This is a genomic window from Actinoallomurus acanthiterrae, assembly GCF_054775715.1.
In genome coordinates, this window is sequence record NZ_BAAHCO010000001.1 from 620,087 (window position 1) to 731,279 (window position 111,193).

A 111,193-nucleotide genomic window follows, 5' to 3' on the forward strand; every position below is an offset into this window, starting at 1 on the left:
CGCCGAGCGCCCGGAGCTGTTCTTCAAGTCCGCGGCCTGGCGGGTGACCGGCGACGGCGAGACCGTCGCGATCCGCTCCGACTCCGCGGTCGACGTGCCGGAACCCGAGCTCGGGCTCGTCCTCAACCGGCACGCCGAGATCGTCGGCTACACCGTCGTGAACGACATGAGCTCCCGGACCATCGAGGGCGAGAACCCGCTCTACCTGCCGCAGGCCAAGATCTACCTCGGCGGCTGCGCGGCCGGCCCCGCCGTCCGGCCCGCCTGGGAGGTGCCCGACCCGTACGCCCTGGACATCGAGCTCACCATCCGCCGTGGCGGCGACGTCGCGTGGACCGGCACGGCGAGCACCGGGCAGCTGAACCGCAGGCTCGACGACCTGGTCGGCTTCCTGTTCCGCGCGGACGTGTTCCCCGACGGCGCCGTCCTCGCCACCGGCACCTGCCTGGTCCCGGAGCTGCCGTTCACCCTGGCCGCCGGGGATGAGATCGCGATCACCATCGCGGAGGTCGGTACTCTCACCAGCACGGTCGTGGCGGGCAACGAGCCGATGGCCTGGCTCGCCGACCCGCCCACGCCACGGTGAGGTTCCGGGGCCGGGCTCGGCCGTACGCTCGATCTGGCCAGGGCCGCACAGGTCCCTGGAAGGTGGGAGACTGGACCGCGTAGGTGTCGCGGCCGGTCGATGGAGTGAGGAGGCGGTGCGACGGTGGGCAAGCACAGCGCACCCCCCATCGGCAAGACCTGCCCGGTCTGCCGGGGCACCGGGAAGAACAGCGTGCAGCAGGACTGCGGCTCGTGCGGCGGAAAGGGACGGATATGAGCTACCCGCCGGCCGGCTGCAGTTATCAGGTGCTCTACATCGACCCGACGGGGCGGCACGCCGAGTCACCCCTGTTCGCCGACGAATACTCCCTGGGCGACTGGTTCAAGGGCAAGGCGGACTCCGGCGAGATCGACCGTGAGGCCGAGGCCGAGGGCCGCCCGGGCGGCTTTCGCATCTACTGCGTGACCGAGGGCCGCCGCATCGAGATCGACCACCTGCACCCCCGCCTCGTCCACGGCCGGCTGAACCGGCCGACGCTGCGAAGGGCCTGAAGCCGAAGGACCCCTGTCGTCGGGCACCGGCGCGGCGGTGCCGCGTTCCCGGGTCGGCCGTCGTGAGAGGAGATTCCCGGCAGGGATGGTTTCGCAGCAGCGCCCGCCGTACGCGGGGTCGGCGCCGGGACCCGCCCTGGCACGCCTGACCGTAGTGATCGTCCTCGCGGCCCTCACCGACGTCTACCTCTTCGCCGTGCCCTTCGGCGCCGGCGGAGCGGGGCGGGTCATCGGGACGGTGGCGCTCACGGTGGCCGTCTTCACACTGCAGCTGGCCTGGGTCGTGCCCCGTGCGGCGAGGTTCCGGGGCGTCGCGCTGCTCCTCGTCCAGGCGGTCGTGGCGTACGTCGACGTGCTCGTGTTCGGCACCTCCGTCGGGATCCTCGGCCTGGTCGCCGGATCGGCGCTGCTGGCGTCGAACGTCCTGCCCGCCGTCGCGGTGCTCGGGAGCGCCGCGGTGATCGCCGCGTTGCGGTCCCCGGACGCGGCCGGCGCGGTCGACTCGGCGATCACGCCGGTGCTCGGCGCGCTGGTCGTCTACGGTCTCGTGCGGCTGGCCCATCGGGTCGCCGACCTTGCCGCGGCCCGGCCGGCGCTGACGATGGCGGCCGTCTCCCGCGAGCGGCTGCGCATCGCCGACGAGCTGAACACCGGCATCGGCCGCGGCCTGGACGCCATCACGATGGGGAGCCGTCGCGCCCTCGACCACCCCGAGGAGATCGACGAGGTCCTGCGCGTGGCCCGCGGTTCACTGGCCGACGCGCGGGCGGCGGCCGCCGGATTCCGCGCCATGTCCCTCGCGCCCGAGGCGGCGGCGGCGCGGGCGCTGCTGGCGGCGGCCGGGATCGAGGCGGAGGTGCGCGCCGGGCACGAGGAGCCGCTCGGCTCGGCGGGCGCGCTGCTGGCCACCGTGCTGCGCGAGTCCGTCACCGAGGTCGTACGCCAGGGCACGGCGACCCGCTGCGTCATCGAGACCTCCGAGCGGGACGGCACGGTACGGCTCCGGGTGAGCAACGACGGCCCGCCCACGGCCGCGCGCGGCGAGGAGGGGCTGGCGGACGCCGCCGCGCGGGTCGAGGCGGCCGGAGGCACGCTGACGACCGGGCTCGGCGCCGACGGCCGGTTCGCGGTGGAGGCGACGATCGCGGCCACGCCGCGGCCGGTCAGCCTGCCCGACCGCACGGCGTACGGCCTGTCGGTGACCCTCCTCGCGGTGGTGGTGACGGGCTTCTGCGTGAAGGCGCTCCTGCAGCTCCCCTGGGGAGTGGACCTGGCCGCGGCCATCGCCGGGATGGGCCTCATCGCGGGACTGCAGCTGCGCTGGGCGGTCGACGACCGGCCGCGCCACCGGTACGCGCTCATCGCCGCGCAGGCGCTGCTCAGCCTCGCCCCGGTCCTGTGGTTCGGCGCGACCTGGATCGGCGCCATGGGCTTCCTCGCGGGCACCTTCCTCGTGGCCCTGCCGATCCGGATCGGCGCGCCGCTCGTGGCCGCGACGATGGCGGGAACCGGAGCGATGGCCGCCGCGCTGTCGCTCGGCCCGGCACGGATCGTCAACTACACCGTGAGCACGCTCGTCACCGGCCTGGTGGTCTACGGGCTGGTCCGCCTCGCCCGGCTCGTCCACGACCTGCGGGCGGCCGGCGAGGAGCTGGCCCGGGCGGCGACCGTCCAGGAACGCCTCCGCGCCGCCCGCGACCTGCACGACCTGCTCGGGCACAGCCTCGCGGCGATGCTGCTCAAGTGCGAGCTGGCCCGGCGGCTCGGGGAGGTCGACCCGGTACGGGCCCGGGCCGAGCTCACCGAGGTCGTCGCGATGGCCGAGCGGGCCCGCGCGGACCTGCGCACCGCCTCCGGAGCTGGCGAACCGGAGATGTCACTGGACACCGAGGTCGAGTCCGCGCGTTCGGTGCTGACGGCGGCGGGCGTCGAGACCCGGGTCGAACTCGGCCACGGCCCGCTGCCCGGCCCGGCGGCCACCGTGCTGAGCGCGGTGCTCCGGGAGGCGGTGACCAACGTGCTGCGGCACAGCTCGGCACGGAATTGCGTCATCACGACGGCGAGCGAGGACGGCCTGGTCACCCTCACGGTGGAGAACGACGGGCTCGACCCGCGGGCCCGGCGCACCCCACCCGGTTCGGGCATCGGCAACCTCACCACCCGCCTGGCCGCCATCGACGGCACCCTCACCGCCCGCGCCGACGGCACCGGCGGCTTCCACCTCCAGGCCCGCGTACGACCGGACGCCGAACCCTCCTGATCGCGGGCCGGCGCTCTGGTGCCGTGACCGGAAGCCGAGGCGGGCGCGATCGGTCCCGGGGCCGGTCGCCGAGGATCAGATCCAGCCCATCTCCTTGGCGATCCGGGCGGCGTCGGTGCGGTTGCGCGCGTTGAGCTTGTCGACGACGGCGGTCAGGTAGTTCCGTACCGTCCCGGCCGACAGGTGGAGCCGCTCGGCGATCTCCGGCGCCTCGGCGCCCTCGGCCGCCAGCCGCAGGACGTCCGTCTCGCGGGGCGTCAGCGGGTTGTCGGCGAGGTCCCACGCGGTCAGCGCCAGGTTCGGGTCGAGCACCCGCCGTCCCGCGGCGACGGCCCGGATCCCGGCGACCAACTCGTCCGGCGGCGCGGTCTTCAGCAGGAACCCGCCGGCGTGCGCGGTCAGCGCCCGGCGCAGGTGGCCGGGCTTGCCGTGCCCGGTCAGGATCAGCGTCCGGCACTCCGGGTGCGCCTCGTGCACGGCCGCGGCCGCGGTCAGGCCGTCGGCGCCGGGCATGTCGATGTCGAGCACCGCGACGTCCGGACGGTGCCGCAGCACGGCCGGCAGCACCTCGTCGCCGCGGTCGACCTCGGCCACCACCTCGAGGTCCGGCTCCAGGGACAGCAGCGCGGCCAGGGCCCCCCGGACCACGGCGTGGTCATCGGCCAGCAACACCTTGATCACAGGGTCATGTGTACCAGGGGCCCGTCACGGAACGGAGCATGACGAGATCATAGTCGGCTTGTGAGCACGTCTCTGGCCCGGAAAACCCCAGCTCACGAGACTTGTCGGCATGGATGACGTCGTGCTGATGAACGCGGTGAGCAAGGTGTACGGGAAGGGCAGGGGCGCGGTCGCCGCGCTCCGGGAGGTGTCGGTCGGCGTTCCGCGCGGCCGGTTCACGGCGGTGATGGGGCCGTCCGGGTCGGGCAAGAGCACGTTCCTGCACTGCGCCGCGGGGCTGGACACTCCGACGTCCGGCACCGTTCGGCTCGGCGGGACCGAGCTGTCGGGGATGAACGAGACCCGGCTGACGGAGCTGCGGCGCCGACGGGTCGGGTTCGTGTTCCAGGCGTTCAACCTCGTCTCGTCGCTGACGGTCGAGCAGAACATCACCCTCCCGCTGCGGCTGTCCCGTACGAAGGTGGACCGCGCGTGGCTGAAGGAGATCGTCGCGCGGGTCGGGCTGACGGAGCGCGTCGGGCACCGGCCGGCCCAGCTGTCCGGCGGACAGCAGCAGCGCGTGGCGATCGCCCGCGCCCTCGTGACCCGGCCGGAGGTCGTCTTCGGCGACGAGCCGACCGGGGCGCTGGACACGATGACCGCCCGCGAGGTGCTCTCCCTGCTGCGCGAGACGGTGGACGGGATGGGACAGACCGTCGTCATGGTCACTCACGACCCGGTCGCCGCGTCGTACGCCGACACGGTGCTGTTCCTCGCCGACGGCCGGATCGCCGACGCGATGGACGCTCCGACCAGTGAGAAGGTCGCCGCCCGCATGACCCGGCTGGGAGCGTGGAACTGATGCTCGGACTGGTCCTGAACACTCTGCGGCACCGCAAGGCCGGGTTCGCCGGGGCGTTCCTCGCGCTGTTCTGCGCGGCCGCGCTCGTCTGCGCCTGCGGGGCCCTGCTCGAGACGGGGCTGCGCGGCACCATCGCGCCCGAACGGTACGCCGGGGCGCCGATCCTCGTCACCGGCGACCAGTACGTCCACCAGGACAAGGTGAAGAAGGGCAAGGTCAAGCACAAGGCCAAGGGCATCGCCGAGCGCGCCTGGCTGCCGGCCGCGACGGCGGACCGCCTCCGCGCCGTGCCGGGCGTGCGCTCGGTGGTCACCGAGGTGACCTTCCCCGCCGAGATCCCGGGCACCGCGCCGGGGAGCTCGTACGGGCACGGCTGGGAGTCGGCCGCGCTCACCCCGTTCACCCTGGCGGCCGGCCGGGCGCCGTCCGCAGCGGACGAAGTGGTGGTCGACGCCGCCACCGCGCGTACGGCTCGGCTGCACGTGGGCTCGCGCGTGCCCGTCGCCTCGGCCGTCTCCACCGGTGTCCACCGGGTCGTCGGCGTCACCCGCGAGGCGCTCCCGCACCAGACGGCTATCTTCTTCTCGACCGATGAGGCGCGGCGGCTCGCCGGACGTGCCGGGGCGGTCAGCGCGATCGGTGTGTTCCCGGCGGACACCGCGGACCGGGTCGCCGCCGCCCTCAAGGGGACGTCCGCGACCGTGCACACCGGCGCGGACCGGGGCCGGGCGGAGTTCTGGGACGCGGAGAAGGCCCGGATCAAGCTGATCAGCATGGGCGGCGCGCTCGGCGGCACGGCGCTGCTCGTGGCCATCCTCGTCGTCTCCGGGACGTTCGCCCTCTCCATCCAGCAACGGGAGCGGGAGATCGCGCTGCTGCGCGCCGTGGCCGCGACGCCGCGCCAGATCCGCCGGATGATCGGACGCGAGGCGCTCATCGTCAGCCTCGGCGCGGGCGCGCTCGGCGCCGCCGCCGGCCCCCTTCTGGCGCTCTGGCTGCGCGACCGGTTCCGTGCCCTCGGCGCGCTGCCGTCCACGCTGAACCTCGTGCTCAGCCCCTTCCCGATGTTCGCCGCGGTACTGGCCGCCGTCGTGGCGGCCTGGGCGGCGGCCCGGCTGTCGGCACGTCGCTCGGCCCGGATCCGGCCTGTCGAGGCGCTCGGCGAGGCGGCGATCAGCCGGCGCACCGGTCCGGGCCGGGTCCTGGCCGGCCTGGCGTTCCTCGCCGGTGGCGTCGTGCTCACGCTCGTCCTGTCGTCCCTGAACACCGAGGCGGCCTCCAGCCCGGTCACGATGCTCACCGCGATCGTGTGGACCGTCGCCGTGTCCCTGCTGGCGCCGGTGATCGCCCGCGTCACGGTCACCCTGCTGGGCCCGCCGCTGCGGACGTCTCCGATCGGCGGCCACCTCGCCGCCGCGAACCTGCGGAGCCGCTCCCGCCTGGTCGGCTCGGTCATCGCCCCGCTCACCCTCTTGGTGGGCCTGACCTGCACGATCCTGTTCTCCCAGACGACGATGGGCCACGCCGCCACCGAACAGGCGAACGCGGGCACCGTCGCCGCGCACGTGCTCGGCCCGAAGGTGCCCGCCGAGGCCGCCGACGCGCTCCGGCGCACCCGGGGCGTCACGACGGTCACCGAGGTCCTGCACAGCACCGTACGCGTCGGGCTGGAGAACTATGGCGTCCAGGGCGTCACGCCCGCCGGGCTCTCCCGCACCATGAACCTCGACGTGCGAACGGGCTCGCCGGCCCGGCTGGACGCCGGCACCGTCGCGGTCAGCACGACCGCCGCCGCCCGCCTCGGCGTCCACGTCGGCGACCAGGTCCGCATGACGCTCGGCGACGGCACGCCGTTCGCCCCCCGGGTCGTCGCGGTCTACGGCCGGGGCCTCGGCTTCGGCGACCTGACCGTCGCCCACGACCTGCTCGCCGCGCACGTCGACGACCCCCGCGCCGACACGGTGCTCGTCGCCGGCCCGGCCGGAGCGGACGCCCTCCGGTCGGCGGTCCGGCCGTACCCCGGCGTCGCCGTCCTCGACCAGGCCGCGGTGACGCAGGCTCGGGCCACGGCGAACGCCGAGGTGAACTACGTCGCCATGGGGCTGATCATCGCCTTCACCGGCATCGCGGTCGTGAACACTCTCGCCATGGCGACGGCCGACCGCGCCCGGGAGTTCGCCCTGCTGCGGATCGTCGGCACCACCCGCCGGCAGGTCATGCGGATGCTCCGCTGGGAGACGCTGGTGGTCGTGTCGACGGCCGTGGCCCTCGGCACGGTCGTCGCCCTGGTCACACTGGCGGCCTTCGCCACCGGGATGGTCGGGTCGGCCGCGCCGTACGTCCCGTTGATGACGTTCCTCAGCGTCATCGGAACGGCGTCGGTGCTCGCGCTGCTCGCGACGGTCCTGCCCGCCCGCCTCGCGCTCGCCGCCCGCCCCGCCGACGTCATCGGCTCACGGGAGTAGCGGCCGGTGAGGAGACTCGGACGTGGTGGCCCAGCTGGCGAGCAGGCGGAGTTTTTCCTCGGAGTCGCTGCCCGCTTCGGTGCCGTAGACGACCAGGATGAGGCCGTCGGCGGACAGATCCAGGGATTCGTAGGTGAGGTGGAGGTCGCCGACGACGGGGTGGCGGAAGGGCTTGGCACCGATGTGGTGCTGGCGGACGTCGTGGCGGGCCCAGCGGGCGCGGAAATCGTCGCTGCGGGTGGACAGTTCGCCGATGAGGTCGGTGAGGTCCTTGTCGTAGGGGTCCCGGGCGGCCTGGGCGTGCAGGAGGGCGACGGTGTCGTCGGCGGCGCGGTCCCAGTCACCCCAGAACAGGCGGGATCTGGGGTCGAGGAAGATGAACCGGGAGTGGTTGGGGGTGGCGCCACCGGCCGCGTCGATCATGGGGGCGTACAGAGCGCGGCCCAGAGCGTTGGTCGCCAGGACGTCTCCGCGGCCGTTCATGACGAACGCCGGCGCTTCGGTCATGGCGTCCAGCATCCGCTGCACCGTGGGCCGTACCTGCTGCGGGGTGGAGCGGCGCCGACGGCGCTGCCCGGGCCCGGCGATCCGGGCCAGATCCTCCAGATGGGTGCGTTCTTCATCGTTCAGCCGCAGGGCACGGGCCAGGGCGTCCAGGACGCTGTCGGAGACTCCGGACAGGTCGCCGCGTTCCAGGCGGGAGTAGTACTCCACGCTGACGCCGGCCAACTGGGCGACCTCGGCGCGGCGCAGGCCGGGGACCCGGCGGGTGCCGTAGGAGGGCAGCCCGGCCTGCCGCGGGCTGATCTTGGCCCGGCGTGAGGTCAGGAACTCACGGATCTCGCTGCGGTGGTCCACTCTTCCCAGGCTAGGCGGCCCCGCACCTGCCAAAGGTGCCCTGCCAGTACACCTTTCAGCAGTGCCTTCCTCCTACCTGAACGAGAGCTTTTGATGGATAGCGGCCACCTCGGGAGTACCTCGGGAGCGAAGAAGGCCACGATCAAAGGAGCAATCTTCATGCGTGTCCACGCTTACGCAGCACCGGCCGCCGCCGAGCCGCTGGCCCCCACGATCATCGAACGGCGTGACGTCGGCCCGAACGACGTCCTCATCGAGATCAAGTACGCCGGCATCTGCCACTCCGACATCCACACTGTCAACGGCGACTGGGGCCCCCAGCCCTATCCCGTGGTCCCCGGCCACGAGATCGTCGGCATCGTCGCCGAGGTCGGCCCCGCCGTCACCCGGCACCAGGTGGGTGACCGCGTCGGGGTCGGCTGCATGGTCAACTCCTGCGGCCGGTGCGCCAACTGCCGCAACGGCGACGAGCAGTACTGCCTGAACGGGATGGTGCCCACCTACGCGGGCACCGACCGGGACGGCACCGTCACGCAGGGCGGCTACTCCACGCACGTCGTCGTCGACGCCGACTTCGTCCTGTCGGTGCCCGAGGGCATCGACTCGGCGGCCGCGGCGCCGCTGCTGTGCGCCGGTATCACCACCTACTCGCCGCTGCGTCACTGGGCGGCCGGCCCGGGCAAGAAGGTCGCCGTCGTCGGCCTCGGCGGGCTCGGGCACATGGCCGTCAAGATCGCCCACGCCATGGGCGCCGAGGTCACCGTGCTCTCGCAATCGTTGAAGAAGCAGGAGGACGGACTGCGGCTCGGAGCCGACCACTACCACGCCACCAGCGACCCCGACACGTTCGAGAAACTCGCCGGCCGGTTCGACCTGATCGTCAACACCGTCAGCGCCCGTATCGACGTCGATGCCTACCTCGGCCTGCTCGCCGTGGACGGCACCTTGGTCAACGTCGGCGCCCCCGCCGAGCCGCTGAGCCTCAACGTGTTCTCGCTCCTGAGCGGCCGGCGCTCCTACGCCGGGTCGATGATCGGCGGCATCGCCGAGACGCAGGAGATGCTGAACTTCTGCGCCGAGCACCGCATCGGCGCCGACATCGAGCTGATCTCAGCGGACCGGATCAACGAGGCGTACGAGCGTGTCCTGGCATCCGACGTCCGCTACCGGTTCGTCATCGACACCGCGACCATCGGCTGACGCGCGGCACGACCGAACAGCGCGCTGCCGACCCGACGCTTGAGCCGTCGTCAGCAGTAGGGACCGAGGGCCTTCTTGATCTTGGCCGGCGCCGACTTCATCTCCGGGCCGTCGCACAGGCCATCGGTCCCGTACGTGACCAGGTGCCACCGGCCGCCGCGCAGCCGGAGCACCGTCCAGTTCGGGTCGGTCAGCCCGTGGATGTTCTTCATGTGCGCGGCCGCCCAGCCGCCGTCGCACACGATCCGGCCGTCCACCCGGAAACCCGTCGCGCCCCCGGCGGCCGACTCCTTGACGAAGTCCGACGCCGACGCGCAGGCGTCCGAGGGAGACGGCGACGGCACGGCGGACGACTTGGTCGGGGCCGGGGAGGCCGCGTGGTGGTGTTCGGCCTGAGAACGGCACGCCGCGGTGCCGACCGCGCAGACGATCACCATGAGGAACAACGGCCGGAACACTGAGCCCCCTGGGCGTCGACGGTCCAGATGCCAGAGCCGACCGTACGGCATTCCTGATCAAAACGGGCCTCGTTACAGCGGGAGGCCCGTCTCCAGGAAGGCGAGCGCCTCGTCCAGGGCGGTGACCAGATCCAGCTCCGGGTCCTCGGTCCAGCGGAGCATCAGGTCGAGCATGACGCCGAACACCGCCCCGGTGAAGACGCGTACGCGAGGGTCGTCCGGGTCGCGGCTGATCCGCTTGGCCACCAGGTCGGCCACGGTCATCATCGTGGCGGTGAAGTTGCCCAGGCCCGCTCCCCGCAGCGCGGGGACCGACAGCATCAGCGCCGTGCGTTCGCGGCCCTCGGCGAGCTCCTCGGGTGAGAGCTCGCCGAGCGTCGAGCGGAGCGCCCCGCGCAGGGCCTGGACGACGCTCAGCTCGGGCGGCTGGGCCTCGAACGCCGCGTAGACGAGCGGGTCATAGGCGTCCGAGATGACGAGGTCCTCCTTGGTGGGGAAGTAGCGGAAGACCGTGCTGGGGGCGACCTCGGCGGCCTCGGCGACCTGCTCGACGGTGGTCGCGTCGTACCCGTTCTCGACGAACAGCCGCAGCGCCTCGCGCTGGATCGCGGCCCGTGTCCTGGCCTTCTTCCGGGCTCGCAGCCCATCGGCCGTACGGGCGGGCTCGTGGGATCGCCGGCCCTCCTCGGGTGACGACGTCATCGGCCACCTCCGGCTGTCTCCCCGCATCCCCGTCCCACGACCGAGGCCTCGCCAGGAGCTTACACAGCGGCCTTAGCGAGAGCGAACTCGTAGTTGACAGTCACTATCTTTTCGGTGTCCACTCCTATGAAGGCTCTCAGGGAAGGTGGCGATCGCGATGAGCAGGCTCGGTGACCGGAGGTGGTGGGCGATCGGAGCCCTGGCCCTCACCGGCATGGTCGTGGGGCTCGATACGACGGTGCTGAACATCGCCCTGCCCACGCTCGCCACCGAGCTGCGGGCCTCCACCAGCGCGCTGCAGTGGATGGCCGACGCCTACAACCTGGTGCTGGCCGCGTTCATGCTGCCCGCCGGGCTGCTGGGCGACCGGTACGGCCGCAAGCGGATGGTGCTCGCCGCGCTGGTCGTCTTCAGCGCCGCCTCCGTGCTGTGCGCGTACGCCGGTTCGCCCGGCGTGCTGATCATCGGTCGCGGCGCGCTCGGCCTCGGCGGGGCCTTCCTGATCCCGCTGACCATCTCCGTGGTGCGGGTGCTGTTCGACGAGGACGAGCGGCCACGGGCGCTCGCCGTCGCGCTGGCCGCCCAGGGCGTCAGCTTCCCGCTCGGGCCGATCGTCGGCGGCCGGCTGCTGCACGACTTCTGGTGGGGGTCGGTGTTCCTGATCAACGTGCCGGTCTGCGTGGCGGCCATCATCGGCGTCGCGCTGCTACTGCCCGAGTCACGCGAACCCGATCCGCGACCGGTCGACCTTCTCGGGATCGTGCTGTCCGCGCTGGCGCTGAGCGGACTGACGTACGGCTGCATCGAGGCGGGAGAGAAGGGCTGGGGCTCGCCGGCGTCGTGGGCGCCGATCGTCGCCGGCCTGGCCGCCGGCCTGCTCTTCGTCCGATGGGAGCGCAGGACGGCGCATCCGCTCATCGACCTGGAGGTGTTCCGGTCCCGCGCCTTCGACTGGGGCGTGCTGATGGCGACCGTGATGTCGTTCACCATGTTCGGCGCGCTGTTCGCCATGCCACAGTACTTCCAGGCCGTGATGGGGACCGACGCCCAGGGCAGCGGCATCCGCCTGCTGCCGGTCGTCGTGGGCGTCCTGGCCGGTGCGGGTCCGGCCGACCGGCTCGTCAAACGCTTCGGATCGAACGTGACGGTCGCCTTCGGCCTCGTGCTGCTGGCCGCCGGGATGGTCGTCGGGACCGCGACCGGCGTCGACTCCGGCTACCTTCTGAGCGGCACCTGGCTCACGGTCGTCGGGCTGGGACTGGGGCTGGTGTTCCCCGCCGCGATGGACTCCGCCTTGGCCGCGTTGTCGGCGGAGCGCAGCGGCATCGGCAGTTCACTGATCCAGGCGCTGCGTCAGGTCGGCGCGACCATCGGTGTGGCGGTGCTCGGCACCATCCTGAGCGCCGGCTACCGGGGCCGCGTCGACACCGCGGGCGTCCCCGCCCAGCTCGGCGACACCGTACGGAAGAACGTGCAGGCGGGCGTCGCCGTGGCGCGCGACCTCAGGTCGGCGACGCTCCTGCACTCGGTGCGGGACGCCTTCGTGCACGGCCTCGTCCTGATGCTCGCCGTCAGCGCCGGCCTCGCCGCCGTCGCTGCGATCCTGGCGCTGATCTTCATGCCGGGCCGGGCTCGGACCCCCTCGATCGGCCGACCGCGGGAAGTGACCGGCGCGGCGCCAGGAGGTCAAGGTCGGCGCGGGTGACGCTCGGCCGGACCGTCAGCAGTGCGGGCCGAGGGCCTCCCTGACGGCCGGGGGGATCACGTCCGGACGTGCCGCGGCGCACAGCCCCTCCGTGCCATGGGTGACCCCACGCCACTGACCGGCGGTGTAACTGAGCACCAGCCGCGTCTGGTCGAATTCCGCGGTGGTGAGTTGTACGTGTGCGGCCGCCCAGCCGTGGTCGCACACGATGGGATCGGTCACGCGGAACTTCTCGTCGCCCATGTCCTCCTGCATCACCTTGACGACCTCCGCGGCCGACGGGCAGGGAGCGGCCGTCGACGACGAGGCCGAGCCGGTGTGTTCGGCCGTGCCGCTGCAGGCCGTAAGCCCGCCGACGCAGGCGAGCACCACGAGGGGGATCAATGACCGGGACACCGCGCCTCCCGAGAAAGGGGTCGATGCCGACCGTACGCCATTCATGATCGTTTCGGTGGCGTTCGCCGTCATCCCACCGTTGGCAGTCCCCGGCTCGGGACGAGGAGGTCGAGGTCGGCGTGGGTGACGCCCGCGCGGTCGGCCAGCAGGTCGCGGCCGGTGCCGGAGTCGGCGACGAGCTCGACGGCCCTGGTGAGCATGGTGGGCCGCTCGAGCGGCCTGGCGGGGCCGGGCTCCTGCCGTCGCCAGCCGCGCGCGCTCATCACGCTCATGGCGTTCCGGTAGGTGTTCTCCTTCATGATGCCGAGCGTGCGCGCGCGGTAGAGCAGCGCCGCCATGCTGACGCCCCAGGTCGACTTGAGCTCGGCGAGGTGCGCCCAGTCGGCCGTGGCGGGAAGCCGGTCCGCGATGGCCGCCTCGGGCATGAGGAACTCGGCCGCGAACCGATGGGCCTGATCCTCGATGATCTTGCTGCCCGGTTCGGCGTCGGCGTGCATGACCAGATGGCCGAGCTCGTGCGCGCCGTCGAAACGGTTGCGCCAGTAGTCGCCCTTGGCCGGGTTGAACAGCACCATGGGCCGCGGATGCGCGCCGATGCTGAACGCGTCGACGCGCTCCGTCGACGGAGGCAGGACCAGCACGATCACGCCGTGCTTCTCCAGCAGCCGTACGAGGTGCGGGATGGGGCCTGTGTCGCCGACCATCGCCTCACGCGCCAGCCGCGCGGCCTCCACCGGGCCGGACCCGGCGATCTCCTCGGGGGACACCGGCCGCTCGGGCAACTCCGCCTGCGGCAGCTCGACCAGCTCTTCGAGAGCGGTGACGATGTCGGCCGCGATCCGGCCGTACGCGAGTGCCTGGTCGCGTTCGATCTGGGTCGTGGAGCGCAGCGACCGGAAGTGCGCGGTGTCCAGCGACGCGGCGGCACGCCCGGCGTGGAAGAACTCCACCGGCACCCCCAGCGCGAACGCCAGCCGCGACAGCGTCTTCTCCGACGGCCGATGCACGCCCGCCTCGTACTGGCCGATCGCAGTCGGGGTGGTGCCGACGGCCTGGGCGAGCTGGTTCTTTCGCATGCCGCGCAGACGCCGCGCCAGGGTCAGCCGGTCGGCGTCGAACAGCAGCCGCGCCTCGGCGAGCCGGCGGGCGACCTGCCCGGAACGCTCACCGGTGGTGTGGTCGTTCACTGTGCCGTTTCGATACTCGCGTCTCCGCCGGCCGCGCGGCGCGGGTGCAGCCGCACGGGAACGTCGGCCTCGTCGTCGATCCACAGGGGCAGCGTGGACTGGACGGGCGTACGGCGCGGGTCGGCGCCGAGGGTGTCGTCGGTCAGCTCCCGGAGCCAGTGCCACGCCGGACCGCCGTCGGCGTTCAGCCGGGGACGGCCGAGGAACAGCTCCATCTCCAGCGGCTCCTCGGTGGCGCTGTGCGCCAGGACGAGCGTCACCACGTCGTCCATCTCGCGTACGGCACCGACGCCGAGGTCGAGCGTCAGCTGCGGGTCGTCGGGGAACTCCTGCCGCGCGACCGCCTGCTTGGTGAAGCTGTCGCGGTCCCAGCGGATCGCCCGCGCCGCGCCGAACCGGTGTCGCTTGAGCAGGATCCGGTAGCGGCCGTAGCGCCAGCCCGGCGAGCCGTTCAGATCGTGGCGGGTCACCACCGCCGCGAGCGGGTCCTCGTCGGCCTCGGCGGGGTCCGGGGCGAACTCGCCGATATGGAAGACGCGGTCGAGCTGGGTCTCCAGCACGTCGAAGGCGCCGGTGCCGAACGATCGCTCCTTGAAACCGGCGGCCCGGCTCATCGCCCCGAAGACGGCGAGCGTCGCCTCCGTGTGCGCCTCACGCAGCGCGTGCAGGAACCCGGCCTTGAGCAGCGTGCCCCACGCTTCCCGATCCTCCGCCATGCGAAGGACTATAGATGTTCCCCGCGCACCGCGCGCGAAAATGAAGTCCCCGGCGCGTCGCCCCGGTGACCTGGCTGAACCGAAGGAACGCCGAGGCGCGCAGCGGCTATGCGCACGGCCGCACCGCGCCGAATGCACACCGCGCCGCCGCGAGACCGAGATGCCGACTCCGCGCATCAGGATGAGGACTTCTCTGACGTGATGGGCGCAGATGGCCAGTCCAGTACGGTCAGTTCCGGCCACTGCCGCCGCCAGCGGTCCGACTTGGTCTCGTAGACCTCCTGCGGGGCGAGCACCGGATTGGGGCGCACGACAAGGTTGAACACGTCGGAGAGCCCGTGCGGTGCGTAGATGCGCCACCGGCCCCCCGTTTCCAAGCGCACGCCCAGGCAGCAGGTGGTCGCCGCGAAGCAGTCGATGGCCGACTCCGTGGACATGTGCGGAGGGCATGCGACGCCGAACTTCTGCTCGTACCAAAGGTGGACACGGGCCTCGTTGCGGATCTCAACCTCGACGGGCAGGTCGGCGAAGACCTCCCTGCCTGCTGTGATCACTGCGTCCTCTGCCTCCCATGACAGGTCACCGTCATCGAAGTAGAAGACGTCGTAGTCCTTGATTCCGCTGGTGGGGGGCCTGTCCGTGACCACGTTCCACACGGTCTGGAACAAGCACCCCGCCGTCACATACCAGCCGGGCAATGCCAGGGACGCCGTCCCGCGCAGCACCTCCAGCAGCATCTCGTTTCGGGAGAGGACGGACTTCAAAACGGCTAGCTGCTCATCCAGCGGGAGGCGACCGATCATCATCCATGCCTACATGCCCTGTGACGCCGCCGCCGGATGGAAAGCTCAATTGTTGCTCAACTATCAAGGTCCGCGATGGCGAGAACCTAAGATCACCATTTGACCGGGGCATATCGGGGGCACTGTAACGACTTCTGGTCGGCAGCCCGTAATGGAGGACCGATCCATGAATGCACTTCCTGAGCCCGAGAACCACGTACCGCCCGCTGCGCGAGACCATTTCGAACGTCTGGCAGCCGAACTCCGCGCCTGCGGTTTCACCGTGACCGTGACTCCGCCCGCTCTCACGGTCCGCAATCCCGGCGCCGACGCGACGCCCACCACGGTCGGCAGCGGTCTGGTCCAGGAGGTCCGCCTGCGCGGGGACGCCGGAGGGCTGGTCTGGTGCTGGGTCTGGCCCGGCCTGCGACCCGCCAGACGCGACGACCCGATACCACCGCCGGAGATCGAGCCGATCGGCCCGGCCGAGGACATCGCCGAGACCGCTCGCCTCATCGCCAAGGTCATCCGGATCGACGACCCGACAGTGACGCCGCGATGACCCCGTCCACGCCGTCGTGCCGGCGCACTGCGGTCCGACCGTACGGATCGACCGGACATCGTCTCGGTCGCTAAGGTCGGCGGCGTGGCAGGTGGTTCGCCGTCGGGTTGCTGTGCGAGCTGATGGGATTCGGTGTCCCGATCGTCGCTGCTCCGCTGCTGAAAGACGCCCGTGCCCCGTCATGTCGCCTTCAAGGCGAATCTGGATGCGCTGCGCTCGATGGGAGTGTGCGTGCTGTTCGATCCGGACGCGCCGCCGCATGCTCGCATGCCAGCCTGGGAACAGATCCTCGCAGAGCTTCACGCCCTGCTGGACGCCTGAATCGAGGCAGAAGCCCCTTCAAACATGTGAATGCGGCCGGTTGAACGCTTCTGCCGAGGGTTTCCGTGGTTCCAGCCACGGAAACCCTCGGCAGAAGCGTTCGAATCTGTCGGCGGCGGGGACCGCCGACCTTAGAGCATGTTCACACCGTCGTGCTGGCGCACTGCGGTCCGATCATTATGCAGGGCGTCGATCACTCGCACCGCGAACGCCTCATCGGCCAGCCTGACGACCTCCTCCGCGGTGGCCCACTGGAAGGCAGTCACCTCATCGTTCGTGGCCAGCTCACCGGATACGGCGGTGCAGCGGAAAACGAGGGCGACGATGCCCCTGACCATGTTCTTGTATACGCCGGTCAAGGCAACAGGCTCGATCTCAAGACCGGTCTCCTCCTTGACTTCACGGCGGACTCCGTCCTCGATGGACTCCTCGAGCTCAAGAACTCCGCCCGGTGGTTCCCAGTGAGCGTTGTCCCTGCGACGGATCAGCAGGGCCTTGCCGTCTCGATCCACGACAACCCCCGCGACGCTCACGGAATGCCGACCGTTCCGATCAAGCACCGAGTACCCCCAATGAGTAACGTTGGCTCGATGACGTGTACCTGCGAGTCCAGGAGTTAGAGCATTGGGCAGCGACAGGCCGGAGCTCGGGACCGTCGATCCGACGAGTGACCGGGCCGTCTTCCGGCAGATCGCCGACCAGCTCCGCACGGCCATCGAGCGAGGTCAGTTGGAGGAAGGCGACAGGCTGCCCTCCGAGTCCAAGCTCATGGAGCATTACACCGTCGCCCGCATGACCGTACGAAATGCTCTTCAAGTCTTGCAGGCTGAAGGCTTGATCGTTTCGGAGCATGGGCGGGGCGTCTTTGTCCGCTCACGTCCTCCCGTTCGACGCTTGGCCTCGGACCGGTTCGCGCGGCGTCACCGTAAGGAGGGCAAGGCCGCCTTCATCGTCGAGTCCGACCAGAACGGCGCCAAGCCCGACGTCGACATGATCGAAGTGACAGAGACAGCACCGCCTCCAGAGATCGCCGAACGCCTCAAGGTTCCCGAAGACCAGCCAGTCGTCCTACGCAGCCGTCGGTACTCGCTCAACGGAAAGCCGATCGAGACGGCCACGTCCTACATCCCGGCTGACATCGCCCACGGCACAGCGATCACTCAGGTAAACCCCGGACCTGGCGGCATCTACGGACGAATCGAGGAACTGGGACACACCTTGGAGCGATTCACCGAGGAGGTATCAGCCAGGATGCCAACTCCGGAAGAGATCCGTTTGCTTCAGCTCACCGCCGGTGTCCCCGTGTTCCGGCTGGTACGGACAGCCTACGACTCGGAAGGGCGCGCGGTCGAGGTCTGCGACACGATCATGGCTGCGGATGCCTACGTCCTGAACTACGAGCTTCCAGCTCACTGACCATTGACACGGAGAGCAATGACTCATATACATTTCGTAGCAACTCCTCTAGACGAGTAGAGGAGATACCCGTCAAGCCGTCCGTAGGAGCAGGCAATGACCCATGCCACGTCATCTACCGCGGAAGAGCACCTCAAATCGCTGGCAGCCGCACTCCGCGCCGGTGGCTTCCCGGTGACCGTGACTCCCCCCGCCCTCATCGTCCGCAATCCCCATGCCGACGCGACGCACGCGACGATCCGTAACGGCCTGGCTCAGGAGGTCCGCCTGCACGAGGACGCCGGACGATGGGTCTGGTGCTGGGTCTGGCCGGGACTGCGACCTGCCAGGCGAGGCGACCCGATGCCACCACCGGAGATCGAGCTGATCGGCCCGGCCGAGGACATCGCCGAGACCGCTCGCCTCATCGCCAAGGTCATCCATATCGACGAGCCAACGAGGACGCCGCGATGACCGCGACGTACGACTCACCCCATCCCGTGGCTGCGTCGTGCGACGCCGTCCCCGACGCTTCACCGGTCGCCGTCGCTCAGGCCGTACAGAATCACCGCCCCGGGTGGCTGGTCTTCTGGTCGCCCTGGCGGCGAACGTTCACTGCGATCGCCTGCTTCACCCGCGACCCCGTACTCATCGACGCGCGCACGCCGAACGATCTGCTGGACGACATGCGCGAGATCGAGGCGACCGCCGGACCCAGGAGGCCATGGGCATGAGTACTGTTCCGGCAGGCGAGCCACCGCCGGGCCGGGTCCGTGTCGCCGATAACGTACGGGGCGTTCCGCTGTGGAAGCGTCGGGACGAGCCCTGCTACGTCGCCACCTGCGACACGGACCAACTGCTGTTCATCGACGCCGCACTCGCCCGATTCGACCGGATGAGCGGGAGGAGTTTCACGCGTTCGTCTCCTCCCGGTAAGCGGATCGCTACCGCGCCGAGCTGACGGCGGCGGTGCGAAGGTGACCGAGCCAGGCGACGAGCGACGCGTCGAGGGCGGCCTGCATCGCGTCGACGTTCGCGCGTATCGGCTCGCCGTCCCAGGACTCCTCGGTGTGCACGAGGACACCGTCGGGCCGCTCGGTGAAGGTCCAGACGTGCACGCCCGTGATGCCGCCGGACGGTCCGCCCCACACGATGCGATGCGGGGCGTCGACCTCCTGGACGGTCGAGCGGATATCGAGACCGTGGGTCCGCCAGTCGAACGTCATGCCGGCCTCGAGAGATCCGTCGACGGTGACCGACTCGATGTCGGAGTTCCAGGTCGGCCAGTCGCCGATGCGGGTCTGCAGCTCCCAGACGGTCCGCAGCGGGGCGTCGATGAGGGTCTCGTGCCGGGAGATGACGGGCGCGGTGGTGTCGATTCCAGCCATGGGAGGAGCCTTTCCGGGGTGAAGGGGGGCCGCCCGACGTCCGGGCGGCCCGTACGGCGGGTCAGGAGAGGTCGGCGTCGGGGATCCAGGAGCCGTGGATGCCGCCGGGCACGCGGCGGGGCAGTTCGACGACCGCGATGGGGTCGCGGGTCAGGTCGGTCGCGTCGATGACGAGGAGCTCGGAGGTGTCGCGGACGATGTCGCTGGTGACGGTCAGCAGGTAGCCGTGGTCCTCGGCGGTGCCGCCCTCGGCCGGGACGAACACCGCCTCGCCGGGGAGCACGCCGGGGCCGACCGGCATCAGCTGCCGCCCGCCGGTCGCGGAGTCGTACTTGACCAGCGCGTACTCGTCCAGGCCCGCGCCGGGGAAGGCGACCGCGTAGCCGTACCGGTTGGCGCGGCCGAGCCGCTCGTCGTTGATGGTCGGGAACTCGCTGGTCAGGTCGTCGACGGCCTCCTCCGTCGCCTTTCCGGTCGCCGGGTCGAGCGTCCAGCGCGTCGCGATCGCACCGGTGAGCGGCGTGGACGGGTGACCGGGCGCGCCGATCCACCACTTCCAGCTGGTCTCCCAGGCCGCGCGGTCGTAGCGGGGGCCCTCGACCGTGACGCGTCCCTGGGCGTCCTCGGAGGCGTTGGTGACGTGCAGCAGCGCGCCCGGCTCGACGTCGTACCAGGTCGTACGGGCAGGCCCACTGCGGGGCATGACGCCGATCCGCGGGGCGTAGGCGTCGCTCCAGCGGTACGGGATGCCGGAGTGCTCGGCCGGATCGAACACGACGGACAGGTCGAGCCAGACGACGTGGTTCTCGGTGATGGCGAAGTCGTGCATCAGGGACGGGCCGGCGCCCTCGACGATCTCGGAGCGGATCAGCTCGCCGTCGGCGGACGCGACGTAGTAGATGAGGTGCGGCGGGAACGGCGAGTAGGCGAAGAAGTGCAGTTCGCCGGTTACCGGGTCCTCCTTCGGGTGCGCGGTCATCGCCGTGGTGAGCTTCCCGCCGAAGTCGTACGCCCCGACGGTGTCGAGCTCGGGGGTGACCTCGAACGGCAGGTTGGCCTCCTGGAGGGCCAGGAGCCGGCGTGCTCGATGATGTGGGTGCCGGCCACGCTGGCGGTCAGGTCGATCGAGCCGTCCTCCCGCATGAGCGGCGCGTCGTGCTCGAACGCCGGGGTGCGCACCCAGCGGTTGCGGTACCACTCGGCCTGCCCGTCGCGCAGCCGCAGGCCATGGATCATCCCGCTGCCGCGGAACCAGTGGGTCGGGGTGACGCCGGGCCGGGGGTTGTGGCCGTTGCGGAAGTAGCGGCCGGAGAGCTCCGGCGGCAGGGTGCCGCGTACGCGCAGCGCGGTCGCGGTGTGCTCGTCGGCGACGGGGGCGTAGTGGCCGTTGATGTACGGCTTCGGAGTGGTGGACATGGTGGCTTCCCTTTCGTGAGGCGCGGTCAGCGCTCTGCCGGTGCGTTGTGGAGAGTGGTCTGAGAGAGGAGGGCGGCCAGCGCCGCGATCAGCGCCGCCCCGAGGAAGGCCGCGCGGTGCCCGGCGGCGAGGGCGTGCGGCACCGAGGCGTGCGCGGCGACCTGGTCCGTACGAGTGGTGGCGACGGCGGTGAGGATCGCCAGGCCGAGGGCGCCGCCGATCTGCCGGGTGGTGTTGACCAGGCCACCGGCCAGCCCGGCGTCCCGGCCGGTGACCCCGTCGGTGGAAGCGGCGGTCAGCTCGACGAAGGCCGTTCCGAGCCCGGCGCCGATCAGTACGGACGGGCCGAGGATCCCGGTCACGAAGCCCGCCTCGGCCCCTGCCAGGCCGAGCCAGGCCAGGCCGGCGGTCAGGAGGATGAGGCCGGTGACCAGGGTCGCCCTGCGGCCGTACCGCCGGGCCGGCCGCGGGGCCAGCGCGGAGGCGAGCGTGATGGCGGCGGCCATGGGCAGCTGGGTCAGTCCGGCCAGGAGGGGGCTGTAGCCGAGAACCTGCTGCTGGTAGAGGGGGAGGTAGTAGAACAGCCCGACCCACACGGCGCCCAGCAGGATCATCACGAGGTTCGCCCGGCCGACCGCGCGCAGGATCCGCGGCGGGACGAGCGGGTCGGGGGACCGGCGCTCGATCCACCCGAAGGCTCCGAGGAGCACCACGGCGGCGCTCAGCGCGCCGACGATGGCGGGGCTGGTCCAGCCGGACCGTCCGCCCGTCGCCAGGCCGTACGTCAGGGCGACGAGGGCGGCGGTGACGGTCGCCGTCCCCGGCAGGTCGATCCGGGTCCGGGTGGAGGGCGCGGCGTCCGGCGGGACCAGCCGCGGTACGGCGGCGAGCACGGCGAGCGCCACGGGCAGGGTGGCGATGAAGACGGCCGGCCACCCGGAGACCTGGGTGAGCACGCCGCTGAGCAGGACGCCGGCGGCGCCGCCGGCCCCGGAGACCGCGCCCCAGACCCCGAGGGCGGTTCCCCACGCCGGGCCCTGGTACATCACCAGCAGGAGGGACAGTGCCGCCGGGGCCAGGAGCGCCGCGCCGACACCCTGCGCGGCCCGGGCCGCGATCAGCGTGGTGGCCGAGGGGGCGAGCCCGGCGGCGAGGGTGGCCAGGGCGAAGACGGTGAGGCCGGTGAGCAGGACCCGGCGCCGGCCGAGCAGGTCGGCCGCGCGCCCGCCGGGCAGCAGCAGCGCGCCGAACGCCAGCAGGTACGCGTTGACGACCCAGGACAGGGCGGCGGGCGACATGCCGAGGCCGGAGCGGATCGCGGGCAGCGCGACGTTGACGATCGAGGTGCTCAGCACGACGAGGAACTGCGCCGTGGCCAGGACGACGAGGGGACCGACGCCGACCCGGGAGGCGGGGGCCCGCGTCACCGGGCTGCTGGTGTCCATCGCTGACTCCTTCTATGAGTGGTCAATCACTCACTCTGCGGGCCGAAAAGAAGGCCGCTCGGCGCGAGCGGCCGTGGAGTGGGCGTCATTCCGCCGGGTAGTGGCGCAGCCCCAGCGCGAGCGTGCGCGCCCAGGGTGCGTCGATGTCCTCCGCCTCCATCGCGATCACCGCGTTGCACAGGAACCCGCGCGCGAAGAACTCCTGGATCTGCTCTTCCGGCGCGCCGGAGGCGGCCCGGACATACTCCACCTGCCGGGCGTAGAGCGCCTGGACCGCGTCGCGGATGGCCGGCTCGCTCGCGGCGCAGTTGGCCTGCATCACCACCATGAGCAGGCCTCGGTCGGCGATCAGCCGGGCGTAAGCCTCCGCCATCGAGGCCAGCACCGCCGACGGCTCGCCGCTCCCCGCCCGCGCCGCGCCGTCGGCGAGGCACTCGCGGATCCGCTGCGCGCAGTGGTCGACGACCGCGACGAACAACGCCTCCTTGTCCGGGAACAGGCGGTAGAGGTAGGCCTGGGAGATCCCGGCGTGCTTGGCGACCTCGGTGGTCGTCGTCCCGTAGTAGCCGCGCGCCGCGAAGGCGTCGATCGCGGTCCGCATGACCGTCGCGCGGCGCTCCTCGGCGGTCGACAGGGTCCGTCGGCTCTTGGTCGTCATGTGAGTAATAAACCACTCACACTTTTGACTGTCAACCCCACCCGGTCGGCCGAACCGCCGGAAACCGGAGCGCGGACGCGACCAAGCTCCGTAGACCGGCGGTACAGCTGCGACCGGGCCGCCTGGGGATCAGCGGAGAGGTGCGACCGGGCCGTTGGGGGACTCGCGCCGGGCGCCGACGACCGACTCGGCGACCGCGCGGACCTCGTCCTCGGCCAGCTTCCGGTATCCGTCGTCGGTGACGACCGCGACGCTGGGATAGATCCGGCGGCTCAGGTCGGGGCCGCCGGTCGCCGAGTCGTCGTCCGCCGCGTCGTACAGCGCCTGGATCGCCGCGACCACGGCGTCGTCCTGCGACATCCCGCGCCGATACAGCTTCTTCAACGCACCCCGCGCGTACGGCGACCCCGAGCCGTCGGCGTGGAAGTCCGTCATCTCGTACGGCCCGCCGGTGACGTCGAACGAGTAGATCCGCCCGACCTCCCGGTCGAGGTCGTAGCCGGCGAAGAGCGGCACGACCACCAGGCCCTGCATCGCGGCCTCGAGGTTGCTCTGGACGAGGGCGGCCAGCCGTCGCGACTTGCCGTCGAGCGAGAGCTGCCGGCCCTCGATCTTCTCGTAGTGCTCCAGCTCGAACTGGAAGAGCCGGACCATCTCCATCGCCGTGCCGACCGTCCCGGCGAAGGCCACCGCGGAGTACTCGTCGGCGAAATTGACCTTCTCCAGGTCGTTCTGCGCGATGACGTTGCCCATCGTGGCCCGGCGGTCGCCCGCCATCAGCACGCCGCCGTCGAAGGTCAGCGCCAGCACCGTCGTCCCGTGCGGGAGGCCGAGTCCGGCGGCCGATTCCCGGAGGCGCCGTGGGGGCAGCGCGTCGGGCGCGACCGCGGCCAGCAGTTCGCTGAACGACGCGTTGGTGCTGCTCATGAACTCCTGGGGGATCCCACCCGAGAACTCGGTCATGTGCGCCCGCTTCCGATCAAGAGACAAGTGCGAGGCTTATCGTACGATCTCCGGCTTCCGGCGCACCCCTTCGCGGCGGACGTGCTGAAGTATGATCGGCATCGAAGTATAGGACGACGCGGGACGGGAGGCGATGACGATGCCCGCGGTGCGTACCGAGCCGCAGGACCGTTCCCCGGAGCATCCCGCGCCGGAGGCGTTCACGCTCCAGCAGGTCCTCGACGCGGTGGTGGACCCGGTCCGCCGGAGCATCGTGTGCCAGCTGTCCGCCGCGCCGAGCCCGAAGAGCTGCGGCTCGTTCGACCTGCCCGTCGGCAGGTCCACTCTGACCCACCACTTCCGGGTCCTGCGCGAGGCGGGTCTGATCCGGCAGTACTACGTCGGAACGTCCCGGATGAACGAACTACGGCGCGAGGAGGTGGAGGAGGCCTTCCCCGGCCTGCTCGACGCGCTCGTGACCGCGGCCGCCCGGCGGTAGCTCGCATGACGGAACGACAGGGCTGGCGGGGCCGCTACTTCGAGGATTTCACCCTCGGCGACGTCTACTACCACCCGCTGGGCCGTACGGTCACCACGACCGACAACATGTGGTTCACGCTCCTCACGCAGAACACCGCGATGGTGCACGTGGACCACCACTACGCCGCGCAGACCGAGTTCGAGCGTCCGCTGGTCGACTCGACCTTCACCCTCGCCCTCATCACCGGCCAGTCCGTCACCGACGTGTCCCAGAACGTCATGGCGAACCTCGGGTGGGACGAGGTACGCCTGCCCGCCCCGGTGTTCGAAGGCGACACGCTCTACTCCCGATCGAAGGTCATCGCGCTGCGCGAGTCCCGGTCCCGGCCGAACGTCGGCGTCGTCACCGTGGCCACCGAGGGCTTCAACCAGGACGGCGTCGTCGTGTGCTCGTTCAAGCGCACGCTGCTCGTCTACAAACGCGACCACGCCCCGAGACCGCCGGTTCCGCGCCCGCCGGAGGACACCCTGCCCCCGGTGCGGGAGTGACCCGGGTGGACGACGCTCTCCCGCTGCGCGACGTCACCGTCGTCTCGCTCGAACAGGCCGTCGCCGCGCCCTTCGCCACCCGGCAGCTCGCCGACCTCGGAGCGCGCGTCATCAAGGTCGAACGCCCCGGCGGCGGGGACTTCGCGCGCGGCTACGACGAGACCGTCAACGGCATGTCCAGCCACTTCGTCTGGCTCAACCGCGGCAAGGAGTCCGTGGTGCTCGACGTGAAGGACCCGGCCGGACGCGCGGTGCTGCACCGGATGATCGGGCGGGCGGACGTGCTCGTACAGAACCTCGCCCCCGGAGCGGCGGAGCGCCTCGGCCTGATCCCCGAGGAGCTGCGCCACCGGCACCCGCGGCTGATCACCTGCGGCATCTCCGGGTACGGCGACTCCGGCCCGTACCGTTCCAAGAAGGCGTACGACCTGCTCGTCCAGTGCGAGGCCGGCGTGCTGTCCGTCACGGGAACGCCCGAGGAGCCGGCGAAGGTCGGCATCTCCATCGCCGACATCGCCGCCGGAATGTACGCCTACAGCGGCATCTTGACCGCCCTGTACGAGCGCGAGCGCACCGGGCGGGGCACCGACCTGTCGGTCTCGATGCTCGAGGCACTCGCCGAGTGGATGGGCTACCCGTACTACTACGCCGCCCACGGCGGCACGCCCCCGCCCCGCACCGGCGCGCGGCACGCGACGATCGCGCCGTACGGTCCGCACACGGCCGGAGACGGTCACCAGGTCTTCTTCGGCCTGCAGAACGAGCGCGAGTGGGCCGCGCTGTGCACGCACGTCCTGCGCCGCCCGGACCTCGTCGAGGACGAACGCTTCGCCCGCAACTCCTCGCGCGTCGAGCACCGGGAGGAACTGACCGCCCTCATCGAGGAGGCCTTCGCCGACGCCACGGCCGAAGAGGCGATCCGCCGTCTCGACGAGGCCGGGATCGCCAACGCGCGCCTGCGGTCGATGGAGGAGTTCGCCGCTCACCCGCAGCTGGCCGCCCGGGACCGGTGGCGTCAGGTCGGCTCACCCGCCGGCCCCCTGGGCGCCCTCCTGCCCCCGGTCACCGTGGCGGGCCAGGAGCCGCGCATGGGAGCGATCCCGGCCCTCGGCGAACACACCGCCGCCGTCCTCGCCGAGTTCGGCGAACCCGACGACGCGAGCGGCCCGTAGGGCCTGCCTCGAAGACTCGCTGTCTACTGCGCGGCGGGGACTTCGAGACAGGCCCAGCCGCGGCGGATCGTGGTCTTGCGCGGATCCGGAGGTTACTGGACAGTAGAGGGCCCCGCCTCCTGAAAGGCCCCCGTCATGTCCAGGGTGTCCTTCGCAGCCGTCCGTACCGGAAGAGTCCTGGCCGTGGCCCTCACCGTGGCCGCCGCCGTCACCGTCACCGACCTCCCACGGGCCAGAGCGGACGCGAGCTCGGCCGTCGTCGTCTCCCCCGCAGGGCAGAACTGGGTGTTCCGTGACGGCGACGGACGGCAGGTGACGCTGCGCGGCTTCAACGTCTCGGGCAGCGCCAAGCTGCAAGAGAACGGCCTCCTTCCCTTCCGCAGCACCGCCGACGCCGCGAAGTCCGCGCAGGCGATGCGGGACCTGACCGGCGCGAACGCGATCCGGTTCCTGATCAGCTGGGAGGGCGTGCAGCCGGCCCCCGACCGGATCGACTACTCCTACCTCGACAAGGCCGTTCAGCAGATCAGCGCGTTCACCGACCGGGGAATCCGCGTCCTGCTCGACTACCACCAGGATCTGTACTCCTCCCACCTGTTCAACAGCGGCAGCTGGTACACCGGCGACGGTGCTCCGGAATGGCTGATCAAGGCCGGGAACTACCCCCAGGAGTCGTGCGGAATCTGCCTGCTGTGGGGCCAGAACATGCAGAACAACGCCGCCGTACGGCAGGCCGCCCACGACTTCTGGCACAACCGGACGCTCACCACGGCGAGCGGCCAGGTCGGCGTGCAGGACGCCTTCGTCGGGCAGGCGTCGGCCGCCCTGACGTACCTGAAGACCAAGCTGTCCTCGTCGGCGTTCCAGAGCGTCATCGGGTTCGACCCGTTCAACGAGCCGTTCGACGGCGGGCTGGACGGGCAGAGCGGCCTGGATTGGGAAAAGACCTACCTGCTGCCCTTCTACCAGCGGTTCCGTACGGCCATGGACAATGCCGGGTGGAGCGCCAAGCCGGCGTTCGTCGAGCCGCTGGTGTTCTGGAACACCGGGTTCTTCGAGGAGGGCGGCCTGTCGTCGTCCGGGCCGCTCGGCACGCGGCTCGTCTTCAACAGCCACTACTACGACGGCGGCCGCATGGTCATCGACCCGTCCGCCGCCTCCGACGGGACGTACGACGCGGCGATGAACCGGATCCGGCAGCGCGCCACGGAACTGAAGACCGCCCCGCTCGTCTCGGAGTTCGGCAACCGGATGTCCGGGACGGGCAGCGACCGTACGCCGTGGATGGTCCGCGCGATGTACCAGGCCATGGACTACGGCACCCCCGGCAAGAACTGGTGGGACTCTCCCGCGAGCGGTGGCCCGGTGCTGTCGGGCACCCAGTGGCACTGGGACGTCTACAGCGGGAACCACCACGAGCTGATGAACGGCAACCCGGACAAGGTGCAGACGACCGGCGACGGCTGGAACGACGAGGACTTCTCGGTCGCGAACACCGACGCCGCCGGGAACGTCGCCCTCCGGCTGGACCAGCGCGTCCTGGACCGGATCTACCCGTCCGCGGTCGCCGGTGACGCGCTCGCCTTCGCGTACGAGGACCTGGCCCGTTCCGGGTTCGGCGGGGCCGGCCAGCAGCAGGCCTGGCTCACCGTCCCCTCGTCGCTGCCGAACGTCGCCGCCCTGGTCAAGGACCGGCAGTACGGGGTGCTCGTCTGGCGCGGCACGTCCGCCACCGTGCCGACGGAGCTCCACCTGCCGCAGTCGTTCGCCCCGGCGAGCACCACCGTCGTCGGCGACGTCGGCGCGCTCACCGGCCTCCCCGCGTCCGGCGCGGTCCGCGTCGCCGACGAGACCGGTTCGTCGGCGGCCCACCGTGTGCTGCTCACCGCTCCGGCCGGGCTGCACGTCGCTCTGGTCGTGAACACCGCGACCGGCACGCCGGTGACGGCCGACCAGCGCACCGCCGTCGCAGCCGAACTCGCCGCATGGCGCGACCGCGCCTTCGGCGGCTGATCACATGGAGGAATGACCCGGCGCGTCGGCGACGACGATGTGCAGGGTCGCCGTGGCGAGGAACGGTCCGGCGGCGAGACGGTCGAGCCACTCGCGTGCGGCGTCGGCGGTCAGGTAGCCGGCCTCGACGGCGCGCCGTGTGTTGCGCTCGATGCCGAAGATCTTGTCGGCCGCGGCCAGGTCGCGGAAGACCGGCGTGACCGGCACGACGGCCGGTACCGCGAAGCCCGCCTCGGCGGCCAGCCGGGCGAGCTGGCGGCCGACGACGGAGTTGCGCACGACCCGTTCGGCGACGTGGCGGGTGTAGGCGCGCGCGGTCGCGACGTCGGGATGGTCGATGGCGAGGGTGTCCCAGTCCGGCTCGCCCATGACGAGGCGCCCGCCCGGGCGCAGCACGCGCCGCAACTCGGCCAGGGCCGCGGCCGGGTCGGCGACGTGCTGGAGCACCCGGTCCGTACGGGCCCGGTCCAGGCCGCCGTTCGGCAGCGGCAGCGCGTGCGCGTCCCCCAGCATCACGCGAACCCGCGCGTCGGACGCCGTACGGCCGTGGGCGCGCGCGGCCATGCGGGGGTCGCGGTCGACGCCGATCACACGGCCGTCGCCACCGCCATCGTCGCCGCCGACGGCGCCGGCGAGGGCGCCCAGGTCGGTGCCGGGGCCGCAGCCCAGGTCCAGGACCGTCTGCCCTGGCCGCGCGTCGAGCAGCGCGAGCATCTGGCCCTTGTAGTCGCGGCCGAGGTCGGTGGCGGCGAGCCGGTCCAGGTACGCCACCGAGTCGGGTGTCGTCGTCTCGAACGTGGACGTCATGATCACCACCTAACCTCCGGGCCGGGCCGGGCCGCAACCTCGACCACGGAGGGCGGCGGCGAGGTCGTCGAGGTGCCCTGGGCGGGTCCGGCTGACCGGACAGGCGCTGGTCAGTCGAGAAGTTTGAAGGCCAGTTCGGTCTCCCACTTGGTGGGGTCCGGTTGGGCCGCTGGGTCGGTGTTGTAGATCTCCAGCCGGCAGCTCCACTGCTCGATGCCGTCGGTCCTGACCTGGTCGAAGCGTAGGTCCTCGTCGGCGGCCCAGTCGAGGAGCGTTCTGGTGTGGGCGGCCAGGTCGCTCGGCGGGGCGACGACGGTGAGGCTCGCATAGCGACCGGGCGGAAGGGCACCGCCGACCACCTCGCCGTCGCCGTCCACAGGAGCCCCGACCGGGACGCCTACCTCGATCTCCAGGCGCCCCGGCATGTCGATGGAGTCGTACTTGAGGAACGGCGCACCCGCGGGCGCCAGGCCCCGGGCGGCCAGCCAGGCGAAGACCGCGGGGAATCGAGCGGCGGCCTCGCCGATGGTCCGCATGGACACGACCGTCCGGATCGCGACATAAGGCTGCTGCGGACGCTCGATGACGATGGGCTCCGGTGACATGGACATCCCCCAGTTCATTTCATGGTGATGGGTTCCTGCAGTTCGGTCACCCAGGCGTCAGGGCGGTCTCGCGGGCATTCGAGATTCACCTCGCGCGGATAACCGACGCTCTGGTAGCCGTGGGCATCGATCCAGTACGCCAGGGTCTGGACCGCGGTCATGACGCTCGCCATCGGACCCGCGTGCACGAGCGTGGCGGCCGTCGCTATCTCGGGCAGCTCGACGATCTCGAAGTCGGCGCTTCCGTCCGGATCCGCGGTGAGCGGGAGCGCCGCGTGCACCGCCAGCCGCTCCGACGAGGCATCTCCGTCGGCATAGCGAGTGACGCCCGGCCCGGCGGGGGCCACGCCGACCTGCGCCATCCGCGAACACAACTGGTCGAACAGCGACCCGACGACAGGCCAGATCTCGTCGGACTCGAACCCGCCGACCTCACCGCTCAACTGGGCGACGCGCACGGCGGCGACGCGTTTGACCACGACCCCGGTCTCCGGAGCCCCCGCGTCGAGCGAGCGGAGCCGTACCTCCACCCGGACCAACCGGGCGGCGTCGGCCGCGAGCGACCTCTCCAGTTCCGCGCGGCGAAGCCGCAGCATCCCGCGCAGTTCCTCGGCACTCACCTGCTCGTCCAGCACCGCGTGAACCTGTTCGAGGGTGAATCCGAGATCCTTGAGAGCGACGATCTGATTGAGCCGCTTGAGCTGGTCGGCCTCATAGCGGCGATAGCCGGTGGAGCCGTCCACATGAGCGGGGCGCAGCAGCCCGATCGCGTCATAGTGCCGCAGCATCCGTACCGACACCTGCCCGTAACGGGCGAAATCTCCAATGGCGAACATGACTCTCAAGGAATACGGCATGACACGGTGTCAGAGTCAAGACCACCTGGGAGCGGAAGGGCGGCGGGGAGTTCGGTGGCGAGGTGATCGCCTCTCCGCAGGTCAGCCCGGAACTAAAGGGGACCCGGGGTGTGGAGGGCGGCGGCGAGGTCGTCGAGGTGGCGGGAGACCGGGCCGACGGTGAGCAGGCCGCTGCCCGCGGACAGCTCCGCCGCCGCGGGGGAGAGCGCGCCCTGGGCGCGCTCCATCGTCTCCCGGTCGCCGACGGCGATGGCCGCCTGGGCGGTCAGGCACCACAGGGCCTCGAACAGCAGGTCCCAGGGCGGCTCGGGGACGTCGCGCAGCGCGGCGGCGGCCGCCGTACGACGGCCCCTGGCGAGCAGCACCAAGGGGCGGGCCCAGGCCTCGTACGGTCCCCAGTCGGGGTCCTCGTCGGTTTGGGCGGGCCGCCGGTGCAGTACGCGCAGGGACAGCAGCGCGAGCGGCGGCAGGCCGTGCTCCAGCCCCGGCATGCCGCAGCCCTCGAGCCGGGCGACGGCGTCCCGGTAGGCGGCCTCGGCGTCCTCCTCCGGACCGGTCGTCGCGATCCGCAGCGCGGCGTACCAGCCGGTGAACACGCCGACCAGCGGCCGTTCGTGGCGCTCGGCCAGGCGGCCCACGGCGGCCGCGTGCCGGTCGGCGCCGGGGAGGTCTCCGAGGGCGCACCGGGCCTGGAGACGGATCAGATGACCCAGGATCTCGAAGGCGGACAGGCCGTGCCGGGCCGACAGGGTGACGAGCTCGGCGCCGATCTCGTCCCGGCGCGGCGCGCGACCGGCGCGGTCGAAACTCTGCATGAACGCGGCGTTCAGGGCGAACGCCAGCAGCGCCGGATCGTCCAGCCGGCGGGCGATCTCCTCCGCCTCCCGGGCCGCCTCGGGCCCCCGCGCCGCGCGGGTGCCGCGCGACTCCAGGGCGATCGTGGCCAACAGCCGGGCCCGGGCCGCCTCCTGCCCCGCCGGGAGGGCGGTCAGCGCGCGCTCGGCCGCCGCGACCACCTGGGCGGCCTGCTGTGGGTCGTCGACCCGAGTCCAGATCGCCGGGACGTCGTAAGCGCCGATCACGCGGGCGGTCAGCTCCGCGTCGCCCAGCTCCTCGGCCGCCACGATCGCCGCGACGCGATGCCGGCGGGCCTCCTGAAGGCCGCTGCCGCCGGTCACGGCGAGATTGCGCAGGAGCCCCACCGTCGACTCCAGCCGGGCCCGGGCCCCGGACGGTACGGCGCGGTCGTACGCCGCCGCCGTCTGCGCCCACACCCGCCCCGCCGCCCCGCCCGGCTCGGGGTCGAGGCGGGCGGCGTGCCCGAGGATGTCGGCCTCGAGTTCGCGCAGTGCCGGGCCGGGGTCCGCCCCGAGCTGCTCGACCAGGAGCGTACGGGCCCGGCGCAGGACGGCGAGGGCGTCGCCCTGCCGGCCGGTGCGGTACAGCGCCAGGGCGAGCAGCCGCCAGGCGTGCTCCCGCCACGGGTGCTCGGCCACGTGCGCGTCCAGGTCCGGCACCGCCTCCGCGGCCAGACCCAGCGCCAGGCGCAGCTCGGCCCGGCGCTCGACGGCGTGCAGCCGCAGCTCCGCCAGCCGCGAACGCTCCGCACGGGCCCAGGGCTCGTCGGTGAACTCGGCGTACGCGGGCCCGCGCCACCACCCCAGCGCCTGCTCCAGCCGCCCGAGCGCCTCCGCCGCCGGCAGCGCCGCCGGAGCCCGCACGAGCGGCTGTGTCGGGGGAGCCTCTGTGAACGGTCGCGTCGGGGGAGCCTCCGAGGACGGTCGCGTCGGGGGTGCCTCGGCGAACGGCGGTGTCGTGGGCGCCTGCGCGAACGGCGACCTCGCGATTCCCTCCGCGGGCGGCGTCGCGGCGGCGGTCACGGCCCGCTCGAAGCGCCAGGCGTCCACCGCGTCGGGCTCCGCGCGCAATGCGTACCCGGGACCCTCGGTGACCAGCAGCCGGGCCGGAGCGCGGGGCGGACGCAGCGGCTCCAGGGCGCGGCGCAGGGCTGCCACGAAGGTACGGACCGCGCCGACGGCGTCTTCGGGAGGGTCCTCCCACAGGTCGTCGGCCAGCCGCGTGACGGGAACGACGCGGCCCCGGGCGACGATCAGCCGTGCCAGCACCGCGCGGTGCCTCGGTCCCTTCAGGGCGATCGGGTCCCCGGCGTCGTCCCAGGCCGTCACCGGCCCCAGCACCCCGAAGACGACCCCCACGTCCGGCCCTCCCTTCAAGGACATTCCGCAGGTCACGGTAGCGCGCTCATCGGATGCTCATTCGCGCGCGGCAGCCTTACAGCAGCACCATCGACCAGCGAAATGAGGCGAACCAATGGCGACTGCCATTCGCGGCTTCGAGTACCGGCGCGTCCCCGTCGCCGAGGGCGTGTCGCTGAACACGGCCGTCGCGGGGTCGGGCCCCGCGATCGTGCTGCTGCACGGCTTCCCGCAGACCCACCTGATGTGGCGGCACGTCGCCGCCGACCTCGCCGCCGACCACACCGTCATCTGCCCGGACCTACGCGGCTACGGGGCCAGCGACAAACCCGCCGAGACTGGCCCTGACGTCTATTCCAAGCGCACCATGGCCGCCGACGTCGTCGCCCTGGCCCGCGTGCTGGGACACGACCGCTTCGCCCTGGCCGGGCACGACCGTGGCGCGCTCGTCGCCTTCCGCGCCGGCCTCGACCATCCCGAAGCGGTCACGCATCTGGCCTGCCTCGACGTGCTGCCGACCGTCGACATGTGGGAGGCGATGCACGGCGTCACCGCCGCCGTCGGCTTCCACCTGTATCTGATGGCCCAGCCTCCCGGCCTGCCGGAGCAGCTGATCGCCGCGAGCCCGGACGCGTTCTTCGGTCACTTCCTCGACATCTGGACGAGTGACCCGGACGCCATCCCCGCCGACGTCCGCGCCGCCTACCTGGACGCCTGCCGTGACGCGGTGCCCTCGATCGTGGCCGACTACCGCGCCTCGGCCGGGGTCGACCTCGAACACGACCAGGCCGACCGCGCGGACGGCAACCGGCTGCGGATGCCGGTCACCGTCCTGCAGCAGGACTGGGGTGCCGCGCTCGGCTTCGACGCCGCCGCGCTGTGGAGCGCCTGGACGCCGGACCTGCGGCACCGCACCGTCGGCTTCGGCCACTTCATGGCCGAGGAGGCCCCCGCCGACGTCACCAAGGCCCTTCGCGACCTCCTCGCCCGCTGAGCGGCCGGCCGTGCCGGGACGTCAGACGCGGTCGGCGGCGATGAGGAGGTACTGGAAGCTGCCGTCGGTGTAGGCGTCGAGGAACGTGCTCTCGATGCCGGTGGCCAGGCTGGACTGGGCGCGCAGCCGCCAGTACGGGATGGTCGCCGGGGTCAGGTCGACGACGCTGACCGGGATCAGGCGGTTCGCGGCCATCTCCCGGAAGTACGTGCTGCGCGGGTGGATGTCGCAGATGTAGTGCGCGTTGATCTGGCTGACGGCCCGCGACGGCAGCCCGTACGCGTCGTTGTAGCAGCCGGTGATGCAGACGTACCGGCCGCCGCGGCGCAGCTGCCGCGAATGCTCGGCGAACAACAGTCCGAGTTCGACGTACATGGTGGACTCGTTGTTCCAGATCGCCTGGAACGCGCCGGTCGGGAAGCCGGTGTCGAGCATGTTGCGCAGGTGGAAGCGCACCTGGTCGCCGACGCCGCGCAGCCGCGCCTGTTCGCCGGCGAAGTCCACCTGGGTCTGCGAGATGGAGACGCCGTCGACCTCGCACCCGAACCGCGCGGCGGCCACGAGGCTGGATCCGCCGCGTCCGCAGCCCGCGTCCAGGACGCGGTCCGCGGGCCCCAGGGGGCCGAGGTGGTCGAGGAGGAAGTCGGCCTGCGCGCTCTCGAGGCGGTGCAGCTCGTTGATGACCTGGGCCTCGCGGATCTCCGGGGGGCTCTGCAGCACGGACCAGTCGACCTCGCCGATCCCGTAGTGGTGGTGGTAGATGCCGTCCACCTCGCCCAGGCGCAGGTTGACCGGGTTCCGTTCGGCGTTCCAGTAGTCGGCGACCGAACGCTGGTACGGACTGACGGGGACTGCGGAGGCGTGGAGGGAGTCATGGACGGACGTCATGCCGGCTCCTTCGAGCTCGTGTGGGGGGACGTGATGGAGCCGCGGGTCATCGGCGGCCGGGGCACGGGGGCGTCCCGGCCGCCCGCGGCTCAGTGGTACCGACTACTCGTGCTGTGCCATTCGAAGCCCCCTCCCATCCATGCCTGGGCTCCGCGCAGGAACCGTTGCAGCTCCACGGAGGGGACGGCGGCGAGCCTCTCCTGGCTGGTCTGGAAGTCGCGGACGAACCGGTTGTGCAGGCGCACGCAGGTCTCGATCGCCTCGCGGAGCGTGCACTTCTCCTCGGCGGCGACCCTGAGGACCAGGTTGTCGGCCTGCTCGTCCGCCGCCTCCCTGGCCACCGAGTGGAGGTCGTTGACGATGACGGCGGCCGTGCCCGCCTGCATCAGGGCGCGGTGGAAGTGCGGCTCGTAGAAGAGGTCGGCCGGTAGCTGGTAGCCGCCGACGATGTCGATCAGCGTCATGGACGTGTAGAAGCTGTCGTGCTGCCGGGCCGCGAGGTAGCGCCAGGCCGGAGGGAGACTGCCGCTGTGGCGCCACGCGGCGTACGCCGTCCAGCTCACGTACATCTGGAATGTCGTGGTGCAAATCCGCATGACCTGGGACGGCGTGGCGTGCCGTCGCAGGTGGGCGGTTGCCGAATCCAGCGCGACCAGGACGGGATCGGCCCGCAGCGCCTCCTCGAGCGGGCCGGTGAACTCCCCGGCGGGCGGTGGGCGGTCCATCGCCGACATGACCAGTGCCAGCCGCGGCGGGAGTTCAATGGGCGTGGCCCCCAGCTCGGTCTCGTCGGCGTAGTAGTCGTCGCTCGCCCACCAGGCGGCGTTCATCTGGGCGGCGAGGAGCAACCGGTCAGGGTCGTCGGTGTCGGGGTGGGCGAGCATGGCGAGCCGGCCGAACCCGGTGCGGCGGAACGCGTCGAGCCGGTCGGCATAGATGCCGGTCTCCTCCGCCCAGGCGACGAGGGCGTCGTTCACCTGGTCGCCGAGGTCGTCGTCGACGCGGACCGTCTCCGGGCAGTACAGCGGCGGGTACGAGCCGTCGCCCCACTCGCGTTCGGCGTATCCGGGTGTGGCGCCGGCGGCCGCCGCGGCCTCCTCGGGACAGGAGAGCGCGGGCCGCTCGACGCCCTCGGCTTCGGAGTCCGGCGACCGGTCGGAGGCCGGTGGCCGGCCCGGCAGCTCCGGAGCGCCCGGTGCGAGGGGGTGGGGGTCCCGGACCGCCGTCCGCAGCGCGGCCGCCAGGTGGGCCGCCGACGTGCCCAGCCCCGTCGGGCCGGACGGCAGGCGAACCGCCGACGCGCCGAACGCCGTCGGGCCGGGGGGCAGGTGGGACGCCGGCATGCCGAGTGCCGTCGGGCCGGACGCCACGCGGGCCGCCGTCGGGCCGGCCGGGCAGGCCCAGCGGGGCCTCCGGCTCGACCGGAACGTGCTCCGCCATCACGAGCCGGGGGTCGCGATCTCGACGTTCTCCAGCACACCGAGCGCGTCGGGGACCAGCACCGCGGCCGAGAAGTAGGCGCTGACCAGGTACGACGTGACCGCCTTCTCGTCGATGCCCATGAACCGGACGTTCAGCCCCGGCTCGTACTCGTCCGGGATGCCCGTCTGGTGCAGGGCGACCACGCCCTGGTCGTCCTCTCCGGTGCGCATCGCCAGGATCGACGACGTGTGGCCCGCGGCGATGGGGATCTTGTTGCAGGGGAAGATCGGTATGCCTCGCCACCCGGGGATCCGGCTCCCGTCGCGCTCGATGGGGTCGGGGTAGAGACCGCGCCGGTTGCACTCGCGCAGGAACGCCGCGATCGCCTTCGGGTGAGCCAGGAAGAACCGGGTGCTGCGGCGGCGGGACAGCAGCTCGTCCATGTCGTCGGGGGTCGGCGGACCCGACCGGGTCTGGAGCCGCTGGGAGTAGTCGGCGTTGTTCAACAGCCCGAAGTCCGGGTTGTTGACCAGCTCGTCCTCCTGCTTCTCACGCAGCGCCTCGATGGTCAGCCGCAGCTGCTGCTCCAGCTGGTTCATCGGCTCGTTGTACAGATCGGTGACCCGAGTGTGCACGCGCAGCACGGTCTGCGCGACGCCCAGCTCGTACTCCCGTGGCGAGAGCTCGTAGTCGGCGTACGAGGCGGGCAGCTGATGCTCCCCGGCGTGGCCGGCGGCCAGCGCGATCTCGGCCTCGCCGTGTTTGTTCTGCGGGACCTGCGCCACGGCCTGGAACCGCTCGACGTGCGCGGCGAGGGCGTCCGACCGGTCGAGCGTGGCGAGGAAGTCCTGCCGCGACAGCACCAGCAGCGAGCAGGCGGTCGCGGCGACGGCGCTGTGATCCCAGGTGAAGTCCGGATCCGTCAGCGCCTCGTACGAGAGGTAGCCGCCGTCGCCCACCGGAGGCAGATGGGTGGCCTCGTCGAAGGCTCCCTCGCCTTCGCGGCGGAGCTTTCCGTGGGCGACCACGTAGAAGTCGTCGCCGCGCTGCCCGTGCTCCACGAGCGTCTCCCCGGCCGGCAGCTCCCGCTGCGTGAACCGGGAGGCCAGCTCGCCGAGCACCTCCTCGTCGTAGAACCCGGCGAAGGGCGGAACCTCCCGCAGCGTGGGCGGGATGACCTCCGCCCGGCGGGCCGTGCCGGCGATGCCGACCCGCCCCCCGCCCACCTTGTAGGTCATGCGCCGGTTGACCCGGTAGGCGCCGCCGGACACCTCCACCCAGGGCAGGACGCGCAGCAGCCAGCGCGAGCTGATCGCCTGCATCTGCGGCGGGGTCTTGGTGGTCGTCGCCAGGTTTCGTGCCGCTGCGGTGCCGAGAGTCTGTGGATACTGATCTTCCGTGGTGTAGATCGGCTCCCGCGATGACGATGGGCTCAAACCGAGACCTCCCTCTCGAGCGCGGTCAGGCGCTGACGGACCCTTGACCCTACTGAGGGCGATCACCGGAAGTGATCGACCCGTGACCGAGCGTATGTGTGGATTTCGTGACCCGGAACTTCCTCCTTGGGCACCCTTGCCTTACTGATCCACAACCTGCTTGACGGCTAACACTGTTAGCCGTAGGCTAACGGTGTTAGCTCGTTTTCGGGAGGACCTGATGGACCAGCCCATCGCACCGACGCGCACGCCGCACCCCGTCCTCCGGGCCGTCGCCCGGGGCGGGTGGCTCGCTCTCGCGCTGTTCTTCACGGCGTTCGCCGTGCTCGAAGTGGTCAAGCACGGCGTTCTCCCGCTCGTCGCCGCGGTGCTGTTCGCGATCGCCCCCGACCTCACGATGCTCATCGGGGCGTCCGAGGCCGGCCATGGCCGTCTCTCTCCGCGCGCCGTGCCGTACTACAACGCCGCGCACCGCTTCTGGGCCCCGTTCATCCTGATCGTCGCCTGCGTCGTCGCACCGGTGGGCGGGACTGCGATCTTCACCGCAGGTCTGGGCTGGTTCGCACACATCGCGTACGACCGCGCCTTCGGGTACGGGCTGCGCGACCGGGACGGACGCCGCCGTGGCTGACCGGCTCTCGCCGCGGGCCCGGCAGATCGTCGCCGCGGCCCGCGAGCTGCTGGAGAAGGACGGCGCCGACGCGCTCACCATGCGACGCCTCGCCGACCGGCTCGGCATCCGCGCGCCGTCCCTGTACAAGCACTTCCCGGACAAGGCCGCGGTGGAGGTCGAGCTCATCGCGGAAGGCATGGAGGAGCTGGCCCGCGCCCTCGAAGCGGCCGAGGCGGCCCGCCCGGCCGAGACCGCCGGCCAGATCGAGACCGCCGGCCCGGCCGACGTCGTGGCGGGGCTCGGCGCCGCCTATCGCGCCTATGCCCTCGCCCACGCCCACCTGTACCGGTTGATGACCGCGGGCCCGCTTCCCCGCGACGTGCTGCCGCCCGGTCTGGAGGACCGGACGGCGATGCCGCTGGTACGGGTGGTCGGCGACCCGGACCGCGCCCGGGCGGCATGGGCGTTCGCGCACGGCATGGTGATGCTCGAGCTCGACGGCCGCTTCCCGCCCGGCGCGGACCTGGGCCCGGCCTGGCGCGTCGGGCTCGTGGCGCTCGTCCGATCCGGCTGAGGGCTACCCCGCGTTGCGTTCGGCGACGCGCTGCTTGAGGAGGCCGACCAGCATGTGGTTGACCGCGAGCATGAGGTCCTCGAAGTGGAAGTTGTTGTCGTTCTTGCCGACCTGACCGGGGAACCGCGAGGTGCCGGGGACCACCAGGCACACCTCGGCCAGTTCCCGGCATCTGCCGCCGTCCCCCTTGGTCATGGCGAACGTCTTGGCGCCCGCGTCGACGGCGACCTGCAGCGCCTTCGTCACGTTCACCGAGTTGCCGCTTCCGGAGTAGGCCATGACCAGGTCCTTGGCGGTGACGACGGGTGCGAGGGACGCCGCGAACATGTCCTCGACGCCGAGGTCGTTGACGAGCCCGGTCAGTTCGGCGGCCGACGAGCACAGGTTGACGAACGACAGCCGCTCCACGTCCGCCGGGAGGGGCCGCGTCTTGTCCTCCGTCACGAACGGATGGTGCTTGAAATCGCAGTAGGCGTGGTCGAGGGTGCCGGCGTTCCCGCCGTTGGCCATGGCGTAGACGGTGCCGCCGTCGTCGTACGTCTCGAACAGCATCGCGGCGGCCCGCTCGATGACGGCGACGGGGAGCCGCTCCAGGATGCGGCGCTTCTCGGCGAGGTACAGTTCGATGGTCTCGGCGAGGTTCACGACCGGCCGCCCGCGTGCTCGGAGTCGATGCGGCCGTGCCCGCGCCCGGCGTCGTCCTGCCAGCGGATGACGTCGTCGAGTTCGGGCGTGGAGACCTCGATGGAGGTGTAGTCCGTGCGCGCGATCACCCGGTGCAGCTCTCCCGGCGGGTTGGTCCAGCCGGTACGAGGACGGTGCACGATGGTGGTCAGTCTTCCCAGGTCGATCACCGCGCTCAGGTCGTCGGGCGCGGTGGCACCGGTCAGCACCGTGGCCTCTCCCTCGATGACGTAGTTGGTCTCCAGCTTCTGCCGGTGCGACTGCAGGGACGACTGGTGGCCCTCGGTCATCCGTATGCGTTTCAGCGCGTACGGGACGCCGGGAAGATTGTGGGTGTACCAGACCTCACCACCCCAGGGCTTGTGCACCGTGTAGTCCGAGACGTCCGGACAGCGGCAGCCCGTCGCGCCCTCCGGCGCGGTCACCTCCCTGGTCTCTCCGAGGACGGAGCCGGCCTCGATGAGGACCGCCGGTTCGGCGCCGACGCCCACGATCCGGTGGACGCAGCCCGGAAGGGCGTGCCAGCCGCCCAGGCGGCCGTACGTCCTCGACCCGCTCGCGGTCTCCAGGCGCACCCGGCCGGCGATGACCACGAAGGTCCGGTGGTCGCGCGGATGGGCACGGTACGGGGTGGCACGTCCGGCCGCCACGGTGTGCTCGGCGAACAGGTACGCCCCGTCGGCGGCCTGGTCGGCGAGCCGGCTGAGGTGCCCGTAATCGGTGTCGATCACGGTCGTCTTCATGGTTCCGCTCCCATCATGCGGTCGAGCCAGCTGTTCGCGTCCTGCTCGCGCAGCGACCGTCGAGCCGTCGCCCGGCCTGCGGGAACGTCGCCGGAGGCCATCGCGTCGAGCATCGCCGAGGCGGTCGCCTCGACGTCGAACGGGTGCACGGGCGTCACGTGGTCGGCCAACTGCTCGTAGGCGCCCGCGTTGACCGAGAGCAGCAGCCGGGCGCGCTCGCCGAGGAAGAGGGCCTCCTTGGCGACGAGGTTCATGCCGTCGAACGTCGGATTCACCACCGTGACGTCGGCCCCCGACAGGGCGGCGACGACGCAGTTGCGCGTCGTGGCGAGATCGGGATAGACCAGCGAGACGGCGGGCCGGCCGGGCGCGCCGAACCGCGCGTTCAGTTCGGCCACCATGCCCTCGCACTCGCGCTGGAGCGCCAGGGTGCGCTCGGTCGGGCGGCCCGGCGGGGTGGCCACCGCGCAGAACCACCACTCCCCGGCAAGCCTGGGCTCGCGCTCCAGCAGGCTCCGGTACGCGGCGAACCCACGCGGCAGGTTCTTCCACAGGTCGATGCGGTCGGCCCGGACGATCATCCGCCGTCCACGGCCCTCGCGGTCCAGCCGCCCGCGCCACTCGGCGGTGGCCGGCTCGTCGCGCAGCCGTTCCACCGCCGCGACGTCCAGCGGGAACGGGGCGACGGTGACCCGGGTCCGGTGCCCTTTGTACGTCACGCCGTCGTCGTCGGCGGCGCAGCCGGGCAGGTAACGGGCACAGCAGCCTAGGAAGGCCCGCGCCCACCGGGTGCAGTGGAAGCCGATCACGTCGGCGCACAGCAGGCTCGCGAGGATCCGGTCCCGGATGTACGCGGGGAGGACACCGAAGTAGTCGGGCTCGCACCAGGGCAGCCCCTGGAAGAACGCGATCCGGCCGCGCCGCCCTCCACGCCGTGCGAGCATCTCCGGGACCAGGAACAGGTGATGGTCATTGACCAGGACGAACTCGTCCGGTGACCCCGTCATGAGCGTGGCCACCCTGTCGGCGTACGCGCGATTGACCGCCTCGTAGCCGGACCAGGCCTCCGCGAGCCGCCCGTCCGGCTGCCGCGAGGTGTCCAGCAGATAGTGGAACAGCCACAGCAGCAGGCGTACACCGATGGTCTCGTAGTGCCGGTCGACCATGTCCCGTGGCAGGCGCAGCCGGTGCAGGGTCACATCGCCGGGCAGCCGGGTCACCTCGACGGATCCGTCGCCGGACGCGCCTACCGGTGTCCCGGTGTCGGGCGGCCGGGTCGTCTGGACGAGGCCGTCGGTGAGGGCGGCCGACGGCGGGCCGGCGCCGGGTGGCCGCGTCACTTCGACGGAGCCGTCGCGGGATACGGTCGACGGTGTCCCGCCGCAGGGCCGCCGGGGCAGCCTGAGGGAGCCGTCCCCGGGAGAGGATCTGGAGGGACCGTCGACGGGCATCGTGCACACCCAGTCGCCCCCGTGTTCGCCGAGCAAGGTCGCGAGCAGCGGTACCAGGCCGCCGGGCGAGCGGGGCAGCAGGCCCGCGCCGTCCTGCCACCGTGGCGTGCTGTTGCTGCAAACGATCAGCCTCATTCGGGGTTCTCCGCTCGGCGTCGGCGGGCTCATCGCGCGGTCTCCTGGAGGAAGGCCGCGATCCCCGCGGCGTCCAGCCGGTATCGGCGGTAGAGGTCCTCTGGTGGTCCGGCCTGGCCGTAGCCGGGGACGGCGAGCACGTCATAGCGGGGCCGGTCGGGCAGGCCGAGCACGATGCGGCCCAGTTCGTCCGCGAGGCCGCCGACGACGTGGTGGTCCTCGATCACGACCGCCCGCCGGTGTGCGCCGACCAGACGCGCGACCGTCGCCCGGTCCACCGGCAGCGACGACACGTTGACCACCGTCGGCCTGACGCCCTCCACGGCGAGCCGGTCGGCCGCCTCCACGGCGACCGGCACCGTACCGCCCATCGCGAAGACGACCACGTCGGTGCCCTCGCGCACCACGCGCGGGACGCCGAACCGGAACCGGTATCCGTCTTCGTGCACCTCCGGCTGCGGCTGACGGCACAGCCGCAGGTAGCTCGGGCTCCGGCCGGTGGCGAGGTGGGCCATCATCTGCCAGGTCTCGGCACCGTCGGCGGGGTGGAACACCTGGATGTTCGGCAGCGTGCGCATCAGCGCCAGGTCCCGGAGCCCCATCTGGGTCGGTCCGTCGCGTCCGATCGCCAGCCCGGCGTGGGTGCCGACCAGGACCACGCCCGCGTCGTTGAGCCCCACCGTCTGGAAGATCTCCAGGAACTTGCCGGTCAGGAAGTGGCCGAAGCTCGCGACGAACGGCCGGAACCCCTCCTGCGCCAGCCCGGCGGCGAGCCCGATGGCGTTGGCCTCCGCGATGCCGCACTCGAAGAACCGGTCCGGGAACTCCTCCTTGAACGGCAGCGTCCGGGTCGCCTTGGCGAGGTCGCAGTTGACCACGACGACGTGGTCGTACTCACGGGCGATCTCGACCAGCGCGGTGCCGAACCAGTCCCGCGTCGACGTCATGCCTCCCCCTGACCGGGGGGACGCCCCCCGGCAAAGGCGAGGCCCATGCCCTCGCTTCGCTCGGTCATGTGCCGGCCTCCAGCAGGGTCTCCAGGAAGTCGACCGCCGCCGCGTACTCCGCCGCCGACGGGAGGTCGGCGTGGCTGCCGTTCATGAGGACGCGCCCAGGGCCGAGCCACCCCTTGCGGGTGTGGGCGATGATCGCCGACGGCCCGCCCGTGGCGCGTCGCCGGAACGCGTCGCGCAGCGCGCCGTGGTCGTGGCCGTCCACCTCGTCGACCTGCCAGCCGAACGCGCGCAGCTTGTCGGGCAACGGGCGCAGCGGCAGGATGTCGTCGACCGCGCCGTCGCTCTGGCTCCCGTTGTGGTCGATGATCGCCACCAGGCCGGGCACCCGTTGCGCTCCGGCGTACATGAACGCCTCCCAGACCTGACCCTCCTGGCACTCTCCGTCGCCCAGAAGGCAGTACACAGTGGAGTCCCGGCCGTGGAGCCGCTTGCCGAGGGCACGGCCGACGGCCACCGACAGGCCCTGGCCGAGTGCTCCCGTGCTGACGTCCACCAGGTCGAGCCGCGTACGATCCGGGTGCCCCTGCAACCGGCTGTCCAGGGCGCGCAGCGTGCCGACGTCCTCGGCGGGCAGGTCGCCGTCGACGATCAGGGCGGCGTACCAGGCCGGGGCCGCGTGTCCCTTGGACAGGACGAAGACGTCGCCTGCGGACGGGTCCGGCGTCCAGTCCATCTGGTCGAACTTGAGCACGCTGATGATGTCCGCGCACGACAGGGACGAGCCGACGTGCCCGGACCCGGCCCGGTGGATCATCTCCAGCAGGACGAGCCGGCACCGGGTCGCGAGGTGGGCGATCCGGTCGGTATCGGCACGTTCGACCGGCCCGGCGACCACTCCCTTACCGCGCATCCGCGCTCCCGTTCGCGTCCCCCGGGCTCACGAGTCCGGCGCTCCCGTTCGCGTCCACGGGCCTGGTGCTTCCGTTCGCGTCCACGGATCCGGTGCTTCCATTCGCGTCTGCCCCGCTCACGGACCCGGTGCTTCCGTTCGTGCCAGCTGCGGTCACGGACCGGACGCCTCCGTTCGCGTCTGCCCCGGTCACGAGCCCGGTGCTTCCGTTCGCGTCCGCTGCGATCACGGACCGGGCGCTCCCGTTCGCGTCTGCCCCGCTCATGGGCCCCGCGCTCCCGTTCGCGTCCACGGCGGTCGAGGGTCCGGTGTTCCCGTTGGCGTCCGCCCCGGCCATGAGTCCGGCGATGTAGTCGGAGACCGCGGCGATGGTCGGCTGCCGCCACAGCAGAGTGGTCGGCAGCGAGCAGCGGAACCGTTTCTCCAGCCGGCGCCGGACGACGACCGTGAGCACGGAGTCCAGTCCCTGTTCGACGAGCGGACGGTTGGGCGAGAGGTCGGTGGGGTCCAGCCGCATCTCCTTGGCGATCTGCGCGCCGACCTCCTCGATCAGCACGGCGCGCAGTTCCTCCGGGCTCAGGTGGGCGTACGAGTCGGCGGGCCCAGAGCCGTTCGCCGTCGCGACACCGGTGGACGGGGCGTCGATCACCGGGTACCGGAGGCCGGACAGCCAGGCGACGACGGTGCCGGCCTCGTCGGTGGCGTCCGTCACGCGTACCTGAACGGTGTCGGCCTGCTCCGGGTCGAGCCACACGTCGAGGTGCACCGCGTCCGGTGGTTCCCCGACCGTGACCAGCCGGTCCACGAAGGTGACCATGCGCAGCAGCGGATCGCCGGGGAACGCGCTCGGTGCGACCGACATGGCGGCGTCCAGCACGGGGGCCCAGGTGGTGGCGGGCCCGCACCGTACGCGGGCGCGCAGCGCGCCATGGCCGCGCAGGAGTTCCTCGACGGTCCACGCGAACCCGGTGCCGGGCACGCCGACGGCTGCCAGCCGCTCCGTGACCGAGCCGGGGTCCGCCGAAGTGAGCGGCAGGACCGGAGGCGCCGGCGGTTCGCCGAGGTCGGCGGGCACCACACTGGTAGCGATCATCTGCCAGGCCGCGTCCGGGTCGCCGGCGCTACGGGAGGCCAGCCGCAGCCCGGTCCCCTGCCGTACGACCTGGACCTCGCGGCGGTCGGCGGTCAGCAGCGGCGCCGACATCGTCACCTCGCTGAGCGCCTGACCGCCGGACGCGGCGAAGAACGTGGTCGCCAGCACGGCGGCGGGCACGATCTCGACACCCTCGATGGCGTGGCTACCGGGATACGGCCGGGTCTGGTCGTCCAGGGCGGTCCGCCAGAGCCGGATGTCAGTGCCGGCGAGGTCGATCGCGTCGCCGAGCAGGGTGTACGCGTCCGGGTCGTGGCCGCGGCCACCGGCGTCGGGGGCGGACGGCGGTCGCCAGTGCCGGCGGCGCTGCCACGGATAGGTGGGGAGCGCGGCCGGCCCGGCCGGCTGGAGACGGCGCCAGTCCAGCGCGACGCCGGCGCAGTGCGCGGCGGCCGCACCGGCCAGGAGGGTGGCCCGCGCGGGCCGGTTCCGGCGCAGCGACGAACCGACGAACACGTCCTCGTGCCCGACGGCGGACAGCGTCTCCAGCAGCGAGTGGGTCACCACCGGATGCGGGGAGACCTCCACGAAGGCCCGGTACCCGTCGGCCGCCGCCGCCGTGACAGCGTCGGCCAGGCGTACCGGCCGGCGCAGGTTGGTCGCCCAGTACGCGCCATCGAAGCCGGGCGCCGCCCGCGAATCGTCCAGCGCCGTCGAGTAGACCCGGAGTCGCGGGGCGGCGGGAGTCAGGTCGGCCGCGGCGGCGGTCAGGTCGGCCAGCAGCGGATCCATCTGCGGCCCGTGGAACGCCACATCCGAGGCGACCCGGCGGGCGGGGACGCCCTCCTCGAGCCAGCCGGCCAGCACCTCCGCGACGGCGTCCGGGTCGCCGGAGACGACCGTCGATCCGGGCGACGAGGCGATCGCGGCGACCACGTCGGTACGGCCCGCGAGCCGCTGCGCCGCGTCCGCGAAGGGCAACTGCACCAGGGCCATCGCCCCATGCCCAGCGACCCGCCGCAGCAGCTTGGACCGCCGGCAGATCAACCGGGCGCCGTCGAGGCGACTCAGCGCGCCGGCGGTCACGGCGGCGGCGATCTCGCCGACCGAATGACCGATCACCGCGTGCGGGCGCACCCCGTACGCGCGCCACAGCTCGACCAGGCCGAGCTGCATCGCGAAGATCATCGTCTGGATCCGGTCGACCTCCGTCAGGTCCCCGCCGGTGAGCGCCTCTCGTGGGGAGAAACCGATCTCGGCGGCGAACACCGGCTCCAGCTCGTCGATCACGGCCGCGAACGCGGGCTCGGTCGCCAGCAGCTCCCGGCCCATGCCGGCCCACTGCGAGCCGTGCCCGGAGAACACGAACACTGGTCCCGGCCCGGGATCGGTGAGCACCCGGCCGGTGGTCACCGCGTCGTGCGGGGCGCCGGACGCCAGGGCGCGCAGGCCGTCGGCCAGCGCCCCTGGGTCCTCGGCGGCAACCACCGCCCGCTCCGCCAGGTGGGCCCGGCGCAGGGCGAGCGTGTGCCCGACCTCGGCCACCGGGAGGTCACCGGCCACGTCGGCGAGGGCACCGGCGGCCTGCCGCAGCGCAGCCCGCGACGCGGCGGACACGGGGAACAGCGAGCCCGCGGTTCCCTCGGCGACGAGCGACGGCGGGCTTGTGGTTCCCTCGGCGATGAGCGACGGCAGACCTGCGGTTCCGTCGGTGACGGGCGACGACAGGCCTGCGGTCCCCCCGGCGGACACGGGGGACAGCGGGCCCGCGGTCCCATCGGCGACGAGCGACGGCAGACCTGCGGTCTCCTCGGCGACGGGCGACGGCGGGCCTGCGGCCCCATCGGCCGGAGGCGCCTGTTCGAGGACGACGTGGGCGACGGTGCCGCCGTAGCCGAAGGCGGAGACGGCGGCGCGGCGCGGGTGCGCGGAGCCGGGCCACGGCGTCGGCGCGCCGACCACGCGCAACCCGGCGCCCGCCCAGTCCACGGCCGACGTGGGGGTGTCGAGCCGGCTCGGCGGCAGCTCGCCGCGGTCGAGCGCGAGGACCGCCTTGACCAGGCCGGCGATGCCGGCGGCGCCTTCCAGGTGGCCGATGTTGGACTTCGCCGAGCCGATCAGGCAGGGCCGGTCCGCCGGCCCGCGCCGTACACGTTGCCCAGCGCGCCCGCCTCGAGCGGGTCGCCGACCGCCGTGCCGGTGCCGTGCGCCTCGACGTAGCCGACGGTGCCGGGCTCGACGCCGGCCTGTCGCAGGGCGCGGCGCATCACGTGCTCCTGCGCCTGGCCGCACGGTGCCATGATGCCCACGGTGCGGCCGTCCTGGTTGACCGCGCTGCCGCGGATCGTCGCGAGGACCCGGTCCCTGTCCCGTACGGCGTCGGCGAGCCGCTTGAGCACCACGATCGCCGCGCCCTCGCCCCGCCCGTACCCGTCGGCCGCGGCGTCGAACGACTTGCTCCGCCCGTCGGGTGCCAGAGTGCCGGCGGCGTCCAGGGTCAGTGTCTCGCCGGGGGAGAGGATGAGGTTCACCCCACCGGCCAGCGCGACGTCGCTCTCCCCGGCCCGCAGCGCCTGAACGGCCAGGTGCACGGCGACCAGCGACGCCGAGCAGGCCGTGTCCACCGCGAGGCTGGGGCCGCGCAGGTCCAGCGCGTACGAGACGCGGTTGGCCACCGCGCAGGTCGCCGCGCCGATCCCGGTCCACGCCTCGATGTCGGGCAGGTCCTCCAGCAGCCGATGCCCGTAGTCGCCGGTGCAGACCCCGACGTACACGCCGGCGTCGGTGCCGGCGATCGCGTCCGGCGACACTCCGGCGTGTTCGAGGGCCTCCCACGCGGTCTCCATCACCAGGCGCTGCTGCGGATCCATCAACTCGGCCTCGCGCGGCGACAGCCCGAAGAACTCCGCGTCGAAGCCGGCCACGTCCTCCAGGAAGCTCCCGCGCGGGACGGTGCGGCGAACCGCCGCGGCGTACGCCGGGCCACGGTCGGCGTAGTCCCGCCAGCGGTCGGCGGGCGCCGGCCCGCTCGCGTCCCGTCCCTCGCGCAGCAGGTTCCAGTAGGCGTCCGGGGAGTCGGCGCCGCCGGGCAGGCGGCAGCCGATCCCGATAACCGCGATCGCCTCGGCCGGTCGGTCCATCACGTATCGCCTCCTCGTGTCCGCGCCCAAACGGGCGTCTCGGTCACCTCCACGACGGCGGCGGAGATGGTCACCCCCGGTCCGTAGGCGAACATCAGCAGATGGTCGCCGGGACCCAGCTCACCTGTTCGGACCAGTCGCTCCAGCGCGAGGACCTGGTCGCTCGCCCCGCAGTGCCCGATGGTCCGGCCGAACTCCCACGTCGAACGGGACGCCGGGATCTCCAGCCGGATCTCGCAGACCTGCTCGGCGATGTCCCGGGAGGTGTTCATGCACGCCACCCGCGTCACGTCGGCCGCCTTGATCCCGGCCTCCGAGAGCGCCTGGTCGATCACCCCGGCCATCCGCTCGTCCAGCGTCACCAGCACTCCTGTGCCGTCGCCCTCGACGACGGCGCGCCGCCGGAACTCGTCGTTGTGGGCCGCGAAGTCCACCCGGCGGCCCGCGGTGATGCCGGGCGGGAACAGCGGCTCGGCGCAGCGGTGCATCTCCTCGGCCTGCGACACCGACACCGTGCACACCGACGCCAGCCGGGCGAACCCTGGCTCGGTGTCGAGCACGAGCGCGCTGCCCGCGTCGCCGGCGACGGCTCCGGGCAGCATCCGCCACCGGTCGACCAACGGCGTGCCGTAGTTGTCGGCGGCGACCAGCAGCGCGGCCCTGCGGCCCGGTGCGGCCCGCAGGTGGCCCGCCGCCAGCTCCAGCGCCGCGAACATGCCGTTGCAGCCCTGCCTCAGCTGCGTGGCCAGCACTCCGTCGCCGACCAGGTGGCGTTGCACGTACGCCTGCGGGGGCCAGCCCTCCGGCCCCTGATGCCAGGTCGAGACGTACAGCAGGAGGCCGAGGTCGGTGGGGGACCGGCCGCTCCGGGCGAGCGCGCTCCGCGCCGCGCGCAGCGCCATCTCCGGCGCCGGGACGTCACCGGCCACCGCGACGGAGGCCAGGCCGTACAACTCGACCTCGTCCGCGGTGTACCGGCCGGCCGCCACGGCGTCCTCCACCGTGACCGTGCCGGGAACGTACGACCCGACCCCGCTGATGTACATGTCCGCCGTCTCCATGCCTGCCTCCTCGAACTCCGCTCAGCGGCCGGTCACGCGTACTCCTCCGGCACGCCGAGGATCCGCAGTACGGCGCAGGCCATGGTGGTGCCGGCGCCGAGCCCGACGAGCAGCACGTGGTCACCGGCGGCCAGCGCCCTGGTGGACAGCAGGTGGTCGAGGGCGACGAACTGGTCGCCGACCCCGAGGTGCCCGATGCTCGCGCCGTACTCCCAGGTGCTGTCGGCCAGGCTCAGCCCGAGCCAGTTGAGTCCCCGGTGTTCCAGGTCGTCCCAGCGCCCGTGGGGGAACGCCACGCGCGCCACGTCGTCGAGCGTGATGTCCGCCTCCTTGAGGGTGCGGTCGACCAGCTCGATCAGCGTCTTCTGGATGGCCAGCATGACGCTCGCGCCGTCCCCTTCGATCAGCCGCTTGCGGAACTCCACGTTGCGCGCGGCGAAGTCCAGCGGCCGGCCGACGGTCGCGTCCGGCGGGAACATCGGCACGCCGCCGTCGTTGACCGCCTCCGCCTCCGGCAGCACGGTCACGTTGACCGACCGCACCTCGGCGAACCCGGTGTCCGTCGTGACCAGCAGCGCGCATCCGGCGTCGCCCAGCACGCAGCCCTCGATCGCCCGCCACCGGTCGACCAGCGGCGTGCCGTGGTTGTCCGCGCCGACCAGCAGCGCGCCGCCACCGCCCGGCCGCAGGTATCCGGCGGTCAGCTGCAGGGCGCTGAACAGCCCGCAGCAGCCGTTCCGGAGTTCGACGGCCAGGACGTCGCCGCCCACCAGGTGCTGCTGGAGGTAGTACTGCGGTTCCCAGCCCTCCGGACCCTGGTGCCAGACGTCGCTGTACAGCATGAGGTCGAGGTCGCGCGGCGACATCCCGCCGGACCGCTCGAACGCGTGCCGGGCGGCGCGGAGCGCCAGCTCCGGGGCCGGCAGGTCGCCGGCCACCGCCGCGCCGCCGAGACGGAAGTACTCGACCTCGTCCGCAGGGTAGCGGCCCTCGGCGGCGGCCGTCTCGATGGTGACCACCGGTGGCAGATGGACGCCGATACTGCGCAGGTACAGGTCGGGTGTGCGCATCTGTCTGTCCCTCCTTCGACGCGGTGACCTCCCGTTATCGGGCGTCGGACATCGCGGCGGGGTCCGCCGCCCCGTCGCGGAGCAGCAGCATCGGATCGCTCAGCTCGTACAGGCCGCACATCGGCGGGCAGGGCTCGTAACCGATGAGCCGCTGGATGTCCTCGGGGTACGTGCGGACCACCTCCAGCGGCACGGACAGGTACTGGTTCTCCTCCTGCCGGAGGTTGCCGAGGTCGAGTGCGTACGACAGGCCGGTGCGGGGCGCGTCGGAGGCGTTGACGCCGGCGCCGTGGTACGTGCTGCCCAGCCACACCAGCGCGGAGCCGGCCCGCATCGCGGCGGGGACCGCCTCGGGGTCGCGGGGCGCCCGCTCGTCGTCCCACCGGTGGCTGCCCGGGATCACGCGCGTGGCGCCGTTGACCGCGGTGAACTCGGTGGCGGCCACCATGACCTGCACCCGGCTCTCCGGACCCGGGTGGGTCCGCAGGTGGGCGGTGTCGTCCCGGTGCAGTCCCTGGAGCGGCACCCCCGGCCAGATCTGGATCACCCGGGAGATGCCGAGCTGGATGGTCGGGACGAACTCCACGCGCTGCTCGCCGAGCCAGGCCCGTACCGGGCGCTGCAGGAAGTGCCGTGCCACGCCGAGGAGGTGCCGCTGCCGCAGGATCGGGACCGAGTGCGCCGTCCGGCGGACCAGTCCCGGCAGGATCCGGGTCTTCTCGCCGACCAGCCTTCCGTCGCCGTCCGCCTGGCGTTCCAGGGCCGGCCCGAGGTCGTTCCAGAGTCCGCCGAGCGTGGCGGCGTCGACGAAGTCCTCGACGATCACCGCGCCGTCGCGGTCGACGACGTCGATGGCCTCCTCGACCGGCGCGGATGCCGGGAGTGTGGTCAGCCTGGGATCACTCATTCCGCCTCCGGGAGCGTGCGGTTGTGGACCTGTCATGCCGCGGACGGGGGGCCGAACCATCGGCCGAGGGCGTCCGGCAGCGACGCCGGGTCGGCGGGAGTGCTCCAGGCGACGAAGCCGTCCGGCCGGATCAGCAGGGCGTCCGCCGGTGGCTCGTCGCACTCGGCGGTGATGATGTCGACCCGATCGGACCAGGGTTCGGCGAGGGCCCGGAGTTCGGGACCGGCGCCGAGGTCGAGCAGCAGCGCCCGCCCGGTGCGCTGCAGCTCCGCGACCCGTACGGTGCCGTCGGCGTGCTGCGATTCCGTGACCGGCATAGTGCCGTCGGCGTGCCGCCGTTCCGCGACCCGTACGTCGCCGTCGGCGTGCCGCGGTTCCATGACCTGCACGCCGCCGTCGGCACGCTGCGGCTCCGCGGGCCGTACGGTGTCGTCGGCGAGGCGTAGCCGCAGGTCCGGGCTGTACCGTCCGACCAGGGGGCCGGTGGGCGCGGGATCGCCCATGTCATAGGCGATGTGCAGGTCGTCGACCAGGGAGGTGAGCTGCCGGTTCGCCTCGTCCCGGAGCAGCAGCTCCCGGAGCAGCCGGCGCAGCGCGTCGACGTGGGGGCCGGGCCGCATCAACGCGATCGAGGCGCGCTGGATCTCCAGGGTCTGCGCGCCGATCGGATGCCGCTCGGAGGTGTAGGTGTCGAGCAGGTCGTCGGTGCACCAGCCCCGCGCGACGGCGGCGAGCTTCCAGCCGACGTTCAGCGCGTCGCCCAGCCCGAGGCGCAATCCTGGACCGCTCCAATGAGAGTGGACGTGCGCCGCGTCGCCGACCAGCAGGATCCGCCCGCTGCGGTACGTCTCGGCCTGCCGCGCGTTGTCGGTGAACCGGGTGATCTTCTTGACCTCGGTGACCGTCACCTTGGTCCCGCTGAGCCGGCGCAGCGAGCCCTGGAACTCCTCCAGCGTGATGGGAGCGTCCCGGTTCACCGGAGGGCCGTCGAACTCCAGCGTGATGAACCGGGGCGGCCCCTCCTCGTACACCAGGAGCCCGCAGTCCTTGCGGAACCAGCCCGGCAGGTGGAAGTCGAGGTCGTCGATCTCGGCGAAGGCGCGGTAGCCGGTGGTGACCCCGTCCGTCCCCGGGAAGGCGACGCCGGACAGCTTGCGGACCATGCTCCGGCCGCCGTCGCAGCCGGCGAGCCACTCCGCCTCCATCGCGTACGGCCCGTCCGGGCCGTCGACGTCGAGCCGCACCCGGTCGTCGTACTGCGTGAACCCGGTGACCGTGTGACCGCGCCGGACCTCGACGCCGAGCTCGGCCGCGCGCCGTGCCAGGTCCATCTCCAGCAGCTGCTGGGGCACCAGCAGGTCGGGCGACTCCGGCCGCAGGAGGAACATGCTGGCGAAGTGCCGGGCGCCGGGGAACTCCTTGGGCAGCAGGCTGTCCGGCCGCCGTTCGCCCGCGTCGATCCGGGCCTGTTGCTCGGCGGTGGGCGGCGTGATGGGGGTCTCGGCCACCCCGAGCATCAGGCCGCGGCGGTCCATGATGTCGACGGCTCGCCCGGTGATGCCCTCGGCCTTGGGACGCCACTCGACCTCGGGGAGCCGTTCGAACACCACCACCGGAACGTCGTGAAGCGCCACCTCGCAGGCGAGCATGAGCCCCACCGGTCCACCGCCGACAACCGCCACCTGGGCATCCCGAACCGCCATTAAGCACCCCTGTTCAGAGATGACAGTGAGCTTGCTGGGAGAGTCGTCAGGTCCCCCATCACGGGCCGGTTGAAATTAGGGCGGCCGGTGGGACCTGAGAGTTGACAGATGTGTCTGTTCGGTCAGCGCCGATGCTAATCGGACGGTACGGAACTGACTAGTGGTGTCATTTTTTCGATTCGTCATGCATAATCAGCGGCTGATGATCATCGGCGCGCCCGAGACGTCTGCTCGGCGCCGAGGCGGGAGGTGGCCGGATGAGCGATGGCCCGAGTGCCCGACCATTGGAGACCGATGCCCGACCGTTGGAGACCGATCGGCCGACCCCCTTCGACCCACCCGTCGAGCTGCGAAAACGACCACCGCTGAGCCGGCTGGCCTACCCGGACGGACACCTCGGCTGGGTCGCCACCGGATACTCCGTCGCTCGGTCGATCCTGTCCGATCCGCGCTTCAGCACCCGCAGGGAACTGCTCCACCAGCCGGTCGGCCGCGGATACGCGCGGGAGCGGCCCACGCCCGCGGAGCCGGGCATCTTCCCGCACATGGATCCTCCCGAGCACACGCGGTACCGCCGCCTGCTGAGCCGCCACTTCGGCCCCCGGCGCGTCGCGGAGCTGACGCCGACGATCCGCCGGTACACCGAGCAGGCACTCGCCGACATGGCGGACGGCGGGTCGCCCGCCGATCTCGTCGCGGCGTTCGCCGTGCCGATCCCGGCCCTGGTCATCTGCGAACTGCTGGGCGTGCCGCTGGAGGACCGGCAGGCGATCCAGGCGGCCACCGCGGTGATGAACGACCTGGACTCCACCCCCGAGCAGGCGGTCGAGGCGGTGCTGTCGATCACCGGGACGGTGCGCCGCCTGGTCGCGCGCCTCCGCGCCGGGACGGCGCCATCGGACGACGGGCTGTTGGCGCACGCGGTCGCGACCGGGGACCTGACCGACGACGAACTCACCAACCTCGGCATGGTGCTGCTGGCCACCGGCCACCTGCCGACGTCGAGCATGCTGTCGCTCGGGACGTTCGTGCTGCTGACCGAACCAGCCCAGCGGGCCCGTCTGACCGGGGACCCGGCCCTCGCCGAGCGCGCGGTCGAGGAACTGCTGCGCTACCTGTCGATCCTGCAGTTCGACGTACGCCGCACCGCGCTGGTCGACGTCGAGATCGACGGCCACACCATCGCCGCCGGCGAGACGGTCGTGCTCGCCCTGCCGGTGGCCAACCGTGACCCCGAGCGCTTCACCGACCCGGACACCCTGGACCTGGCCCGTTCCGCGACCGGGCACCTCGCCTTCGGCCACGGCGTCCACCAGTGTCTCGGCCAGCAACTCGCGCGTGCCGAGCTGCGCATCGCGCTGACCGCCCTCTTCGACCGTTTCCCCGACCTGCGCCTCGCCGTGCCACCGGCCGAGGTGCCGACCCGCGACCGGATGGCGGTGTACGGGGTGGACCGGCTGCCGGTCGCCTGGGGTACCACCGCCGACATTCACGACTGAGCGTGCGCGTGTCCGGCCCCCTTGTGTCTCCGAAGGAAGGGGTGAGAGAGCTGACATTAGGTATTACGAGGGGCATGATATGTGCATTCATCGGACCGCTCACTATGCGTGCCGATGAAAATACTCCCGGCAGTTTCCGGTTGCGGAAATGCGCGAATAGTGAACCTTATTCGCCTTATGGGGAGGAAGTGCGATGAGCGCATCCGAGGACGCGCCACCGGCCTTTCCGATGGAGCGGACCTGCCCGTTCGCTCCGCCGGCCGAGTATCGGCGGATGCGCGCCCGCGCGCCGCTCGTCCGCGCCGACCTGCCCAACGGAGCGCCGGTCTGGGCGGTCACCCGTTACGCCGAGGCGCGGCAGATCCTCAGCGACCCGCGGATCAGCTCGAACACCGGACGACCCGAACGGCCTCGCGGGCCCGACGACGATCGCCCCGACGACGGCTTCTTCATCGACCTGGACCCGCCCGAGCACGGTAAGTACCGGCGGATGCTGATCTCGGAGCTGGGTACCCGTCAGGTGGCCGCCATGCGACCGCGCATCCAGCGGATCGTCGACACGGCGATCGACGAGATGCTGGAGCACGGGCCGCCCGCCGACCTCGTCGAGTCGTTCGCGCGCCCGGTCTCGGCACGCGTCATCTGCGAGCTGCTCGGCGTTCCGGCCGGGGACCGGGCGTTCTTCGAGTCCCGGCTCCGGATGCTGGCCGTGATGAGAATCGACCCGCGGGCCCCCCAGGCCTCCCGGGACGTTCGCGGCCACCTGCGCGACCTCATCCACCGCGCCGAGCGCGAACCACAGGACGGCCTCATCGGACGGCTGGCCGCCAGATATCTGCCCACCGGAGAGCTGACCACCGACGCTCTGATCAACGTCGGCTTCCTGCTGCTGCTCGCGGGCTACGAGTCGCCCGCGAACACGATCTCACTGGGCGTGGTGACGCTGCTGGAGCACCCGGAGCAGCTCGCCGCGCTGCGCGCCGATCCGAGCCTGCTGCCGAGCGCGGCCGAGGAGCTGGTGCGGTTCCACTCGGTGCAGGACTGGGTCAGCTTCGACCGGATGGCGGAAGCCGACCTCGACATCGGCGGTGTGCGCGTCCGCGCCGGTGACCGCCTGACGGTACTGGCCGCGTCCGCCAACCGCGATGAGCGGGCCTTCGAGAACCCGGACGAGCTCGACATCCGCCGCTCCCCGCACCACCTCGCCTTCGGCCACGGGGTACACCAGTGCGTCGGCCGCAACCTCGCCCGCGCCGAGCTCGAGATCGCCTACGGCACCCTGCTGGCCCGGATCCCGACGCTGCGCCTGGCGGCCGGGCTCGACGAGCTGCCCTTCGCCTACGACGCCGGGCTCTTCGGGCTGCACGCGCTGCCCGTCGCCTGGTGAGCCAGCCTCATACCGGCGGGGTGCCGTGGGTGTGGAAGGACGCGATGGTCTGCAGGCCCCACGCCTGTCCTTTGGCGCGCTCGGCCTCGGTCCAGGTGATCGTCTTCCAGTCGGGGGCGAGGACGAGCCGCGCGCATGGATTGCAGAGCTCGATGCGGTTGCCGCCGGGCTCGTAGACGTACAGGAAGAACGTCTGCTGGATGGCGTGCTTGTGCGGCCCCGTCTCGATGAACACGCCCTTGTCGAGGAAGATGTCGGCTGCGCGGAGGATGTCCTCACGGGTGTCGGTGGCGAACGCGACGTGGTGCAGACGCCCCTGGCTGCCCGTCCGGTCGCGGGTGTAGACGAGGTCGTACGACTTGTTGGTGAAGGTCAGCCAGCGGCCGGCGATCGTCCCGTCGTCCAGCCTGATCTGCTCGGTGGGGTGCCCGCCCAGGACGTCCCGGACGAACTCCGTGCTGCCCTCCACCTCGGCGGCCAGGAAGTTGACGTGGTCGAGGCGGCGGACGCAGACGCCGCGCGCCGGGTACGCCTGGGCCTGGTTCTTCAGCGAGGGCGTCAACTCCGGGGGAGCGTCGTACCACTCGCTCTCCCAGTAGATCTCCAGCTCATGGCCGTCGGGGTCGCGGAAGACGTATGTGGGGCCGATCCCGGGGTCGCCGTCGCGCCAGCCGACGCCGTACCCGGCCTCCTCGACGGCCTTCACCCGCCGGTCGAGGGCCTCCTGGCTCGACGTACGGAGCCCGGTGCGGCGGATGCCGGACGTGGTGTGGGCGGTGAGCTTCACAGTGTGGTGCTCGTAGTCGTCCCACGTGCGCAGGTAGACGGAGTCGCCGTCGGCGCCGTTCTCGGTCAGGCCCATGACCTCGGTGAAGAACCACAGGCTCTTCTCGGGCTCGGGCGTCAGGAGCTCGACGTGGGCGACGTGCGCGATCTCATGCAGGGGCGCCATGAGTGCCTCCAGGGCGGGGGAAGACGGTGCCGTCGAAGAGCTTGCGGGCCGTGCGTACGACGCTGGAGCGGCGGACGGTGGGACGGGGGGCCGCGTCGTCGAGTTCGACGACGACGTCCAGGCGGCCGGTGGGATGCTCGACGCTCATGGGCGAGCCGGGTACCGGGAATTCGGCCAGGTCGTGGCCGACGGCCCCGTTGCTCATGGTCGAGCCGGGCGCCGGGAGCTCGGCGAGGTCGTGGCCGACGGCCCCGTCCATGAGGAGCGCGGTGGCCACGGTGACGGCCCCGAGGACGCCGATCGACGCGTGGACGCGCAGCGGGATGAACGTCCGGGTGCAGATCGTCCCTCCGTCGCGAGGCGGGGCGACGAGCGTGGTCTTGGGCACGGAGGCGCCGGCGACGTCACCGAGGCCCATGAGCTTTCCGGCCTGGAGCCGGAGGGCCTGAATCCGGTCCCGCAGGCCGTCGTCGGCGGCGAGCTCGTCCGGGCTCTCGTACCCGGTCAGGCCGAACGCGGACGCCTCCGCGACGACGACCGGCATCCCGTTGTCGACGCACGTGACTTCGATCCCGTCGATCACGTCCCGGACCCGGCCGGTCGGCAGCAGCGCCCCGCACGTCGAGCCCTCGGTCCCGGCGAAGTCGACGACGGTCGGAGCCGCGGTGCCGGGGACGCCGGAGATCGCGGTGTCGCCCGCGTACTCCACGATCCCGGACGGGGTCGCGAACGTCGCGGTCGCGACGCTGCCGGAGTTCACCATCCGGATGCGGACGCTCGTCTCCGGGTCGCCGGGCGCGACGAGTCCACGTTCGACCGCGAACGGCCCGACGCCCGCGAGCAGGTTGCCGCAGTTCTGCCGGTCGGAGGCGGTCGGCTCCTCGACCCCGAGCTGGAGGAACAGGTAGTCCACGTCGGCCTCGCGGTCGGCCGAGGGGGAGACGACGGCGACCTTGCTGGTGAGCGGGTGGGCGCCGCCGATCCCGTCGATCTGGCGAGGGTCCGGGGTGCCCATGACGCGCAGGAGCAGGTCGTCGCGGTCGGCCGGACCGTCCGGCAGGTCCGCGGCGAGGAAGTAGGCGCCCTTCGACGTGCCACCCCGCATCAGCATGCAGCGCAGCCCGGTCACGACCCGTCCTCGCCGTACTTCACGTACTCGATGCCGAGCTCGGCGAGCCGATCGCGCAGCCCGTACCGGTCCAGCCCCAGCTCGCCCCGGCGGAAGGCAGCGCGGGCCGCCTCCTCCTTGGCGGCGCGCGCCTCGGCGGCCTCGCGTACGGCGGCCACGTCCGCGCGGGGGACGCACACCACGCCGTCGTCGTCGGCGAGGATCGCGTCGCCCGGGTGGATCGGCTGGCCGGCGATGCTCACCGGGACGTTCACCGCGCCGGGCGTCGCCTTCACCGTGCCCTGGGCGCTGACCGCCGCGGACCACACCGGGAAGCCCATCGCGTGCAGCTCGGCGACGTCCCGTACGCCGGCGTTGATGACGAGGCCGCGGACGCCCCGGTGCTGCAGCGCGGTCGCGAACAGCTCGCCGAACATCCCGTCCGTGGACGGCGACGTGGTCGTGACGACCAGGACGTCGCCCGGACGGCACTGCTCGACGGCCACGTGGATCATCAGGTTGTCGCCCGGCCACGACAGCACCGTCACGGCCGTGCCGCCGACGCGCGACCCGAGGTGGACCGGGCGGATCCCCGGGCCGAGATACCCCGCCCGGCCCATCGCCTCGTGGACGGTCGCGACCCCGTACGCCGCGAGCGCGTCGACCTGCTCCGCGTCGGCGCGCGGCGGGTCGGTGACGACCACGGTCCTCATGTCGGCACCGCCGTCGTCCGCGGGTCGGTCACGGCCACCGTTCTCATGCCGGCACCGCCGTCGTCCGCGGGTCGGTGACGACCACGGTCCTCATGCCGGCACCGCCGTCGTCCGCGGGTCGGTGACGACCACTGTTCTCATGCCAGCACCGCCGTCGTCTGCGGGTACACCCGGACGTACGCCTCGGCCATCGTGTCGTGCGCCAGGCCCAGGTTGGGTCCCGCGTTGCGCTTGAGCTGCACGCCGCGTCGCTTCGCCAGGTCGGTGTAGTAGTCCCACATGTGCTGCTGGGCGGGCAGGCACTCCATCGCCTTGCGCTTGCGCTCGAAGACCGGCGTGATGTCGAGCAGCACGTCCGGCTTGAAATCGCACTGTTCCGGCTGGTGCGGTTCGAAGAGGAACACCGGCGGCGCCCCGAGGGGCTCGCCCGGCGCGTCGTACCCGATGGCCTGCGCGAGGACGCGCGCCTGCAGGGCCATCCGGGCGGCGGCGGGGTGGTCGCCGTTGTACGGGTCGGTGAGCGTGTGGGTCAGCACGACGGCGGGCGTGAACTCCCGGTACACGCGGACGAGCCGATCCACCAGCTCGGGGGTCTCCGGCAGCGGGTAGTCGCCGGCGTCGAGGAACTCGATCTCGGCGCCCAGCTCGGCGGCGGCGGCCTCGGCCTCGGCCCGGCGAATGCCCTTGATCTCCTCGAGGGTCCTGCCGTCGCGCCAGGCGCGGGAGGACTCGCCGCGCTCGCCGAAGCTCAGGCACACCACCTTCGCGGGGTCGCCCCGCTCGGCCGCCAGCGCGATCGCGCCCGCGGCGCGCCAGACGAAGTCACCGGCGTGCGCACTGATCACCAGCAGCGGACCGGCGGAGCTGGTCTCGGTACCCATCAGAACCCTTTCACTGAACGCTCCCCGAACAGGGGCGCTGGCCCCGGCACTCATGCTGTGCTCAGGTCGAATGGATTGTCAACAATTTTGCTGCAGGTCTTGTAGCGAAGAAGTGTCGCAATTACTCTCAGCGCACCAGGTCCGGACCTCCGGCGAAAGCGAGAGACGAGATGCCTGCGAAACCCTCAGACCCCGCGTACGTCCCCCAGCTCCGCAGGCCGGCAACGGTGGTCGTGGTCCTGTGCTGGGCGTTCGTCCTGCTCGACGGCACCGACCTCTTCGTCTACGGCGCCGTCCTGCCTCGGATCCTGAAGGGGCACGAGCTCGGCATCACGGCCGGCCAGGCCGGGGACATCGGCAGCTACACCACGTTCGGCATGCTCGTCGGCGCCCTGTGCGCGGGCACGGTCAGCGACTGGGTCGGCCGCAAGAAGGCGGTCATCGCGAACGTGACGCTGTTCTCTCTCGCGTCCGCGGCCACCGCCGCCGCCCCGTCCGCCGCCGTCTTCGGCGGTGCGCGGTTCATCGCCGGTCTGGGACTCGGCGGGCTCCTCCCGACCGCGATCGCGTATGTGATGGACTACGCGTCGCCCGGCCGGCGCAACCTGATGGTCGGCGTCGTGATGACCGCCCACCAGACGGGCGGCATCGTGGCCGCGGCGCTCGGGCTGTGGGTCGTCCCGTCCTTCGGGTGGCGGTCGGTGTTCTGGCTGGGCGCGGTGCCGGCCGTCGTCGTCGTGCCGCTGGCCGTCAGGTTCCTGCCGGAGTCGGTGAGCTTCCTGGTCGCCAAGGGACGCCGAGAGGAGGCGGAGACGCTGGCACACCGGTACGGACTCGCCCTCGGCACGCCCGCCGCCGCGTCCCGGAGATCCGACGCCTGGCAGAACGACGGACTCGCCCTCGACCTGCCAGCCGCCGCGTCCCGGAGATCCGACGCCTGGCAGAACGTACGGGCCCTCTTCGCGGGCTCGCAGTGGCCGACCACGCTCAGCTTCTGGGCCGCGTCGTTCGCCGGCCTGCTGCTGGTCTATGGGGTGAGCACCTGGCTGCCCACCATGATGCGCGCCAACGGGTACGAACTGGGCTCGGCCGTCAGCTTCCTCCTCGTCATCAACCTCGGCGGCATCGTCGGGCTGCTGAGCGCCGGCCGCCTGTCGGACCGCGTCGGTCCGCTGCGCGTGACGATCGTCTGGTTCGCGCTCACCGCCGTCGGCACCGGGCTGTTCGCCGTGCACATGCCGCTCGCCTTCACCTACCTCGTCGTGTTCCTCACGGGCGCGTTGCTGTTCAGCGCCCAGACGATGGTGTACGCGAGCGTCGGCAGCCGCCACGCGGCCGACAGCCGTGCCACCGCCGTCGGGTGGGTCGCCGGCGTCGGCCGGTTCGGCGCCGTCTTCGGGCCCTGGCTCGGCGGGAGGCTCGTCGCCGACGGCGCCGCGACCTGGGGATTCGCCGCCTTCTCGATCGCCGGGGTGGCCGGCGCGGTCATGATGGCGGCGGCGTACCTGAGCATCCGGCACCGGCCCGTCGCGAGCGCCGTCGTCGACGACGCGCTGCCCGGCCAGGCCTGATCCCGGACCCGGGCGCGCAGCCCCGCCTGATCGAACGCCATGCCGGCCTTGCGGGCTGGTCGAACGCCATGCCGGCCTTGCGGGGGAACGCGCCGGATCCGGGACCGCTCTCCTGGGACCGACGGCCGGAGGCCGCGCGCTCTCCGGCGATGGTCGGTCAGATGGCCTTGAGGGCCTCGATGACGCTGGCCAGGTGCCGGCGCGCGGCGCGCTCGGCGGCGTCCGGGGCGTGCGCGCAGATCTCGTCGATGATCGCCAGGTGCTCGGCCAGCGAGACGTTCGGTCGGCCGGGCACCAGGGCCAGCCGGAACTGGTGGCGGACGTTCTGCGCCCGCAGCCGCTCGACCACGCCCGCCGCCGTGGCCTGGCCGCTGATCTCGATGATCCGGCGATGCAACAGCTGATTCAGCTCGGAGTACTTCAGCACGTGCCCGTCCGCTACGGCGTCGCGCATGGCGTCGCCGATCGACCGCAGCTCGGCGGCCTCCTCGTCGGTGACGCGCTCGGCCGCCTTCGCCGCGCACAGGCCCTCGACGACCATGCGCACCTCGGAGATCTCGATCGCCTCCTCGAGGGTCACCGCGCGGACCCGGGCACCTCGGTGCTGGACGCGCTCGACGAGTCCCTCGTTGGCCAGCTCGAACAGTGCCGTGCGCACGCCGCTGCGGCTGGCCCCGAACTGCTGGGACAGGTCCGCTTCGACGAGACGCTGGTTGGGCGCGAAGTCGCCCCGGACGATCGCCTCGCGGATCGCGGCGGTGACGTCCTGCCGCTCGCCGGCCTCCGGGCCGGTCACGGTCTGCTCCTGCGCTGGCATGATCCCTCGCTCGCGGGCTCGTCCGCGACGCGCCCCGTCCCTTTGTCGTACGGATCGTCGACGATCCGGTGACCGATTCTAGTGCGCCGCTTTCGGGCGGTAGGCGTGTCAGCCGGCGCGGTCGAGGCGGGCGGCGTCGTCGTACGCCTCGCGGGCGTCGAGGAGCTCGTCCCAGTGCTCCGACGTCCAGGCGCAGGCGGCGGCCAGGGGCTCGAGCATGCTGCGGCCCAGCGGAGTCAGCTCGTACTCCACGTGCGGGGTGGCCTCGGCGTAGACGGTGCGCTTGACCAGACCGTCCCGTTCGAGGGATCGCAGCGACTGGGTGAGGACCTTGGGAGTGACGCGGCTCAGCGGTACGCGCAGCTCGGAGAACCGGCGCGGTCCGCCCTCGAGGCAGCGGATGACGAGCGCCGCCCACTTGTCGCCGAAGCGGATCGGGTTGAGTGCGGACGGGCACAGCTCGTCGAACATGTCGGCGGGCAGGGGTTCCCTCATGGCTGCACGATAACCGGTATCCCGGTGGTAACCGCGCCTCTGGATAGCGTCCGCGCACCGGCTGGCGCACAGGATCCGGCCCTGGTGAGAGGCGGTTACCGATGAACATCGTGATCTTCGGCGCGGGCGGCCGGGCCGGGCGGCAGGCCGTCGCCGAGGCGCGCCGGCGCGGGCACCAGGTCACCGCCGTGGTCCGCGACCCCGCGCGCCACGGCGACCTGACCGACGCTCGGGTCGTGGCGGGCGACGTCCTGGACACGGCGGGCGTCGCGCAGGCGGCCGCCGGGCACGACGCCGCCATCAGCGCCGCCGCGGACCTGGCCGTGCCGTCCCACGACTTCTTCACCGCGTCGGCCCGCGCCCTGAACACCGGTCTGGTGAAGGCGGGCGTGCGCCGGCTGGTGATGGTCGGCCTGGCGTCGATCCTGCCCGGGGCGTCCGGTGCTCCGCTGATCGACGAGCCCGGCTATCCGAACGAGTACCGCTCCTTCTCCCTCGGCCACGCGGCGGGCCTGGAGGAGCTCCGGACCGGCGACCTCGACTGGGCGTACGTCGCCCCCGCGGGCGACTTCGACCACGACGGCGGGCGCACCGGCCGCTACCGGGTCGCCGAGCACGGCGACGCGGCCAGCCGGATCTCGTACGCGGACTTCGCGATCGCCCTGCTCGACGAGGTCGAGGCCCCTCGTCACCACCGCGCCGCCGTCAGTATCCGGGAGGTGTGACGCCCGACGTCCAGGTCCACCAACTGGAGGGCCGCGACGTCGAGCATCATCAATTCCCAGAGCGTCAAAGGCCGGGCTTCACCGCACCGTGCGGAAGAAGGCCCGGATGTCCTCGACGAGCAGCTCGGGCGCCTCCATGGCGGCGAAGTGGCCGCCCCGGTCGAATTCCGACCAGTGCACGACCTTGTGGTCACGTTCGGCGATCCGGCGGACGCCCGGGTCGCCGGGGAAGACGGCGACGCCGTGCGGCAGCGGAGAGTACTCGGTGGCGGCGCCCCATGACTTCTGTGTCTCCTTGTAGAGACGGGCCGACGAAGCGGCGGTCCCGGTGAACCAGTAGATGCTGATGTCGGTGAGCAACTGGTCGACGTCGACCGCGTCTTCGGGTAGCTCTCGCGCCGGGTCGGTCCACTCCTTGAACTTCTCCGCGATCCACGCCAACTGCGCGGCGGGCGAGTCGTGCAGGCCGAACGCCAGGGTCTGCGGCCGGGTCGCCTGGATCATCGCGTAGCCGGCGCGGTCCTGGTCCTGGTATTGGCCGAGTCGGGCGAGTTCGGTCTCGGTGAGCCCCTCGAACTCGGCCGGGTCGCCCGTCGGGAAGCCGAGGCCGCCGTTGACGTGCACGCCCGCGACGTGCGCGGTGTCGGCGCGGCCGAGCATGGGCGAGATGACCGCGCCGCTGTCCCCGCCCTGCGCGCCGTAGCGCTGGTAGCCGAGGCGACGCATCAACTCGGCCCACGCCGGGGCGACCCGGTTCAGATCCCAGCCGGTCTCGGTGGTCGGCCCGGAGAAGCCGAACCCGGGGATCGACGGCGCGACGACGTGGAACGCGTCGGCCGGATCGCCGCCGTGCGCGGCGGGGTCGGTGAGCGGCCCGATGACCTTCATGAACTCGGCGACCGAGCCGGGCCAGCCGTGCGTGATGATCAGCGGGAGCGCGTCCTGCTCGGGCGAGCGGACGTGCAGGAAGTGGATGTTCTGCCCGTCGATGCGGGTCGTGAACTGCGGGAAGGCGTTCAACCGCGCTTCGGCGGCACGCCAGTCGAATCCGGTGCGCCAGTACTCGGCCAGCCGACGCGCGTAGCCGGCCGGGACGCCGTAGGACCAGTCGACCCCGGGCAGTTCGTCCGGCCAGCGGGTCGCGGCGAGACGGTCGCGCAGGTCGTCAAGCTGCGCCTGGGGGACGTCGATACGGAACCGGTGGATCTCTGTGTCGTCGTTCATGTTCATCACGGTAGAAGCCAGTTAGGACAGGTGCGGTCCTAGGATGGCCGCCATGTTGGAGACATCGGCGCGGCTGCTGCGGCTGCTGTCGCTACTGCAGATGCCGAGGGACTGGCCGGGCGCGGAACTCGCCGAGCGGCTGGGCGTCTCGGCCCGGACCATCCGCCGCGACGTGGACCGGCTGCGCGAGCTCGGATACACCGTGCACGCCACCGCCGGGGCGCCCGGGTACCGCCTCGGCGCCGGTACCGGGGTGCCACCGCTGCTGCTCGACGACGACGAGGCCGTCGCGGTCGCCGTCGGACTCGGCACCGCCGCGGTCTCCGGCGTGGCCGGGATCGACGAGACCTCGGTCCGCGCGCTTGTCAAACTCGAGCGGGTCCTCCCGCCCCGGCTCCGGCATCGCGTCGGCGCCCTGCGCTCGGCCACGGTTCCGCTGGCATCCTCGGCGGACGCGGTGGACCCGGCCGTGCTCACCGCGATCGCCACCGCCGTTCGCGACCGCGAGAGCCTGCGGTTCGACTATCGCGCCCGCGATGGTGCCGAGGGCCGCCGCACCGCCGAGCCGCACCGGCTGGTGAGCTCGGGACGCCGCTGGTACCTGGTGGCATGGGACACCGGTCGGCGTGACTGGCGCACGTTCCGCGTCGATCGGATGCGGCTGCGCACGCCGAACGGGCCGCGCTTCACCCCCCGCGAGCCGCCCGGCGGCGATCTCACCCGCTACGTGTCGGAGCAGATCTCCGTCCATCCGTACCGCTACCACGGCCGGTTCACGGTGCACGCACCCGCCGACGTCGTCGCCACCCGGATGCCGCCCACCGTCGCGGCGGTCGAACCGGCCACAGACGACACGTGCGTGCTCAGAGCCGGCTCCAACTCCCTCGACGAGCTTGCGGCGTGGGTCGCGCAACTCGGCGCCGCATTCGAGGTGCATGAGCCGCCCGAACTCATCGAACACGTCCGCGCGCTCGGCACCCGCCTCCTCGACGCGGCGCGTCGGACACCGCGGCCCGGACCCAAGGTGCCCGACCGGCACACCGCCGATCCGCCCCGCGACTCGGGGCGGTCAGCGGGCGGGGAGCCGTCCGACGCCTCCGAACAGTGAGGTCGTCCGCGGTGAGCCGTCGTCGTCCGGGTGCCAGTCGTACGGGCGCACGAGGCCGGGTTCGACCATCTCGTAGCCGTCGAACAGTGCCTGGATCTCCTTCTCGGTGCGGAAGACGATCGGGCTGGTGGCGTTCGCGAACCCGGCCTCCCACCCGGCGATGTCCTCCGCCGCGCCGTCGCTGGTCAGGTGGGACATCGCGACGTACGAGCCGGGGGCCTGGCGGTCGCGGAACGCGGCCACGATCCGCGCCGGGTCCTCGGCCGGGGTGACGAAGTGGAACACCGCGACGAACAGCACCGCCACGGGCCGGCTGAAGTCGATCAGCTCCCGCGTCTGAGGGTCGTCGAGCACCGTCTCCGGCTCGCGCATGTCCGCCGTGATGATCCGGGTGCCGTCCCCGGACAGCAGCGCCTTGCCGTGCACGGCGACGATGGGGTCGATGTCGACGTAGAGCACCTTCGCCGCCGGATCGACCTCCTGGGCGATCTGGTGGGTGTTGCGCGCGGAGGGCAGACCCGAGCCGACGTCGAGGAACTGCCGGATCCCGCACTCCCGCGCCAGGTAACGCACCACCCGGCCCAGGAAGCGGCGGTTCTCCAGTGCGGTGGACCGCACCCGGTCCTCGCCGATGAGCTCGTAGAGCTTGGCGTTGGCGTCCCGGTCCACCTGGAAGTGGTCCTTCCCGCCGAGCGCCTCGTCGTACATGCGTGCGGCGGTCGGCACCCCCAGCGGGATGTCGGGGACGGACGCGTCGTCGGCGCGGGACGGCTTCTCGGCGGGCACACGGCCTCCTCGGCGATGTTTTGACCAAGTCCGCAACAAAGATCAACGCTAGCAGCAGGCGTGTTCGCCCGACGGCCGAGTCGCGGGGAGACGATCCGTTCCGGCCGATGCGTTCCCGGATGTCGACCCGAATGGTTTACTGACGCGATCATCCCGCTTCCGGCGTGTGGAGGGTCGATGGTCCGGTTCGCGCCGCTGGCCAAACTGCCGCGACCGGCCCGCTGGGCCGTCCGCGTCCTGATCACCCTCCTGGCGCTCGCGCTGGTGCTCACGCTGTACGGGTGGTGGACGGTCCGGCGGTCGTACCCGCAGGTCGGCGGGCGCGTGTCGGTGCCCGGGCTGGGCGCGGACGTCACCGTCCTGCGGGACCGGTGGGGCGTGCCGCAGATCTACGCCGACGGCGCCGAGGATCTGATGCGGGCGCAGGGCTACGTGCACGCGCAGGACCGGTTCTGGGAGATGGACTTCCGGCGGCACGTCACGGCCGGGCGGCTGTCGGAGCTGTTCGGCAAGACCACCCTCGACACGGACAAGGTCGTCCGTACGCTCGGCTGGCGGCGGGTCGCCGAGCAGGAACTGCCGTTGCTGCGCCCCGACACCCGGCGCTACCTGGACGCGTACGCGCAGGGCGTGAACGCCTGGCTGGCCCGGCACCGCGACACCGCGACGCAGAGCCTGGAGTACTCCGTGCTCGGCCTGCAGCGGACCGGCTACCACCCCGAGCCCTGGACCGCCGTCGACTCCCTGTCCTGGCTCAAGGCGATGGCGTGGGACCTGCGCAGCAACATGGACGAGGAGCTGGGTCGCGCGCTCGCCGCGACGAAGGTCTCCCCGGCCCGCGCCGACCAGCTCTACCCCGGCTACCCGTACGACCGGAACCCGGTCATCGTCCCCGGCGGCTCCGGCGGGCGTACTGGCCCGGCGCCGCGCGCCCGCGCGCTGTCCCCGGCGCTGACCCGCGTCGCCGCCGCGATCCACGCCATGCCGACGATGCTCGGCAACGGCGCCCCCGGCCTGGGCTCGAACTCCTGGGTCGTCTCGGGCGCCCGCACGAACACCGGGAAGCCCCTGCTGGCGAACGACCCGCACCTCGCGCCGCAGATGCCGTCGATCTGGTACCAGGCCGGGCTGCACTGCCGCCGTCCGTCGGCGGCCTGCCCGTTCGACGTCACCGGGTTCACGTTCTCCGGCGTCCCCGGCGTCATCATCGGGCACAACGCCCGGATCGCCTGGGGCTTCACGAACCTCGGCCCGGACGTCACCGACCTGTACCTGGAGCGGGTCACCGGCACGACGTACGAGTACCGGGGCCGCCAGGAGCCCCTCGCGCTCCGGACCGAACAGATCAAGGTCGCCGGGTCGAAGCCGGTGACCATCACCGTACGCTCGACGCGGCACGGGCCGCTGCTGTCCGACGTCATGGCCTCGGCCCGTACGGCGGGGAACGGCGCGGCGGTCGCGCTGCGGTGGACCGCGCTCGACCCGGGCCGGACCGCCGACGCGATCGTGTCCCTGGACACCGCCGGGGACTGGACGCAGTTCCGCGCCGCCGCACGCTCCTTCGAGGTCCCGGCGCAGAACCTCGTGTACGCCGACGTCGACGGGCACATCGGCTACCAGGCGCCCGGCCGCATCCCGATCCGCACGAGCGGCGACGGGCGCTGGCCGGCGCAGGGCTGGACCGGCACGCAGGAGTGGAAGGGGTACATCCCGTTCGACGAGCTGCCCAGCGCGTACGACCCGCCGCAGGGCTACCTCGTCACCGCGAACAACGCCGCCACCGGGCCGGGCTACCCGCGGATGCTAACCCGGGACTGGGCGTACGGCTACCGCGCCGCGCGCATCACCGAGCTGGTCCGGCGCACGCCGGTCATGGACGCGGCGACGATGGGGCGGATCCAGCTGGACGACCGCAACGGCTTCGCGCCGACGCTGGTGCCGCACCTGCTGCGCGTCGGCTCGGGTCCCGCGGTGGCGCTGCTGCGCGGCTGGGACTTCACCCAGCCCGCCGGCTCGGCCCCGGCCGCCTTCTACAACGCGGTGTACCGGCACCTGCTGCTGCGGACGTTCGACGACGAACTGCCCGAGGACGCCCGGCCCGACGGCGGCGACCGCTGGTTCGAGGTGCTCTGGAACCTCCTGAACCGGCCGGACGACCCGTGGTGGGACGACGTGCGCACGCCGGCGAAGGAGACCCGCGACGACATGCTCCGCCTCGCGTTGAAGGACGCCGAAGGGGAGCTGCGCAAGCGGCTCGGCGGCGACCCGGCGAAGTGGCGCTGGGGCGACCTGCACACGCTGACGCTGACCAACCAGACCTTCGGCACCTCCGGGATCGGGCCGATCGAGTGGCTGTTCAACCGCGGTCCCCTGAAGCTCGCGGGCGGCGACTCGCTCGTCGACGCGACCGGCTGGAACCCTCAGGAGGGCTACCAGGTCGACTGGGTGCCGTCCATGCGGATGGTCGTGGACCTCGCCGACCCGAACCGCTCCCGCTGGATCAACCTCACCGGCGCGTCCGGCCACGCCTTCGCGGACCACTACTGGGACCAGGCGCCGCTGTGGGCGCGCGGCGACACCATCCCGATGCGGTCCGACCCCGCGACGATCCGCGGCGAGGCCGCCCACACCCTGACGCTCGTGCCTCAGCGGCCGCGCAGATAACGACCGGCCATGACCGGCGGCGTGCTCAGTGAGCGGCGTTCGGCGATCGACCAGGCCAGCCACACGTACTGGCCGTGCGCCCAGCCCAGCGGCGTGGCCGGGAACGTCGGTATGCCCGGCCGCCCGGCGGGCGGAGCGTCGTCCCACGCCTGCTCGGTGTAAAAGTGCTCGGTGAGGTCGCCGGGCTCCACGGCGGTGACCTCACCGTCGATGCGGGCGACCTCACCCGGGGGGCCGGGCGGCTCAGGAGGAGGGCTCGTCCGTCGGCTGTTCGTTGATGTTCAGCGGCCGGTACGGGCGGTAGGGGCTGGTCGCGGACAGGGCGTAGCGGAGCACCAGGTGATCCGTGCCGTATGCGCGGCGTTGCTGATAGACCCAGTACGAGGTGTGCGCGGTGTTCGCCCACTTCTCGAAGATCGCGACCTGCCGGGTGCTCGCCTGGCCGGTGGCATTGATGATCAGGTCGCCGGGGAGCAGCTTGGTCGGGGGGATCTGCCGGGCGTATCCGCCCCAGGCGAGGTTGGTGGAGTTGGGCCCCGGCGCTGGAAGGCCGAGGGCCATGGAGGCGTACCCGGAGCCGTCCGTACGGTAGCCGCCGCGGTTCTTCGACATGTCGTACGGGATGCGCTGGTCACTGTGCGGGCGCCAGGTCCGGGCGCGCGCGAGGATCTGCGGCCGGGTGATCCACTGCGCGTACGTCGGGGCCGGACGCGGTCGCCGAGCCGGTGCCGGCCGGAGCGACAGCCCGGCGGCGAGGCCGACGGCGCCAGCGGCGAGAGAGCAGCCGAGTGTGATGCCGATGTGGAGCATCCGTCTTCGTCTCGGAGCGCCGGACCGCCGGAACGCCGCCGCGTCGGAGCGTTCCGCGGAGATGTCCTCGCGCGCCGCGCCCTCCGGTGAGGCGCCATCGGGCACCGCGCCCTCCGGTGAGGCGACATGAGGCGTCGCTCCCTGCGGCGGGGTGAGATCAGGCGCTGAGTCCTCCGGCGAAACGACATCGGGCGCCGCGCCCTGCGACGAGGCGGCATCGGGCGCCGGGCCCTCCGGATCCTCGCCGGCGTGCTCCGGGACGGGAGGGATTCGCCGGTCGTCGTCCGCGCGGTACCACAGAGCCTGGAGGCGCCGCTTGTCACCGCCGCACAGCTCGGCCATGGTCTCGACGGCCGCACAAGGGATCCACGTCTCTCCGCTGAGCCAGCGTCCCCAGGACGAGCGGCTCGCGTAGGTCTTCCCCTCCAGCGCGCGGAGGTCGTACCCGGAACGCTCCTTCAGAGCGCGCAGCTCCTCCAGCAGGCTCCGGGTGGCTTGGGGGAGATTCTCCGGCAACGGGCGCTTTTGTCGGATCTGGCTTATGCGTGTATGCGTCATCTGTCGGCGGTCCAATGCTCCCCCTCGACTGGGCCGAAAGCCGATTGTGCCTAGGACGCGGGACCAGTTCCCCGCTGACGTTGCCGGTCGCACCGCTCACCAGGGTCAGCACGTTCCCGCTTCGTCCGCTCCATGCGGCTCCGCGTTGGGTCAGGCGTGGTTGGCGATTTTGCGCCAGCCGGTCCATTTCCCGCCTCCACTGGCTGGTTCGATCGGTGGCGCGCCGCCATCCGCGCGGGACTCGGTCCCTGCTGCGGCAACAGCTGGACCGGCCGAACTCGCCTCCCCTGAGGCGGTCAGTATTCGGCACCTGGGATTTCAAATCGATTACAGATGCTTTACCGGCCCAGCCGTAGACACGAGGCACGGATGGCGACCGGGCCGATGGCCGGAGCAAGCGGCATGTAGTCGATATGTAATCGGGCCCGCATATGTTCCGAACGTGGACTCGATCCGCGTTCCGCCGATGACCAAGGAGTGAAGAGCTCGATGAGAAGGTCGGTCTCCGTGCCACTGATCGGACCGGCTTACGGGACGCGCCGCGGTTCGTGGGTGTGCACCGTGGTCTCCGGCGTGCGAGTGTGCACCGCGCACCTGGCGCCGTCGAGCCAGACCGACTCGGACGGCCGGAGACTGCAACCGGCCGAGTGCGGCTACCTGCGGGACCGCGTGCTAGGCGGCTCCGCCGGCCGGTATTCCACGGTCTTCGCCGGTGACACCAACATCACGAAGCCCGGGATGAGCTGCGCGCCGGTCGGCTTCTGGGGTTTGCACGACCTCGAGGCGAAGGCCGCCGACCGCACGCCGACGAGCGGCCTGCAGCACGCCGCCGGGCGCTACTCCGCATGACCTGCGTTCTCGCGCTGGACGGTCTCCTGCGGCAGGGGAACACCGAGCTCGGTAAGGATCGACAGGCCTTCGCGGCGGAACGCTCGCGCGGCATCCTCCTCCACGCCGGTCGCGTCGATGATGTCGCCGAGCAGCAGGAGACACCTGGCCTTCCACAGCGGGACGGAGACCGCGTCGGCGAGTTCGAGGGCGTTCTCGAGCAGACCGCGGGCGTGCCGGTGCTCCCCGCGGCGATGCCGCAGGTCGCCGAGAAGGTAGAGGATCCGGGCGCGCATCAGCCGGTCGTCTCGCTCCTCGGCGCGGCGCAGCGCCGTCCTGAGGGATCGTTCGGCGTCGTCGGGTCGGCCGAGGGCCGCGTAGGCACAGCCGAGGCCGTGGTTCCCGTACATGTCACCGAGCCGGCTGCCTGCCGCGGCTGACGCGTCGTTGACGTACTCGAACAGCGACCTGGCGTCGTGGTTGCGGCCGAGGGCGAGCAGCGCCTGGCCGATCCAGTAGGCGGACTGGACCTCGATGTTGGTGTACCGGGCGTCACGGGCGACGGCGCGGGCTGTGGTGAGCACGGACACGGCGGTCTCCGCGTTGCCGCGTTCGTGGTGGACGCAGCCGATGACCATCAGGGCGTGTGCCCGGCCGGCGGCGTCGCCGACCTTCTGGAGCAACGCGCAGGCGCGTTCACCATCGCGCAGTGCCTCGGAGAACCGGCCGGTCATCCGGTGGACCACGGCGAGTTGCCGCAGCACTCGTCCGGTCCCGTGAGCGTCTTCGGTCGCCTCGAAGATCCGCAGCGCTTGGCGGAGGACGTCGAGTGCGCGGTCGTAATCGCGGCGCGCGGAGCAGAGCTCGGCGAGCCGCTCGAGCACGGCCGCCTCTCCGCGCCGGTTCCCCGACGTCCGCGTGGCCGGCAGGGCGACGTCGACGACTTGTTGCCAGGCGTCCACGTAGTGTGCGGGCTGGAACAGGATGGAGGAACGGACGGCGAGTTCCCAGCACAGCTCGCCCTCACCGAGGCGTGCGGCCTGGCCGACTGCGGCGGTCAGCCCGATCCGCTCGCGTTCCAGCCACTCTGCGGGCCGCTCGACGACCCGGTCGGCGATCTCATCGACGGGGAATCGCGTCGCGTCGCCGACCGTCGTCGTGTTGCCGCCGCCGTTCACGGTGTGCACGCTACGGTCGGTCAGCGCGAGCCAGCCGCCCAGGGCCCTGAGCACGGCGGCCTCCCCCTCGGAGACGGGGTCCTCGGCGAGGCAGCGCTCGCGTGCGTGGTCGCGGACGAGATCGTGGAAGTGGTACCGGACATCGTCCCCAGGGCTGTGGATGGTCACGTCGAGAAGTCGCGCGTCGATCAGCTGCTCGAGGATCTCGGTGCCCTCGGAGAAGGAGGCGTCCAGGACGGCGGCCGCCACCCAACCGGCGAAGTCGGGCGCCTCGAGCAGGCCGAGCAGCCGGTACAGCCGCCTGCCGGCGGGATCGAGGCCGTCGTAACTGAGGTCGAGGGCGGCCCGCACGCTCAGCCCACGATGGGTCAGCTCGTCCAACCGCCGACGATCCGCCAGCCGGGCGACGAAGTCGGCGATCCGCCAGTGCGGCTTGGCGGCCAGCCGGGCGCCCGCCACCCGCAGTGCCAGCGGGAGCCCGCCACATATCGAGGCGAGGCGTTCGACCGCATCGGGCTCGGTGGCGACGCGGGGCGCGCCGATGATCCGGGTGAGCAGGTCGACGGCCTGCCCGTGGTCAAGGACGTCGAGCTCGACGAGCCGCACGCCCGGCAGCGCGGTCAGCCGCGACCGGCTCGTGACGATCACCCGGCACCCCTCGCCGCCTGGCAGCAACGGAGCCACCTGCTGCTCCTCGGAGGCGTTGTCCAGCACGATCAGCATGCGCCGGTCCGCCACCATGCTGCGGTACAAGGCGGCACGCTCGCCGAGCCCCTCGGGAATCGCCGCCGGGCCGACGCCGAGCGCACGCAGGAAGCGGCCCAGCACCTCACCGGGATCGGCCGGCTCCTGCTCCGCACCGCGCAGATCGACGTACAGCCGCCCGTCGGGGCACTCCTCCCGCAGGTGATGCGCGACGTAGGTGGCGAGCGTCGTCTTGCCGACCCCGCCCATTCCAGCGACCGCCGACACAACGACGGCGCGGTGATCCGCCGACAGCAGGTCGAGCATCCGGTTCACCTGGTCGGCGCGGCCGGTGAAATCTCCGATCGCGGCCGGGATCTGGTCGGGGCGTACGGCCTCAGGGGCAGGCGCCGACGGCATCTCCTGACGCAGCACCCGGACGTGGGCGTCTCGCAGCTCGGGTCCGGGATCGACACCGAGTTGGTCCCGCAGACGGCCACGCGCCTCCTCGTACGCCTCCAGGGCCTCGGCCTGCCGCCCGCAGCAGGCCAGTGCCTCGATCCAGACGGCGAGAAGACGCTCGTCCAGCCGATGTCGCTTGATCAGTGGGCCGATCCGGTCGAGGGCCCGGCGCGGCGCTCCGGCCTCGAGCGCCACCCGCGCGTAGTCCACCGTCGCGGCGGCCCGCTCCCTCAGCAGCCGGGCCACGGCGGCGTGGTCGATGCTGTCCGGTGAGACGTCCTCCAGCGCGTCGCCGCGCCACAGGTCGAGGCCCCGCTCCAGCGCGTCGAGTCGGCCCGGCGCGTCCACGGTCGCGGCCTCGGCCGTCAGCCTGCGGAACACCGCCACGTCCACGTCCCCGCGCACGACCTCCAGCGCGTACCCCATGGTCGTCCGCCGTACCGTTACGGCCGTTCCGGCCACGTCGGCGAGCCAACGGCGCAACCGGTACACCGCGACTCCCAGCAGCGATCCGGAGGTCCCACGCTCACCCCAGACCGTCTCGGACAGCGCCGAGGCCGACAGGCCCGACGTCCCGCTGAGCGCGAGTGCTCCGAGCAGTGCCCGCGATACCCCCGACGACGGCCGTATCAGTGTTCCGGCACGCTCGACGCCCACCGGGCCGAGCACCACGACATCGGCCGGCTCCTCGTCCCCGCCCCCGAACTCCCCGCGCACGTTCGTCACTCCCATCGTGATCGACACGTACGACATGACCGCCGAACCCCACCTTATTCAGAGTTCTGGAATCCGCGACCGGTTCCCGCACGATGTCACATGCGATCCCGATCGTGACGAAGACGGAAGTCGTCATCGAAGCCCTTCGTGCCGGATGACGCCACGATGGGCTCGCGTGGCGATTCGACTCCGGTGAGCGTCCCGCCGTGCCTGGCGATGTGCCGGAAGCCGGAAACCCGCGGCTTGAGCCGTGGCCGTCGTGTGCGGACGGCCACGGCGCGGCCCGCGATCAGGCGAGCGTCGTGCAGAGGTTCTCGATGTCGGCGTGGAGGTGGGGGAAGTCCCGCGTGTTGTCGGGTGCGATCGTGAGCCGGAACCTGCCGTGCACGATGTACCAGCCGGCGGGGTAGGCCTTGTTGCCGATGTACACGCGGACGCTGGCTCCTCCGTCGAAGAACCACGCGGACCCGCCGTCCGCGAACTTGTGGAGCCGGCCGTAGCCGGATACGTCGCGCACGGCGGAGCGGCCGTTCGCGGTGTTGGTGAAGCGGATCACGAGCGGCCCGCGGAACTCCTGGATCCGCGGCGTGCCGTCCGGGAAGGTCGCGTCGGTGCGCACCTCCTCCTCGTCCCGGACGATGTCGCCGTGGACGGTGAACGGGCAGACTCCGGAGGTGGTGAACGGCTGGGCCCGGTACGGCTGCCAGTCGCTCGCCCGTGCGGCCGGGGCGCCCAGGACGACGGTCGAACCCGCGATCGCGGCGATGACGGATACCTTCTTCATGACCGGCCTTTCGGTAGGGGTTTCGCGCATCGTCCGCGCGGCCCGCACCGGGGTTCCATGGTTTCGGCCGACGCTGAAAGGTGGAGGCATTGTTGCGCTTGCGGTTCACCGCCGACGACCTGCTGCGGGTGCGCTTCGCCACCGGACCGGCCCCGCTCCTCGAACTGGGCATGGCGCTCGCCACCCTTCAGCGCGACGACGCCGTCTTCGCGCGCTGGGCCCGCCGTACCCGGCTGCCCAGTACGGCGCTCCCGCTGTTCGAGCTGATCCCGCCGAGCGCCACGGGCCCGCTCTTCGTCGACCCGGTCAGCGAGGGTTTCGAGGACGGCCTCGACCTGGTGCTGTCGACGCCGCCCGACCGCGCGCGGGCCGAACTCGTCCGCACCTGCCGCCCGACGCCGCTGCCACGGCGTCTGGCCGACCGCGACCGCGACGCCTGGCGGACGCTGGAGCACGCGCTGCGCGACGCGTACGGCGCCGTCATCGGGCGGGACGAGGCGCGGGTCCGGGCGAGCTACGACGGAGACCTCGCGTGGCGGCGGGTGGTCACCGCCGAGCAGGGGACCGGCGCCGCGCTCGCCGGGCTGTACCCGGGGTCGCGCTGGGAGGGCACCGACCTCGTGGTCGACGTCCCGGAGGACAGCGAGCACGCGCCCCGGGGACGCGGCCTCACGCTGATGCCGTCGGTGTTCTGGACCGGCCGGCCGCTGATCGGCACCCACACGGACCGCTCGATGCTGCTCGTCTACCCGGCGCTCACGCCGGTGCCCCTCGTCGACACCGAGCCGCCGGACGCACTGGCCGCCCTCCTCGGCCGGACGCGCGCCGCCGTCCTCTCGATCCTCGTCGAGCACCGGACCACCAGCGAACTCGCCCTCAAACTGGGCATCAGCGTCGCCTCGGCCTCGACCCACGCCAAGACCCTGCGGGGAGCGGGCCTCGTCGCCACCCGGCGGGAGGGCAAGGCGGTCCGCCATGTCGCGACGCCGCTGGGCCTGCGGCTCCTCCGGCAGGGCCTCACCTTCTGACGGTCGAGCCTCTCCGACGAGTCTCAGCAGCCCCAACGGGATGGCTACTCGAACAAGTGCCGGTTGGCGCGGCTCCAGGCGAGCCTTCCGGCCACTTCGTCAAGAAGACCGTCGGCGACCCAGCGGGCTTGGGGCTGGTGTCCTTGCTCGGCAAGCCTGCGGACCTGCTCGATTCCATCGCGCTGGACGTCGATGACCGCATCGATGACGCCTGCGGTGGAGGTCAGCCCGTAGGTGGCGGCGAACAACTCCAGGCGGTGACGCCGGTCGGGTGGCTCGGGGTAGCGCAACCAGCGGACGCATTCGGCGTCGTCTCGAAAGGGTGTGACGTACTGCAGCGCGTAGGCGAGGTCGTACATGCGGTCCGCGGGACGGGCGTAGTCCCAGTCCAGAATCCCGACCGGGCGCTCACCTCGCCAGACGACGTTCCACGGGCCGAAATCGCCGTGGCAGATCACCTCGTCGTCGCCCAGCCCTGTCTCGCCGGTGAACCAACCGACCTCCTCGGATGGGCGAAAGCCGGCGACCGCGTCGTGATAGTGGCGCAGCAGGCAGGCGAAGGCCATCAGCCCCGCGTCGTCGACCACCTTGGCCCAGCCTTGCGGGCCGGACTCGCCGTCAATGTAGGTGAGAATCTCACGATCATCCGGGTCGATCCCCAACACCCGCGGCGAATACGGAAACCCGACGTCTTCTAGATGCCGAAGCAGCCCGTGGACGGCCGGCGTCCACGCGTGGGTGGGCCTGCGGACGGTATCGCCGACACGCACCACCCTGCGGTAGGGAGCGTCCTGCAACACGTGCTCATCCGCCATGCGTTCAGAGACTAGCGCGGCGCCGGATGAGGGCTTGGGCGACCGACTTAGCGCCTCACTGTGGGTGACCTGCTGGTGCTCATCGGCCCGGCACGGCGGGAGCCCGGCCGTGACCCCGGGTTCCCGCCGCGCAGGGCCGTCGTTCACCGCTCATCTCGTACGGTGACGGCGTTCGTGGCCCGGTCCGGCGGGGCGGCCAGGCGGATCAGGCGGACGCCGTACGTCACGATCCAGGCCACCCAGATGAGCCAGCCGGCGAGGCCGATGAACCCGAGCGGGCCCTCTGCCTTCATGACGAGGTAGGCGAGGCAGGCCGAGGCGAGCTGGAGCGCGGCCGCGGCGAACCCGAGCGTGGCGTGCCAGGGGCGGATCAGCCGGGTGCGAAGGCCCGCCACGGACAGCCCGACGAGCGCGATCGCCAGGAACGTGCCGTTGAGCGTGAACATCGCGTCGTGCAGCGCCCACAGGGCCGGCGTCGCCGCGGGGTCGTCCGGGGCCGTCCTGGCCAGGGCGAGACGGCCGGCGGTGACTCCGGCGAAGGTGGCGTTCTGCAGGATCAGGCCGGCGAAGCCGACCAGAGACCAGGCCTCGCCCCGTTCTCGTTCGGACCGCCACATCGCGGCGACCGCGCCCGCGCCGAACAGCGTCGCCAGCGCCCACGCGAGGGGGGTGAACGCGGACCCGAGGCCGACGATGTCGCCGTTCGCGCGGAAGAAGGCGGTGACGTCGTCCGGCCCGGCGCCGGTGAGCGGCAGGCCCGCCGGGGCCATGACCAGGTTGGCCGCCACGATCGTGGCGGCGAAGCCGACGGCGGCGATGCCGCTGATCCGGGAGAAGCGCATGAGCCGTGCCTCCAGAGGTTTACGCTACTTATATTCAATATAAGCTGCATAAAAGACTTAGGGTTGCCAGGCATGGATGCAGAGGCGGGGGGCCGCCGTCGTTACGACTCGCTGCGCCGTACGACGCAGGCGCTGGAGACGCGGGCCGGGATCGCCCGCGCCGCACGGCGGCTCTTCGTCGACCGGGGCTGGGCCGCCACGACCGTACGCGACGTGGCGCGCGAGGCCGGGGTGTCCGTGCCGACCGTCTATTCGGTGTACGGCAACAAGGCGGGGCTGACACGCGCGCTGGCCGACGCCGCCGCCCTGTCGGCCGACCTGTCCCAGCAACTGGCGGACCTGGAAGTCCATGAGGCGGATCCGGGGCGGCAGCTGGCGGCGATGGCCGGCTTCGACCGGCGCCTGTACGAGCGGGCCGGAGACGTCATCACGCTGCTGCGCGAGGCCGGCCGTACCGAGCCCGAACTCGCCACGGTCTACCGCGACGGCCGCCGGCGGGCCGACGAGACCCGCACGGCGGTGTTCTCCTCATGGCCGGCCGGCGTCCTCCGCGATGGCGTGGACGTGCCGGCGGCGGTCGACATCTACGCGGGCCTGTGCAGCATCGACGTCTACACCACCCTCACCGTCGAACGCGGCTGGTCGCCCGAGCGGGTCGAGCGGTGGTGGAGCGAGGCCCTGGCCCGGGAACTGCTGAACTGACGCCCGTGGCCGTCAGGGCCGCTCTTCGTACGTGATGCCGTACTTGGCGGCGATGGGGTTCAGGCTGCGCGCGTCGAGCTCCCCGCCGGTGCTGACGTGCCGCCTGGCCTCGATCAGGTCCTCGATGAAGCACTCCCAGCCGCCGGGCGAGGAGATCTGGAGCACCCGCGGCGGCCGGCCGGAGCCGGGACGCAGGGCGTGCGGGACGCCGTGCGGCAGCAGCACGAACTGCCCCTGCGTCGCCCGGTACGTCCGGTCGACGAACTCGACGACCAGCTCGCCGTCGAGGACGTAGATGCTCTCGTCCGCCCGGTGATGGACATGGCGTGGGATCTGCTGGGCGACCACCATCTCCAGCAGCGACAGCCGGTCATCGGTGTCGGTCGAGCGGACCTTGGAAGCGAACGCGGGCGGCACCCGCAGCCGGCCGGGCCTTACGTCGCCCTTGCCCAGGAGGTGGAAGCGGCTCTTGTCGCCCTTCTCGTCGCCCGGCGAGGACAGGTGCAGCGCGTGCACGGGCGTGTCGGACAGGCCGCGCATCGCGTGCGTGACGCCGCCGGGCAGGAACGCGCACATGCCCTCGGTGAGCCGGTGCGTCTCGCCGTCGAAGTCGAGGCCCAGCTCGCCGTCGAGCACGTAGACGAAAGTGTCGGAGGCGTGGGACGGGAGGCCGATGTGGCCGCGTTGCTCAACCAGGGCGAAGCGGCCCTCGGTGTCGTCGACGCCCGCCTTGACGGTCGTCCCCGGCGGGAGCGAGACGCGGGTGGGCCGGGACGCGCCGGCGTCGAGCAGGATGAAACGGTCTTTGGACATCAGCTATCCTTCGATATACGGATTCGGAATCCGATTCCGCTTAGTCTAGGTAAGGGAACGTCCCGGATGTCAAACGCCGCGCCCCGCAGGCCCCGCACCGACGCCGAACGCAACCGTGGCCGTGTGCTGCAGGCCGCCACCGAGCTGTTCGCCCAGCACGGCGATCAGGTTCAGATGGCGGACGTCGCCAAGGCGGCGGGCGTGGGCGTCGGCACCGTCTACCGGCACTTCCCGACACGCCAGGCGCTCATCGAGGCGGTGGCCGAGCAGCGCTTCATCGAGATCCTGCGGTTCGCACGCGAGGAATGCCTGGCGCGCCCCGACACGCGCCAGGCCCTGGCCTGCTTCTTCGCCCGCATCGGCCGGGTGCACGAAGAAGGCCGCGGGGTGTCCGGCGCCATCGAGGCCGCTCTCGGGGACACCGAGCCGCGTGGCCAGGTCGGCGCCGACCTCCTCGCCATCGGCGAGGAAATGCTCGAACGTGGCCGGTCCGACGGAACGCTGCGCGCCGACGTCAAGGTCGCCGACCTCTACATGATCGCCGGTGCGGTCGCCGCGATCAGCCGCAACGCCGTCGGCGACTGGCACCGCTTCATCGACATCGCCCTCGACGGCCTCCGGCCTCGCCCGTGATCCCCGGCCGCCGCCTCACAGAGCCTCGTGCGGCCGAGCGCTCGTCAGAACTGCGCTCGCGACAACGTTGAAGAGGTGATCGGCGCGTGGCGCGAGCGAGGGTTGATCGCCGAGCCAGGCGAGCATGGCTATCAGCGCGAACAGATCGGTGCCATCGATATCGCTCCGCGCCATGCCCGCGGCCTGGGCACGGGTGAGGAGCCGCGCACCGGCCGCGCGCAGAGTGACGCACGAAGCGTGGAGTGCGGACTCGGCGTCCTCGATGGCGGCTGCCATCAGCACGGTCACGCCCCGATACTCGGTTGTCCACGTGACGCAGTCGCGTAGCCACGAAACGAGAGCGTCTTCGGGCGAGCTCGACGTCTCGAGCTCGCCTGCCTTTGCCGTCAGTTCGTCGAAGCTCGTGTGGAGCAGGGCTTCGAGCAGTGCCTCGCGCGTCGGGAAGTGCCGCAGCAGCGTCGCGAGCCCGACATCGGCCTTGCGCGCGATGTCGCGCAGTGACACGTCGACGCCCTGCTCGGCGATGGCGGTTCCCGCTACTGCGAGCACGTGGTCGCGGTTCTTCCTGGCGTCGGCCCGCATCTGTCCCTCTCGATTATCCGGATCGGTGATCCAGTTGACTATCCGGATCAGTGGTCCATATATTCGGATCAGTGGTCCGGATAAACGGACCACTGATCCGATAAGCGTATCCCCTGGCAGGGGTAGGGAGAAAACGATGCCGACACACACGATGAGGGCCATCCGGCTGCATGAGCACGGCGGCCCTGAGGTTCTGCGTTTCGACGAGGTGCCGATTCCCGAGCCGGGGCCGGGTGAGGTGCTCGTCCGCGTTCACGCGGTCGGCATCAATCCTCCGGACTGGTACCTGCGCGACGGGCTGAGCAACATACCTCCGGAGACGAGGCCGAAGTTCGATCTGCCCGTGATTCCGGGGACGGATGTGTCGGGTGTCGTCGAGGCCGTCGCCACAGATGTGGAGGGCTTCTCCGTCGGTGATGAAGTCTTCGGTCTCCTTCGCTTTCCCAGCTTCGACGGCAGGGCGTATGCCGAGTACGTGGCCGCGCCCGCGTCGGACCTGGCACGCAAGCCGGCCGGCATCGATCACGTGCACGCCGCCGGGGCGCCCATGTCCCTGCTGACGGCGTGGCAGTTCCTGATCGAACTCGGACACGATCACCCCTCGCCCTTCCAGGCGGCGCGGCATCGCCCGGTGGCACTCGGCGCCGACACGACGGTGCTCGTCAACGGCGCCGCGGGCGGCGTGGGGCACTTCGCACTGCAGCTGGCGAAGTGGAAGGGCGCATGTGTCATCGCGGTGGCATCGGGCGGGCATGAATGGTTCCTGCGCGAGCTGGGCGCCGACGAGTTCATCGACTACACCAAGAGTCGTCCCGAGGAACTCGTGCACGACGTCGACCTTGTTCTCGACGCTGTCGGCGGCCGCGAGAGCAGCCGCTTCCTGCGCACGCTCAAGCACGGCGGCGCCCTGTTCCCCGTGTTCTTCGGCGAGTACGACGACGGGGAGATCGCGAACTTGGGCGTCACGGTCTCGGGCACCCAGGTCCGCTCTAACGGCGCGCAGCTCGCTGAAGCGGGACGCCTGCTCGACACGGGCACGGTTCGCGTCGCGATCGACAGCACATTCGCGCTCGCGGACGCCCGAGCGGCACACGAACGCGCCGCCCGAGGGCACATCCAGGGCAAGATCGTGCTCACGGTCGCTTAGGAACGGGCCGTGTCACCGACGTGTCCGCCGGCGCCCGTCCGCGGGGCACCGGCGGCGAGCTCGGGGCGCGTCTGGCGACCAAGGGATGTTCGCCGCCGGAGACCGCCGAGACGATCCCGGCCGGGTTCTGGGCTTTCGCCGAGTTCCAGACCCGGAACGAGCCGGAGTGACCTCGGACGGGCGCCTAGGCGTCGCGGATGCGCAGAAGCAGGCCGCCGGCCAAGAGCGCCGAGGCGGCCCATCCGGCGGTCACGCCGAGGCCGGCCCAGGGGCTGATGGGCAGGCTATGGAGGTCGGTGGTGGCCTGGATGGCGAGCCCGGCGCTCATCGGCGCGATCTGCTGGAGCAGGCGCTGCCAGTGCGGATCGCTGATGGTCTGGGAGACGATGGGGACGATGTAGAGCAGGCCGAGGACGACCCCGATGCCGGTGGCGGAGTCCCGCACGGCGGTCGCGATCCCGAGGCTGAGAAGGGCGATCAGAATCAGGTAGAGGACCGTCCCGACGACCGCGCGCAGTGTCGGCCCGTCGGCCAGGGACAGGGACTGGTCGCCGGGGCCGGGCAGGATGAGCCGCCCGGCGAGCACCGACCCGAGGACGGCGACCGTTCCGGCGACGGCCACGACGCCGGTGAGAGTGACGGCCTTGGCCGCGAAGGCGGTGGCTCGCCGCGGCACCGCCGTCAGGGTGGTGTGGATCATGCCCGAGCCGTACTCCCCGCTGATGATCAGCACTGCCAGGATGGCGACGAGCGCCTGGCCGAGGTAGACGCCCATGAGCGTGATCCTGGTCGTGTCGCCGCCGCAGCCATGGGCCGTGCAGTTCACCACCGAGGTCGCCACGGTGCTCAGGGCCACCGTCACCGCGACGGTACCGAGCAGCAGCCATAGGGGGCCGGCGACGGTCCGTATCTTCGTCCATTCCGCGTGCAGCGCCGGTCTCATGCGTCCCTCCTGTGGAGAAGGACGGCGGCCACGGCCAGGCCTGCCACCGCGTAGCCGGCCAGGACGGCGAGCCCGGCCCACGGCGCCAGCGGGTAGTAGCCGTAGTAGGGCGTGTAATTGCTGACGACCTGGTGATACGGCACAAGCGTCTGCTGGACGGCGAAAGCCGCGCCCGGTGTCACCGTGGCCACCCCCTTCGACACGCTCGCGGGCAGGAACGGGATGGCGATCAGGATGTAGGGCAGCACGATGGCCACGATGACGGTGGTCACCGCGCCCGCACTGTTCCGGAAGATCGTGCCGACGGAGAGAGCCAGGACCGAGGCGGTCGCGAGCAGCGCCGCGGTCCCGAGCTCCACCCGCAGCTCGGTCGAGGACGACACCGGGAAGATGTAGACGCCGTTGCCCCGGGCGAGCCGCTCACCGAGCGGAGTCGCGAGGATCGTCCCCACCAACCCGGCGACGAAGGTGACGGCCCACAACACGATCGCCTTGGCGACCAGCACCCGGCTCCGCCTCGGACTCGCGGCCAGGGTGAGATGGATCATCTTGTTCCGATACTCCGCGGTGAAGAACAGCGCCCCCACGACGATCACCGCGACCAGCGCGGCGAACGTGCCGGTGAGGACGTCCCGGAGGAGGCCGCCGGTCGGCAGGCTGTCGCGGACGGCGGGCGCTATGTCGCCGGCGCCGGTCACCGTGAACCGGGCGCCGGATCGCGCGAACGAACCCGAGCCGTCCTCCGGGTAGCCGGCGAAGCTGGGGGATTTGGCTCCCACCTGATCGCCGGTCCAGTCGCCGCCGGCCCAGCCCCCCTGGGTACGAAGATCTCCGAAGGCGGCCGTGGACACGCTGCCGCGCGTGCCCCCGCCGCTCACGGCTTGCGGAGAGGCGACGAACAGCCCGGCCTGCGCGGTCGATCCGAGCCCGCTCACCTGCGCGGTGCCCACCTTGGTCCATTTCGCGCCGTCGGCGGAGGCATAGCCGGTGATCGCGTCGCCCGAGCGGTCCAGCCGCAGCCAGCGGGGAGCCGGGCCGGGGAGGCCGGCCGTGTCGTGGACGTAGTCGTCCTGCATCCGTACGCCGTGGCTGCCGGTGACCATGATCGCCGCGTAGGGCGATCCCTGGCGAGTGCTCTCCTTGACGATGAGCCCGGCCTTCGCCCACGGCACGATGCCGGGCCGCAGGTCCCCGGGGCGCTCAGGGATGCTGCTCCTGAGCGCGGAGACGGAGACGGTGATGCTGCCGTCTCCGCTCAGCGGCCGGTGCACGAAGTAGAAGCTGTCGGTGACCGGCCCACCGTTCGGTCCGGTCGGAACGGGCGGTGCGCCCTTCTGGTTGCCGCTGGCCCCGACGAGCAGGGCGAACAGCACCATCATCAGAGCCGCCGCCACCATGCCGATCACCCAGCCCCGTACGGTTCGGAACTTGGTCCATTCCGCGTGCAGCAACTGGGGGAAACCGTCCCGCCCGGCCCGTTGGCCGGATCGGGAAGGCGTGACCGTGGGGGTCACCGCGACACCTCCGTGGGCGTCGCGGCGCGGAACTCGACCGCCTCGCGGGTGAGTTCCAGGTAGACGTCCTCGAGGGTGGCGCGGTGTGCCGACACCTCGGAGAACGGCACCGCGTTCGCGTTGAGCAGTGTCACGATCCGGTCCGCGGGCAGGCCGGAGACGGTGATGGTGTCGCGGTCGGTGGCCGCCACGGTCGCGCCGGCATGCGCGAGCACCCTCATCGCGTGCGACCCGGCCGTGGTCCGCAGGGCCACCCGGTTCTTGGAGGCGGCCGCGATCAGGTCGGCCACGCCTGCGTCGGCGATGGCCCTGCCGCGCCCGACCACGACGAGATGGTCGGACGTGTCCTGCACCTCGCTCATCAGGTGGCTGGAGACCAGCACGGCGCGGCCCTGAGCGGCCAGCGACCGCAGGAAGCCGCGCATCCAGATGATGCCGTCGGGGTCCATGCCGTTGAACGGTTCGTCGAGCATGATGATCGGCGGATCGCCCAGCAGGGCGGCCGCGATCCCGAGCCGCTGCCGCATGCCGAGCGAGTAGCCACCGGCCTTGCGCCGGGCCGCCGAGGTCAGGCCGACCTGCTCGATCACCTGGTCCACCCGCCGCGCGGCCAGGCCCTGCGAATGCGCCAGCCAGAGCAGGTGGTTTCGCCCGCTGCGGCCGGGATGCAGCGCCGCCGCGTCCAACAGCGAACCGACATGGTTCAGCGGGTGCCGAAGACTGCGGTACGGCCGGCCCTCGATCAGCGCGGTGCCCTCGTCGACCGCGTCCAGGCCGAGGATCACCCGCATCGTGGTGGACTTCCCGGCCCCGTTCGGCCCCAGGAAGCCGGTCACCGCACCCGGGCGGACGGTGAAGGACATGCCGTCGAGGGCGAGAGTCGCCCCATAGCGCTTACGCAGTCCGGCGACGACGATCCCCGCGGAGCTCATCGCGGCGAGCTCACGTTTCGAAGTGGATTCATGCCGACGGTTGTACGCGGCACCCGGTTCCAGCCCGGTCGCAGCGGCTGCGACCTGGCTGCGACCTGGGATCTGGCATCGTCAACGCATGGCACCTCGACCCGGCGGCCGGTCCGGCCGCCCCGCCCGTACGACGACCGGCGGTGAGCGGCGGTGAGGGTCCTCGTCGTCGAGGACTTCGAAGTCCTCGCCCGCTCCATCGGAACCGGGCTGCGCCGCGAGGGCATGGCCGTCGACGTCGTCCTGGACGGAACCGCCGCCCTCGACCGCCTGGCCGTCACCCGCTACGAGGTGGTGATCCTCGACCGCGACCTGCCCGGCGTCCACGGGGACGAGATCTGCCGGCAACTCGCCCACGGCCGCGCCGAGACCCGCGTACTGATGCTCACCGCCTCCGACACGATCGAGGACCGCGTCGACGGGCTCGGCCTCGGCGCCGACGACTACCTGCCCAAGCCGTTCGCGTTCGCCGAACTGGTCGCCCGCGTCCGTGCCCTGGCCCGCCGCGCCACCCCGCCACTACCGCCCACCCTGGCATGCGGGGACGTCACCCTCGATCCGGCCCGCCGCACCGCGTTCCGGGCCGGCGCCTTGAGCTGAGCCCCAAGGAGTTCGCCCTGCTCGAATGCCTGCTCGCCGCACCCGGCCTGGTCATCTCCGCCGAGGAACTACTCGAACGCGTCTGGGACGAGGCCGCCGACCCCTTCAGCAGCGCCGTCAAGCACACCATGCACCGGTTGCGGGCCAAGCTCGGCGACCCGCCCGTGATCGAGACCGTCCGCGAAGGCGGCTACCGCATCGGATCGTCATGACGTCCCCGCAGCTCGCCAGAAGGTCCTTGCAGACGCGGCTCGCGCTCGCCTACGCGGCGGGCATCTACGCCGCCGGGGTCTTCGTGCTCGTACTCGTCGACGTTCCGCTCGCCGACGTCCAGTCGACCAAACCGAAAGGCGACCCCTCATCACCCGTGATCACGGGGCACGGAATCAGCCTGCCTCGACTCCTCGCGGGATCCGCCGTCGCCCTGGTCATCCTGATTCCCGTCGCCCTGGCCCTCGGCTGGTTCGTCGCCGGCCGGTTCCTGCACCCGCTGCGCGCCATCACCGCCACCGCCAGAATCATCTCCGCCGGCGACCTCCACCGGCGCCTCGACCTCGGCGAGCCCACGGACGAGCTGACCGAGCTCGGCCACACCCTCGACGACCTGTTCGCCCGCCTGCAAGCCTCCTTCGACGCCCAGCGCCACTTCGTCGCCAACGCCTCCCACGAGCTGCGCACCCCCCTCGCCGGCCTGCGCACCCTCCTCGAAGTCGCCCTCGCCGACCCCGACGCCGACGCCGACACCCTGCGCTCGGCCTGCCAGGAGGCCCTCGCCCTCGGCGGACACCAGGAACGGCTCGTCAGGGCACTCCTCGTCCTCGCCACCAGCGAGCGCGGAATCTCCCGCTGGGACGCCGTCGACCTCGCCCAAGTCGCCGGAGAAGTGCTCACCTCCCGCCGCGACCGGGCAACGGAGAGAGGCATTGACCTCGCCGAACACCTGACGCCCGCAGTGACGGCCGGGGACCCGAGACTGATCGAAAGCCTCGTCGCCAACCTCATCGACAACGCCATCCGCCACAACCACGCAGGCGGGCACGTAGGAATCACCACGCAGACCGTCGGCACGCAGGTGGCCCTAACGGTCACCAACAGCGGGCCGGTCATCCCCGATGATCAGATCCAGCGCCTCTTTCAGCCCTTCCAGAAACTCGCGCCCGACCGTAACGGCTACGGTCTCGGCCTCGCCATCGTCAACGCCGTCACCCAAGCCCACCACGCCACCCTCACCGCCGGCGCACGCCCCGAAGGCGGCCTGTCCATCACCGTACGGTTCGCGCACGCATCTCCTCCGAACCTTCTCTGACGACTGGGGGACGACAAGGCCGGCTAGGTTCCAGCGATCAGAGCGTTGTGCATGTGGTCGTCCAGCTCGGCCACGAACCGCTCATTACGCCAGGCACTGAGGGTAAGACGCGCCTCGCGTACCCGCTGGGCGGGCACCCGTCCGCGTGTGCTCGCCGTCAGGTCCACGCACTCGTGGAGGAGTTGGACGGCGGCCGTGGGCTCGTCGAGACGGATACGCGCCATCGCTCTGTCGGTGAGGACGATGCCTCGCTGTACGGCGTCCCGTGGCTGCCGGAGCGTGCTCGCCGAGTCGGCGAACTGGCTTTCAGCCTTGGCGGGGTCTCCGGCGTAGAGGTGGCAGAGTCCCTCGAAGCCTTGTAGCCGTCCGGCGTCGAAGCTCCCTGGCGCGGGATCGTCGGCGTCGGCACGGTCGACCTCGTGCGACGCGATGTGCAGCGCGGTGAAGGCACGGCGCATGTCGTCGGCTCGCGCGCTCATCTCGGCTCGCAGGGCGTACGCGCGGGCGCGAACGAGGGCACTGCAGCCCTGGTTTGCGTCCCGTACGGCCTCGTCCGCGATCGACTGGGCCTTATCGAGGTCTCCCGTCGAGTACAGCGTCACCATGGTCTGGCTGGTGCGCACCATCGCGCGGCGCCACGGGTCCGGTAGCTGGTTGGCGGCGGCCAGGGCCTCGGCGTAGAAGCCGGTCGATGACGGGTCGTCGTAGGTCTCGAAGGCCAGGCGGGCGGCGAGGGTGCATGCGCTGCTGGAGATCGCAAGCAGCTGATCGCGTAGGTCGTCGGGTACCGGTCCGGCGAGGATCGTGCGGCACGACTCGATGATCGGTACGAGTCCGAGCTGAAGTCGTACGAACGGCACTGCGCCGATGCGGCCGTTCAGGCCGGCGACGGCCGTGCCCAGTTGTGCGATCAACTCGTCGTCGGCGCGGCGCGGATCGGCCAGCGCTGGCATGAGGGACGCCATGAGGTTCGGGCTGAGGAAGGCGAGCAGGCCGCTGGTGCCGCTTGTCAGCGCGTCGGCCACCAGATCGCGAAGCTCCGATATCCGGGGTGCCTCGATCCCGTACATGGCGAACACGGTCATGAGCTGATCGAAGTCCGAGCCGGGGCCGAGCGCGGTCGTCCCGCCCTGATCGGCGTAGACGCGGGCCAACAGGAGTTGATAGCGCTCGCCAGGACGTACCGCCTCGTTCTCCCAGCGCGCGATGGTCCGCTGAATGGTGCTCAGACGAGCCTGGGCGACCGTGGGCATGTGAAGTCGGCGGGCGGCATTTCTTAATGCGCGAGCCTGGTCCAGCAGGGACCAGCCCCGGCCTATACGCAAGGTACGCAGGCGCTGGGAGGCTCGCGTCCTCTCCGGTGGCGTCACGGCATCAGTACAGCATGTAACCGCCGGTTAGACGGGCACGATGAGACGAGGCTTTCCCTGCTCGGCCGCGTAGTTCGCCGTGTACCAGGTGCCGCGCGTTTGATCCACGCCATGCGGGAACGCGATCACGAATTGACTCCGGTCCACCATCCAGCGATTTCGGTGGTGGTACGCCTCGGCCGAAGGATGGTCCGAGTGTCGTAGTTCGATCAATTCGCCGAGCCGTCCCTTGGCCAGCGCAGTCGCTATCGCCTGGCGTGCTTCGGGAGGCTGATCAGCGGCCGTACCGGGCACTGCCACCGTGATCTTTGACCTTGCCTCGGTCACGAGCCAGAGAAGGGCAAGGGAGTCGATGCCGACCGCGCCTCCGATGTAAAAGTGCGCTGCCGGGTCGGCGAATGGCGCAAGGTACTCAGCGAATACCGCCTTGTACTCTCCGAGCGGCCGGTGTCCCGTCGTGCGGGTGCCGGTGATCGTGATCGCTACTGGCATGCCATGCCTCCTACCACATGCCATCGGATGTCATCTGCCGACCATCCGGTCTCGAAGAGTTCCATCAGCTCCATGACAGCCCAAGAGTCATCGCAGTCGATCCCCGAGGTGCTCAGCCCAACGGGGGAACAGCACGAGCGCGAGATTCGCCTGCTGACGGACCTGGTGCGGGAACTGGTCGGCTTCGGGTTCCAGGTCGGGATGAGTGACGCGGGTCCGGCCGTGTTCATCCGCTCGGCCACGGGGCGGCTTGTCGTCGTGATCGCGGTGAGCGGTGACTACTTCGAGTGGAAGTCGGGGGATGACAGTCACCTGGTGACGGATCCGGCTGGTGCGGCTGCTGCCATTGCCGCTCATGTCTGGACACGGGCGGGCGATGCATGGGCGACACGACGGTCGGGGACTCCGGGTGAGTCGTCGTGAGCCTCGTGTCCCCCGATCCGACGACGATGGCGATCTTGACGAACCGCTTTCCGGGGGTGCTCCTGTGGTTCGGGGAGTCGACCAGGTCGTGGTGGGCGATGGTGTGGGTGTCCTGGGGCTGGCGGCTGGTGGAGGCGACAGACGTCGAGGAGTTGACGCGGGCGATCATTCAGGCGGACACCTGGCCGCGTCCGCCCGCCCATCCTCGGCGCACTGGCCATCACCTGGAGGGCAGGCTTCACCTGTCGTCGAACACCGAGTCGACCCGGGCTGACCTTCCTGCACTGGGGTGGCCATTACAGCCACCGATCTATACCAGCGCCGCAAAGGCGCAACGAATCGGAGATGGGAGGTGAGCATGGGCAGGCACGGTGGAGGCAACAGCGACGGCAACACGCCGACGGACGGCAGGGACCCCCAGGGCGGCAAGCGCGGCACCGGCGGCGACACCAACGACAACCCGAGCGACGGCAAGAGAGGTAAGTAAGCGATGACATCCCCTGACCCGCGTGCACGCGCCGGAAGCCTCGCTGACCTGCTCGCGGGTCAAGGGGACCTCACCGATGAGCGGTGGCGGCAAGCGCTGGTGGAGGTGCCCCGGCACCTGTTCGTGCCAGATGTTGCCTGGGCGAACCCGGACGGTCCTGCTCCTGGATACCCGGTCGACCGGGCCGGTGACGAAACGACCTGGTGGGAGGCCGTTTACTCCGACGCGTCGTTGGTGACGCAACGCGACGACGGCCGTTCAGATGTGCTGGGCGATGGGCTGGCCAGTTCGTCCTGTTCGGCTCCAGGGGCGGTCTTCGCATTCCTGGAGTCGCTCAGGGTCAAGGATCACGATCGGGTCCTGGAGATCGGTACGGGAACCGGTTGGACGGCGGCGCTATTGTCGCATCGCATCGGCGACCAGAACGTGACCACCATCGAAATCGATCCGGTGCTGGCGGAACGGGCGGCGGCGAACCTCAACGCGGCCGGATACGCGCCCCGCCTGGTCGTCGGTGACGGTGCCGAGGGGTGGCCGGACGGTGCGCCCTTCGATCGTGTCCACGTGACATGCGCGGTCGCGACGATCCCGTACGCCTGGGTGGAGCAGACCCGTCCGGGTGGGCTGATCCTCACCCCCTATAGTCCCGGCTACGGGTACGGCTGGCTGGCAAGCCTGGTCGTCGTCGGCGACGGAACGGCCGTCGGACGGTTTCCGAGTTCAGCCGGGTACATGTTGTTGCGCTCGCAGCGCCCGGCACGCGGGGCCGCGTTCGACTGGGTGCACGAGTCGGATGACCCGGCCGAGTCGACGACCCGTCTCGACCCGCGGCACCTGCACGACGACACCGACGCGGACCTTTCCATCTGCGCCGGCGTTCCCGGCGTGCACAAGCGTCTCTACTACGACGAGGAGACGGGCTCCGGGGAGGCGACATTCTGGGTGCTCGACAATGCCGGCCACCATGGGTCCTGGGCATCGGTGGACTACGTGCCCGGAAAGACCGAGTTCCTCGTCCAACAGCATGGGCCGCGCCGCCTGTGGGACGAAGTCTCCGAGGCGTACCTCCGGTGGCTGTCCCTCGGACGTCCGGCCCGCGATCGGTTCGGGCTGACGGTCTCACCGGAAGGCGAACGCGTGTGGCTTGATGACCCGATCGACCTGGTCGGACCGTAGCGGGCGCACCTCAAGGGGCGGGCGACGCGTTACTGCTGGGCAGGAGCGTCCGGTGCGTCGGTGAGGAACGCCGTGACGAGGGCGCTCGCGTGGGGCCGGCACTCCTCGAAGTAGGCGTGCCGGGCGCCGGGAAGGATCCGCGTCCGGCTGTCGCGGATGCGGGCCGCGAGCAGCGGGGCGTTGGCCGCCGAGGTGAGTCGGTCCTGGTCGCCGTGCAGGATGAGCGTCGGGGTGCCGATGTGGGGGAGCGCGTCCCAGGCGTCGTGACGGTTACTGGCCAGCAGGTGGCCGCGCCGGGCGTACGGGGGCATGTCCGGGTCGCCGAGCGTCGTGTACGGGCCGGGGTGTTTCGCCGACCAGGCCGGGGTGTACATCAGGTCCAGGAGGGCACGCCGCGACGACTCCGGGTCCGCCTGGGCCAGAGCGCGCCGCACCGAGGCGTCCCGCTCGATCGCGTGCGGGCCGCCGGGAGACGTGCACCCCAGAACGAGGCGCCGGACCCGGGCCGGATGGCGGGCCGCGACCCACTGGGCGACGCGGCCGCCCATGGAGGTCCCGTAGACGTCGGCCCGCTCGGTCCCCAGGTCGTCGAGGACCGCGATGACATCCTCGGCGAACACTTCGGTGGAGTAGCCGTCCTCGGGCTTGCCGCTGTTTCCGGTGCCGCGGTAGTCCAGGGTGATGGTGCGATGCGTGGCGTGGAAGTCCTCGCGTACGCCGTCCCACCAATGGTGGTTGTTCGCCTGCCCGGCCAGGAGCACCAACGGGTATCCGGCGCCCTCGTACTGGTAGGCCAGGAGCGTGCCGTCGTGGGCGCGAGTGGACGCGTGATGGCGCTGGTCGTCGACTGTCATGCTTTCCTGCCGGGTGAGTGAGGAGAACGATGAGCACTGTGGACATCCTGTCGGAGGACGAGCGGTTCATCGTCGGCACCGTGCGCGACTTCGTCGACCGGGACGTCAAGCCCGTCGTCCGGGAGCTCGAGCACGCGAACACCTACCCCGAAGCCCTGATCGAGCAGATGAAACGGCTCGGCGTCTTCGGCCTGGCCATTCCCGGCGAGTACGGCGGGACCCCGGTCTCCACGCCGTGCTACGTGCTCATCACCGAGGAACTCGCCCGTGGGTGGATGAGCCTGGCCGGCGCGATGGGCGGGCACACCGTGGTCGCCAAGCTGCTCCTGCACTTCGGCACCGAGGAGCAGAAGCGCCACTACCTGCCGAAGATGGCCACCGGCGAGATCCGGGCGACCATGGCCCTGACCGAACCCGGTGGCGGTTCGGACCTGCAGGCCATGCGCACCGTCGCCCGTAGGGACCCGGACGGCTACCTGGTCAACGGGTCCAAGACCTGGATCACGAACTCGCGCCGGTCGCAGCTGATCGCCCTGCTGTGCAAGACCGACCCGGACGCCGAGCCCGCCCACGCGGGCATCTCGATCCTCCTCGTCGAGCACGGCCCCGGGCTCACCATCTCCCGCGACCTGCCCAAACTCGGCTACAAGGGCGTCGAGAGCTGCGAGCTGGTCTTCGAGGACCATCGCGCGGGCCCGGACGCCGTCCTCGGCGGCGTCGAGGGCCAGGGATTCACGCAGATGATGAAGGGGCTGGAGACCGGGCGACTCCAGGTCGCCGCCCGCGCACTCGGCGTGGGCCGGGCCGCGCTGGAGGACTCCCTCGCCTACGCCCAGGAACGTGAGGCGTTCGGGAAGCCGATCTGGCAGCACCAGTCGATCGGCAACTACCTCGCCGACATGGCCACCTCCTTGTCGGCGGCTCGGCAGCTCACTCTGCACGCCGCCCGGGAGGCCGACGCCGGACGCCGCGTCGACATGGAGGCGGGCATGGCCAAGCTCTTCGCGTCCGAGACCGCCATGCGGATCGCGCTGGACGCCGTACGCGTCCACGGCGGATACGGGTACTCCACCGAGTTCGACGTCGAGCGCTACTTCCGCGACGCGCCGCTGATGATCGTCGGTGAGGGCACCAACGAGATCCAGCGCAACGTCATCGTCCGCCAGCTCATCGCCCGCGGCGGCCTGGACTGACGAACCTCACGAGCTCCGTGCCACGGCGCCCGTCTCCTCGCTCGGCCTCCGAGCCTCGGTGCGGCCCAGCGCGCGGAGCGCGAGCATGCCGCCGATGCCGGGGATGACGGAGCGCACCACGATTCCGGTGGTACGGGCCGGGTCGCGCCAGGTGACGAGGATGCCGAAGAGCCAGGCCATGCCGTGGACGGGGCCGAAAAGCGCGGCGATCTGGTGCACGTCCACGGTCGCCATGTTGACGAGCAGGACGGCGAGGCTGACCAGTTCGACGGTCGCGGAGACGCGCAGCGGCCGACGCGTGGGCCGTGCTGCCGGGGTGACGGTCGCGGCGATGGGGTCACACTCCAGTGGTGGAGCCGGGGCGGACGATCATCAGGACGGTGACCGTGGCCCACAGCAGGTTGAAGGTTCCGGTCAGCATGCCCAGCCGCCGGATCTGGGCGCGCCCGACGCGTACCGCGGCCGTCACGGTGCCGGCGCCGTCCCCGCCCCGGTCGGCGCCGGTGCCGGTGCCGGTGCCGGTGCCGGTGTCGCTCGGGTCGGCGCTGGAACCGCCCCCGCTCAGGCTGGCGATGGTCGCTTCCTGAGCCGGGAGGACCAGCAGCGCGAGTACGAGGGCGGCGGCGCCGGTCAGGATGATCGAGATGATCAGCCACGGGGTGCCCAGGACGTGCAGGCTGCTGGCGGTCGCGAAGCCGAAGACGGGGACGGCCAGGCCGACGACGGCGTAGGCGCGGCAGATGCGGTGCAGCAGCCGTACGGCGGTGACTCCTTCGGACGGGTCGGGTGCGTCGGCGGCCCTGCGGACTATGGCGGGGAACATGCTGCCCGCGACCGCGACCGGGCCCACGGCGATGACCGCCGCGAGTACGTGGAGGATGAGGAGGATCTTGGTCATCGCCGGGTGTGCGCCTTCGGTCGTTCCGCCATTGCCGCGTTCACGGTAGGAGAGGCGGCGGGCACTAGCCAGCGGCTGGATTGACATATTCCACCGGGTTCTCGCCAACTCGCTGACCTGGGCAGAAACCGAGCAGCGGCCGCTACCGCCGACACAGGGCGGGATTACGCGTTGGCTGGAACCGGGCGTACGCTGCGCTTGTGCATACCGTGGCGATTCTGGTGCTGGATCATACGGTGGCCTACGACATGGCCATTCCGATCGAGGTGTTCGGCCGGGTCCGACTGCCGGACGGGCGTCGTCCGTACCGGGTGCAGACGTGCGGGACGCAGCCTCAGGTGCCGACCGAGATCTTCACCATTCACACCCAGTGGGGGCTGGAAGCCCTCGCGGACGCCGACACGATCATCGTGCCGGGTCGCAGCGAGAACGCAGGTCCGCCGCCGGTCGAGGCCCTGGAGGCGCTGCGGGACGCGGCCGCGCGCGGCACGCGCATCGCCTCGATCTGCGGCGGTTCCTTCATCCTGGCCGCCACCGGCCTGCTGGACGGGCTGGCCGCGACCACGCACTGGATCGCCACGGACCTTTTCGCCGAGATGTTCCCGAAGGTCGACGTGCGGCCGGACGTGCTGTACGTGGACAACGGGCAGTTGCTCACCTCGGCCGGCGCGTCCGCGGGACTGGACCTGTGCCTGCACATGGTCCGTCGCGATCTGGGCTCGGCCGTCGCGGCGGACGCCGCCCGGCTGGCCGTCACGCCGCTGGAGCGCGAGGGCGGCCAGGCCCAGTACATCGTCCACGAGCAACCGCCGGTGCCCCGCGGCTCGCTGCTGGAGCCGACGCTGACCTGGATCGAGGACCACCTGAAGGAGGACATCACCCTCGAGGCCATGGCCGCCCGCTGCGGTATGAGCACGCGCACCTTCAGCCGCCGCTTCCGCGAGCACACCGGCACCACCCCGCTGCAGTGGCTGCTGCGCGCTCGGGTCCGACGGGCGCAGTACCTGCTCGAGCACACCGACCACTCCGTGGAGCGGATCGCCACCCAGGCCGGCTTCGGATCCGCGACGGCCTTCCGCGAACGCTTCAAGCGCGTCGCCGGTACGACCCCGCAGGCCTACCGAGCCGCCTTCCGCAGCTCCGGCTGACCGGTCACGCCCGGTCAGGCGAGAGCGGAGACGATCTGCTTCGTCGCTTCGGCGATCAGGGCGTCTACCGGCGGGGTGCTGTATCCGGACCGGTCGGACATGATGGCCAGCACGATCGGGGCGGCGCCCCGCGGCCACACGATGGCGATGTCGTTGGCCCGGCCGTAGTCGCCGGTTCCGGTCTTGTCGACCGCGGTCCAGCCCTGAGGCAGCCCTGCCCGGATGCGTTTGGCGCCGACGCCCTTGACGCTGACGCCCTTGGTGCCGGGTGTGAGCCAGCCTTTGAGCAGGGCGCGCTCGTCGGCGGTCAGCGCGTCGCCGAGCACGAGTTTCTGGTAGTCGGCGGCGATCGCCCGGGGAGTGGTGGTGTCGCGCGGGTCCTGCGGACGGACTCTGTTCAGTTCGGGCTCGTAGCCGTCCATACGGCTGACGGCGTCTCCGAGTCCGCGCAGGTAGGCGGTCAGCTGTGCCGGGCCGCCGATGTCGCGCATCAGCAGGTTGCCGGCGGTACCGTCGCTGAAGCGGATGGCGGCGTCGCACAGTTCCCGGATGGTCATTCCGGTCGCGATGTGCTTCTCAGTGATCGGCGAGATCGAGTTGACGTCGGCCTTGGTGTAGGTGACGCGCTTGTCCAGGTGACCGAGTGGGTTCCGATGCAGGACCGCCGCCGCGGCGAGTGTCTTGAAGGTGGAGCAGAGCGCGAACCGTTCATCCGCGCGGTAGGCCACCGTGGCGCCGGTACCGGTCGCCAGGGCGAACACGCCCAGGCGGGCCTTGTGCTTGCGCTCGAGCGCCGCGAACCGCGAAGCGTCCGGCGGTCCGGCGGCGCCTGAAGATCGACCGCCCGGTACCGGGGAGGACCCGGAGGCTGAGCGATGACCTGTGCCGCACCCCGCCAGCGGCAGGAGGACGGCGGCGGCCAGCAGAGCACGGCGGGGCGGGCCGGACCGTTCGAACGACATCAGGCGGCACCTGCTTTCACTCGCCCGGGATCCCGGGCCGGATGGACGACGATGCCGCCGAGCCGGCCGTCGGCGGCACGACCTGATCGGGGCGGCCGTCGGCGGCCCCGATCAGGACGGCCGTACGACCGGCCGTGGAGTGGCTCCATCGCGGTCAGCGGAGGCGCAGCAGCCGGTTGAGGATGGACGGCGGGTGCAGCTCGCGGTCGAGGGCCAGCGGGATGACCGCGCTGCCCGCCGTCACGGCGCCGAGCCGCGTGCCGTCGGCGGCGTGGCGCGGTGGATCCCCGGTGACGTGGACCGGCACGGTGAGCCCGCCCCAGCCGACCACCGTGACCGGGGTGGTCGCGCGCAGCGGAGTGCGCCCGCCCAGACCGTCGTCGACCATCGCGACCTGCGTGCCCGCCGGGGCCAGCGTCGCCGAGGTCAGCGCGTTCTCAGCGGCGACGAGCAGCGGCTGCGCGGCCTCGATCGCGCCCATCGCGCTCGGGGACTGCTGGCCCATGACGGCGCCGACGATCATGGTGGTGACGTGTCCCGTCCGCTTGCGGGCGGCGAAGACGAAGTTGCCGCCCGCCGCGTCGGTGTAGCCCGTCTTACCGCCGACCACGCCGTGGCGCCCGACCAGGACGTTGCCGGCGGCACGCGGCGCCCGCCCGTCGTTGGGCACGTACGTGCGGAGGCTCACGACCTCGGCGAAGGCCGGGATCTTCATCGCCGCGGTCAGCAGCTTGACCTGGTCGGCGGCGGTGCTGACGGTGTGCGAGTCGTACCCGCTGGGATCGGTGTAGGTGGTGTTGGTCATCCCCAGCGATCGCGCGGCCGCGTTCATCTTCGCCACGAACGCCTGCTCATTGCCCACGTCCCAGCGGCCCAGCTCGTGCGCGATGTTGTTCGCCGACACGAGCAGAAGCGCCTCCAACGCCTTGTGCTCGGTGAACGCCTGCCCCGCGACGACCTCGACGAGCGACTCGCCCCGCTCCTTGCGCATCGGAAGCTGGGCGGCCTCCTGCCGCGAGATCCGGTACGTGGGACCGTCCGTACCCCGCTGCAGCGGATGGTCGTTCAGGAAGACGTACGCGGTCATCACCTTCGCCACGCTGGCGGTCGGGGTCGGCGTCTCCCCGCCGGACGACCCCATGGTCCCCAGCCCGTCCACGTACAGGGTCGCCTGCCCCTGCTGCGGCCAGGGGAGCACGGGAGCGGCGCCACCGAAGGTGTGCTTGGTGGCCGTCAGCGTGAGACGCAGCGTCGGCGTGGGCATCGGCCGTACGAACTGGCCGGTCACCACCACCCCCGCCAGCAGCACCAGCACCACGGCGACGATCCAGCCTGTACGCCGCCGCTTGCGCCGCGGCTTCTCCGCGGGCGCTTCCGAAGGAGCCTGCGCGGGCGCCAGGGCGAGCGGCTCCGCCACGGGCGGCCGGGCGGTCTCGCGCGGGGGCGTCGCAATGGTGGAGGGGATCGCTGGCGGTGGCTCCGCTGCGGGCGGCCAGGTGGTCTCGCGCGGGGGCGTCGCGATGGTGGGGATCGCCGGCGGTGGCTCCGCTGCGGGCGGCCGGGCGGTCTCGCGCGGGGGCGTCGCGATGGTGGGGATCGCCGGCGGTGGCTCCGCCACGGGCCGTCGGGCGGTCTCAGTCGGAGGCGTCGCGACGCTGGAGGGGAGCGTCAGCCGCGGCGGCTCCATCACCGGCGGCCGGGCGGTCTCGCGCGGAGGCATCGCGATGGTGGGGGGCATCGTCAGCGGCGGCTCTCCCATGGGCGGCCGGGCCGTCTCGCGCGCAGGCATCGCCGGCGGCGGCTCCGCCAGGGGCAGCCGGGACGTCTCACGCGGAGGCATCGCCGGCGGCTCCGCCACGGGCGGCCGGGACGTCTCCGGCCGAGGCGTCGTGGGCGGCCTCGTCGGCGGCGGTGGTGCCGGCGTGTACGCCGTCGCCGCGGCCGGGGGTGGCGAGACCATCGGCACGCCGTCCCGCTGCGTCGTACTCGCCAATCCGCCCTGGCCGAACGGACGGACCTCGGGGCGCGCCTCTTCGACCGTGCGAGGAGGCGTCGGGTGTGCGGGGGCGGACGGGCGTTTCGCGGGCGTGAACCACGTAGAGGACTCCGGCGCTCCGCGGTCCGGGGCCGGAGGAGCGGTCGCGTCGGACGACGGCGGGACCGACTCCGTCTCGCCCTGACCGTCGGTGCCTCCCGAACTCCACCATGGGGCCTCTGGAGTGGCCCGCGTAGGCCGCGTCTCTTCCGAGGAGGGACGACTGGGAGCGGGCGGGCTGGACTCCGTGTCGGCCGTCCGCTTCTTGGGAAACGCCGAACGACGCAGGTCCGAGACCGTGATGTCGGACGCGGCGGGCGAGTACGGCTTGGGAGGCAGCCGGAACTCCGCGGTGGCCGTCCGGCCGTCCTCCTGGTCCTCTTCGCCGGAGTCCGGCCCCTCGGGTTCGTCAGGGTTCGCCGTGGCGTCCTCAGGGGCCGGCGTGTCCTCAGAGGCCGTGGTGTCGGGAGAGGCCGTGGCCTCCTCAGGGACGGTGCTGTCCTCAGAGGCCGTGGCCTCCTCAGGGACGGTGTCGTCCTCAGAGGCCTGGGTGTCCTCCGGTGCCGCCGTGTCGTCGTCGCCAGAGGTGGCGTCGGCCTCGGCGGACGGCTCGAGCTCCTCCTGCCGCTCGTCTTCGGCGTCAGCCTCGTCCTCTTCTTCGGCAGCGGTCGCCTCGGACGGATCGTCCGGCTCCGCCTCCGCGTCGGCCTCCGCCTCCGCCGCCTTCGCCTCCGCGTCGGCCGCCATCTCGGCCTCCGGGACACGCTCGGACGCGGACTGGCTCAGTGCCTCGGAGTCGGTACCCGTGCGTTCCTCGGCACCGGTGTCCGGAGCCTCTGTCCGCGGCGCGGGATCGTCCTGTGGTGGTGTCCCGGAGGTCTCGTGCTGCGCGTCGTTGTCCGGCTCATGTGACGCACCGTCCACGGCGCGACCTCCTCGACTTCATGACCAGGCAGATGGGAGGGGATGACCGGGCCGGTGGCCCGCGAACGATCTCACCGACGCCCCTCCTACGCCTGTGAAGATGCGCGGCTGGGGGAAAAGGTTCACGGGCCTACGGGATCTTGATCCGATCGTTGGCCGGAGCGGGTTTCCCGGAACGCGGAGCGGGTCCGTTTGGGCTGGTAGTGCAGTGTTATGAATGGGACATGAAGGCATCTTCCTGGCGATACCGGATGGCGCCCCGCCATTCGCCCGCCGGGCGTCCACGTGATCATCGCGTGGCCCTGCTGAACCCGCGCAGTGTCGCCGGGCAGGTGTTCCTTCTCCAGGTCGTGATCGTCGTACTGCTGGTCGCGGCCGCGGTGACGATGGAGCTGATTCAGGCGGCGTACGACGCCCTGCGGCAGGGCCGTCGCGAGTCGGTCATCGCGGCCCAGACGTTCGCGAACGCAGCCGGCCTGGTCCAGGCGCTGCGCGGCCGGAACCCGACGGCGGAGCTGCAGCCGCGCGCCGAGGCGGCCCGGAAGCGGGCGGGCGTGGACTTCATCGTCGTCATGAACACCCAGGGGATCCGCCTCACGTACCCGTACCCGCAGTACATCGGGAAGAAGTTCGTCGGCGACATCCGGCCGTCGCTGCAGGGCCGCACCATCATCGAGCAGGCGGGCGGGCCGCCCCTGCCGGCGGGCCGGGGAACGGACGTCCAGGCGGTGGTCCCGGTGACCGATGACGGCGGGTCGGTCGTCGGCGTGGTGTCCGCCGGGCTCACGGTCAGGAACGTGGCGAGAGAGTGGATGCCGCAGGTGCCACTCACCCTTGGCAGCGGTGCGGCCGCGCTGGCGCTGGCCGCCGGCGGGACGGCGCTGGTGTACCGGCGGCTGCGCCGGCAGACGCATGGCCTGGAGCCGGCGGAGATGACGCGGATGTACGAGCACCACGACGCGGTCCTGCACGCGGTGCGGGAAGGAGTATTGATCGTCGATGCCGACGGGCGGCTGGTGCTGGCCAACGACGAGGCGAATCGGCTGTTGGGCCTGCCGGCCGATGCGGAGGGACGGTCGGTGCGGGAGCTGGGGCTCCCGGAGCAGACGTCGCGCTTGCTGGTGTCGGGCGAGCCGGTCACGGACGAGGTGCACGTGGCCGACGACCGGTTGCTGGCGGTGAACAAGCGTCCGACGTTCCTGAGGGGCGTACAGGGCGGCAGCGTGGTGACGTTGCGGGACACGACCGAGCTGGCGACCGTGTCCGGGCGGGCGGAAGTGGCGCGGGAGCGGCTGAAGCTCCTGTACGAGGCAGGGATCCGGATCGGAACGACGCTGGACGTGGTGCGTGAGACGCAGGAGCTGGCTCAGGTGGCCGTACCGCTGTTCGCCGACCTCGTCACGGTGGATCTACTGGAAGCGGTGATGCGCGGGGAGGAGCCGACGCCGGAGAGACGGCGGCACCTGCGACGTGCGGCGATCACCGGTGAGCTGTCGATGCTGTGCTCGGTGGGCGAACAGATCACGTTCTCGTCGGTGACGCCGCAGGCACGAGCGTTGGCGCAGGGGCACGGGATACTGGCCGCGGACCTGAGGCAGGCGCGGGGGTGGCAGGAGCAGGACCCGGACCGCGTCCTGCGGGCACTGGAACAGGGAGTGCACTCGCTCGTGACCGTGCCACTGCAGGCGCGGGGTGTGCCACTGGGCGTGGCGAGCTTCTACCGGGTGGGGGAGACGCCGGCGTTCGAGCACGAGGACGTGTTGGTCGCGGAGGAGCTGGCCGCGCGGGCGGGGGTGGCCGTCGACAACGCGCGGCGCTTCACCCGGGAGCACACGATGGCGGTCACGCTGCAGCGGAGTCTGCTGCCGCGAGGACAGCCGGAGCAGGACGCGCTGGAGGTGGCCTGGCGGTATCTGCCCGCGGAGGCGGGAGTGGGCGGGGACTGGTTCGACCTCATCCCGCTGCCGGGGGCACGAGTGGCACTGGCGATGGGCGACGTCGTCGGTCACGGACTGCACGCGGCCGTGACCATGGGGCGGCTGCGCACCGCGGCGCACAACTTCGCCTCGCTCGACCTCCCCGTGGACGAGGTCCTCGCGCACCTGGACGAGCTGGTCGCGCGCATGGACAACGAGGAGGGCGCCGACGAGATCGCGGAAGGCCACAGCGGCGCCGAGGTGACGGGAGCGACGTGTCTGTACGCGATCTACGACCCGGTGACAGGCGTATGCACGATCGGCCGTGCGGGACACCCCGACCCGGCGGTGGTGTACCCGGACGGAGCGGTCACCTGCCCGGACGTCCCGGCCTCGCCTCCGCTCGGACTCGGCGGTTACCCCTTCGAGACCGCCGAGCTGCGCCTGCCGGAGGGCTCCCGACTGGTGCTGTACACCGACGGGCTGGTCGAGGACCGGACCCGCGACCTCGACAGCAGGCTGGACGATCTGCGCCGGACGCTGGAGCGGACCGACGGACACACTCCGGAGGAGACGTGCCAGGCGGTGATCGACGCGATCGTGCCGGCACATCCCGCCGATGACATCGCGCTGCTGGTGGCGCTCACCCGGTTGCTCCCGCGGTCGCGCGTGGCCGAATGGGACGTGCCGGTCGACGCGTCGAAGGTCGGCTCGGTGCGGGCCCGCTGCGCGGAGAAACTGGGCGAGTGGGGGCTGGAGGAGGTCGTCTTCACGACGGAAGTGATCATCAGCGAGCTGGTCACGAACGCGATCCGGTACGGTTCTCCGCCGATCAGGGTGCGGCTGCTGTACGAGCGCCATCTGACCTGTGAGGTGTCGGACCGGAGCAGCACCTCACCGCGTCTGCGGCGCGCGGCGACCATGGACGAAGGCGGGCGGGGGCTGTTCCTCGTGGCGCAGCTCGCTCAGCGATGGGGAACGCGGTACACCTCCGCCGGCAAGGTCATCTGGGCCGAACAGGACCTGGGCGACGGCGCGTCCCCCGTACGGGGCGGCACGCTGGCCGACGTTCTCCTCGAGCAGTTCGACGATGCCACCCACTGAGCGGAGTGCTCAGCGGCGGTACACGTTGGTCGGCACGGCGACCTGGAACGGTTGCTCGTACTCCGTGAAGGTCAGGATTCCGCTGCCCTTCTTCGTCGGCGCGAGGCGCAACGGGTACGGCTTTCCCGTGGTCGCCACGTACAGCCAGCCGCTCGGATCGCGGACGCCGATGGCGGGCCGTCCCGCGATGGTCGTCGGCTTTCCCTTGATGAGCTTTCCCGACGGCTTGATGATCTTGGCGAACCCGGCCGGCGTGAAGTCCAGGCCGTGCGCGGACGCCTCGCGGGCCGAGCCGAGCAGCATCCATTTGTCGCCGACCTTGGCGGCCGCACCCGACCCGACCGTGGACTGGACGAGCTGCCGGCCCTTGCCGTAGACCTTGCCGCCGGCCCGGAGAATCGTGAACGGGACCGTACGGCCGCCGCCGATCGGGCCGCGTAGGGAGCCCTTGAACCCGGCGCGTCCGGTCCGCATGTCGATGGTGATCACATCCCCGCCGCTGCGTACGCGGCCCTTGAGGTGCACCGACGTGGCGGCGCGCAGGGCGGCGAGCGAATCGGACACGATCCGTGCCGCCGACTTCGCCGCCACGCCGTTGTTCGCGGGCGCCGCCGAGGAAGGAGCGGTCGAGGTGGGAGCGGCCGAGGGACGGCCGGACGAGGCCGAGCCCTTGCCCGACCCCATCGGGTTGTTGCACGCTCCGGTCAGCAGCACGGCGGACGTCGCGGCCAACGCGACGCCCAGCCGACCAGCGGATGTCTTCGGCACGGCTACTCCATCGGCAAAGGATCGTCCTCCGTGGAAATACGTCCGGCAGCCTAGTGATCAACGAAGCGCTTTATCCCTAAATGCCGAGAATGCCGCAAAGACAGTTGAGCTGGACGAAGGGACATTTCAAGCGTTTATTGGCGAATTGCAGTTGTGCGACCCGGTACGACGAGCCCGGGCGGGCGAGGCGCTCGCCCGGGCCGCGCGGTCAGATCGCCCTGCTGAGGCCCTCCCAGCGCACCCGCCAGCCGTCGGCGGGAAAACCCGGAGCGTGCCGATCGGCTCCGCCGTCCCATCCCGCGCACATCAGCGCGACGGCGTACAGCAGCCCGCCCGCGCTTGGGAAGTACGGCGAGGGCACCCCACTCCTGCCGCTGGCCGGCAACCCCTGCTCGGTGAAGCCGAACTTGGGATGCAGCAGGAAGTCGACCGCCCGGCCGGGATCGCCCAGCCGGGCGGCGTTCATCGCCAGCAGCGGGAAGTCCCAGGCGTACAGGTCGTCGACCGGCCAGCTCCGGTACACCTGCTGCGCGGTCGCCCGCATCGTCGGCACGTCGACGCCGTCGCCGGGCAACATCGCGTACGGGGCGATCGGGTCCGGGTGGTCCGTCGCGTGTTCGGTCCACATGTCCTGGACGCCCTCGTACAGCACGTACTTGCCGTCCTGGACCGGTAGGGGCGCGAGTCCGGCCAGGACGTCCTCCCACTCCTTCTCGGGAGCGAGGCCCAGACGCCTGCGCCAGATCCCGGCGACCCGAAGCCCGAAGCGCCAGTACGAGGTCTCGACGATCGGGTTCTCGGTGACCAGGGGGTCGGAGTGCTCGTTCGCGGGGATCGCCGGCGGCCCGACGATGTAGCGGCCGCTCGCCGGGTCGAGGAAGGCGAAGGAGGCCAGGAAGTCGGCGGTGGCGAAGACGACGTCGCGCCACTTGCGCAGCGTCGCGCGGCTGGGATGCGCCCGGTAGTCCAGCTCCGCGAAGAAGATCGGGTGCGGCTGCTGCCACAGCAGCAGCCCGTTCTGCAGGCCGGGGGACTCCCGCCCCTCGGGACCGGTCATCTTGGGCCAGCGGGCGCCGCGGAAGCCCTGTTGCCGGGCCCGCTCCAGCGAGGACGGCAGGAGCTCGCGGTAGACGCCGAGGCTGCGGTCCAGCAGCGGCCAGCGGTTCCACAGCGCCAGGTGCGCGCTGTGCCACACCACCATCTCCATGTGGAACTTGCCGTACCAGCCGTTGTTGACCAGGCCGGACTCCTGCGGCGGGTACTGTCCGCTCTCGTTGACCGCCAGGGAGTACTGGCTGCGTACGATGCGGCGCTCCAGCTCCTCCCAGCGGGGGTCGGCGCTGCCGGACAGGTCGACGGCGCCGCCCGAGCGCCAGAAGGCCGGCCACCACGCGGAGGCGACCTTCGCCACCGCCGCCGGCGGCGGGGCGACCGCCCGCGCGTCCTCCGGCGTGAACAGGCAGGTCAGCTCCAGTTGCGGGCCTCGGGCGCCGGTGAGGGTGTAGCGGTGGACTCCGCCGTCCCCGCGCCGCAGCTCGCCGCCCTCCCGGTTCCAGGTCAGCGCCGTGTGGTACGTGGTGGCGTCCATGCGGTGCGTGATGCGCGCCCGCGAAGGTCCCTGGACGCTCAGCTCGGTGACGTGGGCGTCGGGGCGATCCCAGATCCCGACGAACGGCGCGCTGAACTTGCCCTGCCCCTTGGAGGTCGCGTACGGGAAGTCCACGTACACCGTCAGCCGTCCGGCCTGGACCAGCGGGGAGTCGACGCGTACCGCGATCGCGTCCAGCGTGGGATGGCAGATCGTCTCGACCGTGACCGGGGCGCCGTCGAAGGTGAACCGGCTGTGGAGCGTTCCCGTCCACAGGTCGAGGCGCTGGCGCCGGTCGGTGAGGTCGGCTTCGGTCGCCTCGCGCCCGGCGGCGGTGCGCAGTGACAGGCCGATCCGGGCAAGGTTGATCTTGTGCGGGTTCTCCCTGAGCCAGTTGTACAGCTCCGGCTGCCCCGCCTGGTCGGTCCAGTAGGAGACCTGGCGGCCGTGGGTGTCCCACGGCGTGCCCTTGTAGTCCTCGACCTTCTTGCCCGCGGGCAGGGCGTCCTCGTGCCAGCCCCACTGGGCCATCGTGGCGAACGGCAAGAACGTCTGCAGGCCCGTGATGTCGGCCCCGAACGCGATGTTGCCGTTGCCGACCTGGAGCGGGAGTTCCGGATCGCTGGAGGTGCGTTCGATGGCGTGCCGCGCCACCAGCGCCTCGCGGTCGATGCGTCCACCCTGCGAGGCCTGGGCGGCTCTCGCCGCCGGGTCACCGAGGAACACCGACGTGGCGGCGGTGCCGACCGCTCCCTTGAGTACCGTCCTGCGCTTGATCAACGAGCCCTCCTCGGAGCGCCGGGAGGGGGTAGGGAAAACCTTTTCCCACCGTCACCGGCGAACCTGATGGCCATGGTAGACCGGAGGGGGTGCCTTCTGAAAGCGCTTTCTGGTGCCGGATCACGCGCAGATGCCGACGGACCGCGCGCCGTTCCCCAGGATCTCCTCATGAGAATGTCGGTCCCTCTCACTACCTTCACTGCTGTCTGTAATCACGCGACCACGGGGAGGAAGTGTGACGGATCGGAAATCCGCTCGCGAGCGTCGTCAGGCCAGGCAGGAGAGATCACGTCGCCTGCGCGGCCTGGAGCGTGAGGCGGCGGCCCGGGCCCGGGTGCGCCTCGCGTCGCGGGCGACACCACCGGAGCGGGTGGTGCTACGCCTGGGGCCCACCAACTCCGGCAAGACCCACGACGCGATCGAGTTCCTCGTCGCACAGGCCCAGCTTGGGCTGTCGGGTACGTACGCCGCTCCGCTGCGGATGCTCGCCCGGGAGGTCTACGAACGGCTGTGCGCACGCCTTCCCCGCGAGCGCGTCGGTCTCGTGACCGGTGAAGAGCGGATCAACCCGCAGGCCGATGTCGTCTCCTGCACCGCCGAGTCCGCGCGCACCGGCGGCGACGTGCTCGTGATCGATGAGGCGCATTGGCTCGCCGATCCCGATCGGGGTCATGCCTGGACCCGGCTCCTGCTGTCCGGCTCGCACCGTTACATCCATGTCGCGGCCGCCGCCGAAGCGGGCACCATCCTGCGCACCGCCCTCGCGCAGGCGGGCCACCTCGAGATCGCGCAGCACTCGCGATATGCCGAACTCGCGCACGCACCCGCGATGGGCCCGGAAACGATCCCCGCCTGCTCGGCCGTGGTCGCGTTCAGCCGCAGGGCGGTGCTGGCCCTGCACCGCGAGCTGATCGATCACGGTCGCAGCGCCACCGTCCTGTATGGAGCCATGCCTCCTGGGGCGCGCCGGGAGCAGGTTCAGCGACTGGTCACGGGCGAGGTCGAAGTGATCGTCACAACGGACGTCATCGGGCACGGGATCAATCTGCCGCTGCGTGCGGTGGCCTTCGCCGAGACCGGCAAGTTCGACGGCAAAGAGCGGCGTCCGCTTCGACTGTGGGAAGCGGCCCAGATATCCGGACGAGCCGGACGGCGAGGCTGCGCCGCCGGGGACGGCCTGGTCACGGTGTACGCCAGCGGCATCCCCGGGTTCTCGCCGGACGCCGAGATCGTCCGCGCCGCCGTCGCCGTGGCGAACGGCGCGCCCTCCGGCCTCTCCATCACCAGGGCGAGCCTGCGCCCGGACTGGTACGAGCTCGGCGACCCCACCCCGGCCGAGATCCCGCATGCCCTGAGCGGCTGGCGGAAAGCGGCCCGCCATGAGGCCTCAGCCCATCCCTGGTTGCGTCCCGCGCCGATCGACACCTTGCTCACGATGTGGCAAGTGGTCCGTGCCTCGGTCCACGCCCAAGCGACGGTGGACACTCCGTGGCCCGGCGACGGAGAAACGGTGTGGCGGCTCATGACCCTGCCGCTGGACGCGGACGGCGCCTTAGCCGAGATCGCCTCCGCGGTGCTAACCGACCGCTCCCTGCGGAGAATGCTCCGTCCCGACTCCGCGATCTCCCGGATGACCCTCGACGAGGCGGAGCACCATGCCGCGATCATGCGAGACCTGAGGTCGGCCGGTCGGTCCTTCGGCGTCGTCGGCGGCGTGGATCCCGAAGAGGCCGCGGCCGGAGAGGAGGCGGCGTCCCGTCGCATCGTCGAACTGGTCGCCCGGCGCAAGCCCCTCGCCGACGCGTCGGTCTGCGCGTCATGCGGCCGGCCGTGCGCCCCGTGGTTCCAGCGATGCGACGACTGTCACCTGGCCAGGTTCGACTGGTACGACGATGGTGATCCATTCGCCTGGTGACCGCGCTCGGGCCGTGGGCGGCCGGCGCACCTTTTCCGTGCGCCTGGCCACTTCACGTCGGTGCGGGCGGGACCGGACCGCGGCTTCGCCGATCGTCCTCCGGTCGTCGGCCGCGATGATCCTGGGCCCGTGTGGGGCGCCTATGCGGGCGCCCGCGCTGTCAGCCGACGAGCAGGCGTGCTCTGAACAGTTCGAGTACCTGGTCGAGCGCTTGCCGGGTCGGTTGGCCGGGTTCGTCGATGAGATGCTCCGTGAGGACCGAGTGCGGTCTCATCAGCCCGTCCGGGTTGGCGTCCGCGTCGTCGAGTTCGACTGCGACGAAGGCGTCGCCGAGTTGCCGGCGCAGGAAGTCGAAGCGCTCGTCGGGAACCAACCGGTCACTACGGAAACGGAGCCCGAGGACCTGGAGCCCGGCCGCGCAGCGGTCCTTCACGATCTGGAGATCGGCGGGGGAGATGTCGATCGTGGTGCGTTTCCGGCGAGTGATCGGCAGTGGCAGTGAGGGCTGCGAGAGCACCGGGGCGAGAAGCCGGTCGTCGGTGGCCATGGCCAGCGCGAATCCTCCGGTGAAGCACATCCCGACCGCGCCCACCCCCGGGCCGCCGCAACTGGCGTGTTCGTGCGCCGCCAGTGCACGGAGCCAGGTAATGATCGGTGAGGTCTTTCCCGTCGCGAGTATGACGAACTCACGGCGTACGCACAGCGGGAGCATCGCTCGTGCGGCGGTGCGTGCGGTACCGAGCCGGCCGTGGGCGTCCGGGCTCGGGTCGCGGCCGGCGACTCCGAACAGATCCGGCAGGACGACGGTCAGGCCGAGATCACGGACTCGCCGGGCGAACGCGGCCACCCCCGGCGTGATGCCAGGGATCTCGGCAAGCACGATCACTGCCGGACCGGACCCCGACCGCCACACGTCGAACGCGAGATCACCATGAGTGAAGGAGCCGCGGGCGAAATCGGCCAGATCATCATCCGACATCGTCAATCCCTTGTTCCGGCCCAGGTTCCTCACACCGGGTCAGGGCGCGACGTTACGGAAAATGAGCGCTTTATACAACAAGCGTCCCTGCGCATCGTCGAACCGGTCGCCCGGCCCAAGCCTCTCGCCACCGCGTCGCTCTGCGCGTCGTGCGGCCGGCCGTGCGCCCCGTGGTTCCAGCGCTGCGACGACTGTCACCACGCCAGGTTCGCCTGATACGACGACGATGATCCGTTCGCGTGGTGACCGCGCGGGTTGACCCACAATAGATACCTGGAGGTGGCTTTTGACGGCGCGACGAACCGATGGGGGTTTCCTGATGGCGGACGACTGGCACGGCGAGCTGTGGCACATCCGCGGGGCGCAGCTGACCGGGGACACCGGTCAGACCATGGGCATGACCCGGCTGGAGGCGATCTCCGGCAAGACGGTCGGCTCGTCGAAGCTCTGGACGGGCAAGACCCTGGTGGCGCCCTCCACCAGCTCCGGCGACCACCATCACGGCGACACGGAGACCTCGATCTACGTCGTGTCCGGCAACCCGGTGTTCGTCTTCGCCGACGGTGACACCGAGGTACGCCTGGAGACTGAGCCCGGCGACTTCATCTTCGTTCCGCCGTACGCTCCCCACCGCGAGGAGAATCCCGGCGACACCGAGGCGGTCGTCGTCATCTCGCGCAGCAGCCAGGAGGGCGTCGTGGTGAATCTGCCCAGTTTGTGGACGCCGGTCGACCGGTCATGACCGCGGGCGGCCCGCCGACCGTCGTGGGTGTGCCTACTTGACGGCGATGGGACTGACGGGGGAGCCGACGGCTCCGGTGACGGGCAACGGGGCGGCGGTGAGCCAGAACTCGTGGACGCCGTCGACCGCGCAGTCGTCGGCGAGCGCCTCCAGGTCCCACATCTCGCCGATCAGCAGTCCGATGTTGGGGATCACGACCTGGTGCAGCGGCTGGAAGGCGTGGTCGAATTCGTTCGGCCGGACCTCGAAGCCCCAGGTGTCGGTGGCGATGGCGGCGATCTCCGTACGGTGCAGCCACCCGGCGGTGGTGAACGACAGCCCCGGCGCGGGCCCTCCCGCGTAGTCCCCCCAGCCGTCGCGGCCCACTCGCGCCAGCTGCCCGGTCCGTACGAGGACGATGTCCCCGCGGCCGATCTCCACATCGTGCGCCGCGGCGGTCCCGGTGAGGTGCTCCTCGGTGATCGGGAACCCGTCCGGCAGCTCGCCCTGATCACCGATCACTCGGCCCACGTCCAGCAAGACGCCGCGTCCGGCCACGTGCGCGGCCATGTGCTCGATGCCGGTGACCAGGTCCCCGTCGGAGGTCACCACCTTCTCAGAGGCCCGGCCGTTCCATGCCTTGCCCCGATCGAAGATGTGCCCGAGCCCGTCCCACTGGGTGGAACACTGCAACGGCATCGCGATCACGTCGTCGGCGCAGCCGAACCGGTGGGGGAAGCCCTGGTGACCCAGCGCGGCGTCGGCACCCGTGTCGATCATGGTGTGCAGCGGATTGGTCCGGCGCCGCAAGCCCTTCTGCGGGCCGTTCATGTCGAATCGCTGCGACAGCGAGAAGCTCACGCCCCGCCGTACGAGGGCAGCGCCCTCGCGGCGCTTGGCCTCGGTGAGGAAGTTGAGGGTGCCGAGCACGTCATCCTCGCCCCAGCGCTCCCAGTTCGAGTACGCCTTGGCGGCCGCGGCGATCGCGCCCGCGGGATCCGTGCGATCGATACCCGCGCTCATGACCGCGGCTCCTCGGCGATGCGCCGGGTGCGCTGAACACGTACGGCGGGTTCTCGGCCGCCCGCCGGCCCTCGATCAGGGTCTCCTCCCACCGTTCCAGGATCGCGCATCACTGACGGCGTCGAGTCGGGGGCCCGGTCGTCAGGAGGTACTCACGAGCACATCTTCTTACCAGCGTGGAGCTGCTGGTGATCGGCGTGAAACGGCGTTCCCCGGTGGGCAAGGCGATGCTCGGCAGCCTCTCCCAGCAGCTCCTGCTGAACGCCGAGGTCCCCGTACTGGCCGTGAAGACACCGCGGTAAGCGACGTCATGACCGTCCCGGTCGAGTCATCGGGACGGTCATGGCCGGCCAGGAGACGCGACCCCCGCTCGCGATGTTGTTCTGAGGCAGAACTATACTGTTCTGAGACAGAACGAGTTAGGGGGCAGCGTGACCCTGTTGCGGGAGAGTCCGCGTCCGAGGGCCGTCAGGGAGCATCGGTGGGCGCCCTGGCTGGCGGTCTGCTCGGTATGCGTGGGCGCGTTCATGGGGCAACTGGACGCGAGCATCGTCACGCTGGCATACCCGGCCATCCAGCGAGAGTTCGGCGCTCCGCTGGCGTCGGTGCAGTGGGTGTCGCTGGGGTACCTGCTGGTGCTGGTCGGCCTGCTGGCGGCGGTGGGTCGGTTGGCCGACGCGGCCGGCCGCAAACTCGTCTACCTGCAGGGCTTCGTGGTGTTCACCGTCGCGTCGGCCGCGTGCGGGCTGGCGCCGTCCCTGGAATCGCTCGTGGTCTTCCGGCTGGTGCAGGCGGCCGGGGCGGCGATGTTGCAGGCGAACAGCGTCGCCCTCGTCAGTGCCAGCGTGCCACGTGAGCGGTTGCGCCAGGGGCTGGGGCTGCAGGCCGCCGGTCAGGCGTTGGGCCTCGCGCTCGGGCCGACCGCCGGGGGACTGCTGGTGGCCTCCGCGGGCTGGCGCTGGGTGTTCTGGATCAACGTGCCCGTCGGGTGCGCGGCGATCGTGGCCGGTCACTACCTGCTGCCTCGCACGCGCGAACGCAGCACCGTACGGCGTCTCGACTGGCCGGGGCTCCTGCTCCTCGCGACCGCCACGACCGCCCTGCTGGTCGCGCTGTCGGGCGCTTCGGGGCTGGGGCTGCCCGGTTCCGCGATCCTCGCCCTGCTGGGCCTGTCCGGTGCCGCGTGGATCGGGTTGTGGATCCGGGAACGGCGTGCGCGCTTCCCGCTCATCGATCCGGCTCTGCTCCGCGCTCCGGGGATGGCGACGGGGCTGTTCGGGGCGCTGTGCGGTTATCTGGTGCTGTTCGGGCCACTGGCGCTGATGCCGCAGATCCTGCCCGGCGGGGCGGCGCACGCCGGCTTGGTGCTGACGGCGTTGCCCGTCGGATTCGCGATCGCGGCTCTGGGTACCGACCGAGTCCTGCCGCGCCGGTGGGGGAACCGGGCCCGCGGCGTCGGCGGTGCGGCGGTCGCCCTGGCGGCCCTGGCGCTGCTGGTTCTGGCTCCGGCCGCGACCGGTCCGGTGGTCGTGCTGCTCGGACTGCTGGGAATCGGCCTGGGAGTGTTCATCCCGGCGAACAACACCGTGATCATGTCGGCCGTTCCGGCGCGGCTCTCCGGCACCGGCGGGGGAATGGTCAGCATGACCCGGGGGATCGGCACCGCGCTGGGCATCGCGCTGGTCACGTTCGCGCTGCACGTGGCGGGAAAGGACGCCGGCGGCGCGCGTACGGCGGTCGCGATGATGGCGGTCGCGGGCCTGGCGGCCATCGTGAGCGCCGCGTACGCCAGGTCCGGTCGACCGGGAACGGCGCGAAAGGTCTATCAAACCGAGCGACAATGACGGTCATGAACGAGCTCGATCGATCCGCCGAGGACATCACGAGGCCGGGCCCCGCCGGGCCCGAGCTCGCCGACACGGTCGCTCGACTGCGGCGTGCGATGCGCCGTGCGGCTCGTACCGTCGACCCGGCCAATCCCCTGGCGGTGGCGCAGTTGGAGCTTCTGTCGGCGGTGGCGGATGAGCCGGGCGTCCGCCCGGGCGAGCTCGCGCGGCGGCTGCGACTGGCCCGGAACTCGGTGACCACCCTGGTCAACGGCTTGCACGCCAAAGGCCTCATCACCCGCTCGGCGGGCGGCCGCGATGGCCGTGCGGTCGCGCTGAAGCTGACGGACAAGGGGCTCGAGGCCGTCGAGGGGTGGAAGAGCACCAACACCTCGATCATCGAGGCGGCGCTGGCATCCCTGGATCAGAGCCACAACCGAGCCCTGGCCGGCGCGCTTCCGGCTCTGCGCGAGCTGACGCAGGCCGTCGACGCGATGGCGGACGCGTCCTCGAGCGAATGAGACGCGTCATCGAGCGAATGAAGCGGGGGCGCTACGCCTCCGGTGGCAGCAGGGCGTGAGCGGCCTGAGTGGCCAGCCATTCCGTCGCGTCCGCCCAGGTCCAGCCCATGCCGCGGACGGTTCGCCAGGCGTCGAAGCCGAAGAAGAACCAGAGCGTCTGCTCGACCCGTGTCCTGGCGAGCTCGGGACGCACGCCACCCGTCTCGATCAGCCGTTCGGCGATGACGCCGAACCGCTCCTGGACGAACCGGGTGGCGAAGTCGGCGGCGGCTGAGATGTCCGGGTCGGCGTTTCGGT

The 111,193-nt window shown here is 71.6% G+C and carries 106 protein-coding genes and 3 pseudogenes (2 of these 109 cut by a window edge); 45 read left to right on the forward strand and 64 right to left on the reverse strand.

Features of this window, described 5'->3' with window-relative positions:
* The 3 genes from ACYVF7_RS03050 to ACYVF7_RS03060 form a co-directional block, all read left to right on the forward strand.
* A protein-coding gene (locus ACYVF7_RS03050) for a fumarylacetoacetate hydrolase family protein (RefSeq protein WP_460334486.1) crosses the window boundary here: on the forward strand, positions 1–586 show its 3' portion. Its footprint begins 302 nt before the window's first position; the window shows 586 of its 888 coding nt (coding positions 303–888); the start codon falls outside the window, past its left edge; it ends in the stop codon at positions 584–586.
* 233 nt (positions 587–819) lie between these two features.
* Positions 820–1,098 (forward strand): hypothetical protein, encoded by a 279-nt coding sequence (locus ACYVF7_RS03055; protein WP_460334489.1) that lies wholly within the window; start codon positions 820–822, stop codon positions 1,096–1,098.
* 85 nt (positions 1,099–1,183) lie between these two features.
* The gene (locus ACYVF7_RS03060) at positions 1,184–3,358 is read left to right on the forward strand and encodes a sensor histidine kinase (RefSeq protein WP_460334492.1); all 2,175 of its coding nucleotides are present in this window, start codon (positions 1,184–1,186) and stop codon (positions 3,356–3,358) included.
* Between the two features lie 75 nt (positions 3,359–3,433).
* On the opposite strand, the gene ACYVF7_RS03065 is transcribed toward ACYVF7_RS03060, so the two are convergent.
* Positions 3,434–4,039: a response regulator transcription factor gene (locus ACYVF7_RS03065; RefSeq protein ID WP_460334495.1), complete on the reverse strand. Its 606-nt coding sequence runs from the start codon at positions 4,037–4,039 to the stop codon at positions 3,434–3,436.
* A gap of 109 nt (positions 4,040–4,148) precedes the next feature.
* Between ACYVF7_RS03065 and ACYVF7_RS03070 the strand changes: the two genes are divergently transcribed.
* Both ACYVF7_RS03070 and ACYVF7_RS03075 read left to right on the forward strand, forming a co-directional pair.
* Entirely contained in the window at positions 4,149–4,880 is a 732-nt protein-coding gene (locus ACYVF7_RS03070) for an ABC transporter ATP-binding protein (RefSeq protein WP_460334497.1), read from the forward strand.
* Positions 4,880–7,345, forward strand: coding sequence for an FtsX-like permease family protein (locus ACYVF7_RS03075; RefSeq protein WP_460334501.1), 2,466 nt, complete (start codon positions 4,880–4,882; stop codon positions 7,343–7,345). The genes ACYVF7_RS03070 and ACYVF7_RS03075 overlap by 1 nt, the downstream gene beginning before the upstream one ends.
* Here ACYVF7_RS03075 and ACYVF7_RS03080 read toward each other — a convergent pair.
* Positions 7,334–8,203 carry a helix-turn-helix domain-containing protein gene (locus ACYVF7_RS03080; RefSeq protein ID WP_460334504.1) on the reverse strand — a complete coding sequence of 290 codons (870 nt, stop codon included), beginning with the start codon at positions 8,201–8,203 and terminating at the stop codon, positions 7,334–7,336. The genes ACYVF7_RS03075 and ACYVF7_RS03080 overlap by 12 nt on opposite strands.
* A gap of 159 nt (positions 8,204–8,362) precedes the next feature.
* Between ACYVF7_RS03080 and ACYVF7_RS03085 the strand changes: the two genes are divergently transcribed.
* Positions 8,363–9,403 (forward strand): NAD(P)-dependent alcohol dehydrogenase, encoded by a 1,041-nt coding sequence (locus ACYVF7_RS03085; protein ID WP_460334507.1) that lies wholly within the window; start codon positions 8,363–8,365, stop codon positions 9,401–9,403.
* 50 nt (positions 9,404–9,453) lie between these two features.
* Here the strand turns inward: ACYVF7_RS03085 and ACYVF7_RS03090 are convergent, their stop codons facing one another.
* Together ACYVF7_RS03090 and ACYVF7_RS03095 are read right to left on the reverse strand one after the other, a co-directional pair.
* Positions 9,454–9,861, reverse strand: coding sequence for a hypothetical protein (locus ACYVF7_RS03090; protein WP_460334510.1), 408 nt, complete (start codon positions 9,859–9,861; stop codon positions 9,454–9,456).
* 72 nt (positions 9,862–9,933) lie between these two features.
* A complete protein-coding gene (locus ACYVF7_RS03095) occupies positions 9,934–10,563 on the reverse strand; it encodes an acyl-CoA-like ligand-binding transcription factor (RefSeq protein ID WP_460334513.1) in 630 nt (209 codons plus the stop codon).
* 157 nt (positions 10,564–10,720) lie between these two features.
* On the opposite strand from ACYVF7_RS03095, the gene ACYVF7_RS03100 reads away from it, so the two are divergent.
* Entirely contained in the window at positions 10,721–12,268 is a 1,548-nt protein-coding gene (locus tag ACYVF7_RS03100) for an MFS transporter (RefSeq protein ID WP_460334516.1), read from the forward strand.
* A gap of 15 nt (positions 12,269–12,283) precedes the next feature.
* On the opposite strand, the gene ACYVF7_RS03105 is transcribed toward ACYVF7_RS03100, so the two are convergent.
* The 4 genes from ACYVF7_RS03105 to ACYVF7_RS03120 all read right to left on the reverse strand — a co-directional run bounded on the left by ACYVF7_RS03105 (position 12,284) and on the right by ACYVF7_RS03120 (position 15,373).
* Entirely contained in the window at positions 12,284–12,664 is a 381-nt protein-coding gene (locus ACYVF7_RS03105) for a hypothetical protein (protein WP_460334519.1), read from the reverse strand.
* Between the two features lie 68 nt (positions 12,665–12,732).
* Positions 12,733–13,851, reverse strand: coding sequence for an XRE family transcriptional regulator (locus ACYVF7_RS03110; protein WP_460334522.1), 1,119 nt, complete (start codon positions 13,849–13,851; stop codon positions 12,733–12,735).
* Positions 13,848–14,567, reverse strand: coding sequence for a hypothetical protein (locus ACYVF7_RS03115; protein ID WP_460334525.1), 720 nt, complete (start codon positions 14,565–14,567; stop codon positions 13,848–13,850). The genes ACYVF7_RS03110 and ACYVF7_RS03115 overlap by 4 nt, the downstream gene beginning before the upstream one ends.
* A 176-nt stretch (positions 14,568–14,743) precedes the next feature.
* Positions 14,744–15,373, reverse strand: a complete 630-nt coding sequence (locus ACYVF7_RS03120; RefSeq protein WP_460334528.1) for a nucleotidyltransferase family protein — start codon at positions 15,371–15,373, stop codon at positions 14,744–14,746.
* A 163-nt stretch (positions 15,374–15,536) separates the two neighbouring features.
* On the opposite strand from ACYVF7_RS03120, the gene ACYVF7_RS03125 reads away from it, so the two are divergent.
* Positions 15,537–15,911: a hypothetical protein gene (locus ACYVF7_RS03125; RefSeq protein ID WP_460334531.1), complete on the forward strand. Its 375-nt coding sequence runs from the start codon at positions 15,537–15,539 to the stop codon at positions 15,909–15,911.
* 171 nt (positions 15,912–16,082) lie between these two features.
* A complete protein-coding gene (locus ACYVF7_RS03130; protein ID WP_460334534.1) occupies positions 16,083–16,232 on the forward strand; it encodes a hypothetical protein in 150 nt (49 codons plus the stop codon).
* A 131-nt stretch (positions 16,233–16,363) separates the two neighbouring features.
* Here ACYVF7_RS03130 and ACYVF7_RS03135 read toward each other — a convergent pair whose 3' ends face one another.
* Positions 16,364–16,765 (reverse strand): NUDIX hydrolase, encoded by a 402-nt coding sequence (locus ACYVF7_RS03135; RefSeq protein WP_460334537.1) that lies wholly within the window; start codon positions 16,763–16,765, stop codon positions 16,364–16,366.
* 91 nt (positions 16,766–16,856) lie between these two features.
* Between ACYVF7_RS03135 and ACYVF7_RS03140 the strand changes: the two genes are divergently transcribed.
* The 4 genes from ACYVF7_RS03140 (at position 16,857) to ACYVF7_RS03155 (ending at position 18,588) form a co-directional block, all read left to right on the forward strand.
* Positions 16,857–17,648: a GntR family transcriptional regulator gene (locus ACYVF7_RS03140; protein WP_460334540.1), complete on the forward strand. Its 792-nt coding sequence runs from the start codon at positions 16,857–16,859 to the stop codon at positions 17,646–17,648.
* 96 nt (positions 17,649–17,744) lie between these two features.
* Positions 17,745–18,101 carry a hypothetical protein gene (locus ACYVF7_RS03145; RefSeq protein WP_460334543.1) on the forward strand — a complete coding sequence of 119 codons (357 nt, stop codon included), beginning with the start codon at positions 17,745–17,747 and terminating at the stop codon, positions 18,099–18,101.
* The gene (locus ACYVF7_RS03150) at positions 18,098–18,361 is read left to right on the forward strand and encodes a hypothetical protein (RefSeq protein ID WP_460334546.1); all 264 of its coding nucleotides are present in this window, start codon (positions 18,098–18,100) and stop codon (positions 18,359–18,361) included. Before ACYVF7_RS03145 ends, ACYVF7_RS03150 begins: the two co-directional genes overlap by 4 nt.
* The gene (locus ACYVF7_RS03155) at positions 18,358–18,588 is read left to right on the forward strand and encodes a hypothetical protein (protein ID WP_460334549.1); all 231 of its coding nucleotides are present in this window, start codon (positions 18,358–18,360) and stop codon (positions 18,586–18,588) included. Before ACYVF7_RS03150 ends, ACYVF7_RS03155 begins: the two co-directional genes overlap by 4 nt.
* Here ACYVF7_RS03155 and ACYVF7_RS03160 read toward each other — a convergent pair.
* The 6 genes from ACYVF7_RS03160 to prcB form a co-directional block, all read right to left on the reverse strand.
* Positions 18,572–19,015, reverse strand: coding sequence for an SRPBCC family protein (locus ACYVF7_RS03160; RefSeq protein WP_460334552.1), 444 nt, complete (start codon positions 19,013–19,015; stop codon positions 18,572–18,574). The genes ACYVF7_RS03155 and ACYVF7_RS03160 overlap by 17 nt on opposite strands.
* 61 nt (positions 19,016–19,076) lie before the next feature.
* Complete coding sequence (locus tag ACYVF7_RS03165) at positions 19,077–20,087, reverse strand: carotenoid oxygenase family protein (RefSeq protein ID WP_460357772.1); 1,011 nt, start codon at positions 20,085–20,087, stop codon at positions 19,077–19,079.
* Positions 19,991–20,431 (reverse strand): carotenoid oxygenase family protein, encoded by a 441-nt coding sequence (locus tag ACYVF7_RS03170; RefSeq protein WP_460334555.1) that lies wholly within the window; start codon positions 20,429–20,431, stop codon positions 19,991–19,993. The genes ACYVF7_RS03165 and ACYVF7_RS03170 overlap by 97 nt, the downstream gene beginning before the upstream one ends.
* 26 nt (positions 20,432–20,457) lie before the next feature.
* Positions 20,458–21,876 (reverse strand): MFS transporter, encoded by a 1,419-nt coding sequence (locus tag ACYVF7_RS03175; RefSeq protein ID WP_460334558.1) that lies wholly within the window; start codon positions 21,874–21,876, stop codon positions 20,458–20,460.
* Between the two features lie 85 nt (positions 21,877–21,961).
* Positions 21,962–22,534, reverse strand: a complete 573-nt coding sequence (locus tag ACYVF7_RS03180) for a TetR/AcrR family transcriptional regulator (RefSeq protein ID WP_460334561.1) — start codon at positions 22,532–22,534, stop codon at positions 21,962–21,964.
* A gap of 129 nt (positions 22,535–22,663) precedes the next feature.
* The gene (gene prcB, locus ACYVF7_RS03185) at positions 22,664–23,497 is read right to left on the reverse strand and encodes a proteasome subunit beta (RefSeq protein WP_460334563.1); all 834 of its coding nucleotides are present in this window, start codon (positions 23,495–23,497) and stop codon (positions 22,664–22,666) included.
* 139 nt (positions 23,498–23,636) lie between these two features.
* Here prcB and ACYVF7_RS03190 point away from each other — a divergent pair, with 139 nt between their 5' ends.
* The 4 genes from ACYVF7_RS03190 to ACYVF7_RS03205 all read left to right on the forward strand — a co-directional run bounded on the left by ACYVF7_RS03190 (position 23,637) and on the right by ACYVF7_RS03205 (position 27,690).
* Positions 23,637–23,975 carry an ArsR/SmtB family transcription factor gene (locus ACYVF7_RS03190; RefSeq protein ID WP_460334566.1) on the forward strand — a complete coding sequence of 113 codons (339 nt, stop codon included), beginning with the start codon at positions 23,637–23,639 and terminating at the stop codon, positions 23,973–23,975.
* A 5-nt stretch (positions 23,976–23,980) separates the two neighbouring features.
* On the forward strand, positions 23,981–24,505 hold the full coding sequence (locus ACYVF7_RS03195; protein WP_460334568.1) for a MaoC family dehydratase: 525 nt from the start codon (positions 23,981–23,983) through the stop codon (positions 24,503–24,505).
* Between the two features lie 5 nt (positions 24,506–24,510).
* A complete protein-coding gene (locus tag ACYVF7_RS03200; protein ID WP_460334571.1) occupies positions 24,511–25,677 on the forward strand; it encodes a CaiB/BaiF CoA transferase family protein in 1,167 nt (388 codons plus the stop codon).
* A 135-nt stretch (positions 25,678–25,812) separates the two neighbouring features.
* Positions 25,813–27,690 carry a cellulase family glycosylhydrolase gene (locus tag ACYVF7_RS03205; RefSeq protein WP_460334573.1) on the forward strand — a complete coding sequence of 626 codons (1,878 nt, stop codon included), beginning with the start codon at positions 25,813–25,815 and terminating at the stop codon, positions 27,688–27,690.
* On the opposite strand, the gene ACYVF7_RS03210 is transcribed toward ACYVF7_RS03205, so the two are convergent.
* From ACYVF7_RS03210 to ACYVF7_RS03225, 4 genes are all read right to left on the reverse strand, one after another.
* A complete protein-coding gene (locus tag ACYVF7_RS03210; protein WP_460334576.1) occupies positions 27,691–28,497 on the reverse strand; it encodes a methyltransferase domain-containing protein in 807 nt (268 codons plus the stop codon).
* Between the two features lie 110 nt (positions 28,498–28,607).
* Positions 28,608–29,108 carry a GyrI-like domain-containing protein gene (locus tag ACYVF7_RS03215; protein ID WP_460334579.1) on the reverse strand — a complete coding sequence of 167 codons (501 nt, stop codon included), beginning with the start codon at positions 29,106–29,108 and terminating at the stop codon, positions 28,608–28,610.
* Between the two features lie 8 nt (positions 29,109–29,116).
* Positions 29,117–29,938 carry a MerR family transcriptional regulator gene (locus ACYVF7_RS03220; RefSeq protein WP_460334582.1) on the reverse strand — a complete coding sequence of 274 codons (822 nt, stop codon included), beginning with the start codon at positions 29,936–29,938 and terminating at the stop codon, positions 29,117–29,119.
* A gap of 113 nt (positions 29,939–30,051) precedes the next feature.
* A complete protein-coding gene (locus tag ACYVF7_RS03225) occupies positions 30,052–32,199 on the reverse strand; it encodes a BTAD domain-containing putative transcriptional regulator (protein ID WP_460334585.1) in 2,148 nt (715 codons plus the stop codon).
* A 91-nt stretch (positions 32,200–32,290) separates the two neighbouring features.
* Here ACYVF7_RS03225 and ACYVF7_RS03230 point away from each other — a divergent pair, with 91 nt between their 5' ends.
* A complete protein-coding gene (locus ACYVF7_RS03230) occupies positions 32,291–33,169 on the forward strand; it encodes an alpha/beta fold hydrolase (RefSeq protein ID WP_460334588.1) in 879 nt (292 codons plus the stop codon).
* A 21-nt stretch (positions 33,170–33,190) separates the two neighbouring features.
* Here the strand turns inward: ACYVF7_RS03230 and ACYVF7_RS03235 are convergent, their stop codons facing one another.
* From ACYVF7_RS03235 to ACYVF7_RS03245, 3 genes are all read right to left on the reverse strand, one after another.
* Positions 33,191–34,057: a geranyl diphosphate 2-C-methyltransferase gene (locus ACYVF7_RS03235; RefSeq protein WP_460334591.1), complete on the reverse strand. Its 867-nt coding sequence runs from the start codon at positions 34,055–34,057 to the stop codon at positions 33,191–33,193.
* A gap of 89 nt (positions 34,058–34,146) precedes the next feature.
* Positions 34,147–35,427 carry a family 2 encapsulin nanocompartment cargo protein terpene cyclase gene (locus ACYVF7_RS03240; RefSeq protein WP_460334594.1) on the reverse strand — a complete coding sequence of 427 codons (1,281 nt, stop codon included), beginning with the start codon at positions 35,425–35,427 and terminating at the stop codon, positions 34,147–34,149.
* Between the two features lie 69 nt (positions 35,428–35,496).
* Positions 35,497–36,915: a family 2B encapsulin nanocompartment shell protein gene (locus tag ACYVF7_RS03245; RefSeq protein WP_460334597.1), complete on the reverse strand. Its 1,419-nt coding sequence runs from the start codon at positions 36,913–36,915 to the stop codon at positions 35,497–35,499.
* Positions 36,916–37,135: 220 nt separating this feature from the next.
* Here ACYVF7_RS03245 and ACYVF7_RS03250 point away from each other — a divergent pair, with 220 nt between their 5' ends.
* Positions 37,136–37,546, forward strand: a complete 411-nt coding sequence (locus ACYVF7_RS03250) for a DUF4260 family protein (RefSeq protein WP_460334599.1) — start codon at positions 37,136–37,138, stop codon at positions 37,544–37,546.
* Positions 37,539–38,102 carry a TetR/AcrR family transcriptional regulator gene (locus tag ACYVF7_RS03255; protein WP_460334602.1) on the forward strand — a complete coding sequence of 188 codons (564 nt, stop codon included), beginning with the start codon at positions 37,539–37,541 and terminating at the stop codon, positions 38,100–38,102. Before ACYVF7_RS03250 ends, ACYVF7_RS03255 begins: the two co-directional genes overlap by 8 nt.
* Before the next feature lie 3 nt (positions 38,103–38,105).
* Here ACYVF7_RS03255 and ACYVF7_RS03260 read toward each other — a convergent pair whose 3' ends face one another.
* The 11 genes and pseudogenes from ACYVF7_RS03260 to ACYVF7_RS03310 all read right to left on the reverse strand — a co-directional run bounded on the left by ACYVF7_RS03260 (position 38,106) and on the right by ACYVF7_RS03310 (position 51,955).
* On the reverse strand, positions 38,106–38,747 hold the full coding sequence (locus ACYVF7_RS03260; protein WP_460334604.1) for an SIS domain-containing protein: 642 nt from the start codon (positions 38,745–38,747) through the stop codon (positions 38,106–38,108).
* Positions 38,744–39,529 (reverse strand): cupin domain-containing protein, encoded by a 786-nt coding sequence (locus tag ACYVF7_RS03265; protein ID WP_460334608.1) that lies wholly within the window; start codon positions 39,527–39,529, stop codon positions 38,744–38,746. Before ACYVF7_RS03265 ends, ACYVF7_RS03260 begins: the two co-directional genes overlap by 4 nt.
* Positions 39,526–41,115, reverse strand: coding sequence for a trehalose-6-phosphate synthase (locus ACYVF7_RS03270; RefSeq protein WP_460334611.1), 1,590 nt, complete (start codon positions 41,113–41,115; stop codon positions 39,526–39,528). The genes ACYVF7_RS03265 and ACYVF7_RS03270 overlap by 4 nt, the downstream gene beginning before the upstream one ends.
* A 29-nt stretch (positions 41,116–41,144) precedes the next feature.
* Positions 41,145–42,062, reverse strand: a complete 918-nt coding sequence (locus ACYVF7_RS03275; RefSeq protein ID WP_460334614.1) for a transketolase family protein — start codon at positions 42,060–42,062, stop codon at positions 41,145–41,147.
* Between the two features lie 64 nt (positions 42,063–42,126).
* Positions 42,127–42,981, reverse strand: coding sequence for a transketolase (locus tag ACYVF7_RS03280; RefSeq protein ID WP_460334617.1), 855 nt, complete (start codon positions 42,979–42,981; stop codon positions 42,127–42,129).
* Complete coding sequence (locus tag ACYVF7_RS03285; RefSeq protein WP_460357774.1) at positions 42,971–46,063, reverse strand: acyltransferase domain-containing protein; 3,093 nt, start codon at positions 46,061–46,063, stop codon at positions 42,971–42,973. The genes ACYVF7_RS03280 and ACYVF7_RS03285 overlap by 11 nt, the downstream gene beginning before the upstream one ends.
* Positions 46,064–46,147: 84 nt before the next feature.
* Positions 46,148–47,214 (reverse strand): annotated as a pseudogene (locus tag ACYVF7_RS03290) (beta-ketoacyl [acyl carrier protein] synthase domain-containing protein); the annotation flags it as partial.
* The gene (locus ACYVF7_RS03295; protein ID WP_460334620.1) at positions 47,214–48,275 is read right to left on the reverse strand and encodes a ketoacyl-ACP synthase III family protein; all 1,062 of its coding nucleotides are present in this window, start codon (positions 48,273–48,275) and stop codon (positions 47,214–47,216) included. The gene ACYVF7_RS03295 and the pseudogene ACYVF7_RS03290, both read right to left, overlap by 1 nt.
* A 32-nt stretch (positions 48,276–48,307) precedes the next feature.
* Positions 48,308–49,345 (reverse strand): ketoacyl-ACP synthase III family protein, encoded by a 1,038-nt coding sequence (locus ACYVF7_RS03300; RefSeq protein WP_460334622.1) that lies wholly within the window; start codon positions 49,343–49,345, stop codon positions 48,308–48,310.
* Between the two features lie 34 nt (positions 49,346–49,379).
* Entirely contained in the window at positions 49,380–50,252 is an 873-nt protein-coding gene (locus ACYVF7_RS03305; RefSeq protein WP_460334625.1) for a phytanoyl-CoA dioxygenase family protein, read from the reverse strand.
* 32 nt (positions 50,253–50,284) lie between these two features.
* Positions 50,285–51,955 (reverse strand): FAD-dependent monooxygenase, encoded by a 1,671-nt coding sequence (locus ACYVF7_RS03310; protein WP_460334628.1) that lies wholly within the window; start codon positions 51,953–51,955, stop codon positions 50,285–50,287.
* 257 nt (positions 51,956–52,212) lie between these two features.
* On the opposite strand from ACYVF7_RS03310, the gene ACYVF7_RS03315 reads away from it, so the two are divergent.
* Positions 52,213–53,454, forward strand: coding sequence for a cytochrome P450 (locus ACYVF7_RS03315; RefSeq protein ID WP_460334631.1), 1,242 nt, complete (start codon positions 52,213–52,215; stop codon positions 53,452–53,454).
* A 193-nt stretch (positions 53,455–53,647) separates the two neighbouring features.
* Positions 53,648–54,841: a cytochrome P450 gene (locus ACYVF7_RS03320; RefSeq protein ID WP_460334634.1), complete on the forward strand. Its 1,194-nt coding sequence runs from the start codon at positions 53,648–53,650 to the stop codon at positions 54,839–54,841.
* A 7-nt stretch (positions 54,842–54,848) separates the two neighbouring features.
* Here the strand turns inward: ACYVF7_RS03320 and ACYVF7_RS03325 are convergent, their stop codons facing one another.
* The 4 genes from ACYVF7_RS03325 to ACYVF7_RS03340 all read right to left on the reverse strand — a co-directional run bounded on the left by ACYVF7_RS03325 (position 54,849) and on the right by ACYVF7_RS03340 (position 58,495).
* On the reverse strand, positions 54,849–55,793 hold the full coding sequence (locus ACYVF7_RS03325) for a catechol 2,3-dioxygenase (protein WP_460334637.1): 945 nt from the start codon (positions 55,791–55,793) through the stop codon (positions 54,849–54,851).
* Positions 55,777–56,922, reverse strand: coding sequence for a 4-oxalomesaconate tautomerase (locus ACYVF7_RS03330; RefSeq protein ID WP_460334640.1), 1,146 nt, complete (start codon positions 56,920–56,922; stop codon positions 55,777–55,779). The genes ACYVF7_RS03325 and ACYVF7_RS03330 overlap by 17 nt, the downstream gene beginning before the upstream one ends.
* Positions 56,919–57,614 carry a 4-carboxy-4-hydroxy-2-oxoadipate aldolase/oxaloacetate decarboxylase gene (locus ACYVF7_RS03335; RefSeq protein ID WP_460334643.1) on the reverse strand — a complete coding sequence of 232 codons (696 nt, stop codon included), beginning with the start codon at positions 57,612–57,614 and terminating at the stop codon, positions 56,919–56,921. The genes ACYVF7_RS03330 and ACYVF7_RS03335 overlap by 4 nt, the downstream gene beginning before the upstream one ends.
* 137 nt (positions 57,615–57,751) lie before the next feature.
* The gene (locus ACYVF7_RS03340) at positions 57,752–58,495 is read right to left on the reverse strand and encodes a PIG-L deacetylase family protein (protein ID WP_460334646.1); all 744 of its coding nucleotides are present in this window, start codon (positions 58,493–58,495) and stop codon (positions 57,752–57,754) included.
* A gap of 170 nt (positions 58,496–58,665) precedes the next feature.
* Between ACYVF7_RS03340 and ACYVF7_RS03345 the strand changes: the two genes are divergently transcribed.
* On the forward strand, positions 58,666–60,066 hold the full coding sequence (locus tag ACYVF7_RS03345) for an MFS transporter (RefSeq protein WP_460334649.1): 1,401 nt from the start codon (positions 58,666–58,668) through the stop codon (positions 60,064–60,066).
* 157 nt (positions 60,067–60,223) lie between these two features.
* Here the strand turns inward: ACYVF7_RS03345 and ACYVF7_RS03350 are convergent, their stop codons facing one another.
* Both ACYVF7_RS03350 and ACYVF7_RS03355 read right to left on the reverse strand, forming a co-directional pair.
* Positions 60,224–60,883: a GntR family transcriptional regulator gene (locus ACYVF7_RS03350; RefSeq protein WP_460334652.1), complete on the reverse strand. Its 660-nt coding sequence runs from the start codon at positions 60,881–60,883 to the stop codon at positions 60,224–60,226.
* A 108-nt stretch (positions 60,884–60,991) separates the two neighbouring features.
* Positions 60,992–61,378: a winged helix-turn-helix transcriptional regulator gene (locus tag ACYVF7_RS03355; RefSeq protein ID WP_460334655.1), complete on the reverse strand. Its 387-nt coding sequence runs from the start codon at positions 61,376–61,378 to the stop codon at positions 60,992–60,994.
* 101 nt (positions 61,379–61,479) lie between these two features.
* On the opposite strand from ACYVF7_RS03355, the gene ACYVF7_RS03360 reads away from it, so the two are divergent.
* The gene (locus ACYVF7_RS03360; protein WP_460334657.1) at positions 61,480–62,103 is read left to right on the forward strand and encodes an NAD(P)-dependent oxidoreductase; all 624 of its coding nucleotides are present in this window, start codon (positions 61,480–61,482) and stop codon (positions 62,101–62,103) included.
* Positions 62,104–62,181: 78 nt separating this feature from the next.
* On the opposite strand, the gene ACYVF7_RS03365 is transcribed toward ACYVF7_RS03360, so the two are convergent.
* Positions 62,182–63,327, reverse strand: a complete 1,146-nt coding sequence (locus tag ACYVF7_RS03365) for an epoxide hydrolase family protein (RefSeq protein WP_460334660.1) — start codon at positions 63,325–63,327, stop codon at positions 62,182–62,184.
* Between the two features lie 52 nt (positions 63,328–63,379).
* Between ACYVF7_RS03365 and ACYVF7_RS03370 the strand changes: the two genes are divergently transcribed.
* Positions 63,380–64,435, forward strand: coding sequence for a helix-turn-helix transcriptional regulator (locus tag ACYVF7_RS03370; RefSeq protein ID WP_460334663.1), 1,056 nt, complete (start codon positions 63,380–63,382; stop codon positions 64,433–64,435).
* Here the strand turns inward: ACYVF7_RS03370 and ACYVF7_RS03375 are convergent.
* The gene (locus tag ACYVF7_RS03375) at positions 64,397–65,221 is read right to left on the reverse strand and encodes an SAM-dependent methyltransferase (RefSeq protein WP_460334666.1); all 825 of its coding nucleotides are present in this window, start codon (positions 65,219–65,221) and stop codon (positions 64,397–64,399) included. The two genes, ACYVF7_RS03370 and ACYVF7_RS03375, sit on opposite strands and share 39 nt — an antisense overlap.
* 177 nt (positions 65,222–65,398) lie before the next feature.
* On the opposite strand from ACYVF7_RS03375, the gene ACYVF7_RS03380 reads away from it, so the two are divergent.
* Positions 65,399–67,885, forward strand: coding sequence for a penicillin acylase family protein (locus tag ACYVF7_RS03380; protein ID WP_460334669.1), 2,487 nt, complete (start codon positions 65,399–65,401; stop codon positions 67,883–67,885).
* On the opposite strand, the gene ACYVF7_RS03385 is transcribed toward ACYVF7_RS03380, so the two are convergent.
* Together ACYVF7_RS03385 and ACYVF7_RS03390 are read right to left on the reverse strand one after the other, a co-directional pair.
* Positions 67,867–68,076: a hypothetical protein gene (locus tag ACYVF7_RS03385; RefSeq protein ID WP_460334671.1), complete on the reverse strand. Its 210-nt coding sequence runs from the start codon at positions 68,074–68,076 to the stop codon at positions 67,867–67,869. The genes ACYVF7_RS03380 and ACYVF7_RS03385 overlap by 19 nt on opposite strands.
* Positions 68,077–68,128: 52 nt before the next feature.
* Entirely contained in the window at positions 68,129–69,211 is a 1,083-nt protein-coding gene (locus ACYVF7_RS03390) for a helix-turn-helix domain-containing protein (RefSeq protein WP_460334674.1), read from the reverse strand.
* A gap of 531 nt (positions 69,212–69,742) precedes the next feature.
* On the opposite strand from ACYVF7_RS03390, the gene ACYVF7_RS03395 reads away from it, so the two are divergent.
* The gene (locus ACYVF7_RS03395) at positions 69,743–70,102 is read left to right on the forward strand and encodes a hypothetical protein (RefSeq protein WP_460334677.1); all 360 of its coding nucleotides are present in this window, start codon (positions 69,743–69,745) and stop codon (positions 70,100–70,102) included.
* Here the strand turns inward: ACYVF7_RS03395 and ACYVF7_RS03400 are convergent.
* Both ACYVF7_RS03400 and ACYVF7_RS03405 read right to left on the reverse strand, forming a co-directional pair.
* Positions 70,090–73,158 carry an AfsR/SARP family transcriptional regulator gene (locus ACYVF7_RS03400; protein WP_460334680.1) on the reverse strand — a complete coding sequence of 1,023 codons (3,069 nt, stop codon included), beginning with the start codon at positions 73,156–73,158 and terminating at the stop codon, positions 70,090–70,092. The two genes, ACYVF7_RS03395 and ACYVF7_RS03400, sit on opposite strands and share 13 nt — an antisense overlap.
* A gap of 253 nt (positions 73,159–73,411) precedes the next feature.
* A complete protein-coding gene (locus ACYVF7_RS03405; protein WP_460334682.1) occupies positions 73,412–73,906 on the reverse strand; it encodes a hypothetical protein in 495 nt (164 codons plus the stop codon).
* An 89-nt stretch (positions 73,907–73,995) separates the two neighbouring features.
* Here ACYVF7_RS03405 and ACYVF7_RS03410 point away from each other — a divergent pair, with 89 nt between their 5' ends.
* Positions 73,996–74,934, forward strand: coding sequence for an ArsR/SmtB family transcription factor (locus ACYVF7_RS03410; protein ID WP_460334684.1), 939 nt, complete (start codon positions 73,996–73,998; stop codon positions 74,932–74,934).
* 44 nt (positions 74,935–74,978) lie between these two features.
* On the opposite strand, the gene ACYVF7_RS03415 is transcribed toward ACYVF7_RS03410, so the two are convergent.
* Positions 74,979–75,749 carry an aminoglycoside phosphotransferase family protein gene (locus ACYVF7_RS03415; RefSeq protein WP_460334687.1) on the reverse strand — a complete coding sequence of 257 codons (771 nt, stop codon included), beginning with the start codon at positions 75,747–75,749 and terminating at the stop codon, positions 74,979–74,981.
* A 143-nt stretch (positions 75,750–75,892) separates the two neighbouring features.
* Complete coding sequence (locus ACYVF7_RS03420; protein WP_460334690.1) at positions 75,893–76,591, reverse strand: hypothetical protein; 699 nt, start codon at positions 76,589–76,591, stop codon at positions 75,893–75,895.
* Positions 76,592–76,663: 72 nt separating this feature from the next.
* On the opposite strand from ACYVF7_RS03420, the gene ACYVF7_RS03425 reads away from it, so the two are divergent.
* Complete coding sequence (locus tag ACYVF7_RS03425; RefSeq protein WP_460334693.1) at positions 76,664–77,293, forward strand: TetR/AcrR family transcriptional regulator; 630 nt, start codon at positions 76,664–76,666, stop codon at positions 77,291–77,293.
* Positions 77,294–77,305: 12 nt separating this feature from the next.
* Here ACYVF7_RS03425 and ACYVF7_RS03430 read toward each other — a convergent pair whose 3' ends face one another.
* Entirely contained in the window at positions 77,306–78,106 is an 801-nt protein-coding gene (locus ACYVF7_RS03430) for a cupin domain-containing protein (RefSeq protein ID WP_460334696.1), read from the reverse strand.
* A gap of 66 nt (positions 78,107–78,172) precedes the next feature.
* Here ACYVF7_RS03430 and ACYVF7_RS03435 point away from each other — a divergent pair, with 66 nt between their 5' ends.
* Positions 78,173–78,739 (forward strand): TetR/AcrR family transcriptional regulator, encoded by a 567-nt coding sequence (locus ACYVF7_RS03435; RefSeq protein ID WP_460334699.1) that lies wholly within the window; start codon positions 78,173–78,175, stop codon positions 78,737–78,739.
* Positions 78,740–78,754: 15 nt separating this feature from the next.
* On the opposite strand, the gene ACYVF7_RS03440 is transcribed toward ACYVF7_RS03435, so the two are convergent.
* A complete protein-coding gene (locus tag ACYVF7_RS03440; protein WP_460334702.1) occupies positions 78,755–79,321 on the reverse strand; it encodes a TetR/AcrR family transcriptional regulator in 567 nt (188 codons plus the stop codon).
* 136 nt (positions 79,322–79,457) lie between these two features.
* On the opposite strand from ACYVF7_RS03440, the gene ACYVF7_RS03445 reads away from it, so the two are divergent.
* Positions 79,458–80,468, forward strand: a complete 1,011-nt coding sequence (locus ACYVF7_RS03445; RefSeq protein ID WP_460334705.1) for an NADP-dependent oxidoreductase — start codon at positions 79,458–79,460, stop codon at positions 80,466–80,468.
* Between the two features lie 20 nt (positions 80,469–80,488).
* On the forward strand, positions 80,489–80,638 hold the full coding sequence (locus ACYVF7_RS03450; RefSeq protein WP_460334708.1) for a hypothetical protein: 150 nt from the start codon (positions 80,489–80,491) through the stop codon (positions 80,636–80,638).
* Positions 80,639–80,652: 14 nt separating this feature from the next.
* On the opposite strand, the gene ACYVF7_RS03455 is transcribed toward ACYVF7_RS03450, so the two are convergent.
* From ACYVF7_RS03455 to ACYVF7_RS03465, 3 genes are read right to left on the reverse strand one after another with little or no spacing between them, the layout of a single operon-like run.
* Positions 80,653–81,411 (reverse strand): ABC transporter permease, encoded by a 759-nt coding sequence (locus ACYVF7_RS03455; RefSeq protein WP_460334710.1) that lies wholly within the window; start codon positions 81,409–81,411, stop codon positions 80,653–80,655.
* The gene (locus tag ACYVF7_RS03460; protein WP_460334713.1) at positions 81,408–82,925 is read right to left on the reverse strand and encodes an ABC transporter permease subunit; all 1,518 of its coding nucleotides are present in this window, start codon (positions 82,923–82,925) and stop codon (positions 81,408–81,410) included. Before ACYVF7_RS03460 ends, ACYVF7_RS03455 begins: the two co-directional genes overlap by 4 nt.
* Positions 82,922–83,857 (reverse strand): ABC transporter ATP-binding protein, encoded by a 936-nt coding sequence (locus tag ACYVF7_RS03465; RefSeq protein WP_460334716.1) that lies wholly within the window; start codon positions 83,855–83,857, stop codon positions 82,922–82,924. The genes ACYVF7_RS03460 and ACYVF7_RS03465 overlap by 4 nt, the downstream gene beginning before the upstream one ends.
* Positions 83,858–84,040: 183 nt before the next feature.
* Here ACYVF7_RS03465 and ACYVF7_RS03470 point away from each other — a divergent pair.
* A pseudogene (locus ACYVF7_RS03470) lies at positions 84,041–84,699 on the forward strand (response regulator transcription factor).
* Positions 84,696–85,793: a sensor histidine kinase gene (locus ACYVF7_RS03475; RefSeq protein ID WP_460334719.1), complete on the forward strand. Its 1,098-nt coding sequence runs from the start codon at positions 84,696–84,698 to the stop codon at positions 85,791–85,793. The pseudogene ACYVF7_RS03470 and the gene ACYVF7_RS03475 overlap by 4 nt, the downstream one beginning before the upstream one ends.
* Positions 85,794–85,816: 23 nt before the next feature.
* Here the strand turns inward: ACYVF7_RS03475 and ACYVF7_RS03480 are convergent, their stop codons facing one another.
* Both ACYVF7_RS03480 and ACYVF7_RS03485 read right to left on the reverse strand, forming a co-directional pair.
* Entirely contained in the window at positions 85,817–87,046 is a 1,230-nt protein-coding gene (locus tag ACYVF7_RS03480) for a hypothetical protein (RefSeq protein WP_460334722.1), read from the reverse strand.
* A 144-nt stretch (positions 87,047–87,190) separates the two neighbouring features.
* Entirely contained in the window at positions 87,191–87,655 is a 465-nt protein-coding gene (locus ACYVF7_RS03485) for a DNA-processing protein DprA (protein WP_460334725.1), read from the reverse strand.
* A 72-nt stretch (positions 87,656–87,727) separates the two neighbouring features.
* On the opposite strand from ACYVF7_RS03485, the gene ACYVF7_RS03490 reads away from it, so the two are divergent.
* The 3 genes from ACYVF7_RS03490 to ACYVF7_RS03500 all read left to right on the forward strand — a co-directional run bounded on the left by ACYVF7_RS03490 (position 87,728) and on the right by ACYVF7_RS03500 (position 89,741).
* A complete protein-coding gene (locus ACYVF7_RS03490; RefSeq protein WP_460334728.1) occupies positions 87,728–88,078 on the forward strand; it encodes a hypothetical protein in 351 nt (116 codons plus the stop codon).
* A 358-nt stretch (positions 88,079–88,436) separates the two neighbouring features.
* Complete coding sequence (locus tag ACYVF7_RS03495) at positions 88,437–88,565, forward strand: hypothetical protein (protein WP_460334731.1); 129 nt, start codon at positions 88,437–88,439, stop codon at positions 88,563–88,565.
* Between the two features lie 3 nt (positions 88,566–88,568).
* A complete protein-coding gene (locus ACYVF7_RS03500; protein ID WP_460334733.1) occupies positions 88,569–89,741 on the forward strand; it encodes a methyltransferase domain-containing protein in 1,173 nt (390 codons plus the stop codon).
* Between the two features lie 29 nt (positions 89,742–89,770).
* On the opposite strand, the gene ACYVF7_RS03505 is transcribed toward ACYVF7_RS03500, so the two are convergent.
* A complete protein-coding gene (locus tag ACYVF7_RS03505; protein ID WP_460334736.1) occupies positions 89,771–90,595 on the reverse strand; it encodes an alpha/beta fold hydrolase in 825 nt (274 codons plus the stop codon).
* 29 nt (positions 90,596–90,624) lie between these two features.
* Between ACYVF7_RS03505 and ACYVF7_RS03510 the strand changes: the two genes are divergently transcribed.
* Positions 90,625–91,788, forward strand: coding sequence for an acyl-CoA dehydrogenase family protein (locus ACYVF7_RS03510; RefSeq protein WP_460334739.1), 1,164 nt, complete (start codon positions 90,625–90,627; stop codon positions 91,786–91,788).
* A gap of 6 nt (positions 91,789–91,794) precedes the next feature.
* On the opposite strand, the gene ACYVF7_RS03515 is transcribed toward ACYVF7_RS03510, so the two are convergent.
* Both ACYVF7_RS03515 and ACYVF7_RS03520 read right to left on the reverse strand, forming a co-directional pair.
* On the reverse strand, positions 91,795–92,022 hold the full coding sequence (locus ACYVF7_RS03515; protein WP_460334742.1) for a hypothetical protein: 228 nt from the start codon (positions 92,020–92,022) through the stop codon (positions 91,795–91,797).
* Positions 92,023–92,125: 103 nt separating this feature from the next.
* On the reverse strand, positions 92,126–92,686 hold the full coding sequence (locus tag ACYVF7_RS03520; protein ID WP_460334745.1) for a hypothetical protein: 561 nt from the start codon (positions 92,684–92,686) through the stop codon (positions 92,126–92,128).
* Positions 92,687–92,886: 200 nt separating this feature from the next.
* Between ACYVF7_RS03520 and ACYVF7_RS03525 the strand changes: the two genes are divergently transcribed.
* Positions 92,887–93,834 carry a GlxA family transcriptional regulator gene (locus tag ACYVF7_RS03525; protein ID WP_460334748.1) on the forward strand — a complete coding sequence of 316 codons (948 nt, stop codon included), beginning with the start codon at positions 92,887–92,889 and terminating at the stop codon, positions 93,832–93,834.
* Positions 93,835–93,848: 14 nt separating this feature from the next.
* On the opposite strand, the gene bla is transcribed toward ACYVF7_RS03525, so the two are convergent.
* Together bla and ACYVF7_RS03535 are read right to left on the reverse strand one after the other, a co-directional pair.
* Complete coding sequence (gene bla / locus ACYVF7_RS03530; protein WP_460334751.1) at positions 93,849–94,796, reverse strand: class A beta-lactamase; 948 nt, start codon at positions 94,794–94,796, stop codon at positions 93,849–93,851.
* A gap of 154 nt (positions 94,797–94,950) precedes the next feature.
* Entirely contained in the window at positions 94,951–97,755 is a 2,805-nt protein-coding gene (locus ACYVF7_RS03535) for a D-alanyl-D-alanine carboxypeptidase family protein (protein WP_460334754.1), read from the reverse strand.
* A 296-nt stretch (positions 97,756–98,051) separates the two neighbouring features.
* Between ACYVF7_RS03535 and ACYVF7_RS03540 the strand changes: the two genes are divergently transcribed.
* Positions 98,052–100,775 (forward strand): SpoIIE family protein phosphatase, encoded by a 2,724-nt coding sequence (locus ACYVF7_RS03540; RefSeq protein ID WP_460334757.1) that lies wholly within the window; start codon positions 98,052–98,054, stop codon positions 100,773–100,775.
* Positions 100,776–100,784: 9 nt separating this feature from the next.
* On the opposite strand, the gene ACYVF7_RS03545 is transcribed toward ACYVF7_RS03540, so the two are convergent.
* Positions 100,785–101,543: a hypothetical protein gene (locus ACYVF7_RS03545; protein ID WP_460334760.1), complete on the reverse strand. Its 759-nt coding sequence runs from the start codon at positions 101,541–101,543 to the stop codon at positions 100,785–100,787.
* Between the two features lie 208 nt (positions 101,544–101,751).
* Complete coding sequence (locus ACYVF7_RS03550; protein ID WP_460334763.1) at positions 101,752–103,911, reverse strand: hypothetical protein; 2,160 nt, start codon at positions 103,909–103,911, stop codon at positions 101,752–101,754.
* A 235-nt stretch (positions 103,912–104,146) separates the two neighbouring features.
* On the opposite strand from ACYVF7_RS03550, the gene ACYVF7_RS03555 reads away from it, so the two are divergent.
* Entirely contained in the window at positions 104,147–105,826 is a 1,680-nt protein-coding gene (locus ACYVF7_RS03555) for a helicase-related protein (protein ID WP_460334766.1), read from the forward strand.
* A 160-nt stretch (positions 105,827–105,986) separates the two neighbouring features.
* On the opposite strand, the gene ACYVF7_RS03560 is transcribed toward ACYVF7_RS03555, so the two are convergent.
* On the reverse strand, positions 105,987–106,805 hold the full coding sequence (locus ACYVF7_RS03560; RefSeq protein WP_460334769.1) for a dienelactone hydrolase family protein: 819 nt from the start codon (positions 106,803–106,805) through the stop codon (positions 105,987–105,989).
* A 319-nt stretch (positions 106,806–107,124) separates the two neighbouring features.
* Here ACYVF7_RS03560 and ACYVF7_RS03565 point away from each other — a divergent pair, with 319 nt between their 5' ends.
* The gene (locus ACYVF7_RS03565; protein ID WP_460334772.1) at positions 107,125–107,547 is read left to right on the forward strand and encodes a cupin domain-containing protein; all 423 of its coding nucleotides are present in this window, start codon (positions 107,125–107,127) and stop codon (positions 107,545–107,547) included.
* A 33-nt stretch (positions 107,548–107,580) separates the two neighbouring features.
* Here ACYVF7_RS03565 and ACYVF7_RS03570 read toward each other — a convergent pair whose 3' ends face one another.
* Positions 107,581–108,549 carry a cyclase family protein gene (locus ACYVF7_RS03570; RefSeq protein WP_460334775.1) on the reverse strand — a complete coding sequence of 323 codons (969 nt, stop codon included), beginning with the start codon at positions 108,547–108,549 and terminating at the stop codon, positions 107,581–107,583.
* A gap of 167 nt (positions 108,550–108,716) precedes the next feature.
* Here ACYVF7_RS03570 and ACYVF7_RS03575 point away from each other — a divergent pair.
* The 3 genes and pseudogenes from ACYVF7_RS03575 to ACYVF7_RS03585 all read left to right on the forward strand — a co-directional run.
* Positions 108,717–108,851 (forward strand): annotated as a pseudogene (locus ACYVF7_RS03575) (universal stress protein); the annotation flags it as partial.
* 213 nt (positions 108,852–109,064) lie between these two features.
* Positions 109,065–110,393: an MFS transporter gene (locus tag ACYVF7_RS03580; protein ID WP_460334778.1), complete on the forward strand. Its 1,329-nt coding sequence runs from the start codon at positions 109,065–109,067 to the stop codon at positions 110,391–110,393.
* Between the two features lie 5 nt (positions 110,394–110,398).
* Complete coding sequence (locus tag ACYVF7_RS03585) at positions 110,399–110,896, forward strand: MarR family winged helix-turn-helix transcriptional regulator (protein ID WP_460334781.1); 498 nt, start codon at positions 110,399–110,401, stop codon at positions 110,894–110,896.
* Positions 110,897–110,927: 31 nt separating this feature from the next.
* On the opposite strand, the gene ACYVF7_RS03590 is transcribed toward ACYVF7_RS03585, so the two are convergent.
* Positions 110,928–111,193, reverse strand: partial view of a TetR/AcrR family transcriptional regulator gene (locus tag ACYVF7_RS03590; protein WP_460334784.1) — the end only. It continues 355 nt past the right edge of the window; 266 of the gene's 621 nt are visible here — the last part of the coding sequence; its start codon lies beyond the right edge, outside the window; the stop codon is at positions 110,928–110,930.

Bases quoted from the DNA above. Each gene is read 5' to 3' on its own strand.
- ACYVF7_RS03440 (WP_460334702.1), bottom strand. From the start codon at position 79,321: ATGCGGGCCGACGCCAGGAAGAACCGCGACCACGTGCTCGCAGTAGCG.
- prcB (WP_460334563.1), bottom strand. From the start codon at position 23,497: ATGACCGAGTTCTCGGGTGGGATCCCCCAGGAGTTCATGAGCAGCACC.
- ACYVF7_RS03160 (WP_460334552.1), bottom strand. From the start codon at position 19,015: ATGGCTGGAATCGACACCACCGCGCCCGTCATCTCCCGGCACGAGACC.
- ACYVF7_RS03380 (WP_460334669.1), top strand. From the start codon at position 65,399: ATGGTCCGGTTCGCGCCGCTGGCCAAACTGCCGCGACCGGCCCGCTGG.
- ACYVF7_RS03505 (WP_460334736.1), bottom strand. From the start codon at position 90,595: ATGACAGTCGACGACCAGCGCCATCACGCGTCCACTCGCGCCCACGAC.
- ACYVF7_RS03180 (WP_460334561.1), bottom strand. From the start codon at position 22,534: ATGACGACCAAGAGCCGACGGACCCTGTCGACCGCCGAGGAGCGCCGC.
- ACYVF7_RS03115 (WP_460334525.1), bottom strand. From the start codon at position 14,567: ATGGCGGAGGATCGGGAAGCGTGGGGCACGCTGCTCAAGGCCGGGTTC.
- ACYVF7_RS03195 (WP_460334568.1), top strand. From the start codon at position 23,981: ATGACGGAACGACAGGGCTGGCGGGGCCGCTACTTCGAGGATTTCACC.
- ACYVF7_RS03485 (WP_460334725.1), bottom strand. From the start codon at position 87,655: ATGCCAGTAGCGATCACGATCACCGGCACCCGCACGACGGGACACCGG.
- ACYVF7_RS03205 (WP_460334573.1), top strand. From the start codon at position 25,813: ATGTCCAGGGTGTCCTTCGCAGCCGTCCGTACCGGAAGAGTCCTGGCC.
- ACYVF7_RS03515 (WP_460334742.1), bottom strand. From the start codon at position 92,022: ATGGCGACCGTGGACGTGCACCAGATCGCCGCGCTTTTCGGCCCCGTC.
- ACYVF7_RS03145 (WP_460334543.1), top strand. From the start codon at position 17,745: ATGACCCATGCCACGTCATCTACCGCGGAAGAGCACCTCAAATCGCTG.
- ACYVF7_RS03085 (WP_460334507.1), top strand. From the start codon at position 8,363: ATGCGTGTCCACGCTTACGCAGCACCGGCCGCCGCCGAGCCGCTGGCC.
- ACYVF7_RS03055 (WP_460334489.1), top strand. From the start codon at position 820: ATGAGCTACCCGCCGGCCGGCTGCAGTTATCAGGTGCTCTACATCGAC.
- ACYVF7_RS03295 (WP_460334620.1), bottom strand. From the start codon at position 48,275: ATGGAGACGGCGGACATGTACATCAGCGGGGTCGGGTCGTACGTTCCC.
- ACYVF7_RS03570 (WP_460334775.1), bottom strand. From the start codon at position 108,549: ATGAGCGCGGGTATCGATCGCACGGATCCCGCGGGCGCGATCGCCGCG.
- ACYVF7_RS03430 (WP_460334696.1), bottom strand. From the start codon at position 78,106: ATGTCCAAAGACCGTTTCATCCTGCTCGACGCCGGCGCGTCCCGGCCC.
- ACYVF7_RS03395 (WP_460334677.1), top strand. From the start codon at position 69,743: ATGAGAAGGTCGGTCTCCGTGCCACTGATCGGACCGGCTTACGGGACG.
- ACYVF7_RS03300 (WP_460334622.1), bottom strand. From the start codon at position 49,345: ATGCGCACACCCGACCTGTACCTGCGCAGTATCGGCGTCCATCTGCCA.
- ACYVF7_RS03225 (WP_460334585.1), bottom strand. From the start codon at position 32,199: ATGTCCTTGAAGGGAGGGCCGGACGTGGGGGTCGTCTTCGGGGTGCTG.
- ACYVF7_RS03510 (WP_460334739.1), top strand. From the start codon at position 90,625: ATGAGCACTGTGGACATCCTGTCGGAGGACGAGCGGTTCATCGTCGGC.
- ACYVF7_RS03365 (WP_460334660.1), bottom strand. From the start codon at position 63,327: ATGAACGACGACACAGAGATCCACCGGTTCCGTATCGACGTCCCCCAG.
- ACYVF7_RS03210 (WP_460334576.1), bottom strand. From the start codon at position 28,497: ATGACGTCCACGTTCGAGACGACGACACCCGACTCGGTGGCGTACCTG.
- ACYVF7_RS03350 (WP_460334652.1), bottom strand. From the start codon at position 60,883: ATGCCAGCGCAGGAGCAGACCGTGACCGGCCCGGAGGCCGGCGAGCGG.
- ACYVF7_RS03190 (WP_460334566.1), top strand. From the start codon at position 23,637: ATGCCCGCGGTGCGTACCGAGCCGCAGGACCGTTCCCCGGAGCATCCC.
- ACYVF7_RS03150 (WP_460334546.1), top strand. From the start codon at position 18,098: ATGACCGCGACGTACGACTCACCCCATCCCGTGGCTGCGTCGTGCGAC.
- ACYVF7_RS03075 (WP_460334501.1), top strand. From the start codon at position 4,880: ATGCTCGGACTGGTCCTGAACACTCTGCGGCACCGCAAGGCCGGGTTC.
- ACYVF7_RS03490 (WP_460334728.1), top strand. From the start codon at position 87,728: ATGACAGCCCAAGAGTCATCGCAGTCGATCCCCGAGGTGCTCAGCCCA.
- ACYVF7_RS03095 (WP_460334513.1), bottom strand. From the start codon at position 10,563: ATGACGTCGTCACCCGAGGAGGGCCGGCGATCCCACGAGCCCGCCCGT.
- ACYVF7_RS03480 (WP_460334722.1), bottom strand. From the start codon at position 87,046: ATGCCCACGGTCGCCCAGGCTCGTCTGAGCACCATTCAGCGGACCATC.
- ACYVF7_RS03235 (WP_460334591.1), bottom strand. From the start codon at position 34,057: ATGACGTCCGTCCATGACTCCCTCCACGCCTCCGCAGTCCCCGTCAGT.
- ACYVF7_RS03230 (WP_460334588.1), top strand. From the start codon at position 32,291: ATGGCGACTGCCATTCGCGGCTTCGAGTACCGGCGCGTCCCCGTCGCC.
- ACYVF7_RS03585 (WP_460334781.1), top strand. From the start codon at position 110,399: ATGAACGAGCTCGATCGATCCGCCGAGGACATCACGAGGCCGGGCCCC.
- ACYVF7_RS03355 (WP_460334655.1), bottom strand. From the start codon at position 61,378: ATGAGGGAACCCCTGCCCGCCGACATGTTCGACGAGCTGTGCCCGTCC.
- ACYVF7_RS03425 (WP_460334693.1), top strand. From the start codon at position 76,664: ATGGATGCAGAGGCGGGGGGCCGCCGTCGTTACGACTCGCTGCGCCGT.
- ACYVF7_RS03415 (WP_460334687.1), bottom strand. From the start codon at position 75,749: ATGGCGGATGAGCACGTGTTGCAGGACGCTCCCTACCGCAGGGTGGTG.
- ACYVF7_RS03405 (WP_460334682.1), bottom strand. From the start codon at position 73,906: ATGAAGAAGGTATCCGTCATCGCCGCGATCGCGGGTTCGACCGTCGTC.
- ACYVF7_RS03250 (WP_460334599.1), top strand. From the start codon at position 37,136: ATGGACCAGCCCATCGCACCGACGCGCACGCCGCACCCCGTCCTCCGG.
- ACYVF7_RS03070 (WP_460334497.1), top strand. From the start codon at position 4,149: ATGGATGACGTCGTGCTGATGAACGCGGTGAGCAAGGTGTACGGGAAG.
- ACYVF7_RS03320 (WP_460334634.1), top strand. From the start codon at position 53,648: ATGAGCGCATCCGAGGACGCGCCACCGGCCTTTCCGATGGAGCGGACC.
- ACYVF7_RS03340 (WP_460334646.1), bottom strand. From the start codon at position 58,495: ATGGGTACCGAGACCAGCTCCGCCGGTCCGCTGCTGGTGATCAGTGCG.
- ACYVF7_RS03345 (WP_460334649.1), top strand. From the start codon at position 58,666: ATGCCTGCGAAACCCTCAGACCCCGCGTACGTCCCCCAGCTCCGCAGG.
- ACYVF7_RS03560 (WP_460334769.1), bottom strand. From the start codon at position 106,805: ATGTCGGATGATGATCTGGCCGATTTCGCCCGCGGCTCCTTCACTCAT.
- ACYVF7_RS03100 (WP_460334516.1), top strand. From the start codon at position 10,721: ATGAGCAGGCTCGGTGACCGGAGGTGGTGGGCGATCGGAGCCCTGGCC.
- ACYVF7_RS03360 (WP_460334657.1), top strand. From the start codon at position 61,480: ATGAACATCGTGATCTTCGGCGCGGGCGGCCGGGCCGGGCGGCAGGCC.
- ACYVF7_RS03275 (WP_460334614.1), bottom strand. From the start codon at position 42,062: ATGACGTCGACGCGGGACTGGTTCGGCACCGCGCTGGTCGAGATCGCC.
- ACYVF7_RS03400 (WP_460334680.1), bottom strand. From the start codon at position 73,158: ATGTCGTACGTGTCGATCACGATGGGAGTGACGAACGTGCGCGGGGAG.
- ACYVF7_RS03265 (WP_460334608.1), bottom strand. From the start codon at position 39,529: ATGAAGACGACCGTGATCGACACCGATTACGGGCACCTCAGCCGGCTC.
- ACYVF7_RS03305 (WP_460334625.1), bottom strand. From the start codon at position 50,252: ATGAGTGATCCCAGGCTGACCACACTCCCGGCATCCGCGCCGGTCGAG.
- ACYVF7_RS03520 (WP_460334745.1), bottom strand. From the start codon at position 92,686: ATGACCAAGATCCTCCTCATCCTCCACGTACTCGCGGCGGTCATCGCC.
- ACYVF7_RS03120 (WP_460334528.1), bottom strand. From the start codon at position 15,373: ATGATGATCGGTCGCCTCCCGCTGGATGAGCAGCTAGCCGTTTTGAAG.
- ACYVF7_RS03315 (WP_460334631.1), top strand. From the start codon at position 52,213: ATGAGCGATGGCCCGAGTGCCCGACCATTGGAGACCGATGCCCGACCG.
- ACYVF7_RS03215 (WP_460334579.1), bottom strand. From the start codon at position 29,108: ATGTCCATGTCACCGGAGCCCATCGTCATCGAGCGTCCGCAGCAGCCT.
- ACYVF7_RS03270 (WP_460334611.1), bottom strand. From the start codon at position 41,115: ATGAGGCTGATCGTTTGCAGCAACAGCACGCCACGGTGGCAGGACGGC.
- ACYVF7_RS03370 (WP_460334663.1), top strand. From the start codon at position 63,380: ATGTTGGAGACATCGGCGCGGCTGCTGCGGCTGCTGTCGCTACTGCAG.
- ACYVF7_RS03310 (WP_460334628.1), bottom strand. From the start codon at position 51,955: ATGGCGGTTCGGGATGCCCAGGTGGCGGTTGTCGGCGGTGGACCGGTG.
- ACYVF7_RS03475 (WP_460334719.1), top strand. From the start codon at position 84,696: ATGACGTCCCCGCAGCTCGCCAGAAGGTCCTTGCAGACGCGGCTCGCG.
- ACYVF7_RS03280 (WP_460334617.1), bottom strand. From the start codon at position 42,981: ATGCGCGGTAAGGGAGTGGTCGCCGGGCCGGTCGAACGTGCCGATACC.
- ACYVF7_RS03175 (WP_460334558.1), bottom strand. From the start codon at position 21,876: ATGGACACCAGCAGCCCGGTGACGCGGGCCCCCGCCTCCCGGGTCGGC.
- ACYVF7_RS03435 (WP_460334699.1), top strand. From the start codon at position 78,173: ATGTCAAACGCCGCGCCCCGCAGGCCCCGCACCGACGCCGAACGCAAC.
- ACYVF7_RS03500 (WP_460334733.1), top strand. From the start codon at position 88,569: ATGACATCCCCTGACCCGCGTGCACGCGCCGGAAGCCTCGCTGACCTG.
- ACYVF7_RS03335 (WP_460334643.1), bottom strand. From the start codon at position 57,614: ATGAGGACCGTGGTCGTCACCGACCCGCCGCGCGCCGACGCGGAGCAG.
- ACYVF7_RS03125 (WP_460334531.1), top strand. From the start codon at position 15,537: ATGAATGCACTTCCTGAGCCCGAGAACCACGTACCGCCCGCTGCGCGA.
- ACYVF7_RS03420 (WP_460334690.1), bottom strand. From the start codon at position 76,591: ATGCGCTTCTCCCGGATCAGCGGCATCGCCGCCGTCGGCTTCGCCGCC.
- ACYVF7_RS03495 (WP_460334731.1), top strand. From the start codon at position 88,437: ATGGGCAGGCACGGTGGAGGCAACAGCGACGGCAACACGCCGACGGAC.
- ACYVF7_RS03465 (WP_460334716.1), bottom strand. From the start codon at position 83,857: ATGAGCTCCGCGGGGATCGTCGTCGCCGGACTGCGTAAGCGCTATGGG.
- bla (WP_460334751.1), bottom strand. From the start codon at position 94,796: ATGTCGTTCGAACGGTCCGGCCCGCCCCGCCGTGCTCTGCTGGCCGCC.
- ACYVF7_RS03060 (WP_460334492.1), top strand. From the start codon at position 1,184: ATGGTTTCGCAGCAGCGCCCGCCGTACGCGGGGTCGGCGCCGGGACCC.
- ACYVF7_RS03325 (WP_460334637.1), bottom strand. From the start codon at position 55,793: ATGGCGCCCCTGCATGAGATCGCGCACGTCGCCCACGTCGAGCTCCTG.
- ACYVF7_RS03565 (WP_460334772.1), top strand. From the start codon at position 107,125: ATGGCGGACGACTGGCACGGCGAGCTGTGGCACATCCGCGGGGCGCAG.
- ACYVF7_RS03170 (WP_460334555.1), bottom strand. From the start codon at position 20,431: ATGTCCACCACTCCGAAGCCGTACATCAACGGCCACTACGCCCCCGTC.
- ACYVF7_RS03155 (WP_460334549.1), top strand. From the start codon at position 18,358: ATGAGTACTGTTCCGGCAGGCGAGCCACCGCCGGGCCGGGTCCGTGTC.
- ACYVF7_RS03220 (WP_460334582.1), bottom strand. From the start codon at position 29,938: ATGTTCGCCATTGGAGATTTCGCCCGTTACGGGCAGGTGTCGGTACGG.
- ACYVF7_RS03445 (WP_460334705.1), top strand. From the start codon at position 79,458: ATGCCGACACACACGATGAGGGCCATCCGGCTGCATGAGCACGGCGGC.
- ACYVF7_RS03455 (WP_460334710.1), bottom strand. From the start codon at position 81,411: ATGAGACCGGCGCTGCACGCGGAATGGACGAAGATACGGACCGTCGCC.